Here is a 114480-nt window from a genome sequence, read left to right as displayed (position 1 = left end):
GGCCGGGAGATGCCGCCATGGTCCAGGTGACCGCGGGCTGGGCGCTGTTCGGCAAGCGGCCCGGCAGCAGCGACGACTACGGGGTCCTGAACAGCAGCCGCGAGCCGTTCACCAAGGCCGGGTTCGCGCGCATCCTGCGCCGGTACGGGCTCGGCACCCCGCCCGCGCACCGGACGGGCGAGGGCGCGCTGCCCTGGGTGACCATCAGCTGGGTCGGCGAGGCGCCCGACCGGCACCTCGGCATGTCCGTCGAGGACTGGACCGAGCACCGCGACGGCTCCGGCCGCCCGGTCGCGTTCACCAAGTACATCTGCGTCCCGTACCAGGAGGTGGAGGCCGCGCCCGTCTCCTACGGCGCCCTCTACCGGGAACTGCTGCGGCTGGACCTGCCCATGGACGGCGAGCCCCCCGGCGGCGCGTCCGGCGGGCGCGTCACGCTCGTCCCGCCGGAGTACTCGCCCGCCGACCTCGCCCGCGACATCGACCGGTTCGACCGGGACAAGGTCATGCGGACGGCCGCGCTGCTGCTGGACGGCCGCGTCGACGTCGTCCACGCGGGCGAGGCGTCCCTCCAGGACCGGCTGGCGTTCCTGGACGCGGTCGCCGCGCTGCTCCCGTACGGGTACCGGGCCGACTTCACCGGCGCGACCTGGGCGACGGGCACCGCCGACAAGATCCGGCTGGCGTTCACCCGGCGCGCCCGCGACGGCGCCCGCGAGGTGAGCTGGCGCGGCCCCGCCGAGCCCGCGCGGCTGTCGCAGACGGCGGAGGACTACCTGCGGCTGCTGAACGGGCTGCTCCGCCGCAACCGGGACCTGTCCTGGCTGGTCGGGTACCTCGCGGCGGGTGGCGAGCCGCGCGACTTCGGCGAGCCCGCGCACGCGCTGCGGCGCCTCGCCGACGTGGAATGGCCGCGGGAGGTGGCGCGGGCCGCCGCCTCGAACGCCCCCGGGGCGGCGGGCGAGGCGCGGCGGCTGCTGCGCGGCCCCCGGCTCCAGGAGATCGGGCCCGCCGACCAGGGCCGCGTCCTGGCCTGCCTGATCCGCGACGGGCGGCCCGACGACCTGCCGCTGGTGGAGGAGCGCTGGGACCAGGCCGCCGCGACCGGCGGCACCGAGCTGACCGAGGCGCTCGCCCAGGCCGCCGCGGGGCTGCTGTGGCGGGAGGACCCCGACGGGCGCGTCTCCCGGTACGCCTCGTTCGCCGCGCGCCGCCGCTTCGCCGACCCGTTCCTCGCGGGCCTGGTCCGGCGCGGGGAGGGGGGCCGCTCGTCCCGCGCGGCGCGCGCCCTCGCCGCCGAGCTGATCCGCGACCACGTCGACCCGTCCGACCCGTCGTGGCGCGGGTCGCAGCTCCTCGTCGAACTGGACCGCGACCACGCGCTGGCCGCCGTGCTGCTGGCCTCCGAGCACCGCGGCCGGGACCGGACCGCCGCCTGGGCGACCTGGCTCAGCGGGCGGCTGCGCGACATGCTCCCGCCGTTCACCGACCTGCTCGCCGAACGCGAGGTCAACGGCGCGGTGTTCCGCGGCCTGGCGGAGGGGCAGCCCGAATGGGCGTCGGCGCTGGTGCGCGTCGCGGGACGGCTCGGACGCCTCGGCCTGGTGCTGCCCGCGCTGATCGGCTGGCTCGGGGAGCGCGCGGAGGTGTCCCCGTCCGCCCGCGACTTCGTCACGGTCACGATGGCCGAGCTCCAGACCGACGACCCGGGCGGCCGGGGCGCGTCCGACGCGCTGCTGCTGATGTCCGGCTCGTCCCCCCGGTTCCTGGAGGACGCGCTCGGCCGCGCGGACTCGGGCGTCTACCAGAACGGGTTCCTGTGGGCTTGGGGGAACCGCCCCCGCCACGGCCGCATGGGGACGACGCTGGTGAACGAGCTGACCGCGGCGCTGCGGCGGCGCCCGTGGGCGGGCAGCCCCGAACGCGCCGACGGCGTCATCAACCTGGCCAGGGCGCTGCTGGCGCACGGCCCCCAGGACTGGACGCCGCTGATCTGGGTGCTCGACCCCGATCCGCCCGACCGGGAGCTGGCCGCCCGTCCCGCGTTCAGCGATCTCCGCTGGATGCTGCGGGAGAACCAGGCGGCGCACCAGCCCGTCCCGGCGGGGGCGGGCGCGCCCGCGCCGAGGATGGCGTCCCCCGCCCCCGTCCCGGTGGGCGCCCCCGGGACGGCGGGCCGCCTCTCGCCCGACGCCGCGATCGACGAGGTCGCCGACTTCTACGTGCGCGCCGCCTCGGAGGCGTGGTCGAGCCCGCCGACCGCGCTCACGTCGATCCTGGACGCGGGCCGCACGCTCACCGCGGGCGAGGCGTACCTGGTGATGCGGCGCGTCGAGGACGCCATCGCGCACCGCTACGACCAGGCGCAGGCGGACCGGCACGGGCTCCAGATGGCCGAGGCGATCGTCTCCGGCGCGCTCGGCGGCGACGTCGCCGCCGAGTTCCGCGAGGTCCTCGCCGAGTTCGCCACCCAGGAGGTCGAGCACCAGCTGAGGCTGCTGGAGACGCTGGGCCGTGAGACGTGGGAGCCGTCCGAGCGGGTCCGCACCCGGATCGAGGAGATCAGATCGACCCTCGACCGGGTCGCCAAGCAGGGCCGCGGCGGGCTGTTCGGCCGCAGGCGCAGGTCGGACGACGGATGACCGGCTGGGTGGCGGTCGCCCTCGACGTCGGGTCGGCGATGACGCGGCTGGCGCTGTCGGGGCCCGGCGGCGCCCCCGTCGTGGCCTCCCGCCCGACGCCCGGCACGGGCCTCGCCGTCTTCCTGTCCAAACTGCTGGAGGCGGGACGGGCGAAGGCCCCCGGAGCCATCTCCGGGATGACGGTCACGGTCCCGGAGGCGTGGCTGGACGGCACCGCCGAGGGCGTCCGCGCCTACGAGCGGCTGCGCCGGACCGTCCTGGAGGAGCTGGGCTGGCCGCGCGTCACCTGGCTTGGCCAGGCCGCCTGCGTCGCCGCCGAGGCGCTGCACCGGGGCCCGGCGCGGCGTCCGGACGCCGGTCCCGTGCTGGTCTGCGACCTCGGCGCCCGGACGGTCGGCGCCGCGCTCTGCGACACCGGCGGCCGCACCCTCCGCGTGACCTCCGTCGCCGTCGCCGAGGGCGGCGGGACCGCCTTCGACACCGCGGTCGCCGCCTCGTACACGGGCCCGCCCCCCGCGGCGGGCTTCTCCGCCCTGTTCGACGGCGCCCGGACACGCCACGGCCGCCGCGCCGCGGTCGTCCTCCCGCGCGCGTGGACCCACCCCCGCTATCGGGAGGCACCCGTCTACCGGATCGGTGACACCGACATCACCGCTGGGACGCTCATCACCGCCTTCTCCTCCACCGCCGCGACCCTCAAGGACGTCGTGGCCCGCGCCCTCTCCGGCGCCGCACCCCCGGCCACGATCGCGGTCGCGGGCCGGTTCGGGGTGTTCCCCCTGGTGAGCCGGGTCCTGCTGGACGAACTGTCCCCACCGGAACCGCCCCTGGTGCTCGGGCCCGCCGCCGCCGTGCGGGGCGCGCTGCGGATCGCGTCCGGGGGCCTGTCGGTGGCCGAGCCCGCCCGTCCCGCCGTGACCCTGCCCCTGTACCGGATCAAGCACGGGCTGATGGAGGTGCGGGAGGTGCCGCTCGACCCGTCCGCGGACTTCGCCGTCCAGGACGGCTACCCGATGCTGGTCGAGGTCACCGGGACCACCGCGCCCTTCGATGTCCGCGTGGACGGTCGGGACGTGACCGTCCGCCCGCCGGACCTGCCGCCCGGCCCGTACCGCGTCGGGCTCCGCCCGTCCCACGCCCGCCCGGGGGTGCTCGTCCTCGCCCCGGCGGCCGGCGGTGAGCCCTGCCACTGCCCGATCGACCCCCCGATGGACAGGGAGGCCCGATGACCGACGACGTCAAGGCCGCGCTCGCCGCCGTCCTGGCCGAGGACGGCCCCGCCGCCGCGCTGACCGCCCTGCGCCTCGCCGCGGACTGGTCCGCCCGCGCCCTCGCCGCCGGTCCCGGCGACGACGTGGCCGCCTTCCAGGCCGTCGCGGCGCTGGACGACGCCCTCGAACCCCTCGCCGCCGTCACCGCCGCCGTCCCGGCCCTGGTGGAGGCGGCGTCGCCGGGACGCCCCGTCCACGACCACCTGCGGGAACGGCAGGCCGAGCTCACCGCCGCCCGGGACCGGCTGGCCGCCGACCGCGCCGCGCTGGACGAGCTGGACCAGGCCGAACGGGCCCTGGCCGAGCAGGCCGCCGAGCACGACCGCCTCCGCGACCGCGTCGCCGGACTCCGCCGCCTCCGCGCCCTCGCCGACGAGGTCGAGGCCCTCCGCGACCAGGCGGCCGCGTTCGACGACCGGACCGCGCGGCACGCCGCCGAGGCGGAGGACGGCCTGGCCGCGTCCGCCGCCGACCTGCTCCGCCTGACCCGCGAGCAGATCGCCCTGCTGGACCCGCGGGTCCGCGCCGCCGTCGAGGACGCCGCCGCCGCCGACACCGAGCTGGCCGGGCTCCGCGAGCGGCTCGACGGCGCCGAGGAGCACATCGCGACGTCCCGCGCCGAGCTGGAGTCCGCCGCCCAGGGCTTCGACCGCCTCCGCGCCCGCCGCGACGAGGTCATCGCCCCCCTCCGCGCCTACCGGGACGCCGACCGCGACCTCCTCACCGCCCTCAACGGCGGCGCCCCGCCCCTGACCAAGGAGACCGGCCTGGAGCGGGCCGACCGCGAGCTCGCCGACATCGGGGAACGCCTCGGCGCGATCGACGAGATCCTCGGCCGCGTCCTCACCGACCACGTCCAAGCCCACGAACGCGCCAGGACGGCCCTCGGCTGGTCCGGGTGACGCCCACCGGCGGGCAACGCTTAAAGTCGATGCGAAGGGATATCGACTGGACGTCCCGGATCGGGCTCGGCAGACTCGTCAGCCCAGGTCAAGCAACCAGAGGGAGCGGCATGAGGATCGGGATCGTCGGGGCCACCGGGCAGGTCGGGAGCGTCATGCGCCGCATCCTGGCCGAACGCGGATTCCCGCTGGACGAGCTGCGCCTGTTCGCCTCCGCCCGCTCCGCGGGCCGCACGCTCCCCTGGCAGGACGGCGAGATCACCGTCGAGGACGCCGCGTCCGCCGACTACACCGGCCTCGACATCGTCCTGTTCTCCGCAGGCAAGACCTCCTCCAAGGAACTCGCGCCCAAGGTCGCCGCCGCCGGGGCCGTCGTGATCGACAACTCCTCCGCCTGGCGGATGGACCCCGACGTCCCGCTGGTCGTCTCCGAGGTCAACCCGCACGCCGCCGCGGCCCGTCCCAAGGGCATCATCGCCAACCCCAACTGCACCACCATGGCCGCGATGCCCGTCCTGCGCCCCCTGCACGACGAGGCCGGCCTCACCGCCCTGGTCGTCTCCACCTACCAGGCCGTCTCCGGCAGCGGCCTCGCCGGCGTCGCCGAACTGCACGAGCAGGCCGGCAAGGCCGTCCCGTCCGCCGACCGCCTCACCCACGACGGTGCCGCGGTCGAGTTCCCCGACCCGCGGGTGTACGTCCGCCCCATCGCCTTCAACGTCCTCCCCATGGCCGGCGCGATCGTCGACGACGGCCTCGCCGAGACCGACGAGGAGCAGAAGCTCCGCAACGAGAGCCGCAAGATCCTGGAGATCCCGTCCCTGAAGGTCTCCGGCACCTGCGTCCGCGTCCCGGTCTTCACCGGCCACTCCCTCCAGATCAACGCCCGCTTCGACCGCCCCGTCACCCCCGAACGCGCCGCCGAACTGCTGGCCGACGCCCCGGGCGTCGTCCTCACCGACGTCCCCACCCCCCTCCAGGCCGCCGGCCAGGACCCCACCTACGTCGGCCGCATCCGCCGCGACGAGACGGTCGACAACGGCCTCGCCCTCTTCTGCTCCGGCGACAACCTCCGCAAGGGCGCCGCCTTGAACGCCGTCCAGATAGCCGAACTGGTAGCCGCCGAATAACCCCTACCCCACACCCCCCGACGGCGAGTCCAACCAGACACGCAGCCCACCGGAGTCCACGGTGATGCCGAACCGCTCACGGCCGGGCCGTCCCCAGCTCATCCATCGCATGTACGCGTCGTAGACCTCGTCCCAGAGACTGCGGGCCCCCGCCTGGTGGACGGTGTAGTCGACGTCGCCCGCGACATAGAGCACGCAGGCCCAGGAACCGGCGTCGTCGGTGATCCGCAGCACGAACTCCTCGGCGTGACGGGGCACCGGCTCGTAGCGCACCCCGGGGAGCAGCGCGGCCAGCGCGAGATCGGCGCCGTAGGCGTCCCACACCACCGCCCGCGGATCAAGCCGCGTGGCGCCGGTCTCGTCCGCCGCCCCGGCCGGGTCATCGGGCCACCGGGCGATCGGGGGCCGCTGGCCGCGCATCATCATGTACCCGCACGACCCGAGGGCCCGTCCGATCGCCCTCCCGTCGCCGTCGGCGGTCAGCCGCAGGACGTGCCCGGGCGCCCAGGACGGCATCCAGGGGGCGACCAGCGCCCCTCCCGGCCGCAGACACGAAATTTACGCGTACGGGAGATCCCGAACCCCGCAGGTGACGTGCACACGGTCGAAGACCTCGCCCTCCGGCCACGTCCGCGCTCCGTCACCGATGAGGACCTGGACCGGGAGCCCGGCGTTCGCGAGGTTGGCGATGGCGCCCTCGGCGACGTCCTGATCGATCTCGACGGTGATGACGCGGCCGGCCCCAAGCCGGTGCGCCAGCAGCGCCGCCGTCCACCCGGTACCGGTGCCGACTTCGAGAACCCGGTTCCCCCTGTGCGGATCGAGCTGACGCAGAAAGGTCAGCGCCATGCCGGGAGCCGAGAGCGACGACGTGTACCGGCCAACGCCGGTGATGGGAGCGGTGACGCCGTCATCAACCTGAATGATTATGGCAGCCTCTGCATAGGTGGCCTCCAGCCACTGGCCCGGCTTGGCGGTCCGGTCGATCGGGAAGCCGTCCCGGCCGTCATCGGGAGCGCACCAGGCCTGATCTGGCACGAACAGATGCCGCGGCACCGCCCGCAGGGCGTCCGCCCAATCGCCCAAGTCCCCTCGATCGCGCAAGCGGACGATCATGTCGTCCAGTGCTTCGGCCGTCTCCTCGGCACGAAAGGTCACTTACCGTCCTCCTTGCTGTGTTCCCCCCGTCCTTGCCTCCTTTGTCCGGCGGAGGCACAGGCCGTCCCTTCTGCTGGCCATTCTTCTCGATCTCTGATTCGTGCCTGCCCATGCGGTGATCCCTTCCCCTGTGGAGACACCGAGACATGACGCCGCTCTGCACACAGACTGAATCGATTGTTCCGCGAGTGTCCCACCACGGAACGTGACCGCGGTTGTTGGACGCCTATGGCCAGGCGCCCAGCGAGGTTCGCGACCCGCCGTCGATCCGCCGGGTCGCGGCCGGGTTCGTGGCTCGTCACCGTGGGGTCGCCCGGGGTGCGGGAGCTCGCGGCTGTTCTTGGGGCGGCCCGGTTGTAGATGCGGGCGATGTCGTCGGGCGGCTCTTCCTCTGGCCGTAATTGAGGGGTGCCCCCTGCCCTTCTGGATGGTGTCTTCCTTTTTAGGAATTGTTTTTTGGGTCGCTGGGAAGGGGTTTCGGTGTGGCTCGTGCGGAGTGAGTCGCGGGCCCTCAGGGCGGGGGTGCGCCTTGAGGCGTACCAGCCTGCTGTACCATCCGGCCGACGCACTACCTGAGCGGGGCCGGGGAACCTACGCTGCTGGAGTGTTCGTCCGATCGTTCTCCTGGCTGCGTGCCCACCCGCGCCTCGTCGACTCGCTGTGGGCGCTGCCGCTCGTCTGGTATTCGGTGCTGACCCAGGAGAATTACAGGGTCGACGGCATGCGGCATTATCTCTCTTTCTATTACGCCTTCGTCGTGGCGCTGACGGTGCCGATGATCTGGCGGCGCCGGTGGCCGCGTGAGGTCTTCGCGGTCGTCTGCCTCGTCGGCTTCGTGCAGTTGCAGACCGAGATCGCGATGATCTCGTCGGATCTCAACGTGCTCGTCGCGATGTACACCGTCGCCGCGAACCTGTCGATGCGGTGGTCGCTCGCGTCGTTCCTGGTGGTCCAGGCCGGTGTCGTGGCGTCCGTCGGGTACTGGTGGCCCACGAAGTCGTTCATGGAGAAGTTCATCGTCCTGCTCCCCTCCTCCATCACCACGCTGGCCGTCTGGTTGTCGGGGCTGTACGTGAACACCCGGCGGATGTACACGCGCAGCCTTGAGGAGCGGGCGGTGCGGCTCGAAGCCGAGCGCGACGCGCAGGCGCAGGTCGCCGCGGCGGCCGAGCGGGCGCGCATCGCCCGGGAGATGCACGACGTGATCGCCCACAGCGTCAGCGTCATGGTCGTGCAGGCCGACGGCGGGTCCTACATGCTGGACGTCGACCCGGACCGCGCCCGGCGGGCGCTGGAGATGATCGGGACGACCGGGCGGCAGGCGCTCACCGAGATGCGGCGCATGCTCGGCGTCCTGCGCGAGGGCGGCCAGGCGGGCACCTACGCCCCGCAGCCCGGTATCGACCAGCTGACCGAGCTGGTCGAGCAGATCCGGACGACCGGGCTGACGGTGGACCTGGCGATCGAGGGGACGCCCCTGGAGATGCCCGCGGCGTTGCAGCTGGCGGTCTACCGGATCATTCAGGAGGCCCTCACCAACGCCCGCAAGCACGGCGGGCCCCGGGTGACCGCGCAGGTGCGGCTGCACTACGGCGACGACGCGGTCCTGGTGGACGTCTCCGACGACGGGCGCGGGGCGGCGGCGCTGAGCGACGGGCAGGGCCACGGTCTGGTGGGCATGGGCGAGCGCGTCGCCCTGTTCGGCGGCTGGGTGCGGACCGGCCCCCGCCCCGGCGGCGGCTTCACGGTCTCCGCCCGTATCCCCGTCCCGGAACCGGCCGCCGCGGGCTAGGAGGCCCGGCGGCCCCTGATCTCCAGGGAGTCCAGGAGGGCGGCGGTGGACCGGGCGATCTCCTCGACGGCGCGGTCGAACGCCTCGGCGTTGTGGGACGCGGGGGCGCGGAACCCGGAGATCTTGCGGACGTACTGGAGCGCGGCGGCCCGGACGTCCTGGTCGGTCACGTCGTCGGCGAACGGCGGGCGAAGCGTCTTGATACTGCGGCACATAGGTCCATTCTTACCTCTGGTACCGACAGCACCGGCCCGAGGACCTCGGGGGACGCGCAGGCTGTCACACGCTGCAAGAATTCGAGGCCCTCGGCGCCGAGGACAGGTGGCGCCGAGGGCCGGGCGGGGGGCGGGTCCCCGTCTGGGGTGATGCGGCCGCACGGGACGGGCCGAGATCGTCCCGTGCGGCCGCCTGCGGTCAGCCCGTGCAGGTGGTGGGCTCGCCGCTGGCCGCGGGAACGCTTACCGCGTTCCACGCGTCCTTGGTGGCGGTGAAGTCGGCGCAGGTGACCTTGCCGGCCTTCACCAGGTTGAGAGCGGCCGTGAGGGAGGTCTTGCGGGCCGCGCCGTGGGTCCAGCCCGAGGTCTTCATGTTGAGCGTCTCCATGAAGATCCGTCCGGCCTTCTGGATCCCGATGCCCTTGATCTGCGAGTTGTCGCAGGTCGGGCTGTTCGGACGGCCGTTGTCGGCGTCGTTGGCGTTGGAGCCCTCGGCCAGCAGGTAGAACCAGTGGTTCTGGACGCCGGCCGCCGCGTGGACCTCCTGGCGGGGGACCGACGCGCTGAAGCAGCCGGGGTTGTTGCCGACCTTGGACGGGTCGGCCATGTTGCGGATCGGGCCGCGGCCGACGAGGTCGAGCTCCTCGCCCACCTCGTAGTCCGGCGGGTCGAAGTTGACCACCGCGGTGGCGCCGTTGATCTGCTCGGCGACCTTGGGCTCCTTGAGGAACCACTCGGTGAGGGCGCCGAAGATGTCGCCGGTGGACTCGTTCAGGCCGCCGGCCTCGTTGCCGCTGCCGGAGCCGCCGGGCGTGTTCTGGAAGATGCCGTGGCCGAGCTCGTGGGCGACGACGTCGGTGGGCGTGGCCTGCTTGTTGTTCGACTGGTTGCGGCCGAAGTTGGCGAACTGGCCGTTCCAGAAGGCGTTGGCCTGGTTGAGGCCGACGCGCATGGGCCAGCCGCGGCCGTTGCCGTCCAGGCCGTTGCGGTCGAGCCAGGTCTTGACCATGTCCCACTCGGCCTGCGCGCCCTTCATGGCGTCGACGCAGGCGGTCTCCAGGTCGGTGCCCACGGCGCTGCCCCAGGCGTCGTCGGTGCCGGTGAAGGGCGCGCCGTTCTGGTCGCCGCAGCTGACGCCGGGACGGGTGGCGTCGTTCATGGTGAACGAGTTCCCCGAGCCCGAGGTCACGATGTTGGTGGGCTTGTCGCGGCCGCCGTGGTAGAAGCTCTGGTCGTCGTCGGCGTCGACGACCTCGTCCCACGTGCGGACGACCTTGCCGCTCCTGGCGTCGACCAGGACGTGCATCTTGGACGGCCGTTCCGCGGCGGCGAGGCCGTAGGACCCGTCGGGGGGCGCCACGCCATAGGAGCCGTCGGGGGGCGCCACGCCGTAGGACCCGTCGGGCGGTGCCACGCCGTACGAGCCGTCAGGGGGTGCCACGCCGTAGGAGCCGCCGGGGCCCGCGACGCCGTAGGACCCGCCGGGGCCCGCTATGCCGTAGGAGCCGGGCGGACGGTGCAGGCCCTGCACGACGGTCTCGTAGACGAGCCGGCCCTTGCCCTCGGCGAGGACGGTCAGCGTCGGCGTGGAGACGGTGCCGGGCTTGTCGATCTGCTTGCGCGCGATGGCCGCCGCGCGGGCGGCGGTCACCTTCGGCGCGGTCCCGACCGACAGTTCGGTGGTCTGGTTGACCGCGGTGCTGAGCACGTTGCCGGCGGCGTCGGTGGCGACGACGAAGTCACCGCCCCGGACGGGCAGCCCGGCGTAGGTGCGCTCGTAGGAGACGTACTGGAGTCCTCCCGCCCCGGCCAGCACCCGCTGCCGGATGATCTTGTCCTTGGGCGAGGTGTGGATGTGCGCCTGGCCGGCGGACACGAGCCGGTCGGCGGAGGCCACCGCCGCCAGGGGCGACGGCGTGGGGGGCGCTGCGGGCGAGGCGTTCGCGCCGGCGATCGGGGCGGACATCGCCACGGCGAGGCCGGCGGTGATCGCCGCCGCCCCGAGCGCGGTCTGGTGTCTCACAGCGGTGCTCCTTACATGGGCCGAGGGCTCGGGCCCGCGGGGATCCTTGCGGGAGGGGGCCGCGCGGGCGCCGCTGCCGCCCGGCGTTGACTGCTGAGGTCTGGCCCCGCGTCGACGGTTGTCGCGGATGCGGCCGGGCGGGGACGGCCGCATCCGCGAGCGTCCGTCGTGAGGGGCACGGGACGCTTGGCGCGGGTCTGGGGCCCCGCGCCGTGGGGGACGCTGATGGACGCTGAACTCAACCGGGTGAGCTGGTTTCAGAAGGACACCGTGACTGCCGGTCTATGTCAACAAATCCATTTGTTACTGGAATTTCAATAGTTGTCGGTTGAGGTCTGAACGCCGCTGGAAACAACCGGTGAACTGGGCGGACGCCCGTGTCACTTGGTGATCTTGGTGCCGCCTCCGGGCTGCGGTGTGGCAGTGCCGGCCAGCGTCCAGATGGCGTAGGCGATGGCGTCGGAGTTGCGGTCGAGCGCGGTGTCGTTGATGTTCGCCGTGGTGTCGCAGCGCCCGTGGTAGCAGCGGTCGTACGCCTGGCCCGCCTGGCCTCCCCACTTCTGCGCCTGGGAGGAGGACTTGATGCCTTCGGCGCCGGTGAACATGCCGCCGGCGGGGATGCCGACGTCGATGAACGGCCCGTAGTCGGAGCGTCCGTCGAAGTCGGTGTCCTCGACCTGCACCTTGATCGAGGTGAAGTAGTCGCGCAGCACCTTCTCGATCTGCGCGGAGCCCGCGGGGCCCGCCGGTCCGCTGGAGCCGTCGCCGTCGTAGGCGAGGTAGGCGGGGTTCGGGGAGCCGATCATGTCGAAGTTCAGGTATCCCTTGATCTTCGTCCGCTCGCCGCCGAGGCTGTCGACGTAGTGCGAGGAGCCGATCAGGCCGAGCTCCTCCGCGCCCCACCAGCCGAACCGCAGGTGCTGCTTCGGCTGGAACTTCTCACGGGCGATGGCGAGCGCGACCTCCAGGTTCCCGGCCGAGCCGGACCCGTTGTCGTTGATGCCCGGCCCGGCGGTCACGCTGTCGAGGTGCGAGCCGGTCATCAGCACGCTGTTCTCGTCGCCGCCGGGCCAGTCGGCGATGAGGTTGTAGCCGGTGGCGCCGTTGTAGCTGAACGACTGCACCCGGGTCTGGTATCCGGCTGCGTCCAGCTTGCCCTTCACATAGTCGATGGAGGCCTTGAACCCGGGCCGCCCGTGGGCGCGGGTCCCGCCATTGCTCGTGGCGATGGATTGGAGTTGTGCGAGGTGCGCCTTGACGTTCGCGACGGGGATGTCGGGCGCCGCGAGCCTGGTCGCGGACGCGGGAGGCGCCACGGGCACGGTGGGGGCCGCGGAGGCCGCTGCGCCGGGCAGCAGGGCGGACAGCGCGAGAGCGGCCGCCCCGAAGATCGCCGTGGTGCGGGGTCTCATGGGGTTCCTCCAGAGGTCACGTGGTGCTGGGTAGGGGCGCGGCCCGTGACGGGGAGAGCGGGCCCCGTCACGGGCCGCGGGTTGGGACGGGTCGGGCGCCGGCGGTCACCGCGGGGCGCCGTGCGGCGCACGGATGGCGCACGGGGAGCGCACGGGGAGCGCGCCCTCGGCGGTGACCGTCAGCAGGGACGGGCCGTCAGGCGTTCCGGTGGGAAGCCCTGACGGTCATCCACGGCCCTTGGCGGGGCACGCGGCCTCGCCACTCTGCGCCGGGACGCTCACGGCGGCCCAGGCGGCCTTCACGGCGGTGCACTCGGCGGCGGAGCCGGGGAACAGCTCGACCGCGGCGGCGATCGTCGCGGTACGCGCACGCGCGTGGGTCCACGCCGACACCTTGCGCTGCAGGCCGCCCAGGAAGATCTGGCCGGCCTTCTTGATGCCGATGCCCGCGACCGTGGAGTTGTTGCAGGTCGGGCTCTTCGGGCTGCCGTTCGTCGGGGACGAGCCCTCGGCCAGCAGGTAGAACCAGTGGTTCTGCGGGCCGGCGGCCTTGTGCACCTCGGTGTTCGGGATCGAGGAGGTGTAGCAGTTCGGGTCGCCCTTGGCGCTCGGGTCGTACATGTTGCGGATCGGGCCCTGGCCGACCAGGTCGATCTCCTCGCCCACCAGGTAGTCCGGCGGGTCGAACTGCTGCGGCTCGTTCAGGTAGTGCTCGGTGAGCGCGCCGAAGATGTCGCCGGCGGACTCGTTCATCCCGCCCTTCTCGTTGCCGCCGCTGTCGCCACCGGGGGTGTTGGTGAAGATCGCGTGGCCGTTCTCGTGGCCGACGACGTCGATCGAGGTCGCCTGCTTGTTGTTGGCCTGGTTGTGGCCGAAGTTGGTGTAGCTGCCGTTCCAGAACGCGTTGACCTGGTTGAGGCCGACGCGCGACGGGAACCCGCGGCCGTTGCCGTTGGTGCCGTTACGGCCCAGCCACTCCTTCAGCATGTCCCACTCTTTTTGCACCGCGTACAGGGTGTCGACGCAGGCGGTCTCCAGGTTGGTGCCGCTGCCGTCGCCCCACGCGCTGTCGGTGCCGGTGAACGCCGAGCCGTTCTGGCCGCCGCACTGGTGGCCGGGACGCGAGGAGTCGGTCATCGACGTCGCGGCGGTGGCGACGTCGACCGTGCCGTGGAAGTGGCTCTTGTCGTCGGCGGCCGCGGCGTCACGGACCTCGTCCCAGGTCTGGACGACCTTGCCGTTCTTGGCGTCGACGAGGACGTGGAGCTTGGTCTCCGCGCCCTTCTGGTGGCCGCTGACGACCGTCTCGTAGACCAGGCGGCCGGAACCTTCGGCCAGGACCATGAGGCGGGTCGTGGCCGTGTCGACCTTGCCGACCTTGGCGCGCGACGTCTTGGCCGCCTGCGCCGCGGTGATGGTGGCCTTGGTGCCCACCTTGAGCTCCTTGGTCTGGTTGACCGAGGTGCTCAGCACGCCGCCGCCGGAGTTGGTGGTGACGACGAAGTCGCCGCCGTGGACGGGCAGGCCGTCGTACGTCCGCTGGTACTCGACGTACTGCAGGCCGCCGAGCCCGGACGTGATGTTCGTGCGGTAGATCTTGTCCTTCGGTGCCGCGTAGAACTGCGCGGGCTGGGCGGCGACCATGCGGTCGGCCGAGGAGGCGGCGAGGGTGCGGGCTTCCGGTCCGGCCGGCGCTGCCGGCGCGGTGCGGGTCGTCGCGCCTGTGGCGGGGGCGGACATCGCCACGGCGAAGCCGACGGCCATGACGGCCGCGGCCCCGATCGCGGTCTGGTGTCTCACAGGGGTGCTCCTTCCACGGGCCCGGACAGGGCAGGGCGCACGGGAGGTCCTGGGGGAGCGCTCCGCGACACCCTTGTCCGCCGGGCGAGGACTGGGGGGACTCATCCGGATGAGCTGTCCCGAAGTGCACCCCGCCGTGTGAAAGGAGTCAATGAATCCATTTGGTTCTGGATTTTCAATATTTACGAACGAGTTGATGGATGTTCGGGAAATGTCCACCTGGACAGCGCTGACCGGCCGGACCGATCCACGGTCCGGCCCGTCCCGGCACAGGAACCTTCAGTACGTTCGACGCGTTGAAACCCCGCCGCGCGCCCGCCCCGGCCCCGCGTACCGCCTCGACCGCGTACCGCCTCGACCGCGTGCCGCCCCGGACCCGCGTCCCGCCCCGGACGGCGGAGCGGCGTCAGGGGGCGATGCGGCGGCAGAGCCAGGCCAGGGCGAGCGGGTAGCGGTAGTCGATCCCGCCGTGGCCCGCGTCGAACAGCTCGAACCGGATCACGTCCTCGGCCACCCCGGCGTCCAGCAGCGCCTGCCGGAACGCCTGCGCCCCCACGTCCAGGTACCACTCGTCGCGCGTGCCGCCGTCGATCCAGATCGCCCGCTGCGACCGCATCGCCTCGGCGTGGGCGGGGACCATCCGCACCGGGTCCCACGCCAGCCACCGCTCCCACACGTCCTGGCGCATGACGCCCGTGACCGGGTCGAACGGCAGGTCCGGCGTGCCGTCCTCGCGCGCGGAGTAGCACACGGCCATGCCGAGGATGTTGAGCAGCTCCATGTCCTCGGGCTTGGTGAAGGACGCCCGGGAGTGGAAGTCGTCCCACCACCGCCAGATGTCGCCGCCGTACCGGCGCAGATGCCGGACGCACTTCGGGAACTCCGGCAGGTAGCAGTACTCGAACAGCGCGTCGCCCGCGTGCGTCGCGAGCGCCCCGAACAGGTCCGGCCGCAGCATCGGCGTGATCATCGCGCCGTAGCCGCCGCTGGACTTGCCGCTGATCGCCCGGTGCTCCGGCGCGTCCAGCGTCCGGTAGTGCCCGTCCACCCAGGGGACGACCTCGTCGCAGATGTAGGAGTGGTAGCGGCCCGTGCCGGGGGAGTCGACGTACTGGCTGCCGCCGTGCGCCGTCCAGGCGTCCACGAACACCACGAGCGCGGGCGGCGCCTCGCCGGAGGCGAACACCGCGTCGGCGGTCTCGGTGAACGGCTGGCGGTAGGGCATCCGGTTCCGCCAGATCCCGACGTGCCCGGTGAACCCGGTGATCACGTAGACGGTGGGGTAGCGGCGTTCGGGGTCGTCGTCGTAACCGGGCGGGACGTACACCAGCAGCGGGCGCTCGTGCGGGTCCTTCAGCGGGTTGTCGCGCAGCAGCTCGCTGGCGACGACGTGATCTTCCAGGCGTCCGGCGAGCTCGGCGGACCACGGCAGCATGCGCACTCCCTCGGCAGGCTCGTTGATCACTTCGACGCTAACCCAGCCCGCCACGGGACGCCATGGCGGGATGCCGCCACCCGCGGTGCCCCCGCCATACCGGAGCTTCGTCGGGATTTGCCACTATCCCGGCCCCCAGGTGATCCGTACGTTGACGGGTATGAGACCGCGCTGGACCGCCACCGCCCTGGCCGTCGCCTTCGCCGCCGCGCTCGCTCCCACCGGGACCGCCCAGGCGTCGCCGTCCGCGCCGCAGTCCCCGCCGTCCTCGGCCGGGGCCGGGCACAAGGTCCGGTGCGTGTTCACCCCCACGCCCGACAACCCGCCCGCGAAGCGGGTGCACCCGCCCCGGCCCAAGGCCCGCGCCCACGGGGAGGTCGACGTCGTCCTCGACACCAACTTCGGCGACGTCCACATCCGCATGGACCGGGAGAACGCGCCGTGCGCGGTCCACAACTTCGTGAGCCTGACCCGGCAGCGCTTCTACGACCGCACCCGCTGCTGGCGGCTGACCAACTCGGCGCGGCTCGGCGTCCTCCAGTGCGGCGACATCTACGCCGCCGAGAAGGGCGGCCCCGGCTACAAGTTCGACGACGAGCTGACCGGCGAGGAGACCTACCCGCGCGGGACGGTCGCCATGGGCAACTGGGGCCCGGACACCAACGGCAGCCAGTTCTTCATGGTCCACTCGCGGGCGCAGATCCCGCCCGCGTACACGGTGCTGGGCGAGGTCACCCGGGGTCTGCGGGTCCTGGACCGGATCGTCAAGGGCGGCATCATCCCCGGCGAGAACGGCCCCGAGGACGGCGAGCCCGCCCGGCCCGTGAAGATCCACCGCGTCTACGCCGACGACTGAGCAGGGGGTTCTCCGCACCGTCCGGACGGACGGGAGGGACGATGTCACAAAGGACCGTCCTGCCCTGTCCACCTAGAAGAAGAGGACGGAAGGAGAACCATGACCGACAACGCCAAGCGCCTCCGCGAGCTGCACAGGCCCGGCGACCCGCTGCTCCTGCCGAACGTCTGGGACGCGGGAAGCGCGAAGATCGTCCAGGAGGCGGGCTTCCCCGCCCTGGCCACCGCCAGCGCGGCCGTCGCCGCCTCGCTCGGGTACCCCGACCACGAGGGGGCGCCCGCCGGGGAGATGTTCGCCGCCGCGGGCCGTGTGATCCGCGTGGCGACCGTCCCGGTCACCGTGGACGCCGAGGCCGGCTACGGGCTCCAGCCCGCCGAGCTGGTCGAGCGGCTCCTCGCGATCGGCGCCGCCGGATGCAACCTGGAGGACACCTACGCGGGCGAGCTCGCCGAGCCCGGGGCCCAGGCCGAGTTCATCGCCGCCGTCCGCGACGCGGCGGGCGACGCGCTGGTGATCAACGCCCGTGCCGACACGTTCGTCGCCAAGGCCCCCGATCCCGTGGACGGCGCGATAGCCCGCGGCCGCCTCTACATCGAGGCCGGCGCGGACTGCGTGTACCCGATCACGGCCCCCTTCGACGCCGTCCCGGCGCTGGTGGCGGGGATCCCGGGGCCGGTCAACGTGAACAACATGCCCGGCTCGTCCCTCGCGGACCTGGCCGCAGCCGGTGCGGCGCGCGTCTCCTACGGCCCGATGCCGTACCTGCGCGCCCTGGACGCGGTGAAGGAGTTCGCGGGCCGCGTCCTCGCCAACGAGAACCCGTACGGCCCGGCGTAGTCCGGCCGGGGCCCGGCCACCCGGAACAGAGCTGCGTGCACACCGCTCGGGACGGGTGGGACGGGTTCGCCGGGTCCGCGGCGGCGTCAGCCGTCGCGGCGGTCTGCTCCCGGCGCCCGTCCGACCGTGGACGCGCACGACTCGATCGACTGCTTGGTGTATTCGAGGAGCCGGTCGAGCTCGTCCGGGTCGTCGAACAGCGTGTTCGGCGGCAGCGGGGTCTCGCGGACGTACTCGATCGACTCGATCACATAGGCGCCGCCGGGCGGCGGTCTGTCGGACCGGTCGTTCGGCACGGGTGCCGTCCCCTCTCTGCTCCGGCTACTCCAGCCGGTGTTGGTAAGTGTGGGCAGCATCGTTCTCCCTCCGCAAGAGCAGTCGCCGGTAGGACCACGAACGGACGACAAGTTGGGCAGCTATTGACAGTACGTTGACCAGAGCTATGACGAACAGCAAACCCCACCACGAAGGCAGATGCATCCCGAACACGTCGGGTTCCACCGACTGGACGGGCTTCTCGGGTCGCTCGGTCACGAGGAAGAGGCTTCCCGCGATGAGCGAGGCGATAGCGCTGACGAACAACGAGCAGCGGGCGGCCAGCGAGGAGCGCAGCACGGCCTCCCCGTCGGCGTTGAAGCCGAACCAGGACGCGGCGACGGCGGGCAGCGCCAGCAGCAGCGGCGGGATGTCGCTGTCGTTGGCGATCCCGGTCGCCTCGGCGTGCCCGATCGCGCCGATGAGCAGGCACGTGACCGCCGCGGTGATCGTGGCGCTGGCGAGCGTGCCGGGCGGCGACTCCCCGAAGGACGCCGACAGGACGAGGTTCTCCCCGCGGACCCTCGCGAAGCCCCGCATGTACAGGTGCGCGTACGACTGGCCGCGCTTGCCGCGCATCTCGAAGTAGGGGCGTCCCCAGCCGGACTGGAACCGCTGGTGGTGCACCGGGCACGTCCGGCCCGGGGGCAGGATCACGCCGGCGCGGGTCAGCGGGGTGCGGCAGGACGCGCAGCGCAGCGTCTGCTCCATCAGGTACTGGGTGCCGGGGCCGTCGATCTGGAGGTGGTACGACTTGGAGTTGTGCGCCAGCGCGGTGTCGACGCCCACCTTCAGCGGGCGCAACCCGAGCGCGAGCCGCAGCCGCCCCCGGACGTTGGCGATCGACAGGGACGGGATCAGCGTCCGCCGGTAGGAGATCACGGCCCGGCGGTGGTCCTGGTGCGGCAGCACGGCGATGACCGGGTACGCCTGGCTGAGCATCTGCACGAACTCCCGGAGCCAGGTCACCCGCTCGGTCCCCGCGCTTCCCGGGAGTCCCAGCAGCGCGAACGCCTCCGCGATCACCTTGTCGACGTCCGCGCGGTTGCCGAACCCGTAGATCAGCTCCAGCAGCAGGGCCTCGGCCTGCCAGGACCTCTCCAGCTCGCGCTGCGTCCGCGGCGAACGGCCGTCCTCCCGGCCGGGGGCCGTGCAGGTGATCACCAGGAAGTGCAGGGCCACCGCCAGCAGCTCGGCGGTCTCCTCGAAGGACAGCACGGTGACGGTCTGCCCCTGGGAATCGGTGATCGCGAGACTGTCGATCAGTTCGGGCTTGCGCACCAGCAGGGCCGGGACGTAGATCTCACCGGCGCCGCCGTCCCGTTCCGGGCCGCCGGCCGGCGGCGAGGGGAGCTGGAACTCGATGGTGACCTGCTGGCTGATGACGCGCCCCTGGAGGGAGACCGATTCCACCGTCCGCGTCCGGAAATGTGCGGGATCGATGATCATTCGGACGAGTGAGGGCACCGATTCCAGGTTGTCCTTGCGCAGCGCCGCGCGCTGCTTCTCGAACAGCCCGGGCAGGTCGGCCTTGCCGTCATGGCCGCCGCGCTGCTCGGGCGGCGAGCCTCCGGCCGCCCTCTTGTGCCGCAGGTTCAGCAGGAACAGGTAGAGCAGGTAGATCCCCGCCCCCACGGGGATCGCGACCCATCGCCGGCCGTTCCAGGAAAGGCCCGCGGTCAGCAGGCCGCATGCCAGGATCAGAAGTACGGCCGGCCAGGTCATCGCCCATGCCGTCCGCTTGTCCAGCCCCCGCGTGATCAATACGCCCCTCTCCGGGCGGCGGCACCCCGCGATCGAATGATCCAAGGGTCCGGCGCCCTTTGAATCACGATGTCGGTGAACTCATGTAGAGATGACGGCTTTTGAGCGTTCCAGGTTCACCGGGGAAAATATCGAACGGATATCGGCGGCCGATCACCGCACCAATAACGGGGTAAAATACCCTATTTCGGGGTGGTTTCCTCGTGCCGTGCCGGTTCCCGGTCGCCCGCCTCGGACTCCCAGCCGTGCGTCTCCAGGGCCCGCAGGAACGCCTCGACCATGACCGGGTCGAACTGGGTGCCCGCGCAGCGGCGCAGTTCCCGCTTGGCCTCCCCGATCGAGCGGGGCCGCTGGTACGGGCGCGCGGACGTCATGACGTCGAAGGCGTCGGCCACGCCGATCACCCGGGCGAACTCGGGGATCTCGTCGCCGGCGAGGCCCATCGGGTAGCCGCGGCCGTTCATCTTCTCGTGGTGGTGCATGATCCCGGCGAGCGCCTCGTCCAGGAACCCGATGTCGCGGACGATCTCCAGCCCGCGCATCGGGTGCAGCTGGACCTCGGCGAACTCCTCGTCGGTCAGCTTGCCGTCCTTGCGGAGGATCCGGGTCGGGACGCCGATCTTGCCGATGTCGTGCAGCATCCCCGCGTACCGGAGGGCCTCGACCCGCTCGGGGCGCATCCCGATCTGCCGGGCGATCATCACCGCGCCGCGGGAGACGCGGTCGGAGTGCCCGCGGGTGTTGACGTCCTTGGTCTCCACGGCCTGGCACAGCGCCGCCAGCGTCGCGTCGTAGGCGCGGCGCTGGCCGAACGCCTGCTCCAGCGCCCACCGCGCGACGTACAGCGGCAGCAGCACCAGTACCGCGACGACCGGGCCGAGGTCGTCCCACAGGCCCGCGATCAGCAGCCCGAACATGCCGTAGCCGACGCACACCCCCGCGAGCTCGCCGCTCTCGCGAGCGAGCTCGCCGGGGGCGGCCTGCCCGGCCAGGAGCAGCACCCCGGCCATCAGCGCCAGGTTGACCAGCACGAACGTGACGAGCGCGAGGGTGAACGGGCCGATGACGCCCGCGACCCAGTGGACCTGCCAGGGCCGCACCCGGTCGCCGTGGGCGAGCAGGAAGACCGCCCCGGCCGCGTAGCCGCTCACCGCGAACTGGGCGCCGTTGAACACCCGCTTGACGGGCGCGATGCCCCGCTGGCCGGTGGCGACGGCGGTCGACCCCACCAGCGCGGCACCGACCGGGCCGAGCAGCACGACCGACGCCAGGCACACCGCGAAGCTGAGCGACACCCGGGCGCCGTCGACGTGCAGCCGGGCCGGGAGGGAGTCGCAGGCCAGGAACAGCATGATCAGCGCCAGCAGGACGCCCGGGTCGACGCCGCGGAAGGGCGAGGCGGCGACGAGGCCGGCCGCCGCGGCGACGACGACGCAGATGTAGAGCCAGGCGGCGCGGGGGAGACCAGGCATGCCCCATCCAGGTGAGTCGGCCCGACGAGTCGGCGGACGCGCTGGGCGTCCGTTCCATCACCGACAGTACTCCAGCCGGCCGGCTCCGGCGGACCGAACGGGCGCCTGCGCCGCCTGGGGTTTCCGGTGCGGAGCGGTGGGCACGACCCTGACGGTCGCGACGTCCGGACGGGAAACGGGGGAGGTTTCCGCAGATGAGCGAGGGATGGTACGGGTCCGGGGGGATGGATCCGTTCGAGGAGATGCTCGCCCGCTTCTTCGGCGCCGGGGCCCACCGGCGCCCGGTGGAACGGATCGGCATCGCGCGGCTGATGAGCGAACCCGCGCGCGAGCTCGTCCGGGACGCGGCGGCGCAGGCGGCGCGCTGGGGCAGCGTCGACCTGGACGCCGACCACCTGCTGTGGGCGGCGACGCGGCAGCAGCGGACGCGGCAGTGGCTGGAGCGGGCGGGCGCCGACCCCGACGCCATCGCCCGGGAGGTCGAGGAGTCCGCCCGCCGGGGTGAGCCGAGGGACGTGCCGCCCGAGCTGACCCCCGCGGCGAAGCGCGCGCTGCTCGACTCGCACCAGATCTCCCGCGCCCTCGGCTCGTCCTACATCGGGCCCGAGCACCTGCTGTTCGCGCTGGCGCTCGACCGCGGGTCCAGCGCGGGCCGGATCCTGGACGCGGCGCACGTCACGCCGGACACGCTCCAGTCCGCGGCGGGCGGCGGCGGGGGCCAGCCGCCCGGCGGGACGGGCGGCCAGGGCGGCGGAGGCCCGGCGTCCAGCACGCCCACGCTGGACGAGTTCGGCCGCGACCTGACCGAGCTGGCGCGGGAGGGCCGGATCGACCCCGTGATCGGCCGGGAGGACGAGATCGAGGAGACCGTCGAGGTGCTGTCCCGGCGCACCAAGAACAACCCGGTGCTGATCGGCGACCCGGGGGTGGGCAAGACCGCCATAGCCGAGGGCCTCGCGCAGCGGATCGTGGACGACGAGGTGCCGGTGACGCTGCGCGGCAAGCGGATCGTCCAGCTCGACCTGAGCGGGGTCGTCGCCGGGACCCGCTACCGGGGCGACTTCGAGGAGCGGCTGAAGAAGGTCGTGGACGAGATCCGCGAGAACGCCGACGGGCTCGTGGTGTTCATCGACGAGATCCACACGCTGGTGGGCGCGGGCGGCGCCGAGGGCGCGATGACCGCGGGGAACATGCTGAAGCCCGCGCTGGCGCGCGGTGAGCTGCACGTGGTCGGCGCGACCACCATCGACGAGTACCGCCGTCACATCGAGAAGGACGCCGCGCTGGAGCGCCGGTTCCAGCCGCTCCTGGTGCCCGAGCCGGGCACCGAGGACAGCGTCGAGATCCTGCGGGGGCTGCGCGACCGGTACGAGGCGCACCACCAGGTGCGGTTCTCCGACGAGGCGCTCGTCGCGGCGGTGGACCTGTCCAGCCGCTACCTCACCGACCGGTTCCTGCCGGACAAGGCGATCGACCTGATCGACCAGGCGGGCGCCCGCGTCCGGCTGCGGTCGGGCGCGCGGGACGGCGGCCGCCGCGAGAAGGAGGAGCGGCTGGAGCAGCGGCGGCGGGAGAAGGACCAGGCCGTCGCGGACGAGGACTACGAGCGCGCGACGGAGCTGCGCGACGAGATCGGCCGCCTGGAGGCCGAGCTGGACGCCGCGCGCGGCGTGGGCGGTCCCGCGGCGGTGCCCGAGGTCACCCCGGCCGACATCGCCGAGGTCGTCTCCCGGATCTCCGGCGTGCCCGTCACGCAGCTCACCCAGGCCGAGCGGGAACGGCTCACGCAGCTGGAGGAACACCTGCACGAGCACGTGATCGGGCAGGACGACGCGGTGGCGGCGGTGGCGCGGGCCGTCCGCCGGTCCCGCGCGGGCATGGGCGACCCCGGCCGCCCGATCGGCGGGTTCCTGTTCCTCGGCCCGACCGGCGTCGGCAAGACCGAGCTGGCCAAGGCCCTCGCGGAGGCGCTGTTCGGCAGCCGCGACCGGATGATCCGGTTCGACATGAGCGAGTTCCAGGAGCGGCACACGGTGAGCCGCCTGATGGGCGCGCCGCCCGGCTACGTCGGCTACGACGAGGCCGGGCAGCTCACCGAGGCGGTGCGGCGGCGGCCCTACGCGGTGATCCTGCTGGACGAGATCGAGAAGGCGCACCAGGACGTCTTCAACGTCCTGCTCCAGCTGCTCGACGACGGCAGGCTGACCGACGCGCAGGGCCGTACCGTCGACTTCCGCAACACCGTGGTCATCATGACCAGCAACCTCGGCTCCGAACTGATCACGGGCCAGGTGGGGATGGGCTTCGGCGCGGACGGCGGCGGCGAGGACGGCCCGGACGCCGCGCTCCGCGACCGGCTCATGCGCCGGCTGCGCGAGGCGTTCCGCCCCGAGTTCCTCAACCGGATCGACGAGATCATCGTGTTCCGGCGCCTGGAGGAGGGCCAGCTCCGCCAGATCACCGACCTGCTGCTGGACGAGACGCGCCGCCGCCTGCGCGCGCAGGGCGTCACGGTCACGTTCACGACCGAGGCCGTGGACTTCCTGGCGCGGCGCGGCTACCAGCCGGAGTTCGGCGCGCGGCCGCTGCGCCGCACGATCCAGCGGGAGGTGGACGACCGGCTCTCGGACCTGCTGCTGTCCGGCGAGCTGGAGGGCGGCTCGCATGTGGACGTCGTCGCCGAGGGCGACGCGCTGGGGTTCCGGGTCACCGTCGGCGCGGGCGCGGCGGGCGGCCGCCCGGCGGACTGAGCATCCGGCCGAGATCCTTTCCGGTTCCGTTGATCCGCGCGGGCCTGGCCGGACGTGCAAGGGGTATGGGAGTCCTTCTTCGTGTACTCGTGGCCGCGGGGCTCGCGGCCGACGCCTTCGTGCATTGGCGTTTCGCGCCTGACATGGCCCCCGGGCCCAACGCCGCGAGCGGCACCATCCCCGGCGACGACCTCTTCCGCGCTCAGGCGCTCCTCGCCGCGGCGGCGGGGCTGCTCGTCCTGGTCTGGGCGCGCCGGTGGACGTACGCGGTCGCGTTCCTCGTCGCGGCGAGCGCCGTCGGCGCCCTCGTCCTCTACTACTCCGTCGACGTCGGGCGGCTCGGGCCCATCCCGGCCATGTACGACCCGCACTGGTACGGCGACAAGACGATCAGCCTCATCGGTGAGGGGATCGCGACGCTGGCGGCCCTGGTCGGCTTCTTCACCGTCCGGGGCGCGGACCCGGCTCCGGCCCACGCCGGGCCGGCCCTGTCGCGCTGATCCGGCGTGCGCCGGCCTATCGGGGGAGCGGGTGTGCAACGGGGGCGGGGTCCGGGGCGGTGAGATCCTCACCGTCCGGGACCCCCACACGCCGCATGACGGGGGTCAGCAGGAACGTGACGGCCAGGTTGACGAGGACCGCGAGGACGCCCGCGTAGACGGTCAGGCCGGTGGAGAGGCCGAGGCGGTCGAGGGCGAACTGGGCGCCGCCCCAGTGCGCGTGGACGACGCGTCCGGTCGCCGCCTCGACGGCCGGGGTGACGTACAGCATCCACAGGCCGCTGGCCATCCCCGCCGTCCAGCCCGCGATCAGCGCCCAGCGGTGCGGTGCGCGGGAGCAGAGGCCGAGGAGGACCGACGGCAGGGTCTGGAGCACGATGACCCCGCCGATCAGCTGGAGGTCGATGGAGAACTGCGGGTCCAGCAGGACGATCACGGCGACGGCGCCGGCCTTGACGGTCAGCGACGTCACGCGGGCGGCGCGGGCCTCGGCGGCGGGGGAGGCGTCGCGGCGCAGGTACTCCTTGTAGACGTTGCGGGTGAACAGGTTCGCCGCGGCGATGGACATGATGGCCGCGGGGACGAGGGCGCTGACGCCGATGGCGGTGAAGGCGATGCCCGCGAACCAGTTCGGGAACATCTTGTCGTAGAGCAGCGGGACGACGGTGTTCGGGTCGGGCCGCCCGTCCGAGGTCATCGGCTGCACGCCGGCGGCGATCGCCATGTAGCCGAGGAGCGCGAGCAGCCCGAGCAGCAGTGAGTAGGCGGGGAGCGCGGCCGTGGTGCGGCGCACCGCGCCGCGGTCGCCCGCGGCCAGGACGCCGGTGACCGAGTGCGGGTACAGGAACAGCGCGGCGGCCGAGCCGAGCGCGAGCGTCGAGTAGCCGAGCCCGGCGGACGCGCCGAGCACGGTGCCGTCGGCGGTACCGGGGGTCCCGGCGTACTTGCGGTCGGCGGCGTCGAAGACGGCGTCCCAGCCGCCGAGCCGCATCGGCACGTAGATCACCGCGGCGAGCACCACCACGAAGATCAGGGCGTCCTTGACGAAGGCGATCAGCGCGGGCGCCCGCAGCCCGGACCGGTAGGTGTAGGCGGCGAGGACGGCGAACGCGATGACGATCGGCCACTCGCCGTGCACGCCCGTGGCCTTCAGGACGGCCTGGATGCCCACCAGCTGGAGCGCGATGTAGGGCATCGTGGCGACGATGCCGGTGAGGGCGACGAGCAGGGCGAGCGTGCCGGAGCCGTGCCGCGCCCGGACGAAGTCGGCGGTGGTGACGTGCCCGTGCCGCCGCGCGACCTCCCAGAGCCGGGGCAGCACCAGCAGCACCATCGGGTAGACGATGATCGAGTAGGGCAGCGGGAAGAACCCGGCGGCGCCGGTCGCGAACAGCAGCGCGGGCACGGACACGAACGTGTAGGCGGTGTAGAAGTCGCCGCCGATGAGGAACCAGGACAGCCACGACCCGAAGTCGCGGCCGCCGAGCCCCCACTCGTCCAGGTGCTCGGGGTCGTCGGCGCGGCGCCACCGGGACGCGGCGAAGCCCATCACGGTGACGAGCGTGAACGCGACGACGAGGATCGTCAGCTCGGTCCACTTCATCGCTCGTCCCTCGTGGCGCGGTACACCAGGACGAGCAGCGCGACCGTGATCGGCACCCAGGCGAGCTGGTACCAGTAGAAGAACGGGACGGAGAACAGTTCCGGCGACCGGCGGTCGTAGAACGCCGGGACGAGCAGGCCGATCGGCGGCAGCAGGAGCAGAGCCTTCATAGGGCCGGAACATTCCCGGACGAAGCGGCCGTCCACCTGGATCCGGTCGTCATGGTGATGATTCGAGAACGCCGGATTTCGTCGTCACGCTACAGCGGCATGGGACGCCGCGTCCGAGGATGGCTTTCTGGGAGATGCCTTTTTCTCCGACGGACGGAAAGGGACGATGAACGGCGCTGAAAGCCTGATGAGGACGGCCGCCGCCGCGGGCGCGGACGTGTGCTTCGCCAATCTGGGGACGAGCGAGGTGCCACTCGCGGGCGCGCTCGACCGGGTCCCCGCGATCAGGCCGGTGCTCGGGCCGCACGAGGCGGTCTGCACCGGCGCCGCCGACGGCTACGGGCGGATGACGGGCCGGCCCGCGCTGGCCGTGCTGCACTGCGGGCCCGGCCTGGCGAACGGCCTGGCGTCCCTGCACAACGCGCGCCGGGCGGGCACGCCCGCGGTGGTCGTCGTCGGCGACCAGGCCACCTGGCACGCCGCCGCGGACGCGCCGCTGACCACGGACGTCCCCGCCGTGGCGGACCCGTTCTGCGCGCATGTGGGGAGATGCGAGTCGGCGGAGGGGATGGCCCGGGACATGGCGGACGCGATCGGGGAGTCCGCCCGGGGGCCGGCGTGTCTCGCCGTCCCCGCGGACCTCGCGCGGCAGGAGGTCCGGGAGCCGGGCGCCGACGCCGCGCTCCGCAGGCGCCGCCCGGTCGATGGGGACCGTGTCGCGAGGGCGGCGGACGCGCTGCGCCGCGGGGGGACGGCGGTGCTCTTCCTCGGCGGCGGCGCCCTGTCCCGGGAGGGTCTGCTCGCCGCGGGCGCCGTGGCCCGCGCCACCGGCTGCCGCCTCGTCCACGAGACGTTCCCGGCGCGGATCGAGCGCGGCGGCGCACTGCCCGCGCCGGCGCGGCTCCCGCACCCCTACGACGACGCCGCCGCGATGCTGGCGGACGTGTCGGCGGTCGTCCTCGCGGGCGCGCGCGAGCCGGTCAGCTCGTTCGGGTACGCGGGGCGGCCGAGCGGCTTCGTCCCGGACGGCGCGGACCTGCGGGTCCTCGCCGGTGCCCCGCAGGACTGCCTTGACGACGCCGTGGACGCGCTGGAGCGGCTCGCCGACCGGGTCGGCGCGGCCCCCGCGGAGCGGACGGGACGGCGGGCGGGGCCGCCCGCCGTCCCGTCCGGCCCGCTGACCCCGGAGACGTTCGCCGCCGCCGTGGCCGCCGCGCAGCCCGCCGACGCGATCGTGGTGGACGAGTCGCTGACGTCGGGCTTCGGGTACCACCGGGCGGCGGAGGCGGCGCCCCCGCACACCTGCATGGTGGCCCCGACCGGCGGGGCCATCGGGCACGGGCTGCCGCTGGCGACGGGAGCGGCGGTCGCCTGCCCGGACCGTCCCGTCCTGCTGATCGAGGGGGACGGCAGCGCGCTCTACACCGTCCAGGCGCTGTGGACGCAGGCCCGCGAGAACCTGGACGTCACCACGGTCATCTGCGACAACGCCGGGTACGAGATCGTCAAATGGGAGGTGGACAAGGCCGAGGGGGTCGGGCCCTCCTCCGAGGCGCTGCTGTCCCTGGACCGGCCGGGGCCCGACTGGGTCGGCGTGGCCGAGGCGCTCGGCGTCCCCGCCGCGCGCGCCGCCACCGCCAAAGAACTGGGCGGGGCGCTGCGGGCCGCGTTCGCCGAGCCGGGCCCGCACCTGGTCGAGGCCAAGATCCGGCGGGCGGGCGCGTAGGGCGGAATGCCCCTCCGGGGGCGGGGTAGGGCGAGTCACCGGCGGCCATCGCCGGGCGGCAGAGGCGACCGCGGAGGGCGGGACGATGCCGAAGCGCGGCACGATCACGGCGGCACACGGACGGGACCGGGACCGGGACGGGTCCGCCCGGTCGGTGCCGGGACGGCTCAGGGACGTGACGACGCGCCGTCCCGTGCCGTCGCTGATCGCGGGGGCGGTGTGCGTGGCGCTGTCGTCGGTGTTCATCCCGCTCGCCGGGACCTCCACCGGGACCATCACGTTCTTCCGCGGGCTGCTGTCGATGCCGGTGCTGATCCCGCTGGCGGTCTCCGAGCGCCGCCGCCCCCAGCCGCCGCGTCCCCGCCGGTCCCGGCCCATGGCGCTGCTGGCGGGGGTGATGCTCGCGGGCGACATCCTGCTGTGGAACGAGGGCATCGCCAACAGCGGCGCCGGGATCGCGACCGTCATCGTGAACGCGCAGGTGGTGCTCGTCCCGCTGCTGGGCTGGATCTTCCTGCGGGAGCGGCCGGGGCGGATGTTCGCGGCGATCGTCCCGGTGATGCTCGCCGGGGTGGCGCTCGCCGGGGGGCTGGTGGGGGAGGGCGCGTCCGGGGACGACCCGGTGCTGGGCGCCGTGTACTCCGCGGCTGCGGCGCTGTGCTACGCGGCGTTCCTGTTCCTGCTGCGGCAGGCGGGTGACGCGGACCGGATCATCGTGCCGGTGACGGAGTCGGCGGCCGTGTCCGGGCTGGTCGCGCTGCTGGTGGGGCCGTTCTGGCACGGCCTGGACCTCGCGCCGGGCTGGGCGCCGTTCGGGTGGCTGCTGGGCATCGCGCTGACCGGGCAGGTCGCCAGCTACCTGCTCATCGGCGGCGCGCTGCCGCACCTGCCCGCCGAGGTGGGCGCGGCGCTGCTGCTCATCCAGCCGGTCGGGTCGGTGCTGCTCGGCGCGCTCATCCTGGGCGAGCGGCCGACGCCGCTCCAGCTGCTGGGCTGCGCCGTCGTGCTGCTCGCCCTCTATCTGGCGACGGTCACCTCGGGAAAAGGCGCAAAGCGGGAGGACGAAGCGTCACGCCGATGACGCCGCCGTCGTCAGGAGAATGATATTCCGCCGCGCGGTTCAGAATCACGCCGCTGTCCGGTAATGGCGCCGTCCGATGTAATCGAATTGCACTTTCCGCGCCCCGGATCGGAGGTTCTTCATGGGCGGCGTGACGCGGAGGTCCTTTCTGGAGTCCGTCGGCGCCGCGGGCGGTTCCGGCGCGTTGTTCGGCGCGATGGGCGCGCTCGGCCTCGCGCCGACGGCGGCGGCGAACCCGGCGCCCTTCGAGCCGCCGCGGCCCGGCGACCTCGCGCTCCGGGGCGCGCGCCCGCCGCGGGTGGTGGTCCTCGGCGGCGGCGTGACCGGCCTGGCGACGGCGTACGAGCTGCGCAAGGCGGGGTACGAGTGCCTCGTCCTGGAGGCCAAGGACAGGCCGGGCGGACGCAACTGGACGGTCCGCGGCGGCACCGCCGAGAAGGAGATCACCGGGCACCGCCAGCGGGCGCGCTTCGCCGATGGCGAGTACATGAACGCGGGCCCGGCCCGCATCGCCCAGTTCATGGTGACCCTCGACTACTGCCGGGAGCTGGGCATCCCGATCGAGCCGTTCAGCCTCGACAACTGCAACGCCTGCGTCTACTACGAGAACGGCGGGCCGCTGTCGCGGCGCCGGATCGAGAACAGGAAGGCCAAGGCGGACGTGTTCGGGCACGTGTCCGAGCTGCTCGCCAAGGCCACCGACCAGGGCGCACTGGACAAGGAACTGGGCCGCGACGACAGGGAAAGGCTCCTAGCGTTCCTGGAGGATTTCGGGGCGCTCACCCGCAGCGGCGACCGGCTCGCCTACACCGGCACGAACCGGCGGGGCTACCGGGTCCTGCCGGACACCGACGACCCGCCGGGCGTGATCGACGGGCCTCCGCCGTCCGTGCACGACGTCCTCGCGAGCGGCATCGGCCGCGACCTGTCGTTCAACCTGGAGTGGCCGTTCCAGACGGTCATGTTCCAGCCGGTGGGCGGGATGGACCGTATCCCGCGCGCGCTCGCCGACCGGATCGGCGCGGACCGGATCCGGTACGGTGCCCAGGTGCTGGAGGTGACCGACCTGCCGTCCGGGGTGGACGTCCTCTACACCGACGGCGGCGGCAGGAAGCGCACGGAGCACGCCGACTACTGCGTGGCGACGCTGCCGCCGTACATCATGGCCAGGGTCCCCACGAACCTCGGTGCGCACGTGACGGCGGCGCTGGAGCGGCCCTCGCGCGTCCCGGTCAGCAAGATCGGGCTGGAGTACCGGCGCCGCTGGTGGGAGCAGGACGAGCGGATCTACGGCGGCCTCACGCACACAGATATGGACATCGGCCAGATCTGGTACCCGTGCCACGGCTACCACGGCCGGCGGGGCGTGCTCATCGGCGCCTACACCGAGGGCCCGTCCACCGAGGGGCTGGACGCGATGGCGCCCGCGGACCGGATCAGGCGTGCCGTCGCGCAGGGCGTGAAGATCCACGGCCCGGCGTACGCGCGGGAGCTGGTCTCGGGCTTCGCGGTCAACTGGGACCGCGTCCCGCACATCGAGACCGGCTGGGTCCGGTGGCCGTCCTGGACGGACGGCGCCTACGACCTGCTGAACCGGCCGCACGGGCGGGTGTACTTCGCCGGGGAGTGGCTGACCGGGTTCATCGGCTGGCAGGCCGGGGCGATCGAGTCGGCGCGGCGGGCCGTCACGCGGATCCACCAGAGGACGCTGGCGACCGCCAGACCGTGACGGGAGCCGCTCAGGAGAAGGCGTGGTCCAGGCAGGCCGCAGGGCCGGACGGTTCGGCGGCCAGGTACGTGGCGGCCTCCTCGCGGTGCCGTTCGGGGCCGCCGAGGAACACGGCGTCGACCGCGGCGCGCCGGTAGAACAGCTGGGCGTCGTGGTCGTCGGTCATCCCGATGGCGCCGTGGATCTGGACGGCCTCGGCGGCGGCCCGGCGGGCGAGGTCCCCGGCGGCCGCGACCGCCTCCAGGCTCGCCATGGCCGCGCCGCCGTCGCCCTCGTCCGCGCGGGACGCGGCGTAGCCGGTGAGCATCCGCGCGGCCTCCACGTCGGTCGCGATCTCGGCGAGGCGGAACGCGATGGCCTGGAAGCTGCCGATGCTCCGTCCGAACTGGCGCCGGGTGCGGGCGTGCCCGGTGGTGAGGTCGAGGGCGGCGTGGGACAGCCCCACGAGGTAGGCGGCGTGCCGGGTCCGTGCCGCGGTGAGGGCCGTGGCCCATGCCTCGTCCAGCCCGGGACCGCCGATCCACGCGTCGGGCGGGACCGCGTCCACGGTCACGGTGTGGAGGTCGCCGCAGGCGATGTCCTCGTGGCGCTCGGTGCGCACGGCGGGGTGTTCGCCCGGCAGCAGCGCGCACCGGAGGCCGTCCGGGGCCGTCCCCGCGATGAGCAGGAGGTCGGCCTCGTCCGCGAACGCGACGTGCCTCCGGACCACCCGGGGGTCCCCGGCGTCGTCGGCGGGCAGGGGGGCCGGGCGGGTGAGGGTCCGGTCGCCGCGGTCGCGGGCGGCGAGGGCGACGGTCGCGCCGTCCGCGATCGTCCGCGCCTCGTCGCGCCCGCGCAGCAGGTCGAGCGCGAAGAGCGTGTCGGGCAGCGGGCTCTGGTAGAGCGCGCGGCCGGTCAGCTCGGCGAGGACGACGGCGTCGGCGAGGCCGCCGTCCTCGCCGCCGAGCGCGGCGGGCAGGGCGAGCCGCGCGGCGCCGAGCCGCTCCAGGGCCCGCCAGGTCATCCGGCGGGCCTCCGCGTCCTCGGGGGACGGCGGGATCCCCGCCGGGCGCGTGGACAGCCGCCGGACCGCGGCGGCCAGCTCCCCGCCGAGCAGCGGTGCGAACCGCTCGGCGATCTCTCGTTGCCGCTCGCTCGGTGCGAACCGCACGATTCCTCCTCAGTGTGGCGAAGACAGATGGGGCGGAAAGACGCCGGTCTCGGCGAAGGGTCAGGTGAGCAGGCGCAGGCCGGTGGACGCGATGAGGTACTGCATGATCTCCGACGTCCCCGCGGACAGGGTGTAGCCGGGGGCGTCGCGGTGGCCGCTCTCCAGGACGCCCGCGCACGGCGCGCGCGGGTCGCGGGCCGACAGCGTCGCGTCCAGCCCGAGCAGCTCGATCCCGGTGTGCGTCAGCTCCTTGAACAGCTCCGTCGCGTACCACTTGGCCATGGCCGCGTGGACGCCGTCGATCCGCCCGTCGCGCAGCTCGGTGACGACCCGCCACGACAGCAGCTCCGCGGCGCGGGCCCGCGCGTGCAGCCGGACGAGCCGCGGCCCGGTGCCGGGCTCGTCCAGGCCGCCCGTCTCGCGCAGCCGCCGGACCACCAGGTCGAGCAGCCGCCGGGCCTTGGCCTGGAACTCCAGGCCGGTCCGCTCGACCGGGATGACCTCGTTGATGACCTGGTAGCCCTCGTCGACCGGGCCGAGCACGTCGTCGCGGGTCAGCCGCACGCCCTCCAGCGTGACGTCGCCGAACGCGTCGTCGGACAGGCTCGGCAGCGCCCGGACGGTGACGCCGGGCGTCCGCAGCGGGACGACGAAGAGCGTGATGCCGTAGGCGGCGGCCTCGGACTCGCTGGTCCGGGCGGCGCACAGCGCCCAGTCGGCGAACTGCGACTTCAGGCTGTAGACCTTGCGCCCGTACAGCCGCCAGGCGCCGTCGCCGTCGGGTTCGGCGCGGGTCCGCAGCGCCGCCAGGTCCGAGCCGGCGCCGGGCTCGCTGTACAGGACGGACGCGGACGCCTCGCCGCGGGCGAGCGGAGGCAGCAGGCGCCGCCGCTGCTCCGGCGTGCCGGCCATCTGGAGGATCAGCCCGACGATGTCCACGCTGACGACGTGGACGAGGTCGGGCACGCCGTGCCGGATCAGCTCCTCGGTGAGGAGCGACTTCTCGACGACGCCGCGGCCGAGCCCGCCGTACTCCTCGGGCCAGTTCACCGCGAGCCAGCGGCGCTCGCCGAGCCGGCGGTACACCTCCAGCATCCCCGGCTCCGCGCCGGGGGGCCGGTGCCGCAGCCCCTCGACCTCCGCGCGGACGGCGTCCTCGGAGAGGAGGTCGCAGACCTCCTTGCGGAACGCCTCCTGTTCAGGGGTGAGTGCGTAGTCCACGGGTCTCGCCTCAGCCTTCCGTTCCGGTGGGGTCGCCCGCGGCCTCCCGCAGGACGCGGTCCAGTTCGCGCGCGAGCCTGGTCACGTGGGGCCGCTGGAGCATGGTGTAGTGGTCGCCGGGCACGGTGATCTCGACGACGTCCCCGGCGTGCGGCTCCCATCCGCCCGCGTACTGCCCCTCGGCCGCGCCCAGCGAGGTGAGGGTGCCGTCGTGGTGACCGGGCCGGTAGGTCAGGGCGGTCGCGGCGTTGGCCATGAACACCCGGATGCGGCGGCCGAGCTCGTCGCGGATGTCGGCGGGCACCCGGCCGGCGCGTTCGAGCGCGTCCACGACCTCGGTGGTCTGCTCGTCCGGCTCAAGGCCGGTCAGCCGCTCCCAGTCCAGCTCCGGCGGTCCCTCGCCCTGCAAACCGGACAGGTCACGGGCGAACGACTCCAGCATCTCGGTATGCGTCGGCGGCTCGTCCATGGCGGGCGGCGCGGCGGAGTCCATCATCGCCACCAGCGCGACGCGCTCCCCCTCCTCTCGGAGCTGGCGGGCCATCTCGAAGGCGAGCGTCCCGCCGATCGACCAGCCGCCGAGCAGGTACGGGCCCTCGGGCTGGACGCCGCGGACGGCCTCCAGGTAGCGGGCGGCCATCGCCGGGACGTCCGGCGGGTCGTCCTCGCCGTGCAGTCCGACGGCCTCGATGCCGTAGAAGGGCCGCCGGTCGTCCAGGAGCCCGGCGAGGTCGAGATAGGGCACCGCGGACCCGCCGGACGGGTGGACGCAGAAGAACGGGGTGCGGTCGCCCTCGGCGCGGATCGGGACCAGCCACGGGGTGGCGTCGCGTTCCCGCGCGCCTGCGTCCCCGCCCGCTCCGCGCTCGTCGATGGTCGCGGCGATCCGCCGGACGACGGGGTTGAGCAGCACGTCCCGGGGCTCCAGCCCGACCCCGAACTCCTCCTCGACGCGGTCGAGGAGCTGGACGAGGTTGAGGGAGTTCCCGCCGACGGCGAAGTAGTTGTCGCCCGGTTCCACGGCGGTGTCGCCGAGGTCGAGCGTGCCGCGGAGCAGCTCGATGAGCCGCCGTTCGGTGCCGGTCGGCTCGCCACCGCCCGTCCCGCCCGTCCCGCCGGTTCCGCCGTCCGCCCCGGAGGGCGCCTTCGCGCCGGGCTCGGGCAGCCGCGACCTGTCGAGCTTGCCGCTGGGGTTGCGGGGGATCGAGTCCAGCTCGACCAGCTCGGACGGCACCATGTGCGCGGGCACCTCGGACGCGAGCGCCTCGCGGACCGCGTCGGCGTCGAACGGGCCGTCCCCGCCCGGCCCGGACACCGTGACGTACCCGACGAGCCGGGGCCCGCCCGGTCCCTCCCGCGCGGTGACGGCGGCGTCCTCGATCTCGGGCCGGGCGGTGAGCGCGTGCTCGACCTCGCCCGGCTCGATCCGCAGCCCGCGGATCTTGATCTGGCCGTCGGCCCGGCCGACGAACTCCAGGTTCCCGTCCGGCCGCCACCGCACCAGGTCCCCCGTGCGGTACATCCGCTCGCCCGCGCCGGGGCGGAACGGGTCGTCCAGGAAGCGCTCGGCCGTCAGCTCGTGCCGGTTTAGGTAGCCGCGCGCGAGCCCGGCGCCCGCGACGAACAGCTCGCCGGGCACCCCGATCGGGACGGGCCCGAAGTGCTCGTCGAGCACGTACGCGCGGTGGTTGCCCATCGGGCGCCCGATCGGCGGCATCGCCGTGAGCGGCTCGTCCGGGCACAGGTAGTCGACGCAAGCGACGGTCGCCTCGGTCGGCCCGTAGCCGTTGTGGAACTGCCGTCCCTGCGTGTTCCACCGGTTCACCAGCTCGCCGGGGAACGGCTCCAGCCCGACGAACAGCGCCCGCAGGTCCGGGAGGTCGCCGGGGTCGAGCTGCTTCAGGACGGCCGGGGGCAGGTCGGCGAGGGTGACCCGCTCGTCGCGCATGAGCGCGGTGAGGCGCCCCGGGTCCAGCAGCGCCTGGCGCGGCGCGGTGACGAGCAGCGCGCCGTGGCACAGCGCCGCGTAGACGTCGAAGACGCTGACGTCGAAGGCCAGGTTCGCGAACTGGAGCACCCGGTCGTGCGGGGTGATGCCGAACAGCTCGCGGCAGTTGCCGATGAAGTTCACCACCGCGCGGTGGCCCACCATGACGCCCTTCGGCGTCCCGGTCGAGCCCGAGGTGTAGATGACGTAGGCGAGGTCGTCGGGACCGGCGTCGCACGGCGGCGGCCCGGGCGGGAGTTCCGCGAGCCGCTCACGCGTCCCCGGGTCGTCCAGCAGCAGCTTCGGCGTCTCCTCCGGGAGCCGGCCGGCGAGGTCGGAGGTGGTGACGACCAGCCCGGCGCGGGAGTCCTCCAGCTGGAACGCGAGCCGCCTCGCCGGGTAGTCCGGGTCGAGCGGGAGCCAGGCGGCGCCCGTCTTCAGGACGGCGAGCTGCGTCGCCGGCGCGTCCGGGCCGCGCTCCAGCAGCATCGCCACCAGCCGCCCGGGCCCGGCGCCGTGCCCGTCCGCGAGCAGCCGCGCGAGCCGGTCGGAGCGGCCGTCCAGCTCGCCGTAGGTGACGGTCGTCCCCTCGTGGCGGACGGCCGGGGCGTCCGGGCGGCCGAGGGCGTGCTCGCTGACGAGCCGGTGCAGCAGCCGTCCGTCCGTCTCGTGCGGGCGCGGTTCGGGGTTCCACCGCGTGAGCAGGGTGCGGCGTTCCTCGTCGCCGACGATCGGGACCGCGCCCGAGGCCCTGCCGGGCTCGGCGGGACCGGCGCGCAGCGCGTTGAGCAGGTGCCCGGCCGTCCGCTCGATCCGGCCCGGCTCGAAGAGCTCGGCGGCGTACTCGACGCGCAGCCGCGCCGCGCCGCCCGGTTCCTCGATCACCTGGACGAACAGCTCGAAGTCCGAGCCCCCGTGCGCGACCGGGACCTCCCCCGGCGCGGCCTCGACCCTGGCCAGGGCGACCTGGAGGGGCGTCCCGCCGAGGTCGAGCGCGCCGAACGGCACCTCCTGCCGGGCGCGGGCCTCCGCCAGCGCCTGTCGCGCCCGGTGGGCCAGCGCGCCGAACTCCTCGTCGCCCGGGACGTCCAGGCGGAGGACGAGCGGCTTCGCGAGCGGCCCGGCCAGCGGGCGCAGTGCCTCCCGCGCGCGGCCGTCGGTGAGCACGCCGACGACCAGGTCGTCCTGCCGGGTGTAGCGGGCCAGGACGACCAGCAGCGCCGCGAGCAGCGTCCCGTCGTCCACGCCGCGGAGCCCGTCCGGGACGGCCTGCTCGTGGACGCCGCCCGCCCTGGGCCGGTCCGCCGCGCGGCGGAAGTCCACGGGCAGGTCCAGGGCGGGCAGCCCGGCCAGCCGCTCCGACCAAATCTCCAGGCCGCGTTCGAGGCGCTCGCCGCCGAGGACGGCGCGTTCCCACCGGGCGACATCGGTGAGCCGGACACCCGGGTCCCGGACCTCGCCGGACACCAGCTCGCGGGCGACCATCCGCAGCGTGTGCGCGTCGGCGACGGTCCGGTGGGCCGACAGGAGCAGCAGCCCGTCACCGTTCCCGCCGGGCGGCAGCAGCAGCCGCGCCCGGAACAGGGGCCCCTCGGCGAGGTCGAACCGCGACGCGGCGGCGTCCCGCGGCGCGTCCTCCCGGCTCCGCTCGTCGAGGACGTCCACCGCGAGCGGGACCTCGCCCGGCGGGTCCACGATCTGGCAGGGGACGCCGTGGACGGTGCCGAACCGCGTCCGCAGCGCCTCGTGCCGGGCCGACGCCGCGGTCAGCGCGCGCCTCAGCGACGGCACGTCCACCGGCCCGTCGAGCCGCACGGCCAGCGTCTCGGCCGGCACCTCGGGCGCCGGGCCCGCCCGCTCGGCGAACCACAGCCGTTCCTGCTCGAAGGCGAGCGGCGGCGGCCCGGCGCCGTCGATCCCGGTGACCGGGAGCGCGTCGCGGCGGGCGGCCAGGCTCCGGCGCCGCGCCAGGTCCAGGAGCGCTTTCCGGACGTCCTCCAGCGCGTCGCCCGCGTCACTCGCCTCGCTGTTGGCCTGGGCCTGGGCCTGGGCCTGGGCCTGGGCCTGGGTTTCCGTGTGCGTCTGCGTCATCCCGGCTCGTCCTCCTCGCCGTCCTCGTCCTCCCGTCCGAGGTCCCCGAGCACGTCGCGCACCTCGTCGACCACCGCGTCCGGTCTGATCCCGGTCCGCTCCAGCAGGTAGGGGTGGTCCCCGGCCATCGACACGAACTCGTCGGACACCGCCACCCGGCGCACCTGCACCGGCAGCCGCGGCGCCAGCGCCTCGCCCACGGCGGCGCCGAGGCCCCCGGTCTCCCAGTGCTCCTCGACCGTGACCACCAGCCGGGACCGGCGCGCGAACTCCAGCAGCGTCGTCACGTCCAGCGGCTTGACGGTGTGCATGTTCAGCACGGCGGCCTCGACGCCGAGGTCGGCGAGCCGCTCGGCGGCGAGCAGCGCCGCCTCCACCGGGTACGGGCCGCAGGCGACGAGCGTCACGTCGTCGCCGTGCCGCAGGACCTGGGCCTCGCCGATCCGCACCGGCGGCGCGTCCTCGGGCAGCTGCGGCGTCGGGCCCCGGCCGAGCCGCAGGTAGACGGGGCCGGGCAGGTCCACGCACTGCCGGAACAGCGCCTCGGTCGACGCGCCGCCCGCCGAGACCAGCACCGTCATGTTCGGCAGCGTCCGCATCACCGCGAGGTCCTCCAGGCTGTGGTGGGTCGGCCCGAGGCTCCCCGCCGACAGCCCGCTGTGCGTCGCGGCGATCCGCACCGGCACCGCGTTGTACGCGATGTCGATCTTGACGAACTCCAGCGCGCGGGTGCTGGCGAAGGTGGCCATCGTGTTCACCACCGGGACGCGGCCGCTCTTGGCGAGGCCCGCCGCGACCCCCATGAGGTCCTGCTCGGCGATACCGAGGTTGATGTACCGGTCGGCGGCCGGGCCGAAGTCGATGCCGTCGTACAGGCCGGTGTCGCTGTCCAGGCAGACCAGCCGGGGGTCCTCGGCCATCATCGGGACGAGCGTGTCGCGGAAGATGTTGCGGTCCGGAGGCACCTGCTCGGTCATGACCGTCCCCCCTTCCCGTCCGCGTCGGCGTCGCGGAGGGCCGCCTTGGCGCGCCGGTGCATCCGCTCGTTCAGCTTCACGAAGTGGCTCTTCACCTTGTCCTCGACATACGGCAGGCCGCGGCCCTTGCGGGTCCGCGCGATGATCACGGTGGGACGGCCCGGCTCGGGCGGCGCGGTGAACGCCTCCAGCAGGGCCGCCAGGTCGTGGCCGTCCACCTCGCGGACGGTCCAGCCGAAGGACCGCCAGCGGTCGGCGAGCGGCTCCAGCTCGACGATCGACTCGGTCCGCCCGGTGATCTGCAGCCGGTTGCGGTCCACCACCGCGGTGAGGCGCTCCAGGTTCTGTGTCCCGGCGGCCATCGCGGCCTCCCAGACCGAGCCCTCCTGGAGCTCGCCGTCCCCCATGATCACGACGCAGCGGCGGTCCGTCCCGTCGAGCCGGGCGGCGAGTGAGAAGCCGATCCCGAGCGGCAGGCCGTGGCCGAGCGCCCCCGACGGCATCTCGACGCCCGGCAGCGCGCTGTTGGGGTGGGCCATGAACTGCGAGCCGTGGGCGCCGTAGTCCGAGAGCCGATCCGGGGGGAAGAAGCCGTACTCGCCGAGCGCCGCGTACAGGCCGATCGCGCCGTGCCCCTTGCTGAGGATCATGACGTCACGGTCGGGGGCGTCCGGGTCGTCCGGGTCGATCCGCAGCACGCGCGAGTACAGGCACACCATGATCTCGACGAGGGACATCGACCCGCCGAGGTGGCCCCCGTTCTTCGTCGCGCACATGTCGACGATCCGCCTCCGGATGCTCGCCGCGCGCTCCTTGAGCTCGTCGAGGCCCCCGTGCCCGCCGTCCGGGGCGTCCTCGCGCGACCCGCGGTCCTCGGGGCGCACACGGTCCGGGGCCTCGCGGGGCCGGGGCACCCGGGGCGGCGCCGGGGGCGCCGACTCCGCGCCGGGCGGCAGCGCCGCGAGCCGGTCGAGCGCCGTGGTCAGCACCGAGACGCCGCGCAGGTAGCCGGAGATGTCGATCGACTCGTCCGGCGTGTGGTCGAGCTCGCTGTCACCGGGCCCGTAGGTGGCCATCGGCATCCGCCACTTCTCGGCCAGGACGTTGAGGTCCGCCGTCGCCGTCTTCAGCTTGGCGGCGGGGCGGACGCCGTGCTCGCGGATGCCCGCGTGCAGCGCGCGGACCACCGGGTCGGCGCGGCCGACCCGGTGCGCGCCCACGTTGCCGATCACGCTGAGGCGCCCGTGCGGGGTCCGGGCCCGCAGCCGCTCGACGAACCCGTCCGCGTCGAAGCCCGGCGGCGTGCGGACGCTGAACTCGGCCTCGGCGCGGACGAGGTCGCCGGAGATCGACACCAGGGTCGGGCCCGGACGGTCGAACGAGTCGTGCCCTTCGCCCGGCCCGGTGCCGGGGCCGAGCAGCTCCAGCAGCGTCGCCCAGCACCCCCAGGCGTGCTCGGCCGCCTTCAGGCCGGGCCGCGTGGGGTGCACGGGCTCGCACTCCACCTCGTACCGCAGGTCCAGCTTGCCCTTGTAGCCGAGGACGACCGTGGACCAGCCGCTCGGCTCCCCGACGATCAGCGCGTCGGGCGGCGGCATCGTGTCGCGGACGGCCGTGGCGCCACGCGACGGCGCCGTCTCCTCCTCCACCGCGCCGACCACGACGACGCGCCCGCCGGAGCCGCCCGTCCGCGCCGCCGCGCAGATCATCGCGGCCAGCGGGCCCTTCGCGTCGGACGCGCCCCGGCCGTACAGCCGTCCGGCCTCCGTGCGGACGGGGACGTCGCCGGGGACGGTGTCCATGTGGCCGAGCAGCATCACCGTCGGCCCGTCCCCGGCGCCGATCTCGCCGACGACGTTGCCCACGTCGTCCACGTGCGCGGTGAAGCCCAGCGACCGCATCTCCCGTTCCAGGAACGCCGCGAGGGCGCCCTCCGCGTACGACGGCGACGGGATGTCCAGCATGCCGCGGAGCAGCCCGACGGCGCGGTCCTCGGTGATCGGGTCGGCTCTCATGTCAGTCCTTCTCCTCACTCAGGACGATCCGGGTCGCCTCGCCGGACAGCGCCGCCAGCACCGGGCGCGGGCGGCGGCCGTCGGCCACCAGGACCCTCGGAACCCCGGCCCGCAGCGCCTCGCGGGCGGCGACGAGCTTGAGGCGCATCCCGCCCGAGACGTCGGCGGGCGCGCCGGTTGCGGGCACGCGGTAGACCGGCAGGACGCTGCGCTCGTCGGCGGCGTCGGCGAGCACTCCGGGCGCCCCGGTCAGCAGGAGCAGCGTCGCGGCCTCCAGCGCCGCCGCCACCGCGGCCGCGGCCCGGTCGGCGTCGGCGTTCACGGGCGCGCCGTCCTCGGCCAGCGCGGGCGGCGACACCACCGGCACGCGGCCGGCGTCCAGCAGCCCGGTCAGCAGCTCGCCGTCGACGGACGTCACCCGCCCGCTGTGGTCGTCGCGGACGAGTATCTGCCGCCCGTCCACGATGGCCCGGTGCACGGGCTTGCGGCGCGCGCGCAGGACGCCGTCCAGGCCGGTCAAGCCGACGGAGGGGACCCCGTGCCCGGCGAGGGCGGTGCTCAGCCGGGGCTTGACCCCGGCGGTGAGCGCCATCGTGACGACCTCCAGCGTCGCCGCGTCGGTGTAGCGGGCGGACACCCCGTCCGGCGAGACCAGGCGGCGCAGCGGGACGCCCAGCCTCCCGGCCAGGTGCTCGATCTCGGCGGAGCCGCCGTGCGCCAGGACGACGCGGCGGCCCTCCCGGTACAGCTCGGCCACGTCCGCGCAGATGGCGGCCGGGTCGACGGCCGCGTGGCCGCCGCATTTGATCACCGTGATGCCGGTCATGGGGACGCCTCGCTCAGATCGGGTGCAGGCCGGGGAACTCCAGGCCGGTCCGCTCGGGCCAGCCGAACCGGATGTTCATGCACTGGACGGCGTTGCCGGCCCCGCCCTTGACGAGGTTGTCCAGCGCGCCGACCAGCAGGGCCTGGCCGTCTTCGCCGTTCCGGGGGGCGTGGAGGGTCGTCCCCCCACCAGGGACCGGGCCGGTCACGAAGCCCACGTCGCAGAAGTTGGAGCCGGACAGGATCTTCGGCTCGGGCAGCCGGTAGGCGCCGCGCCGCCGCGCGACGACCCGGGTGAACGGCTCGTCGCCGTAGCACCGCCGGTAGGTCTCGCGCAGCCGGGCCTCGTCCACGGGCCCGCGGAGACGTCCCCGGCACAGCACCTGAACGCCGCGTACGGCCTCGATCCCCGTGGCGCTCATCGTGACGTCCAGCCCGGTCTCCTGGGTGATCTCGGCCTCGTGCCGGTGGCCGGACGGCGCGAACACCCGCAGCGCGCCCGACCGCTCGGAATGGGAATCGGCGAGGCCGCTCGACCGGCCCGAGCCGCTCGACCCCGTCCGCGCGTCCACCGACACCGCGGGCTCCAGGAGCCCCGCCTCGGCGGCGGGGTGCAGCGCGAGGATCGCGGCGGTGGCCATGCAGCCGGGGACGCTGATCCGGTCGGCGTCGCGCAGCTCCTTGCGGTGGGTCTCCGGCAGCCCGAACACGAACTCGCCGAGCAGGTCGCGGGCCTCGTGCGGGACGCCGTAGTAGCGCTCGAACGTCGCCGCGTCCGGCAGCCGGAAGTCGGCGGTCAGGTCGATGAGGACGCGCCCGCGCTCCAGCAGCGCCTCCGCCTGCCGCATGCTCTCCAGGTGCGGGATGGCCGCGAACAGCACGTCGTGGGCGCCGAGGTCGTCGGGATGGGTGAAGGTCAGGTCGCAGACCGACCGCAGGTTCGGGTGGGCGGAGTCCACGCGCCGCCCGGCGAGCCGCGCCGACGCGGCGGCGCCCACCTCGACGTGCGGATGGCCGAGCAGGATGCGCAGCAGCTCGCCCCCGATGTACCCGGAGGCGCCGAGGACCGCGACCCGGATCACATCCACACCCCTTCCCGGCACGCCGCGACATACCCGGCGATCTGGTCGGCGACGTCCACGGTGTCGCCCATCGCCTCCTGGAAGCCGGAGAACTCCACGCCGGAGTTGACCTCCAGGACGAGCAGCCGCTCGCCGCGCTCCTCCAGCAGGTCCACGCCGGCGATGTCGGCGCCGACCACCCGCGCGGCCTCCTCCGCCAGCTCCGCGAGCTCCGGGGTGACGGCGCACCGCTCGGTCGTGGCGCCGAGAGCGACGTTCGCCCGCCACCCGCCGGCCGCCTCGCCGGCGCTGCGGTACACGGCGCCGACGAGCCGCCCGCCGATCACGATGGCCCGGACGTCGCGTCCGGGCGTGTCGATGAACTCCTGGACGTAGACGATGTGCGACTGCGGGGACGGCAGGGCGGCGACGTGCTCCAGCACGGCCGCGGCGGCGTGACGGTCCCGGACGGCGGTGACCAGCCGTCCCCACGAGCCCTGGAGGGGCTTGATGACGGCGGGGTAGCCGATCCGCTCGATCGTGTCGAGCGCCGCCTCCGGGGTGAGGGCCAGCGCGGTGCGCGGGATCGGCAGCCCGGCGCGGCGCAGCGCCACCGACGTGCGCCACTTGTCGCCGCACAGCTCGATCGCGGCCGCGCTGTTGACGACGGTGCCGCCCCCGGCCTCCACCCCGTGGGCCGCGTAGGCGGCGCGGACCTGGCCGATCTCGCGGTTCAGGACCACCGGCCAGGGCGGCGGGGCGGCGTCCAGCTCGTACCGGCAGGTCCGTCCGTCCAGCCGTTCATAGGGGACGGCGCGGCGGTCGAGGGCGGCCATGATGCGCTTCTCGTCCAGCCGGACGCGCGAGGCGATGAGACCCACCGGGGCGGCCGCGCCCGCCCCGGCCGCCCCGGGCTCCGACGCCCGGGGCCAGGCCGTGGCACCGGACTGCGCGGTGCCCGTCCGTGCGGTGCCTGTCCATGCGGCACCGGTCCGAGCGGTGCCGGTCTGTGCGGGCGGGCTCACTCGCCCCAGTCCTCCTCCACATCTGGTGCGGGCGCGAGGCCGACGGGGGCCGTTCTGACGACCTCCAGCTCGGTGCCGCACTCGGCGCACTGGACGATCTCGTTCTCCTGGGCGCCGTCCTCGACGGCGACGTCGGCGGAGCATTCAGAGCACTTAGGCATGACCTTCTCTTTCGATCGGGACAATGCCAAACGTAGGTTCGGCGCTCCGCCTCCCGCATCGGCCCACCGTTGATGTCGCCGGGGCCGGATTCGTCCTCACGATTACGCGGTACCGCGTTTCGGCGGGGAAGGGTCGGAAACGTTCTGGTCACGGCGCACCGCGCCCTGTGGTGGAGGTTCCATGCCCGCTCGAGAAGCGTCGCCGTCCCTGCTCATCCTGTGGAGCGCACCGCGCAGCAGGTCCACCGCGTTCTTCCGCATGATGGCCGAGCGGGGCGATTTCGACGCCGTCCACGAGCCATTCTCCTATCTGGCGGAATTCGGCCGCGCCGAACTGGGCGGCGCGCCCCTGACGACCGAGGCGGAGCTGATCGGGCGGCTGCGCGAGCGGTCCCGCGAGCATCCGGTGTTCGTGAAGGACACCACCGACGAGCGGTATCCCGGCGTCCTCGCCGACGAGGACTTCCTCGCGCGGGACGCCGAGCACGCCTTCCTGATCCGGCACCCGAGCGAGACGATCGCCTCCTACCGGCGGCTGAACCCCGGCGTCGAGCGCCACCAGATCGGCTTCGAGGCACAGCACGAGATCTTCACCGCCGTCCGGCGGCTGACCGGCCGCGAGCCCGTCGTCGTCGACGCCGCCGACCTGGTCGCCCGGCCCGAGGCGACGGTCGCCTCGTTCTGCGCGCGGGTCGGCATCGGGTTCCGCCCCGAGGCGCTGACCTGGCGGGCCGAGCAGCGCGAGGAGTGGACGCCGTCGCAGCGCTGGCACGCCGACGCGGCGGCCAGCACGGGGTTCCGGAAGAGCGGCCCCGAGCGCGGCGCCGAGGACGTCGCGGCCCACCCGGTGCTCGGCGACTACCTCCGCCACCATCTGCCGTACTACGAGGAGCTGCATGCTCACCGCCTCACGGTCTGACGTCCATCTCGACGGGACGCCGCGGCAGCGGCTGCGGAGCGGCGTGTGGAGCGGGCTGAGCCTCGCCTCCGCGTCGTTCGCGCTGGCCGTCACGTTCGGGGCGACGGCGCGCACGCTGGGCTGGGATCCGCTGCCGACGATCGTGTGCTCGCTCGTGGTGTTCTCCGGCTCCGCGCAGTTCGCGCTCGTGACCGCGCTGGCGGGCGGCGGCGGGACACTGCCCGCCGTCGCCGCGGCGGCGCTCATCAACGCCCGGTTCATCCCGATGTCGGTGGCCATCGGGCCGAGCCTGCGCGGCGGGCCGCTGCGGCGGGCGCTGGTCGGGCAGGCGGTGGTGGACGGCTCGTGGGTTGTCGCGCACCTGGGCCGCGGGCGGTTCGACCTCGAACGCATGGTCGGCGCGACGCTGCCGCAGTGGCCGGCGTGGGTGACGGGCACGGCCATCGGCGTGTTCCTGCACCCGTCCCCAGAGGTGGTCGACCGCTTCGGCCTCGACGTCGTCTTCCCCGCGTTCTTCCTCCTCCTGCTCCTGGAGGAGCTGCGCAGGTCGGCGGCCGCGCGGCGGGCGGCGGCGCTCGCCGCCGTCCTCGCGGGCGTGCTGGTCGTGTGGGTGCCGCCGGGCGTGGCGCTGCTCGGCGCGTCCGTGGCCGCGCTGCTGGGCCTGCTCGGCAGCGGCGGCGACCCGGCGGAGCACACCGCGTCGGCGGAACACACCCCGTCGGCGGAGCGCGACTCGAAGGACGCCCCGGGCGACACCTCGGACGACACCACGGAAGGACGATCATGACGCTCTGGCCCGCCATCGCGGCCGTCGCGGCGATCAACGTGCTGTTCAAGGCCGCCGGGCCGACCACGCTCGGCGGGCGCGAGCTGCCGCGCCCGGTCCTGCGGGTGATCGCCATGCTGGCGCCCGCGCTGCTGGCCGCCCTGATCGTCGTGGAGGTGGCCGGGCCCCGCTGGGACGGCTTCGACTGGACGGTCACGGCCGGTCTCGGCGGCGCGCTCGGCGCCCGGCTGCTGCGCGCCCCCGAACTCCCCGCCATCCTCTGCGGCGTCGCCGTCACCGCGGCGTTGCGCCTGGCGTTCTGAGCCGCGTTCTGAGCCGCGTTCTGAACCGGGTCCCGAGCCGCGTACGGCGTTCTGGACCGGCGCCCGGCCGGGCGCCGGTCCGGCCGTCTCAGGTGGGAAGTTCTTGTTCGGCGATCTCCTCGGCCTCTTGCCACGGGGGCCGGTAGTCCATCTCCCGTGCTTCCCGCGCGATGGCGTCGCGGTTCTCCCACACCTTGGTGGCCGCGTCGGCGTACAGGTCCAGCATCGGGCGGGCCTTCGGGCTGAGGTGCGCCTTCTGGATCGTGAAGGAGCCGTCGATCACCTCCAGCGTGTTCGGCCAGTCGGAGGCGCGGTAGTGGTCCTCGGTGGCGATCGGGGGACGGCGGAACACCCGCTGGCCGGGCAGTGGCATCAGCTGGTAGTGCGTCGCGGGGACGCCCTCGGCGCGCAGGGCCTTCATCACGGCGGCGCGGACCGGGCCGGTGTGCGCGGGGCCGAGGCCGAACGGCTCCGGGTCGGTCATGAAACGCAGGATGTGCCAGGCGTGCGTCCGGTCGTCGGGGGCCTCCGGGCCCCGCAGCCACGGCAGTTCGCCCAGCCGCCCGAGGAAGTGGCGGACGTTCTCGTCGCGGATCCGGTTCTCCTCGCGGAACCGGCCGAGGCGGCTGCGGGTGAACGCGCACTGGACGGCGTTGGGCTTGTCGTTCCAGCCGAGGACGTGCGAGACGTAACTGCGCGGGCCGCCGCCCCCGAGCATCTCGCCGAACTGGCGCATCATGCCGACGCGCCGGTGCAGGTCGTCGTCGTCGGTGGTGACCAGGCCGCCCTCCCCGCAGGTCGGCAGGTTCTTGCTGACGTTCAGGCTGAAGGTGCCGATGTCGCCGTACGAGCCCACCGCGCGCCCTCGGTAGCGCGCGCCGTGCGCCTGGGCGGCGTCCTCGACGAGCGCGAGACCGTGCCGTCCGGCGGTCGCGGCCAGCTCGTCCAGGTCGGCGGGCAGCCCGTGCAGGTGGACGACCACGATCGCCCTGGTGCGCGGCGTCACCGCGGCCTCGACGGCCTTCGGCGCGACGTTGAAGGTGACGGGGTCCACGTCGGCGAACACGGGGACGGCCGACAGGTGCAGCGGGGTGATCGCGGTCGCGATGAAGCTCAGCGCGGGGACGATGACCTCGTCTCCAGGGCCGACGCCCGCGGCGGCGAGGGCCAGCGACAGCGCGGTGGTGCCGTTGCTGACGGCCACGCAGTGCCGGGTGCCGACCTCCTCGGCCCAGTCCCGTTCGAGGCCCGCGATCTCCTTCTCGCCCGCGGCGGCGGCGGTGTAGCGGCCGCTCGCGACGACCCGGCGCACGGCCTCCTCGTCCTCGGGTGCGAGGTCGGGCCAGCGGGGGATCCGGCGGTTGCGCGGAACGATCCGCGGCCCGCCGAGCATGGCGAGTTCACTCATGATCATCTCCGGTCGGTGTCGGGTGCGTGCGGGGTTCGGATCGGTGCGGGGACGCCGGGCCGGTCCTTCGTGGGGGTCACCTAGGCATCGAGGGCGGGCAGCGCGGACTCGATCCGCAGCAGCGCCCGCTCGGTGTCGCCGAGCAGCGCGTCGTGCCGCCGGCGCAGCCGCCCGGCCGTCACGTCGCCGTCCCGGGTGAGCGCCGCGAGGATGCGCAGCGCCGTCCAGTGGTGCGCCACCCGCGCGACCGTCCGGCCCAGTTCGCCGAGGACGGGCAGGCCGGACGTGCGGCCCGCGTGCGCGAGCAGGTCGGCGTGCAGGGCGGTGGCGGCCAGCGCGCCGCCCGCGACGACGAACAGCTCGTCGGCGATCTTCTCGCCGGCGGCCAGCCGCGCCTCCGCGTCGCGCAGGAAGGCGGTGAGCCCGGACAGGCCCTCGTACGGCTCGCCGTCGTCGGGCGCCGCGAACCCGTCGAGGTTGCGGCGCAGCCACCGGGCGAGGGCGGCGGGGTCCGGCGGGCCGGGGGTCCCGTCGTCCGCGGCGATCTCGAGCCAGCGGTGGGCGACGGAGCTGTCGGCGAAGAACATGTCGCGCTCGTGCCGCGCCTCGTTGCCGGAGCCGCGCGCGGCCGCGAGGACGTCCAGGGGCAGGTCGCCGTCGAAGCGGGGCGGCACCGCGTCCAGGACCCGCGCCGTCCCGGCCTCGTCGTCGAACCCGTACACGATCACCAGGTGGTTGGCGTGGACGTCACGGTGGGCGGGCCGGAAGGGCAGCTCGAAGTTGTCGACGGCGACGGCGACGGGCGTCCCGGACGCGACGCGCTCGCGGACGTCCGCCCACCCCTGCCGGGCGTCGGCGGGTTCGTGCCAGCGCGACGACACGCGGTGGTAGGGCGCCAGCGCGGACAGCAGCGGGACGCCGGGCGGGCAGGGGAAGTAGTACTCCTCCTGGCGGAAGTCGCCGGGCGGATAGTAGAAGCCCCACCGGGAGCCGAGCGCCTCCAGCGCGGGCACGCCCCGGTGCTCCAGCAGCGTCGCCGCGCAGGCGTGCAGGCAGCCCGCGAGGTCGTGCCTCCAGGCCCGTACGCCGGGCACGATCGTCCTCATGCCGATGCCACCTCCTCGGCGGGCAGGAGCGTGATCGCGAAGACGTGCACCGCCGGGTTGTCGGGAAGCCGCAGCGCGGCGAGCGGCGTCTCGCGGGGGACGGGGATCCGCTCCCGCCACAGCGCCGGGCCCATCGGCCGCTGCACGTGCCGGGGGTAGTGCAGGCTCTCGCAGCGGATCCCCTCCCGCTCGCCGAACCAGGGTTCCGTCTCCGGCCAGAAGTCGGAGACGCGCAGCCATTCGGGATCGACCGTCCCGTCCGCGTAGTGCAGGTGGACGGGGTCCTCGGTGCGGCGCTCGGCCGCCGCGAGGAGGTACAGCCAGTCGTAGCGTCCCTCGGGCAGCGGGATCAGGCCGCCCGCGCACCGCAGGTTGTCGGCGCCGCCGGGGCCCCGGTCGGGGAAGCGGAACGGGACGCCGCCGAGCATCGCCCGGGGGCCTTCGGGCAGTTCCCCGGCGGGGAACGTGTTGCCCCAGATGTTGAAGGCACCGGCGGACGGGTCGCCGGACGGGGTGATGCCGACGTTGTCGAAGAACGGCGCCAGATCCACCGTGACGAGGGCGGTGGATGTCACGGGCTTCTCACCTCCGGGAACGCGCGGCTGACGCCGCGAACGGCAGGTCGGTCTCGCGGCCGGGGACGGTCCGCCAGAACGCGAGCAGGTCGGGATGGACGACGCGGGGCATCAGATGGGCGGGCGCGGTCGCGCGGTCCGCGGCGACGAGCCGGACGCCGGACGTCCCGGCGCCGACGTCCGCGAGCACCCCGGCGGGGTCGTGCGGGAACAGGTCCACGCCCGCGAGCCGGGCGGCCGGAGCGCCCGCGGCCGCGACGCGCCTGGCGGCCGCGCGGACGGCCGCCCGCAGGTCGCCCCGGGTGTCCGCGCAGCCGGCGCAGGCGAGGCGGAGCCCCCCGCCGCCGAGGAACCAGCAGACGGCGGTGTGGTCCCCGGACGGCCAGGGCGGGTCCGGCCACGGCAGCGTCTCGGGCGCTCCGGGCTCCCCGGGGACGCGGGCCATGGTGACCTCGCTGAGCGGCTTGTCGGGACTGGGGAAGTGGTCGACGACCCGGTAGCCGAGCGCCGCGTAATAGGGCGGCAGGCAGCGTTCGACGACGGCGTCCAGCCAGATCCGTGGCACGTCCGCCTCCAGGGCCGCGCGCTCCACCTCGGCCAGGATCCGCCGCGCGACGCCCCGGCGCTGCCCCCGCCGGACGGTCGCGACCCTGCGGATCTCCCAGCCGCGCGGGCCGTGGTCGCGGACGCGGACGGCACCGACCGGCGTGCCGTCGGGACCGAGCGCCAGCCACGCCGTGGTCCCGGAACGCAGGTCCGCCGCCACGTCCCGCGCGGTGTCGTGCGCCCCGTCGGGCGGCGGCAGCCCGGGGACGGGGTCGGACCCGGCGTAGCCCAGCCGGGTCGTCGCCGCGATCGGGCCCGCCCACCGCCGGATCGCCGTCTCGTCGCCCGCCAGCCTGACGACCGGCGGCCCGGCCGCCCGGGCGCGGGCCGGCCGCCACGTCCCCTGCGCGGCGGTCATCGGCGGCCGCGCAGCAGGTCGGTGAAGCAGGCCGCGCCGAAGCGCAGCGCCTCGGCGGGGACCCGTTCGTCCGGGCGGTGCAGCAGGCCGCGGTAGCCGCCGCCCGCGGGCAGCAGCAGCGGCAGCCAGCCGTAGCAGGCGATGCCGAGGCTGCGGAACAGCCGGGCGTCGGTGGACGCGGTCGTCATCATCGGGACCGGCACGCCGTCCGGGTCGGCGGCGCGCAGCACGGCGACCAGGTCGTCGTAGAACGCGCCGAACTCCGGGCCGGGCATCGCCTCGCCCTCGACCAGGACCTCGGCGGACAGCTCCGTCCCGGTCCGCGCCGACAGCTCCTCGACGAAGCCGGCGGCGCCGAAGCCGCCGGGCAGCGCCCTGCCGTCCAGCGTCACCGTGATCTCCTCGGGCAGCACGTTCGGCGCCGTGCCTCCCTCGATCACCGTCGCGTTCACCGAGTGGCGGAGCACCGACCGCAGGTACTGGGCGTCGGCGTCCGGCAGGGCGGCCAGGGCCTCCTCGTCGCCGGGGTCGGTGCGCAGCCGCGCGAACGCGCCCGCGAGCGGCTCGCCGAGCACGGCGGACAGCTCCCGGAGCATCCGGTCCACCGCGGGGGTGACGACCGGCTCCAGGCCGCCGGGCTCGATCGCCCGCAGCAGCCGGGTGAGCTGCCGCACCGCGCTGCCGGGCGGGGCCGTCCGCGAGGAGTGTCCGCCCTGGCCGCGCAGCGTGACGCGCAGCCAGCAGGCGCGCTTCTCCGCCACGACGACCGGGTGCGGGCGGACGGCCCCGCCCAGGTCGAGGTCGGCGCCGCCGTCCTCGCCGACGGCGTTGCGCACACCGGCGAACAGGCCGGGGTGCTCGCGGACGAGGTGGCCCGCGCCCACGGCGCTGCCCGCCTCCTCGTCGGGGACGACGGCGAGCAGCACGTCGCCCGCGGGCGGCGTGCCCGCGGCGCGCAGGCGGAGCATCGCCGTGAGCATCATCGCCAGCCCGCCCTTCATGTCGAGCGAGCCGCGCCCCCAGACGTGGCCGTCGCGGAGCGCGCCGTCGAACGGCGGATGGGTCCACCGCTGCCCCTCGGCGGGGACGACGTCGACGTGCGCGTGCAGCAGCAGCGGCGGCGCCTCGCCCCGTCCGGGGAGCCGGACGATCAGGTTCGGCCGCCGCGGGTCGGCCGCGATCACGCGGGTCTCCAGCCCGGCCTCGGCGGCGAGGCGCTCGACGAAGCCGACGCAGGCGGCCTCGTCGCCCGGCGGGTTGGTCGTGTCGTAGCGGACGAGCCGCTGGGTCAGCGGCACCGGATCCAGTGCCGGATCCTCAAGGGCGACGGCCGTGCGGCCGGGGGGCGTTCGGTCGGGCACGCTGACCTCCCGTGCTGGACGGATGTGCCGGACTGCTCTCGAACGTAACCGCGCACCCCCGCCCGGCAGATCAGCCGCAGCGAGGCTTCGGGCGGCCGCCGTTTCATCCTCCTGATGACACCCGCCGGCTTCAGGAGGAGTTATATTGCCGCCAATTAAAGATCATTTAATGCCACCGCCTGGCCTTACGGTGACACGACGATCGCGATGCTGGTAAATGGACGGTAAAGTCCCATGTAGAGCGGGCCTTCTTTAAGAACGTCCCGTCATTTATTGGCGCTCGCGTTACCTTGAAGGTCTTTCGGGTACGGGCTGCAAGATCCCTGGTCCCCGCTTCGGAGGTTGGCGTTCATGCCTGCCCATGACCTGCAGATCTCGCATCTCGAGGTACTCGAATCCCAGGCCGTCCACGTGATCCGGGAGACGGCCGGGACACTCGGCCGCCCGGCCTTGCTGTTCTCGGGCGGTAAGGACTCGACCGTGCTCGCCCACCTGGCCCGCCGCGCCTTCTGGCCGGCCCCCGTCCCCTTCCCCGCCGTGCATGTCGACACCGGTCACAACTTCCCCGAGGTGATCGAATTCCGGGACGCCTTTCTCGGCCGTCTCGGGATGCGGCTGATCACCGTCTCGCTGCCGGACATGATCCGCGACGGGCGGCTGACGGAGCCGCCCGGCGCCGTCGGACGCAACCGGCTCCAGGCGGGCGCGCTGCTCCAGGCCGTCGAGGAGCACGGCTTCGACGCCCTGCTCGGCGGCGCCCGCCGTGACGAGGAGAAGGCCCGTGCCAAGGAGCGCGTGTTCTCGCTGCGCGACGAGTTCGGGCAGTGGGAGCCCCGCGACCAGCGGCCCGAGCTGTGGTCCAACTACAACACCGCGCTCGTGGAAGGGCACAGCCTCCGCGTCTTCCCCCTGTCCAACTGGACGGAGGCGGACGTGTGGTCCTACATCGAGCGCCACGACGTCGAGCTCCCGCCCCTCTACTACGCGCACGACCGGAAGGTGTTCGCCCGCGACGGCATGTTCTTCGCGGACAACCCGTTCGTCCCGCCCGGCGACGGCGAGGAACCGCGCCGGATGCGCGTCCGCTTCCGGACGGTGGGGGACATGCTCTCGACCGGCGCGATCGAGTCGGCCGCCACCACGCCCGCCGAGGTGCTGCGGGAGATGGCGGAGTCCCGGCTGAGCGAGCGCGGCGCCACGCGCGCCGACGACCGCTTCTCCGAGGCGGCCATGGAGGAGCGCAAGCGGGAGGGGTACTTCTGATGGAACTGCTGACGTTCGTGACCGCCGGTTCGGTGGACGACGGCAAGAGCACGCTGATCGGCCGGCTGCTGCACGACACCGGCTCCATCCCCGACGACCAGATCGAGGCCGTCGCGCGCTCCAGCGCGCGGATGGGATTCGACGAGACCAACCTCGCGCTGCTCACCGACGGCCTGCGCGCCGAACGCGAGCAGGGCATCACCATCGACGTCGCGCACCGCTACTTCTCCACGCCCCGGCGCTCGTTCATCATCGCCGACGCCCCCGGGCACGAGCAGTACACGCGGAACATGGTGTGCGGCGCGTCGGTGTCCGACCTCGGGCTGCTGCTCGTCGACGCCCGCACCGGCCTCACCGAGCAGACACGGCGGCACGCCTTCCTGCTGTCGCTCCTCGGCGTCCCCCACCTGCTGGTCGCGGTGAACAAGATGGACCTCGTCGGCCACTCGCGCGAGACCTTCGAGGAGGTGGCCGCGGAGGTCTCCGAGTTCATGACGCGGATGCGGGTGCCCGATCTCACCTTCATCCCGATCTCGGCGCTGAACGGCGACAACGTCGTCAGCCCGTCCGAGCGGATGGACTGGTACGGGGGAGGGACCGTCCTGCACCACCTGGAGACGGTGCACATCCGCTCCGACCGCAACCTCGTCGACGCCCGTTTCCCCGTCCAGTACGTCCTGCGCCCGAGGTCGGACGAGCACCACGACTACCGCGCCTACGCGGGGCAGGTCGCCGGCGGGGTCTTCCGCCCCGGCGACGAGGTCATGGTGCTGCCGAGCGGCATGACCAGCGCCGTCGCGTCCGTCGACGGCCCGGACGGCCCGCTGGAACAGGCGTTCGCGCCGATGTCGGTGGCGCTGCGGCTCACCGACGACCTCGACGTCTCGCGCGGCGACCTGATCTGCCGTCCCGGCAACCGGCCCGAACCGCTCCAGGACATCGACGCGATGATCTGCTGGATGGACGGCTCCCGTGTGGCGCCCCGCGCGAAGCTCCGGCTGAAGCACACCGGACGGGACGTCCGCGCGCAGCTCAGCGAGATCGTCTACCGCGTGGACGTCAACACCCTGCACCGCGCCGAGGCCGGCTCGCTCGGCGCCAACGACATCGCCCGGGTCCGGCTGCGCACCGCGCAGCCGATCATGTGCGACGACTACGCGCGCAACCGGACGACCGGCAGCTTCATCCTCATCGACCCCGACACCAAGCGGACGGTCGCCGGGGGCATGGTGAACCCGTCCCGCCGCTGACCACCGCACCGACCGAGGGACCCCCCATGCGTGTGCTCGTCTGCGAGCGTCTCCCCATCGTCCGGCATGGGCTCGCCGCCCTGCTGGAGGGGGAGGCCGACATCGACCTCATCGAATCCACCGACAGCGGCATCGAGGCCATGGTGCTGACACGCCGCCATCACCCGCACGTCGTCGTGACCGGCCTCTCACTGGAGGGAATGCCGGGCCTGGAACTGGTACGGCGCCTCAACGGTGAGGACCTCGAACCGGTGCCGCGTATCGTCGTGTTCTCGCGGACCCAGAACGATGACACCATCGACCACCTCCTGCACGAGGGCATCAGCGGCCTGCTGGTGGAGGAGGTGACCAAGGAACAGCTCGGCACCGCCGTCCGGGCGGCCGCCGACGGCCACACGATGCTCGCCCCGCAGGTCGCGACCCGCCTGGTGGCCTGGTACCGGCAGCAGGACGCGGGGACCGAGGCCCCGCTGCGCTCGGACCTGGACTCCATCACCGCGCGGGAGCGGGAGGTGCTGACCCTCTTCGCCCGCGGCATGTCGGTCGAGGAGGTCGCCGAGGCCCTGTTCATCGGCATCACCACCGTCCGGACGCACGTCTACCGGCTCCGCTGCAAGCTCCGGCTCAAAGACCGCGCACAACTCGTCTCCTTCGCCTATCGCGCGGGGCTCATGCACGACGGCGCGCTCTTCGGCAAGGCGGCCGCCGCACCCCGCTGAAACCGGCCACTCCGCTCACCGTCCCCCGGCCGGGCCGGCCGCATTCCGCGTTTTCCGCACCGACCTCGGAATGAGGCGGACGCGACCGCCGTGACGGAATCCGCGGCGCGGCCCGGCGCGGGCGGTGATCAGTTCTTCTTCGCGACACCGCCCCACGCGTCGTCCTGCTCCACGGAATCGAACGGACTCGGCTCCGGGCGCCAGAGCCGGATCCGGACGAGCCCCGGGGGAATGCTCTCGAACCCCTCCAGTAAACGGCCGAGTTGTGCCGGGCTCCGCAGCTCGTACGGCGCCGCGCCGCCCTCGTTGTAGCGGCGGACGGCCTCGGCGTACGCAGGATTGGTGTTGGTGCCGTCATAGAGCGCGAGGTGGCTTCCGGGAGGGAGCGCGTCCTTGAGGGGCTGGACGATCGAATGCGCCAGTTCGTCGTCCTCGGTGATGCGGATGTGCCCCATAACGCCCATGAGCAGAAGCGCGATGGGACGGGTGAAGTCCAGCTTCGCGCGCGCCGCCTCCAGGATCGAGCCGGGTTCGTGCAGGTCCGCGTCGATGTAGTCGGTCCCGCCGCTGTTCCTGCTCGTCAGCAGGGCGTGCGCGTGGGCGAGGACGAGGGGGTCGTTGTCGACGTAGACGGTGCGGGCCTCGGGCGCGACGCGCTGGGCGACCTCGTGGGTGTTGTCGTGGCTGGGCAGTCCCGTCCCGATGTCCAGGAACTGCCGCACCCCCTGCTCCGCGGCGAGGAAACGGACAACGCGCATAATGAAATATCGGGATGTCCGCGCCATATCGGTGATCCCCGGGTAGATCGCGGCGAAGCGGTCCCCGGCCTCCTGGTCGACGGGATAGTTGTCCTTGCCGCCCATCCAGTAGTTCCAGATCCGCGCCGAGTGCGGGATCGTCGTGTCGATCCCGGACATCACATCTTTCTCGGCCTCGTGCCAGGAGAATGGTTCTTCGCCGGTCACGGCCACCTCCAGCCTGCTGCGATTCCCGTGTCAGACCGCGTCGCTCCGAGAACGCGTCATGACCGTAGGTAAGCAAACCTCGGGTGGTCAGGACAACCGAAACAATAAGGGGATCATCGATCAATTTTTCCCGGTGAGATTCACATGGACTCCGCCGCCGGTCCGGGACTCGATCGCGTGGAGCACGGCGACCATGTCCGACGCGCCGTGGCCCAGCGCGAGGGTCTCGCCGTAGAGGGCGTGGCAGACGTCCAGGAGGGGGGAGGCGATCCCGGCCTCGCGCGCGGCCTCCGCGACGAGACGGTTGTTGTCCAGCACGTTCGCGATCGACGCCTGGACGCCGAAGTCCCGCTCGACGATCTTGTGCGCCTTCGCCCGGGACACGGTGCTCGCCATCGGGCCCGCGTCCAGCACCTCCAAAAGCCGCCGCCCGTCCAGCCCCTGCCGCTCCGCGAAGTGGAACGCCTCCGTCAGCCCGGTGACCATCGTGATGAGGAACAGGTTGACCGAGAGCTTCATGAGCAGCGCGCCGGGGACCGGACCGCACGCGAACGTCTCCCCGCACATCGGCCCGGCCAGCGCGCGGACGCGCTCCACGGCCGACGGCTCGCCCGCCAGCATCGCCACGAGCCGCCCGGCCTCGGCGGGCCCGCGGGACCCGGAGACGGGCGCCTCGACGTACCGGCCGCCCGCCGCGCGGACGTCGGCTTCGAGGCCGAGCGAGTACGCGGGCGCCGTCGTGCCCATGTGGACGACCACGCTTCCCGCGACGTTCCCGGCGAACGCCGGGGTGCCGCGCCCGAGCACGGAGTCGATCGCCGCCCCGTCCGCCAGCATCAGGAACACCACGTCCGCGCGCCGGAACACCTCGGCGGGGCTCTCCGCCACCGCGGCCCCCGCCGCGCGCAACGTCCCGGCCTTCGCCGCCGTGCGGTTCCAGACGACCAGCGGGGTCCCGGCGCGGGCGAGGTTGAGCGCCATGGGCAGCCCCATGACACCGAGCCCGATGAAACCGATCTCCGTGCGCACGACCGCCTCCAGGACGCCATCGACCTTGCGGGGCTATGACAAGCGTCATAATAATGACCGAGGTGGAAACGGCAATAGGAGAATGAGCATGGCGTCTGCCGAGCGGGGACCCCGGGAGCGGATGGTCTTCAGCGCCGCGCAGCTCATCCGCCGCGACGGGGTTGCGGCGACGGGGTTGCGGGACGTGGCGGCCCACGCGGACGCGCCGCGCGGCTCGCTCCGGCACTACTTCCCCGGTGGCAAGGAGCAGCTGGTGAACGAGGCCGTGGAGTGGGCGGGCCGTTATGCGGCCGGGCGCGTGACCAGGTTCGTGTCGGCCATGGCGCGTCCCACTCCGGCGAGGCTGTTCGAGGCGATGGTCCGCCAGTGGACGGACGAGTTCTCGTCGGCGGGTTTCGCCCGGGGCTGCCCGGTCGCCGCGGCCACCGCCGACTGCGCGGACTCGGTCGAGTCCACCCGCGCCACTGCCGCCGCCGCCTTCGCCGCCTGGCGGAGCCCGATCGCCCGGGAACTGATTGTGATGGGCGTTCCGTCCCGCAAGGCCGGGGCGGTGGCGACCCTGATGATCGGCGCGCTGGAGGGCGCGATCCTGATGGCGAGGGCCGAGCGGAGCGTCCGCCCGCTCCAGGCCACGGCACGGGAACTGGGCCCCCACCTCGACTCCTATGTCGTCCGGGGGGCGGACGGGCCGCCTCGCCGGTGACGGCACGTCCCCCGCGCGAGGGACCGGCCGCCCGCCGATCTGGCCTGGCCGGGGGACGCCGCGCGAGCAGGCGTCTCCGTACTGTTCCGACGCATGAAGGCGACCCTTGGCACCGCTGTCCTCGGCCCCGTCCTGCTGTGCGCCGTCACCGCGTGCGGCGTCGGACGCGCTCCGGGCGCGGCCTTGCAAGGCGGCGGCCGGCCCCTCGCGTCCCCGGAGGCCGAGCGCACCGACCCGTCCGTCCAGAAGTTCCTGGACGCGACCTTGCCCCGGGGATCCGGGGGGACCGTCGTCGCGGCGCGGGGCGGCCGGCTCGTCCACTGCAAGGGCTTCGGCCTCGCCGACCACGAGAAGCGGATCCCGGCCCGCTGCGACACCGCGTACGACGTCATGTCGATGACCAAGCAGTTCACCGCCGCCGCGGTCATGAAGCTGGAGGCGATGGGACGGCTCCGGGTGACCGACCCGATCGGCAGGTTCCTCGGCCCCGTGCCCGCCGGCAAGCGCGGTATCACCGTGCACCACCTCCTGACCCACACCGCGGGCCTGGACGACGACGACATCGGGATCGACGACTACGATCCGGTCTCCCGCGACGGCATGGTCGCCACCGTCCTGGGGTCACGGCTCCAGTCCGCTCCGGGCGCGGAGTTCCACTACTCCAACCAGGGCTACAGCCTGCTGGCGGCGATCATCGAGAAGGTCTCCGGCACCGGCTACGAGCGCTTCCTGTCCCGGTACCTGTTCACCCCCTCGGGCATGACCCGGACCGGGTACGTCCTGCCGCGCTGGGACCGCGACCAGATCGCGGTGGAATACGACGAGAACGGCGAACGCCAGGGGAGGCCGTTCGAGCACCCGTGGGCCGCCGACGGCCCCTACTGGGGGCTGCGCGGCAACGGCGGCATCATCTCCACTCCCCGCGACATGTTCCGCTGGCACCGCGCACTCCGGAGCGGGGCGATCCTTCCCGCCGGGGCCAAGCGCAGGATGTTCCGCCCGCATGTGCACATCGGCGAGCACAACGGCTTCGACCTCTCCTACGGCTACGGCTGGGCCGTCACCCGAAGCGGCGGCGGCAGGCTCGTCAGGCACGACGGCGGCAACGACTGGTCCTACGGCGAGTTCGCCCGCTATCTCGACGACCGCGTGATGGTCTTCTGGATCACCAACCGCGCGTACAAGAAGGGCGGATGGAACTTCGAGGACCTGAACCCGGCCCTGACCGGCGGCATCATGACCCGCGTCCGCGAAGCGGGCTGAGGGTCGGCGGCGCCGGGGTCAGCGGGTGACGCGCAGGACGCTGAGCTGGGTGGCGATGGCCGTGGCGGTCGTGCCACTACTGTTCTACGGGCGAACATCCGTTCGTCTGTAGACTCACCTTGAGGTCGGGAGTCAGGGATGTCAAGGCAGGACCCGGATGTCATCGACTCGGTCGAGAAGGCGTTCCGCGTGCTGGAGGCGTTTTCGGCCGAGCACCCGTCGCTGACGGTGAGTGAGGCGGCGGAGCTGACCGGCCTGTCCCGGGCGACCGCCCGGCGCATCCTGCTCACCTGCGTCCGGCTGGGGTACGCCGAGCCGGACGACCGCAGGTTCCGGCTGCTCCCGCGCGTCCTGCGGCTCGGGTACGGCTACCTGGCCTCGCTGCCGATGTGGGAGCGGGCACAGCCGCACATGCGGAGGCTGGCCGACGAGGTGCGCGAGTCGTGCTCGGCCGCCACCCTGGACGGCGAGGAGATCGTCTACGTGGCGCGGGCGCCGGCCAAGCGCAGCATGTCGATCGTGCTGAACGTGGGCTCGCGGCTGCCCGCCTACCCCACGTCCATGGGACGCGTCCTGCTGGCGGCCCTGCCCGAGGACGGGCTGCGCGGCTATCTCGGCGCGGTCCGGCTGGAGCCGCTCACCTCGCACACCATCACCGATCCCGGCGCGCTGGCCGAGGAGCTCGGGAAGGTGCGCGAGCAGGGGTTCGCGCTGGTGGACGGCGAGCGGGAGGAGGGTGTGCGCTCGGCGGCGGCGCCGGTGCGCGACGGCTCGGGGGCCGTGATCGCGGCCATCAACGTCGCGGCCAACGCGGGCCGGGTCACGGTCGCGGAGCTGCGCGAGGAGCAGGTCCCGCTGCTGGTCCGGACGGCCGAGGCGATCTCGCGCGACATCGGCTGCGTCCCCCGCTGAACGGCCGCCCATCGTCGGCGCCGGCCCGTTCCCGGGGAACGACGACCGCCGGTCTCCAGACTCGGCTCCCGGCCATGGAGAAATGATCCGGAACCAGAGACCGGCGGTGCCCCCGTTGCCTGCGTGCCGGTGTCGCTCCCTTCGGTCGTCGGGCGAGGTCGGATCAGCCGGTCGTCAGATCAGCCGGGTGCTGGCCAGGTAGACGCCGAGCTCCAGGCGGCTGCGCGCCCCGAGCTGCTCCATCACATGGCTGACCTGACGCTGGACGGTGCGGGAGGAGATCTTGAGTGCGTTCGCGGTGGCCTGGTCCGTCATGCCGGTCGCCAGCTGCCGCAGGATGGTCAGCTGGAGCTCGCTGAGGCGGGCGGGGATCGGGGTGATCGGATAGGAACGGTCCCAGTGCTCCTCGAAGGAGGCGATGAGCCGGTCGAGGTCGGACGGCCGGACCACCGGCGCGCCGAGCGCGCCGTCGCCGTTCCTCACCAGGGCCTTCTTGCGGTCGACCACGAGGACGAAGGTGGAGAGCAGGTCGCCGAGGCGTACCTCCGAGGTTCCGGGCCAGGGCGCGCCCTGGATGCGGCAGTCGCGGGATATGACGATCCGCGTCCGTGTCCGGGCGCGGAGGTAGGCGTTGCGCAGCGGGGCGTGCCAGGAGGGGACGAGCGACAGGATCTCGTGCCGCGCGTCGGAGAGGAGGGCGGTCGTCTGGTTCTGATCATGTGCCGACAGGTGCATGCGTTGCCTCGTCTGGGGAGCTTGGCCATCACCGACTCGGCATTGCAGCGGGGAGGTGAGGAATGCAATGCGCGTCCGACGCTACCCATATGGCCCTTACAGGGCGCTAACCGCTGCCCTTTCGGGCATACTTATTTTTCCTACCTGGTTGGTTGAGAATTCGTGAGCCCGTCGGCCTCGGCGCGCGCCGCGCGGGCCCGGTCGTGGTCGGCGGCGGCCTCGTAGGCGTCGGCGAGGGTGTGGAGCGTCCTCGCCAGGAAACCGACCCACCCGCGGGTGCGCCAGACCCGGACGGACCTCTCCAGGCAGGCGACCGCGGACGGGACGTCGCCCGCCGCGAGGTTCAGCTCACCGAGCAGGGCGAGGGACTCGGCGAGATGGTGGCCGAAATTGCCCGCGTGGCTGTAGGTCAGCGCGAGCTCGACGGTCGGCCGGGCACGCTCGTCGCCGAGAGCCGCGAACAGCTTCGCCAGATAGATCAGGGAGAACGTCTCCAGGTAGCGGTCGTCCAGCTCACGGGCCACGCTGATCGACCTGTTGAGCAGCCGCTCGCCGGTGACGACGTCGCCCGCGAGCGCGCGCGCCGCTCCGAGGAACTGCACGATCGTCGCCTCCAGGCGCCGGTTGCCCAGCCGGCCCGCGACCTGGAGGGCCTCCTCCAGATAGGGGATCGCGTGCTCGGCGCCGCCCTCCCCGTACGTGACCGCCTTCAGCTGGAGGGCCCGCGCGTGGCCGCCCGGATAGCCGGCGTCCTCGGCGAGCCGCGCCGCCTCGTCCGCGACGGCGAAGGCGTCACCGGCGGCGCCCTCGGCCACCCGGCCCCAGCCGATGGCGGTCAGGGCGTCCACCCTCCCGCGCGGCTCGTCCAGCTCGGTGAACAGGCGCAGCACCCGCTCGGCCGTCTCGCGCATCGTCACCATCGCGGGCCCGGTCTGCTCCGGCGACGTCCACGTGGTGACCTCCACGAGACCCCGCAGCAGGACGGCCTCGCCGCGCTTGTTCTTCGTGGCGCGGCAGAGCCGCAGCGCCCGCTCGTGCGTCTGCCGCCAGTCGTCGTACATGCCCCGGACGTCGCAGTACTTCTCCAGGCACGCGGCGAGGTCCCAGGCCAGCTCGTCCATCCGCAGGTCGCACGCCTGCCGGGCGGCGGCGACCAGCGCCGGGAGCTCGGCGGTGAACCACAGCATCGGGTCGGCCAGCAGCCGCGCCGCGGTCGCCGGGGGCAGCGGGCGGCGGGGCGCGTCGCCGTGGATCGCGGCGTACGCCGGGCCCGGGACGAGGTCGGCGGCGCGCTCGGCCAGCCACAGCCAGCCGCCGAGCGCCCGGCCGAGGGCGGCGGTGCGCTGCCGGGGCGCGTCCTCGGCCTCCGAGCACGTGCGGGCGTAGAGCCGGACCAGCTCGTGCATCCGGTAGCGCAGCTCGCCGGTGGCGTCGGGGCCGACGACGTTCACCAGCTGCGCGTCGATGAGCGTCTCCAGGTGGGGACGCGCCTCGTTGAGCGGGACGCCGAGCAGGGCCGCGACCGTCCACGCGGCGACGTCGGGCGCGTCCAGCAGCCCGATGATCCGGAACGCCCGCTGCGTCGCGGCGGGCAGCGGGCGGTAGCTCAGCTCGAAGCTGGCCCTGACCGCGAGGTCGCCGACGGCCAGCTCGTCGAGGCGCCCGCGCTCGTCGCGGAGCATGTCGGCGAGGTAGGCGAGCGTCCAGTCCGGCCGCCCGACCAGCCGGCCCGCGGCGATGCGCACCGCGAGCGGGACGTGCCCGCACAGGCGGGCGATCTCCACGGCGCTGTGCGGCTCGGTCGCGACGCGCGCCGAGCCGACGACGCGGGCGAGGAGCTCGACGGCCTGCTGGGGGTAGAGGACCTCCAGGTCCAGCAGCGTCGCGCCCTCCAGCCCGGTGAGCCGGTTGCGGCTGGTGATGAGGACCGCGGCGTCCGGCGCGCCCGGCAGCAGCGGCCGCACCTGCTCCTCGTTCGCGGCCCCGTCCAGGACGATGAGGACCTTGCGCCCGGCGACCCGGCTGCGGAACAGCGCGGTGCGCTCGGCGAGCGACGGGGGGACGCCCGCGCCGGTCATCCCGAGCGCGCGCAGGAACCGGTCGAGCACCTCGGCGGGCTCGGCGGGGACGCCGTCGCCGTGCAGGTCGGCGTAGAGCTGGCCGCCCGGGAACGCCGCCGTGAGCATGTGCGCGACGTGCACGGCGAGGGTCGTCTTGCCGATGCCGCCCATGCCCGCGACGGTGGTGACCGCGACCGACCGCCCGGCCGGGCCGGCGAGGCTGTCGGCGATGCGGGCCGCCTCGTCCGCGCGGCCGGTGAAGTCGGGGATGCCGGGCGGGAGCTGCGCGGGCGTCGGGACGGGGACGGCGGGGACGGCCTCCCCCGCCTCGCCGGGCGTCCCGTCGAACGGGCGGGTGTGGGTGAGGATGCGCAGGTGCGCCTCCTGGACCTGCCGGCTCGGCTCGACGCCGAGCTCGTCGGTGAGCCGCTCGCTGAGCCTGCGGTAGGTGTCCAGCGCGGTGGCGGGCTGGCCGCCCGCCGCCAGCAGGTCGATGAGCGCGGCGTGCAGCGGCTCGTCGAACGGCAGTTCCTCGGCCAGCGTCCGCACCGCGCGGATGGCGGGCTCGATCCGCTCGGCGCGCGGGGCGATGGACGCCAGGCTCATCACCGCCTCGCGGACGTCCTGCGCGACCGACCGCACGAGGATGTCGTCGCGGTCGAGGTACTCCAGCCCGGCGAGGGCGGGGCCGCGGCGCAGCTCCAGCGCGGAGAGCAGGAACGAGCTGCGCGACTCCGGGTCCTCGACGGCGCGGGCCCGCCCGGCGAGCGCGCGGAAGCGGTGCAGGTCGAGGTCGGGCGCCGGGACGAGGAGCCGGTACCCGTCCTGGTAGTCGATGGACAGTTCCCCGCCGCCGACCTGCTTCAGCCATTTGCGCAGGCGCGACATCGCCACGTGGACGGCCTCGCGGCTCGTCATCTCCGCCCGGTCGGCCCAGACCAGCCGGGTGAGCCGCTCGGTGCGCAGCGGCTCGCCCTGCGCGAGGAGCAGGACCCCGAGCAGCCCCTGGAGGATCTGCGACCGGGGCGGCTTCACGACGTCCTGACCGGCGCGGATCGACAGCCGTCCGAGAACCTGGAACGTTACGCGGGCCGCGGGGCTCGGACCGGTCGGGGTTCTTGTCGCCAAGGGTCGGGGTACCTCTCTCGAACCGCGGGGTTCAGCGAACCGATCGGATCGGCTGGATGGAGAGGCCCCCGACGACCGCCAGCCCGGCGGCGAGGGTGAACAGCAGGGAGTAGCCGCCGTGCAGCACGGTCTGGGCGGCGATGAGCGGGGCCACCGCGACCGCGCCGCTGCCGGCCATGTTGACGAGCCCGAGGTCCTTGGCGTGGTCCCGGGCCTCGGGCAGGACCTGGGTGACCAGCGCCTGGTCGATGGCGATGTAGATACCGTACCCGGCGCCTATGACGGCCGCCGACACGAGCACGACCGGCCAGGTGGGGGCCATCGACATGAAGGTCAGCGCCGCGGCCATCAGCAGCGTGGAGGCGAGCACGAACACCTTGCGGCGGCCCGTGCGGTCGGACAGGCGGCCCGCCGCGACGGCCGAGCCGACGGCGCCCACGGTGTAGAGCAGGCTCAGGACCGCGACGCCGCCGTCCGGGTCGTCCAGCCCCACCTCGTCCCGCAGGAAGTAGAGGAGGTACAGGGTGGCGAGGGACGTGGCGAGCTGCGCGAAGAACCGCCCGCCCAGCGCCCAGGCGAAGTCCGGGTGCTCGCGGGGGCTGACGTACAGGCCGGTCAGGAGCCTGCCGGGTGAGCGCAGGCGCGTGCGTTCCGTGGGCTCGTGCGGCCCGGTGCCGTGCGCGACGTGCGCCGGTTCGTCGTGTTGCAGGACGTAGGGGACGGCGAGGCCCGCCACGACGGCGCCGAGGAGCACCGCCCCGGCCCAGACGGGGACGCCCGAGACGAGGAGCGTCCCGAGGACGAGCCCGAGCGGCATGGCCAGCCCGGCGATGGCCGAGACCATGCCGCGCCGGTCCACCGGGACGCGGTCGGGGATCGCGGCGCACAGGGCGGCGTGCATCGCGTTCACGCCGCCGTGCACGAGGATCCAGCAGAAGGCGATGCCGGCGAGGGACGTCTGCATCGGCAGCGCCAGCAGCGCGCCCGCGCAGACCGCGGTGCTGGCGGCGACCCAGGGGCGCCTCCGGCCGAAACGCGAGGTCGTGCGGTCCGACAGCGCGCCCGCGATGGGGGACGAGACGACCGCGGCGACGGCGCCGAGCGCGGTCACCATCGCCATGTTCCAGACCTTGTCCACCGGGTCGAGCGACTCGATCCGGCTGGGCAGCAGGATCTGCACGGCGCCGAGCAACCCGGCCCACATACCGAGGGTGACCAGGAAGAGCGCGAGGATCCACGTCCGGGAGACGGGCCGGGCCGGGGCGTGTGCGAGCGTCGAGGACCGTGCCGTGGGGGAGCTGTCCATTCCTAACCTTGCCCTGGGAGCGAGAGCAGAGTGCAGGCCACGGTGCGAACACTACGGCAGCGCGGGGACAGATGGGCCACCTGGTCGTGGTCTGCCTGGTCACGTCCAGTGTAGTCAGCCGCGACATACGGTGATGACCGGTATGAGCAGTCTGTCCGGCAGTGGTCAGGGGTGTGGACGGGAGGACGGTCGCGGAAGCGGGCGCGGCCGTCCTCCGGTGCGCGTGTCAGTTCCCGAGGCTCCCGCCGCCGTCGATGGTGATCACCTGCCCGGTCACCGACGCGGCCGGCTCCGAGGCGAGCCAGAGCGCCGCCGCCGCGACCTCGTCCAGGGTGGCGACGCGTCCGAGCGGGACCTCGGCCAGGATCTGGTCCTTGAACCTGGTGATGACCTCGCTGGTCATGTCGGTGTCCAGCAGGCCGGGGGCGATCACGTTCGCGGTGACGCCGCGGGTGGCCACCTCGCGGGCCAGCGACCGGGCGAGGCCGATGAGCCCCGCCTTGCTCGCGGCGTAGTTGGTCTGGCCCGCGTGCCCCTTGAGCCCGGACACCGACGAGATGAAGATCATCCTTCCCCGGCGCATCCGGATCATGTCCGACACCGCGGCCTTGGCGACCCGGTACGCTCCGGTCAGGTTCGTGTCGATGACCCGGCTGAACGCCTCCTCGCGCATCCGCAGCAGCAGCGCGTCGTCGCTGATGCCGGCGTTGGAGATCAGCACCTCCACCGGCCCCTGCGCCTCCTTGACCTCCTTGAACGCCTGCGTGACCGACTCGGAGTCGGTGACGTCGCAGGTGACGCCGAACAGGCCGTCCGGTGCGCCGGACCCGCGGTGGGTCACCGCGACGGAGTCGCCCGCCGCCGCGAACGCCCGCGCTATCGCCAGGCCGAGCCCGCGGTTGCCTCCGGTGACGAGGACGGAGCGGCTCATGAGCTTCCTCCAGGGGTCGGTCCGATCGGGTGGTTCCACCAGAAGCGCCCGGTGGCGGCGAACCCGTAGGGCGTGAGCCGGTGCCGGACGCGGTGGCCGGGCTCGTACAGCGCGTCCCAGTCGGGGTCGAGACCGTCGCGGTAGAGCCGCGCGACGACGTCGAGGATCCCGTCGCCGGACGGCCCCGCCGCGGAGGGAAGCCCGATCACCTCGGCGGGTGTCTCCTCCAGGGCGGCCTCGCGGGTGGGGTACACGGGGATCACCCGCCGCGGACGGGCCTGGGCGGTCGTGCCGGTGTCGGAGGCGGCGGGCGGGGGATCGTGGGCGGCGACGAGGCGGCACACGTCGTCGAGGGCGGCGGTCCCTGCCAGCGCCGCCGCGGCGTGCCGGCCCGTCCCCTCGCCGACGATCCACGCCGGGGTGGCGCCCACGTCCAGCAGCGTCCGGCCCAGCGCCCAGACGACCGCGAAGGCGACCGGCCCGGGGGCGGGCGGCTCGTCCTGGGAGAGCGAGACGTCGCGCACGGACCAGCCGAGGTGCGGCAGCAGCGCCGCGTCGGCCTCGGCGAGCGCGCGCCGGTAGGCGTGGAAGCGGTCGTGCAGGCCCTCGGCCAGTCCGGACGGCGCGGGCCCCCCGGCCAGCACCCACCCGGTCTTCGGCTTCGGCCCGGCGCGGCCGGAGCGCGCGGCGAGGGCCGCGTCGTCCCCGGCTGCCTCGGTCAGGACGGCCACGGCGCGGTCGCGGTCGTGTGCGGGGAGGGCGAAGCGGACCGGTCCCGACGCCTTGACCCGGTTGGACGTCCAGCTCACCTCGGCGAGGCTCGCGGCGGGCCGGGCGGCGACGTCCTCGGCCAGCCGCCGGACGGCGCCGCGCAGGCCCGCGGCGCCGTCCGCCGAGACGGTCAGGATGCCCCGGGCCGGGGACGCGGCCGGAGCGGCGTCCGCCCGCCGCGCCTGCTCCGGCGCGGTCGCGAGGACGATGTGCGCGTTGGTGCCGCCGAGGCCGAAGCCGCTCACGCCCGCGAGCACCTCCCCGCCGGGCAGCGGCTCGGCCTCCTTGACGAGCCGGAGCCCGTTGGCCGCCAGCCGCAGCCGGGGGTTCTCGCTGTCGGAGTGCCGGCTCAGCGGCAGGACGCGGTGGTGCAGCGCCAGCGTCGTCTTGATCAGGCCCGCGATGCCCGCCGCGCCTTCGGCGTGCCCGATGTTGCCCTTGATGGACCCGATGGCGCACGGGCGGTCGCGGGGGACGCCGTGCACCTTGCCGAGGGCCCGGACCTCCAGCCGGTCGCCCAGCAGCGTCCCGGTGCCGTGCGCCTCGACGTAGGCGACGTCCTGCGGCGCGACGCCCGCGCGCTCGTACGCCTCGGCGATGACCGCCTGCTGCGCGTGCGGGTTCGGCGCGGTGACCGTCGTGCTGCGGCCCCCGTGGTTGACGGCGCCGCCCTTGATGACGGCGTAGACGGGCAGGCCGTCGGCGAGGGCGTCCTCCAGCCGCCGCAGCATCAGCACCGCCACGCCCTCGGCGCGCCCGAACCCGTCGGCCTTGGAGCTGAACGGCTTGCACCGCCCGTCCGGCGCGGACACCTTGGCCTGCGCGAAGTAGATGTTGGACGCCGGTGTGATGAACATGTTCACCGACCCGACGAGCGCCTGGTCGCAGATGCCGGAGCGGAGCGCGGCGCACGCCTCCTCGGTGGCGACGAGGGAGGACGAGCAGGCGGTGTCGATCGCCATGCTCGGCCCCCGCAGGTCGAGCTCGTAGGAGATCCGGTTGGCGGTGATGGCGTAGCCGTTCCCGGAGCCGACGTGCCCGGTGATGGTGTGGAAGTGGGTCATGAGCAGGCTCATCCACTCCGAGCCCATGATCCCGACGTACACGCCGGTCCTGCTGCCCGCGAGGGAGCGCGGGTCGAGCGTCGCGTCCTCCACCGCGCGCCACGCCGTCTGGAGCAGCAGCCGCACCTGGGGGTCGGCGACCTCGGCCTCCTCCTCGGAGAACCCGAAGAACGCGTGGTCGAAGGCGTCGGCGTCGTCGATGAAGCCGGCGTACCGGGTGTTGACCTTGCCGGGCCCGCCGTCGGGGTCGTAGTAGACGTCGGCGTTCCACCGGGCCTTGGGGACCTCGATCACCCCCTCCTCGCCGCGCATCAGCAGGTCCCAGAGCCCGGCCGGGTCCGGTGCCTTGGGGAAGCGGCAGTCGATGCCGACGATGGCGATGTCCGTCATGCCGCTGGTTCTCCTTCGGGGTGGACGCGCAGCAGGCAGCAGGCCGCGTGGCCGTCGGGGTCGAGGGTGGTGACCAGCGCCGGGCCGTCCCCGGCGGTGATCGCGGCGGCGACCTGGAACGCCGCCGCCGCGCCGAAGGCGTCGCCGAGGAGGCCGGCGGGCCGCACGGCACGGGCGTGCGCGAGACCGGGCGGATCGGCGTCCTCGGCCCCGGACGGGACGAGCAGCCGCACGTCCGCCGGGACGAGCCCCGCCGCGTCCAGCGCGCGGGCGACCGCGTCGGCCAGCACGCCCGCGGCGTCGCGGGGCTCGGCGAACACGCCGCTCTCCAGCGCGAGGATCTCCGCGAGGACCGGCCGTCCCGCCGCGAGCGCCCGCTCCCGGGGCTCGACGAGGAACACGCCGCACCCCTCGGACGCGGTGGCCTTGACGCCCGCCGCCTCGGCGATGGCGACGCGCCGCTCGTTCAGGTCCTCGTAGGCGCCGCAGACCACGGCGTCGGCGCGGTCCCGCGCGAGCAGCAGCCGCGCGTACCGCAGCGCCGCGAGGCCACCGGCCCGGCCCGCGGTCACGGTCGCGTTCGGCCCGCGCAGGCCGTGGGCGATGGCCGCCTGCCCGCTCGCGTAGTTCATCACGCAAGCCGGGACGAGCGCCGGGTTGACGTTGTCGGGACGCGGCCGGGTCAGCGAGTCCCGCGTGAGGGTCATCGACTGGTCGATCCCGGCGGCGCCTGCGGCGAGGACGAGCCCGCGCCGCAGGGGCGGCCACCCGTCGAGGACGTCCCCGGCGAGCAGCGTCCCGATCGCCGCGAGCGCCATCGCCGACGGCCGGTCGATCAGCCGGACGGGACGCCCCGACCCCGCGGGCGGCTCCGTCCGGAAGTCCTCGACGCGCCCGCCGGGCACCGGGCGCCCCGTCCGGACCGCGTCCCGGAACGGCGCGACGCCGACCCCGGCGGGCGACATCAGCGACATGGCCGAGATGACGGCCCGGGTGGCGCTCACGCGGCCGTCCTCTCCGCGGACGGCCCCGCCGCGAGCGCCTCCGCCGAGCGGAGCACGACCGCGGCGTTGTTGCCGCCGACCCCGAGGGAGTTGACCAGCGCCGTCCGGACGTCTGCCGGGCGCGCCCGGTTCGGGACGCAGTCGACCGGGCACTCCGGGTCCGGCGTGGCGAAGTTGACGGTCGGCGGGATGAAGCCGTGCTCCATGCCCAGCACCGCCGCGATGCACGCGTGCGCGCCCGCCGCCCCCTGCGTATGGCCGATCATCGACTTGAGGGCGGTGACCGGGGGCGGCCCGGCGCCGAAGACGTCGCCGAGGACCGCGGACTCCATCGCGTCGTTGATCTTTGTCCCGGTGCCGTGCGCGAACACCACGTCCACCTCGTCCGGCCGCGTCCCGGCGTCGCCGAGCGCGGCGGCGAGGCACTGCGCGACGCGCTCGCGCTCCGGCCGGGTCGGGTGCGCGGCGTCGCAGTTGAGCGCGAACCCGGCGACCTCGGCGCGGATCGCCGCGCCCCGGCGGCGCGCGTGCTCCAGCGTCTCCAGGACGAGCATCCCGGCGCCCTCGCCGAACATGAACCCGTCCCGGTCGCGGTCGAACGGGCTGCACCGCTCCGAGGCCCAGGCGCGCAGGCGGTAGAACCCGGCGAAGGCCATCCGGCTCACCGAGTCGGCGCCGCCGCAGACGGCGAACTCCGCCTCCCCGTCGCGCAGCGCGTCCAGCGCGTGGCCGACCGCGTAGTTGCCCGCGGCGCAGACGGTCGGGATGGTCACGGCCGCCACGTTCGACAGGCCGAGCTCCGTGGCCACCGCGACCGGCAGCCGTCCGGGGTGGACGCGCCGTGCCAGGGCGGCCGGGAGGCGGCCGAGACCGTCCGCGACCTCGGCCGCGGCGAGCGCGTCCACGTCGAGCGACTCGCCGCAGGTCGTGCCGACGGCGACGACGCCGCGCACGCGGCGCGCCGACGCGGGGTCCAGCCCGGCGTCGGCCATCGCCATCCGCGCGGCGGCGGCGGCCTGGGCGCCGACCTTGCCGACGGAGCCGGGCTCGATTCGGCGCAGGGAGGCCGCGGGGTCGAAGCCGGGCACCTCGTAGGCCCGCGCGAACCGGAAGCCGGTGGTGTCGAAGCCGCTGATCGGGGAGGCGCCGCAGGCGCCCGCCCGCAGCGCCGCGAGGAAGTCGTCGTGGCCGATCCCGATGCTGGAGATGACGCCGATCCCCGTGACGACGACCCGGCGCCCGGATTCAGCCACCGGAACACCTTCCCGAGCCGTTGGTGAGCGCTGGTCCGTGCATCGCTGTCCCTCTCGACGAATTCGGCGGAGAGGAAACGAGCATCGCGAATTCGGCGGGCCCGTCCAAGAGGCGTTAGCACGCCCTATCGTGCTGTTCTCATGGCCATGCCCGAATTGGCATGACCAGGGCCTTGACCTGTAACGACGCGGTCACTCGGTGATCAGGGCGGCCCACTCTCTCCTTTCCCGCCGGGCAGGCCCCGTCTAGGGTTCCAGATACGTCGTGCGGCGACGCCTTTCTCAGTTCGGAACGAGGCGATTAACGTGAGAACGGAACCGGTGAATTCGGAGCGCATATTCGCGGAACCGGAGATCCAGGCCCGGCACCGCCCGGACGGCAGCGTGCTGCTGTCGTCCGCCGTCCCCCTGGAGCCCTACGACGCCGATCTCGGGCGGCCGCTGCGCCGGTGGGCGGCCGAACGGCCCGGCGCGGTGCTGGCCGCCGAGCGGTGGTGCGGCACGTGGGAGCGCCTGACCTACGGGGACGCACTCGCGCGCGCCGAGGCGCTGGGGGAGGCCCTGCTCCGCCTCGGGCTGGGCCCGGACCGGCCGCTGCTGGTGCTGTCGGGCAACTCGCTGCGCCACCTCCAGCTCACGCTCGCCGGGTACGTCGCCGGGATCCCGGTCGTGTCGCTCGGCACGGCGTACTCGCTGAGCGGCGGGCCCGAGCGGCTGCTGACGGTCACGGGCATCGCCCGTCCCGGCGCGGTGTACGCCGAGGACGGGCGGGAGTACGGCGCCGCGCTGACCGCCCTCGCCGCCGCGGTGCCGGTCACGATCGTCGGACGTGGGCCGCGGGACGAGGCGGACGTCCTCCTCGACGCGCTCCTGCCCACCCGGCCGGGTGACCGGCTCCGCGCCGCCGCCGCGGCGGTCACCCCCGACTCTGTCGCCAGGATCTTCTTCACCAGCGGTTCCACGGGGCACCCGAAGGCCGTCCCGAACACGCACCGGATGCTGTGCGCCGTCCAGCAGATGATGCGGCAGGTCTGGCCGTTCCTCACGACGACCCCGCTCACGCTCGTCGACTGGCTGCCGTGGAGCCACACCTTCGGCGGCAACCACAACCTGCACATGGTGCTGACGAACGGCGGCACCCTGTACATCGACGGCGGCGGCCCGACGCCCGCGCTGTTCCCGCGCAGCCTGCGCAACCTCGCCGAGATCTCCCCGAACGTGTACTTCAACGTCCCGGCGGGGTTCGCGCTGCTGGCGGACGAGCTGGAGCGCGACTCGGTGCTCGCCAAGCGCTTCTTCTCCCGCCTCGGCCTGCTGTTCAGCGCGGGCGCGCCGCTGCCGGAGGCGCTGCGGGTGCGGATGCTGCGGCTCGCGGGCCGGTTCCGCGGCGGGGAGGTCCGCTTCACCTCCTCGTGGGGTATGACCGAGACGGCGTCCGCGGTCACCTCCGCGCATCTGGACACCGACGCGCCGGGCGCGATCGGGGTGCCGCTGCCGGGGATCACGCTCAAGCTCGCCCCGGTGGACGGGCGGCTGGAGATGCGGGCGGCGGGCCCGACGGTGATGCCCGGCTACCTGGGCGACCCCGTCCGCACCGCCGAGGCGTTCGACGAGGAGGGCTTCTACCGGACGGGCGACGCCGGCCTGCCCGCCGACGCCGCCGACCCCGGCCGCGGGCTGCTGTTCGAGGGCCGCCTCACCGAGGACTTCAAGCTGGCCAACGGGACCTGGGTGCGGGTGGGGGCGCTGCGCGCGGCGCTGCTCGCGGCGACGGACGAGCTGGCCGAGGCCGTCATCACCGGGTCCGGGCGGGCGCGGGTCGGGGCGCTGGCGTGGGCACGCCAGGCGGGCGACCCGGCGGCGGTGCGGCACGCGCTGGCCGAGGCGCTGGCGCGGTTCAACGCCGGGCGGCGGACGTCCCGCCGCGTCGACCGGCTGCTGCTGCTCGCGGAGCCCCCGGACCGCGACGCTGGGGAGCTGACCGACAAGGGGGCGGTCAGCCAGCTCCAGGTGCTGCGCAACCGCGCCGCCCAGGTCGAGCTGCTGCACCGCGACCCGGCCCCGGCGGAGGTGATCCTGCCCGCCGACCACGCCGACTGACCGGCGGCCGGCCCCGGCGATCGGGCGGCCCGGCCGGGGGACGGAGCCGGGCATGCCCATCCAGGCAGCGCGTGAGCGCGGCGGCTCAGGGATTTTCCGGTGGTGGGCCCGCTGATCAGACTTCCGGTACCGCTGACGCTTCGAGAATGGGGTTTGCACATGGCGGACACCCTCCGCGCGCCGTACCCAGAACGGACCGAACCGTCCCCGCTGTCGCTCGACGGCCACCGGCTGACCCTGCCCGAGACGGTCGCGGTCGCGCGGGGCCCGCACCCGCCGAGGACGCGTCTCGCCGACCACGCCGTCGGGCGGATGCGCGGGACCGCCGCGGCCAAGGACGACCTCATCGCGGCGGGCGTGCCGATCTACGGGGTCACGGCCGGTTTCGGTGACAGCAACACCCGGCAGGTCCACGGGGACAAGGGCGCCGCGCTCCAGGAGAACCTGCTGCGCTTCCTCAACTGCGGGACGGGGGAGGCGGCGGCGCGGGACGTCACCCGCGCGACCCTGCTGATCCGCGCGAACTGCCTGGCCCGCGGCTACTCCGCGATCAGGCCGGAGGTCGTGGAGCTGCTGCTCGGCTGCCTCGACCACGACATCCTGCCGATCATCCCCGAGCGGGGCTCGGTCGGCGCGAGCGGCGACCTCGTCCCGCTCAGCTATGTGGCCCGGATGCTGCTCGGCGACGGCGACGTGCTGCACGCCGGGGAGCGCCGGACGGCCGCCGCGGCGCTGGAGTCCGCCGGGCTGTCCCCGGTGGTGCTGGCGTCGAAGGAGGGCCTGGCCCTGGTCAACGGCACCTCCTTCATGGCCGCGTTCGCCGTCCTCGCGCTGCACGACGCGACCGAGCTGGCGTACGCGGCGGAGCTGTGCACGGCGATGGCGAGCCAGGTGCTGCTCGGCAACCCCGGGCACTTCGACGACTTCCTGTTCCAGCAGAAGCCGCACGAAGGCGTGATCACCAGCGCGCGGAACATCCGCGAGCTGCTGGCGAGCACGCGGCCCGGGGGCCTGCCGGACGCCGGCCATGACGCGGGCGGCGACTGGGCGGGAGAGGGCTACCGTCGCCTGGAACGCCCCATCCAGGACCGCTACTCCATCCGCTGCGCGCCGCACGTCATCGGGGCGCTGCGCGACACGGTGCAGTGGGCCGGGCGGATGCTGGAGATCGAGGTCAACTCCTCCAACGACAACCCGCTGTTCCACCCGGACGGGCACGTCCTGAACGGCGGGAACTTCTACGGCGGGCACGTCGGCCAGGTCATGGACTCGCTGAAGATCGCGGCGGCGAGCGTCGCGGACCTGCTCGACCGCCAGCTGGAGCTGGTCGTCGACGAGAAGTTCAACAACGGGCTGACGCCCAACCTCATCCCGCGCTACGAGACCGGGAGCTGGGACGCGGGCCTGCACCACGGCTTCAAGGGGATGCAGATCAGCGCGTCGTCGCTGGTGGCGGAGGCGCTGCGGTGGACGACCCCGGCGACCTCGTTCTCGCGCTCCACCGAGGCGCACAACCAGGACAAGGTCTCCATGGGCACGATCGCCGCGCGCGACGCCCGCTCGGTCGTGGAGCTGACCCGGGAGGTGACGGCGATCCACCTGATCGCGCTCTGCCAGGCGGCGGACCTGCGCGGCCTGGAGCACCTGAGCCCGGCCACCGCCGCCGCGCACGCCCTCGTCCGCAAGATGAGCCCGTTCCTGGACGGCGACCGCCCGCTCCAGGAGGACATCCAGCGGGTGGCGGAGGCCGTCGGGTCGAGCGAGCTGCGCCGGTCCGTCCGCGCGGACGGGGCGCCGTCCGCCGGCTGAACGCGGCAACGCAAGCGGCCCCCGGTCTCACCGAGAGACCGGGGGCCGTTCGTTCGTGCGGTGTGGTGTGCGGCGGACGGGTCAGGGCTCGATCCAGAGGCGGCGGCCGTGCCACGGCTGGGCGGGCAGCGGCACGGGCAGCCCGGCCGTCCGGACGCGGGACCAGTCGGGGTCGTGTCCCGCGGCGTAGACGGTTCCGAGCGCGGCCATCAGCGTCTCCGGTTCCGGCTGCCGGCGCACCAGAGACGCGACGGGCGCCGCCGCGGCACCCGTCGCCGCGATGGCGTCGCCGACCGCGGAGACCAGCAGCGGATGCGGGCCGACCTCGACGAACAGCACCGGCCCGCCGCCGGACAGCGCGGCCCGCACGGCGGACGCGAAGCGCACCGGGCGCCGCACGTTCTCCATCCAGTAGCCGCCGTCCAGCTCCGCGCCGTCGACCGGGCGGTCCCACACCGTCGAGTGCAGCGGGATCCGCGGCGCGCGGGACCGCACATCGGCGAGCGCGTCCCGCAGGCCCGCCCGGATCGGCTCGACCTGCGGGCCGTGCGAGGCGTAGCCGACCGCGACCCTGCGGGAGAACACGCCGCGCTCGCGCAGCGGCTCCACGATCCGCGCGATCGCGTCAGGGTCCCCCGACAGCACCGTGAACCGGTCGCTGTTGAGGACCCCGGCGCACACCAGTCCCGCGTCCTCGCCGATCGCCTCCTCGGCCTCCTTCTCGCCGAGGCCCACCGCCCACATGGCGCCGACGGCGCCGAGGCCGGCCAGCAGGACGGCGCGGCGGCAGACCACCGCCGCGGCGTCCGGGAGGTCGAGCGCGCCGGCGACGGTCGCCGCCGCGATCTCCCCCATGCTGTGCCCGATGACGAGGTCCGGCTCGACGCCCCAGTCGAGCCAGACCGACGCGAGCGCCACCTGGAACGCCCAGAGCACCGGCTGGATCTCCTCCACGGCCGTCAGCGGGGCGTCGTCCTCCAGGCGGCGGCGCGGCGACCAGCCGAGCTCCGCCTCGACGGCGGCGGAGCACGCGTCCAGCGTCGCGGCGAACACGGGGCTGGCCTTCAGCAGGCCGCGCCCCATGCCCACCCACTGGGCGCCCTGGCCGGGCAGGACGAACACCAGGCGCGCCCGCCCGTCCACCCGGCCGGTGATCCCGGGCGCCGCGCCCATCGACGTCGCGTCCATGCGCGTCAGCGCCCGCCGGAGTGCTCGCCGGCGGTCCACCGGACGAGCCGCTCCCGCGCGATCTGGTCCGACTCCTGCGCGACCGCCTGCGGCGGCGCCTTGAACAGCCAGGCCGACACCCACTCGTCCACGGCGGTGTCGCCGCGGTCCATCGCGAGCTTGGCGATCCGGGCGGCGTCGATGACCACGCCCGCCGAGTTCGGCGAGTCGGGGACGGTCAGCTGGATCTCCATCTCGATCGGCGCGCCGCCGAACCCGCGGCCCTCGCAGCGGATGAACGCCTTCTTGGTGTCGCCGAGGAACGGCACGAAGTCCGAGGGGCCGATGTGGACGTTGTCGCCCGACAGCTCGCCGTCGTAGGCGTCGGTGACCGCGGACGTCTTCGACTGCCGCTTGGAGGCCAGCCGCTCCTGCTCCAGCATGTTGTAGAAGTCCATGTTGCCGCCGACGTTGAGCTGGTACGTCCGCTCCAGGCCGATGCCCCGGTCGGAGAAGGCCCGGACCAGCGTGCGGTGCAGGTACGTCGCGCCGAGCTGGGACTTGATGTCGTCGCCGATGAGCGGCAGGCCCGCCTCGCGGAACCTCTTCCGCCAGCGGTCCTTGCGGGCGATGAAGACCGGCACGTTGTTGACGAACCCGACGCCCGCGGCGAGCGCGACGTCCGCCCACCACTCGGTGGCGTCCTGCGAGCCCACCGGCAGGTAGTTCAGCAGCACGTCGACCTTGGCGGCGCGGATCTGCTCGACGATCGCGTCCCGGTCGCCGCCCTCGCCGGGCTGGTCGGCGGCCAGCGTGATCCGCTCCCGGTACCGGAACCCGGCGCCGTCCAGCGTCGGGGCCCGCTGCACGCGCACGTCCGCGCCGAGCGGCAGCAGGTCGCCCTGAGGGATGCCGATGTCGAGGTTCTGCCCCGCGGCCCGCGCGGACCACAGGTCCTTGCCGACCTTCTCGACGTCGACGTCCCAGGCGGCGACGGGCTCCAGCGCGCCGGCGCCGTACGGGCCGACCTCGGGGAACATCAGCCCGGCCGTGAGGTCGGGCGAGGAACGGTAGTAGGCCGTCCCTTCGAGCAGGGCGCGGGCACAGTTCCCCACGCCGATGATGCCGACTCGAACGAGTGGAGTATCCATGTTCAGCTTCCCGCAGTCGTTTCCAGGATGCGGCAGACCTGCTCTACCTCATCGTCGGTCCAGGTCATGGGGGGTACGGCCTCCGTGCCGAGGCACAGGGTCCCGGCGGCCGCGGCCTCCGTCACCGGCAGGCCCCCGCTGCCGGTTCCGCCGGTCCCGCCGCCGAACGCCGGGTGCCGGTGCAGCGGCACCAGCCCCCAGCGGTGCGTCGGCACCCCGGCCTCGTTCAGGGACCGCTCGATCCCGTCCGCCCGCCCCGGGTCCCATCCGGGCGCCCCGAAGCGGATCTTGTGCCAGGCGGGACGGGCCGCCTCGCCGGCCGACTGCCGCCACAGGCCCGCCCCGTCGAGCGTCCGGTGGACGCGCTCGGTGACCTGCCGGGCCCGCTCGGCCCACCGGTCCAGGCGCTCCAGGCGGTGCGCGACCATGGCCATGGTCAGCTCGGTCGGGCGCCAGTTGTGCCCGCCCGCCCAGATCACGGCGGAGTTCGAGCGTGACCCGCCGGCCGGGACGCCGTAGTCCCGCAGCTCCCGCAGACGTCCCGCGATGCCGGCGTCATCGGTGGTGACGGCGCCGCCGTCGGGCGCGGCGATCAGCTTGGCGGACGAGAACGACCACGCGTGCGTGCCGGTCGCGCCGACGTGCCGGCCGTCCAGCGTGCTGCCGATCGACTGGCACGCGTCCGTCAGCACGGGACGACCCGCCACGGCTTCCCGGTCCAGCCCGTGCGGGACGCCGTGCAGATCGACGGCGATGACCAGGTCGGCGTCGGGGACGTCCGTCCCGATCGTGAGGCTGCCGGGCCGGACGTCGGCGAACACCAGGTCCGCGCCGATGTGCGCGGCCCCGGTTGTCGTCCCGGCGAACGTCAGCGCGGGCACGGCGACGCGGGTGCCGCGGACGCAGCCCATCGCGTGCAGCGCCGCGTGCAGCGCCGAGGTGCAGCTGTTGAACGCCACCGCGTGCGGGGCGCCGGTCAGCCGCTCCATGCGGCGCTCGACCTCGGCGGTCCAGGGGCCGTCCGTCCACTGGCGGGAGCGCGCCACCTCGGTGAGGAGCTTCAGCTCCCCGTCGTCGGGTTCGGGCGGCCAGCGCCGCTGCCCGGGGTCCACCGGTCAGTGCTCCTCGGCGGCCGTCGTGACCAGGAACTCCGCCAGCTCGTCGATGGTCGGGTGGTCCCAGGCCAGGGTGGGCTCCACGACGAGGCCCATCTGGTCCTCGATGTCGTCGCAGAGGGTCAGCGCGGCCATCGAGTCCAGGCCCTGCGCCTCGAACGTCGCCTCGGTGTCGATCTCGCCGGGGTCCTTCTCCAGGTACTCGGCGATCCGCTGGATCAGCCAGGTCCGCAGTTCGCCGGTGGACGTGGTCAGGGTCGACTCCGTCATCGGGCCTCCTCGCTCGCTTCGCTCGTCTCGGGAGGCGCCCAGTCTCATCGGCGGCCCGGCGGCGGCGTCACCCCTGACCCGCCGCGCTTGTGCACTGCCTGAGTGCACTGCCTGGATGGGCATGCCCGGCGCTACGGTGACCGGATGGCGCTTCCAGACGAGCACGACGAGTCCGCCGCGGCCCTGGTGGAGGCGGCGGAACGGGCGGCCCGGCGGGCGGGCCGGCGGCTGATGGAGGTCTTCGGGAAGGCCGGGGACGAGGGGGACGGCGCGGGCGCCCGGGCCAAGGCCGGAACGCACGCCCACGACGTCGTCACCGACGCGGACGCCGCCGCCGAGGCGATGATCAGGGCGGACCTGCGCGGGGCGTTCCCCGGCTCCGCCGTCATCGGCGAGGAGGACGGCGCGGCCGGTCCCGGCGACGCGGACGTGTGCTGGTACGTCGACCCGATCGACGGCACCCACAACTTCCTCCGGGGACTGCCGCTGTTCTGCGTGTCGATCGGGGTGACCGTCCGCGGGGAACCGGTCGGCGGCTGCGTCTACGAGCCCGCCCGCGACGAGATGTACACGGCGTCCGCCGAGGGGCATGGCGGCACCGGCACCGCCACTGGCACCGGCAACGAGACCGGCACCGCGCCGGGCGGGCGGCTGCTGCGCAACGGGCGTCCCGTCCCGCCCCCGCCGCCCCGGCCGGTCCCGCTGGTGCTGACCGACCTGCCCCGTCCCGGGCATCCGCCCGAGCCCGCCGAGCTGGCCCTGTTCGCCGACCTGGTGGCCGCCGCCGACGTGCGCCGGATCGGGTCGGCGGCGCTCGCGCTCGCCTACGTCGCGACGGGGCGCGCGGACATGGCCGTCACCCCCGACGCGTACGCGTGGGACTGCGCCGCGGGCCGCGTCCTCGTCACCGCGTCCGGGGGCTCGTTCACCGCCGTCCCCGCCCCGTCCGTGCGCAGGCCGGGGGCGTTCGCCGCCTGGCGTCCCGGGATGGCGGACCTCGGGTCGGCGGTCGTCGGTGCGCTCCAAAGGTTCTCGTATCTCACCTGATGTCTGGAAGGCGACAACCCTCTGGCCTGACCGATCCGCGGTGTCCTTTCATGACAGTGCGCCCCACCAGTGCGCCCCACGGACGCTCCCCACGAGGGCGGCGTCACACGCTGGGCACACGCCCGTCAGGACAAGGAGAACGCGAGCGCGATGCCAGAGAACACCATCACCGACCACCTGAACGTCGTGATCTACGTGAAGAACGTGGTCGTCGGCCGGGGGCTGGAGGCCGTGCTGCACCTGCTGCCCCGTATCCGGTCGGTGAGCCACTGCACGACACGGCCGTCGGCGGAGACGGCCGTCGCCGGGGGCGACGTGGACGTCCTCGTCGTGACGAGCGTCGAGGGCGGCGTCGCCGCCGAACTCGCCGCGGCCTGCCCGCGCACGAAGGTGCTGCTGCTCCTCGACGAGCTGGAGGCCGCGTCCGGCGCCTCGTTCGGCGGCGCCGCGGTCGCGGACGGCTTCCTCATCCAGCAGGACCTGACCGCACCGGCGCTCGGCGAGGCGCTCGACCGGATGATGCTCGGCGAGATGCCGATGCCCGCCCGGATCGGACGCGAGCTGCTGGCCCGCGCGGGCTCGCCGGTGCCCGCCGGGTCCGTGCGGCCCGCCGTCCTCACCCCGCGCGAGACCGAGACGCTGATGCTGCTCGCCGAGGGCATGAGCAACAAGCAGATCGCGCGCCGCCTGTCGATCTCCGACCACGGCGCGAAGCGGCTGGTCACCAGCGTCATGCTCAAGCTCGGCGCGCCCAACCGCACCGCCGCCGTGGTGATCGCCATCAAGCAGGGCATGGTGTCGGCGGTCTGATCGGACCCGGCCATCCGGATATGCACTTTTGTTCCGGCTGGCCGCGCGGCCATCGGTGGCTTCCCCGCGCCCTCCTCCAGCCGCGAGCGTGGGCCGGGCCGGGCGGATGATCCGCCCGGCCCTGCGAACCGGAGGAAGGCGACATGCTCGAAGTCATCGGTGCCGGGTTCGGCCGAACCGGCACGTTCTCGCTCAAGGCCGCGCTTGAGACCCTCGGCTTCGGCCCGTGCCACCACATGCTGGGGCTGCTGGACCGTCCCGGCGAGATCCCGCTGTGGCACCGCGCCGCGCAGGGACACCCCACCGACTGGGACGAGCTGTACGGCGGCTACCGGTCCAGCGTCGACTGGCCCGGCGTCCGCTTCTGGCGGGAGCTGACCGCCCGCTACCCCGAGGCGAAGGTCGTCCTCACCGTCCGCGACCCGCGCCGCTGGTACGACAGCGCCCGCGCCACCATCCACCGCGCCGCCATGGACCCCTCTCCCGCGCCCACCCCGGTGATCAAGGAGATGAAGGCGATGTCCCGCGCGGTCGTGTGGGACGGCCAGTTCGGCGGCCGGTTCACCGACCCCGGGCACGCCATGCGCGTCTTCACCGAGCACAACGAGGCGGTGCGCCGCGAGATCGACCCGTCCCGGCTGCTGGTGTTCGAGGTCGCCGACGGATGGGAGCCGCTGTGCCGGTTCCTGGACGTGCCCGTCCCCGACGCGCCCTTCCCACGCTCGAACGACAAGGACGAGTTCGACACGCTGCTGCGCGAGCACGTCACCGGCGCCATGACGCCCACGACCTGATGGCGGACTTCCGGCGGCAGCTCTCCCGCCTCGCGGTGCCGATGGCGACCGCGCAGCTCCTGGCCATCCTGGTCCCGATCGTCATCGTCGCCATGCTGGGCTGGATGGACGACCGGGCCATCCAGCTCCGCTCGCTCTACTTCCCCCTGGCGTTCCTGTTCTTCGCCGTGCAGATGGCGTTCGACGTCACCGGCCAGACCGTCACCGCGCGGCGGGCCGGGCGCGGCGAGCACGACGTGGCGGCGACGGTGCTGACCGTGGGCGCCCTCTGGCTCGTCGCGGGGATCGTCCTCGGCGGCGGCCTGAGCCTGGGCGCCTCCGCCCTCGGCGACGTCCTCGGCACCAGCGAGCGGTACAAGGGCGACTTCGCGCGGTTCCTGCGGGAGATGTCGCTGGCGAACCTGACGCTCGCGTGGCCGGTGATCTGCTCGTCGGTGCTGCGCGGCGCCGGGCGCGCCGGTCCCGCCGCGGTCATCATGGCGGTGAGCACCACCGTGGAGATCGGGGGCCTCGCGGTGCTGGGCTTCGGCCTGGACCTCGGGGCGACCGCGCTGCCGCTGGCCACCGCCCTGAACGGCGTCGTCGCCGGCGCGTACGGCACGGTCGCGCTGGCGAGGCGCGGGCTGCTGAAGGAGTGGGGCTGGCGGCCCGAGGCGCTGAAGTTCCTGCTGAGCGCGGGGCTGCCGGTGAGCCTCGTCAACCTCGTGATGTTCGGGATGAACTTCGCGTTCGTCATGATGCTGACGCCGTTCGGGCCCGACGTGGTCACGGGGTTCGCCACCGCCACGACCGTCCAGAACCTCGTCATCATGCCCGCGATGGTGCTCGGCTCCGCCTCGGCGATCCTCATGAACCGGCGTCTCGGCGCGGGCGGCGGGGCCCGGCTGACACCCGTGCTCGTCGCGGCGCTCCAGATCACCGCGATCGTCTACGCGGTGATCGTCCCCGTCCTGTGGGCGCTGCGCGGCGTGATCGGCCACGTGACCGTGGAGAACGACCGGGTCGCCGGTGAGACGGCCCACTACATCGCGGTCGTCGGTCCGAGCTACCTGGCGCTCGGCCTCGTCCTCACCGCGCTGATGGCGCTGGAGCAGACCGGCGGCGCGCTGCTCTCGCTCGCCGGGGCCGCGATCTACGTGGCCGGGTCCGTCGGGATCGGCGCGCTCGCCAGCTCCGGCGCCGACGGCCCGACGCCGCTGTACCTGACGATGAGCCTGATGAACGCCAGCGGGATCCTCGCGGTGATCACCGCGCTGGCGTACACGCGCCGCCAGGACGGGCGCAGGCGCCGGACGGCACCGGACCCGGGCCACCAGGACCGGGATCCCGGCACGGTCCCGGGCGCCGTCGCGCAGCCCGCGGTGGGGCTGGACTGACCCCGCCTCCGCATCCCCCGCCCCCCGCCACGTCCGTCCCCGCACGAAACACTGTGAGGTCCCGTCATGCCCACCGCCCGGATCACCAGCATCGCGTTCACCTCTCCGCCGCAGGTCAAGATGGAGGAGTTCGCCGAGCTCCTCGCCGCGGACCCCGGCGGGGGGCACGTCGCCGAGATCGTCCGCAACTCGGCGATCGACTCCAAGGGGATGGCCGTCAACCCTTTCGCCGACGACCCCCGGGGCTGGGGCACGGCGCGCCGGATGGCGGTGAGCCTCGCCGAGGCGCGCTCGCTCGGCCGCGAGGCGATCGGGCAGGCCCTCGACCGTGACGGGCTGCGCGCGGACGACGTCGGCCTGCTGGCCACGGCCACCACCACGACCCACTCGGCGCCCGGCCTGGACGCGCTGGTGCACGAGACCGGGATGCGGCCCGGCACCGAGTTCCAGTCGCTCGGCCCCATGGGCTGCTACGCCGCGCTGCCCGCGCTCGCCACGGTCCGCAACTGGGTCGAGGTCCACGGCCGCCCGGCGGTGCTGCTCTGCGTCGACCTGTTCTCCCCGCACCTCCAGCCCCCGCCCTACGACAAGGAGGGCGCGGTCGTCCTCACCCTCTTCGGCGACGCGGCCTGCGCCGTCGTCGTGCGGCCCGGCTCGGCGGGGACGCCGGGCGCGGACCCCGCGGGCCTGGACGTCGCCGACACCGAGATGCTCTACGTCCCCGAGTTCGCCGACGACCTCCAGGTGCACCTCGGCGAGCGCGGCCTGCACATCAGGCTCGCGCCGAGCATGCCCGACGTGACCGCCTCGGCCGTGGCCGCGCCGACCGACGCGCTGCTCGCCCGGCACGGATTGGAACGCGCCGATATCCGGTGGTGGGCGCTGCACCCCGGGGGGCGCCGCATCATCGACCGCGTCACCGCGGAACTGGACCTCCCGGCGGACTCGGTGGAGGTGTCGCGGGCCGTGATGCGCGAGTACGGCAACACCGCCGCGCCCGCCGTCCTCGGCGTCCTCGGGCGCCTCCAGGACACGATGCCGCTCGCCGCAGGGGAGCACGGCGTCGCGCTGGCGTTCGGGCCGGGCGCCACCATCTGGGCCGTCCTCCTGCGCGGCGCGTGACCGTGGCCACCGCGTCCAGGACGAGGGACGCCGGATGGTTCCGCGGGTTCCATCCGGCGGCCCCGAACGCGCCCCGGCTGCTCTGCTTCCCGCACGCGGGCGGCGCGGCGAACACCTACCACCGCCTGTCGGAGGCCCTGAGCCCCGACGTCGAGGTCGTCGCCGTCCAGTACCCCGGCAGGCAGGACCGGCACCGCGAGCCGGTGCTCACCGGCCTGCGGGAGCTGGCCGGGCTGATCAGCGCGGAGCTGCAAGGGACCGGGTTGCAGGACACGGGGACGCCAGATCCCCGCCCGGCGCCCGCCTTCTTCGGCCACAGCATGGGGGCGGTGGTCGCCTTCGAGGTCGCGCGGCGGCTGGCGGCGCCGCCGCCCGTGCTGTTCGCCGCCGGGCGGAAGGCCCCGTCCCGCAGCGTCCAGGAACGCGTCCACCCGATGTCGGACGAGGACATCCTCGCCGATGTCGGGCGGCTCGGCGGCATGGACGCGCGGCGGCTGCGGAGCCGGGCGCTCACCCGGATGGTGCTGCCCGTGCTGCGCGGCGACTACGAGGCGATCGACACCTACGCGTACGAGCCGGGCCCGCCGCTGCCGTGCCCGGTCGTCGTCCTCGTCGGCGACGCCGACCCGATGACGCCGGTGGAGGACGCGTTGGCCTGGACATCCCACGGCACCGGCGGCGAGCACCACGTCCTCCCCGGCGGCCACTTCTTCCTCGACGGCCACCACGACCGCATAGTCCGGCTCATCCGCGACCGCCTCCTGTAACGACCGCCTCCTGTAACGACCGCCTCGTGTGACACGTGACCGCGCCGGTCCATCCGGATATGCACATCCCTCCGTCCGTTCGCCCGTCCATCCGAGACTGCCGACGCGCCGCCCGCGCCTTCGACGATGGCGTGAGCCCCGATCGCGGGGACCGCCCGGCAGCCAAGAGGAGAGTCCACGCGTGATCCCGACGAACCAGGGCCTCGCTCCAGGCGAGGCAGCGACGCGCACGGCCGCGGCCCGGCCCGCGCCCCTCCCGGAACCGCCCCGGTTCGAGGTGCGGCGCAACCGCCCGGGCACCGCGGCCGGGGTGTACCTGACCACGCCGCAGAGCCCGCACGCCCTCGACGCCCCCCACGGCCCGCTGATCCTCGACGGCGACGGCCGGCCGGTGTGGTTCCATCCCGTCCCGGACGGGGAGCTGGCCGCCGACCTGCGCGTCCAGCGCTACCAGGGGCGTCCCGTGCTGACCTGGTGGCAGGGCACCTTCCACGACCTGAGCCACGGCCGGGGCGTCTGCCACGTCGCCGACGAGCGGTACCGGATCATCGCCTCGGTCTCCGGGTCCGCGCCCGCCGACCTGCACGAGTTCCGGCTCACCCCGCGCGGGACCGCGCTGCTCATGCAGTACGTGCCGCGCGAGACCGACCTCAGCGCCGTCGGCGGGCCCCCGTCCGCGACCGTCCTGGACGGCGTCGTCGAGGAGGTCGACGTCGCGACCGGCGAGACGGTGTGGCGGTGGAGCAGCCTCGACCACATCCCGGTGACCGAGTCCGACCTGCCCTACGGCCTGCTGCCGGAGCCCTACGACTACCTCCACCTCAACTCCGTGGACGAGGACGCCGACGGCGACCTGCTCGTCTCCGCGCGGTACACCTCCGCCGTCTACAAGGTGGACCGGCGCACCGGCGAGATCGTCTGGCGGCTCGGCGGCCGGCAGAGCAGCTTCCCGCTCGGCGCGGGCGTGCGGTTCGGCTGGCAGCACGACGCGACCTGGTCGGCGCCGGGCGTCGTCAAGGTCTTCGACAACGCGACCGTCGACATGTGGCCCGGCTGGGAGTCGCGCGTCGCCTGGATCCGCGTGGACGCCGCGCGCGGGGAGACCGGGCTCGTCCGGCAGTTCGTCCACCCCGAGCACCTGTGCACGACACGCGAGGGCGCCGCCCACGAGCTTCCCGGCGGCGGCGCGGTCGTGGCGTGGGGGCCGACGGGCCGCATGTCGGAGTTCTCCCCGGACGGGGAGCTGCTGTTCGACGCCGCGCTGCCCCCGGGGGAGTGGAGCTCCTACCGGGTCTACAAGTCGCCCTGGGAGGGGCGCCCGGAGGAGCCGCCGTCCGCGTTCGTCCAGGACGGGTCGGTGCGGGCCGTGTGGAACGGCGCGACGGGCGTCGCCCGCTGGCGCGTCCTCGCCGGGGCCTCCGCCGGGAGCCTGGAGCCGGTGGCCGAGGCGCCGTGGGACGGGCTGGACACCGCCGTCCCGCTGCCCGGCACCGCCCGCGGCGCGACGCACGTGCGGGTGGACGCGCTCGACGGCGGCGGCGGCGTGGTCGGCTCGTCCGACGTCGTGACCACGGAGGTGGACGGGCGATGAGCGAGATCACCCGGCACCGGGTGCCCTTCCACGGGTCGCGGGCGGTGACCGGCCCGCTGACGTGGGGGCAGCTGGAGATGTGGGACGAGGCCGTGATCGGCCAGGAGGGCGTCCCCACCTTCGCCAACATGATCAACGGGGGGCCGCTGCCGCCCGGCACGACGGTCGAGGCGGTGCTCGCCGCGCTCGGCCGGCTGATCGAGCGGCACGAGTCGCTGCGCACCCGGTACCGGGCCGGCGCGTCCGGCGAGCCGGTCCAGGAGGTCGTGCGCTCGGGCGAGGCGGAGTTCGAGGTCGTCGCGATCGCGCCGGACGCGAGCGCCGCCGAGATCACCGGCAGCTGGTGGCCGTACCTGGACCGGCCCTACGACCTCGCGGACGGCCTGCCGTTCCGCGCGCGGATCGGGACGGTCGAGGGCGAGCCCGTGTCGATCCTGTTCGGGATGTCGCACCTGTCGTCGGACTTCCTCGGCGCGTCCGTCCTCTATGGCGAGCTGGCAGCGCTGCTGGACGGGCAGGAGCCCGCCGGGCCCGCCCTCCAGCCGGTGGACCTCGCCGAGGAGGAGGGCTCCGCGCAGGGGCGGCGCGTCCTGGAGCGTGCGCTCGGCCACTGGAGGGCCGAGCTGTCCAAGGCGCCGTCCAAGATGTTCGGCGGCCCCGGCGGCGCGCCGGAGGAGCCGCGCTACTGGCGCGGCGGGATCCGCTCGCAGACCGCCTCGCGGATGCTGGTGAAGGCGGCCGAGCGGACGGGCATCGGCACGTCCTACATCCTGCTCGCCGCGATGGCGGTCCTCGTCGGGCGGCTCACCGGCCGCGACCGGTGCTCGGTGCGCGCCGTCGCCAGCAACCGCGGCCGTCCCGGGTTCCGCCGCGCGGTCGGGAACCTGAGCCAGGAGACGCCGCTGGTCGTGGACCTCGGCGCCGGCACCTTCCAGGAGGTGCTGGAGGGCGCGCGGGTGGCGTCGCTGAACGCCGTCCGGCACGGCCGCTACGACCCCCGCCGGATCGCGCCGATCATCGAGGCGCACGACGTGGAGCTGGACGTCTGCTTCAACGACCTGTGGACACCCGCCCACGGCCCGGTGGGCTCCGACCAGGTGCCACCCGCACTCACCTCGTTCGAGTGGGAGGAGAAGGTGGACCGGGCGACCGTGTCGTTCTTCCTGGAGGCGTTCACCGTCCCCGACGACCCGGCGGCGATCCGCCTCAGCCTGTTCGCCGACACCGCGCACCTGCCCCCGGACGGCATCCGCGCCTACCTCGACGCGCTGGAACGGCTGCTGGCCGTGCTCGCCGAACGCGACGTCCGGCTGGACGAGATCGCCCTCGGCGCGCTCGACCCCGCCGCGGCCGGCCCCGGCGCCGTGTGGCCCCTGCCCCACCCGGTCGCGTGATGGGCGGCGACGTCACGACCGCCGCGGGCGTCCTGCCCTACCGGGACGCGCGCCTGCCGGTCGCCGAGCGGGTCGAGGACCTCCTCGGCCGGATGGGCCTGGACGACAAGATCGGGCAGATGACGCAGGCGGAGCGGCTGGAGTGCGACGAGGCCGACGTCACCGCCTGCCGGCTCGGTTCGGTCCTGTCGGGCGGCGGGTCGGTGCCGGAGCCCAACGTCCCCGAGGCGTGGGCCGACATGTACGACGGCCTCCAGCGGGCGGCGCTGCGGACGCCGCTCGGCATCCCGATCCTCTACGGGGTGGACGCGGTCCACGGCCACGCCAACGTGGTCGGCGCGACGGTCTTCCCGCACAACATCGGGCTCGGCGCGACGCGCGACCCCGGCCTCGTCCGCGAGATCGGGGCGGCGACGGCCCGGGAGGTCGCGGGCACCGGCATCACCTGGAACTTCGCGCCGTGCCTCGGGGTCGTCCGCAACCCGCGGTGGGGGCGGACCTACGAGTCGTTCGGCGAGCTGTCGGAGCTGCCCGCCGCCATGGCGTCCTACATCACCGGGCTCCAGGGCGGCCCCCGCGTCGGCCCGCCGCCGTCGGTGATGGCGACCGCCAAGCACTTCCTCGGCGACGGCGGCACCGACGGCGGCGACGACCAGGGCGACACCCGGCTCTCCGAGGCGGAGCTGCGCGCCCTGCACCTCCCGCCGTTCCTGGAGGCGCTGCGGCTCGGCACCGGCTCGGTGATGGTCTCGCTCAGCGCGTGGAACGGGGTGAAGGTGCACGGCCACCGCTACCTCATCACCGACGTGCTGAAGGGCGAGCTGGGCTTCACCGGCCTCGTCGTGTCCGACTGGAACGGCCTCGACGAGATCTTCGGCCGCGAGGAGTTCACCGGCGAGGAGGTCCGCGCGGCGATCAACGCGGGCATCGACATGGTGATGGTGCCCGAGCGGTGGCGCCGGTTCATCGAGGTGCTCCGGGACGAGGTCACGGCCGGGCGCGTGCCGATGTCGCGCATCGACGACGCCAACCGCCGCATCCTCACCAAGAAGTTCGAGCAGGGGCTGTTCGAGCGTCCGCTGGCCGACCGGTCCCACCTCCCGGCGATCGGGTGCGCCGGGCACCGCGCCCTCGCCCGCCGGGCGGTCGCGGCGAGCCAGGTCGTGCTGAAGGACGCGCGGGGGCTGCTGCCGCTCGCGCCCGGCCCGCGGCGGATCCTCGTCGCGGGACGCGCGGCCGACGACATCGGCATGCAGTGCGGCGGCTGGACGATCTCCTGGCAGGGATCGCCCGGCCCCATCACGCCGGGCACGACGATCCTGGACGGCATCCGCGCCGCCGCGGGACCGGACGCCACGGTCGTCCACGACGCGGGCGGCGCGGGGATCGAGGCGTCCTTCGACGTCGCCGTCGCGGTGGTCGGCGAGGAGCCGTACGCCGAGGACGAGGGCGACCTGCCCGGTGCCATGGGCCTCGACGCGGCCGACCTGGAGACCCTCGCGCGGCTGCGCGGGGTGGGCGTCCCCCTCGTGGTGGTGCTCGTCTCCGGGCGCCCGCTGGACATCGCCGCCGAGCTGCCCGGCTGGGACGCGCTGGTGGCGGCGTGGCTCCCCGGCACCGAGGGGCAGGGCGTCGCCGACGTCCTGTTCGGCGCCGCGCCCGCGACGGGACGGCTCCCGGTCACCTGGATGCGCAGCGCCGAGCAGCTCCCCATCACCGACGGCGACGGGCAGGAACCCCTGTTCCCCTACGGCCACGGGCTGCCCCTGCGCGCGGCGGGAGGGGTGACCGGATAAGGCAACAAAACGCGATCAATCTCGTGTTCCGGGAAACGCGGCCTACGCTGTGAGGACGTCATCTCCGTACGTGAGGGGGCACCGCGTTGGCCGAGGTCTACCTCGCGTACGGGAGGGCGGACGCCGCATGGGTCCGCGGGTTATGGCGCCGCCTTGACCGGCACGGGATCGACGCGTTCTTCGACGAGCTGATCCCGCCCGGCAAGGGCATCGTCCACACCCTGGAACAGGCGATCCTGGACACCACCGCCGCGGTCGTCGTCTTCGGCCCCGGGCTCGCGGGCGACGGCTGGGCCCTCGACGAGTACGCCGCGCTCTTACGGTCGTGCACGGAGAAGGGCCTCCCGTTCATCCCGGTGACGTTCGGCGGCGCGCCCGTCCCGCCGTTCGCCCGCAACCGGGTCCGGATGGACTTCGGCGACGCCGCCGGGCCGGACCTCGACCGCCGGGCGGCCGAGCTGGCGGGCATCCTGCGCGACGAGGCGACCGGGTACGAGGTGCCCGAGGGGACGGTGCTGTCCGAGCCGTCCCGGCCTCTGCCCGAGCCCCGGCGGCGGTCCGTGGTGGTGTGCTACGCCCCGGCGGACGCCGAGTACGGCCGGCGGCTCGTCGAACGCGTCCACGGGGCGGGCCTGCCGGTGTGGTCGGTGCGGAGCCTGCGGCCCGGCGACCGGCACGTCTGGACGATCCGGCAGCAGTTGCGCCACGCGACGGCCATCGTGGTGGTGATGTCCCCGGCGGCGGACGAGTCCGAGGACGTCACCCGCATGATCCTCGAAGGCGAGTGGCACGGGCGGGAGTTCTTCCCCGTCTGGCTCGCCGGCGACCGGCACTACCTGCTCGCCAACCTGTGGTGGGCGGACGCGCGGACCGGCGGCCCGCTCGCCGACGGAGCCCTCGCCCAGCTCGTGGAGCTGCATGAGGCGGTGCTGAGCGGACGTCCCGCGCCGCAGGGCGAGGCGCCGCCCGAGCCGTCGCGGTCCGCCCCGGCCCTTCCGTCCGTTTCGCCGGTTCCCGCCGTGTCGTCCGTGTCGTCCGCGGCGTCCGTTCATGTCCCCGCGTCGCTGGGGTTGAAGCGGCTGCGCGCCGCCCTGGCCGAGCGCGAGTTCGAGCACGCCGACCTGCTCACGACGGCGCTGCTGCTGGAGGCCGCGGGACGGGCCGGAACCGGCTTCATCGGGTGGGGGGACGCCGCCGGGTTGCCGTGCGGCCTGCTGTCCAAGGTGGACCGGCTGTGGGCCGCGGCCACCGACGGCCGCCAGGGGTTCCGCGCCCAGACGACCGTCGCGCCGGCCGGCGGCAGGAGCCACCTCGACTTCCTCGTCCTGGCGGGCAAGCTCGGCTGGCACCACCCGGACAGCGGGGCGATGCCCGCCTACCCCGAGTTCGCCGCGCGGGCGCTCGGCCGGCCCCGCTTCTTCCCCACGCTGCGCAACCCGCGCGGCGAGCAGCGCGCGAACTGGTACGACCTGTGGACCGAAACCGTGCTGACCGTCCATGCGCGACTACAGAAGTGCGGGGTCCGCCCATGATGTTCTTCGTGCTGTTCCTGCTCGCCCTGGCGGCCGCCGGCGGGGGACGGATCTACTGGCTGGGCCGCCGTGTCGTGCCGGTCGACCACGTCGGCATCGTCCGGCAGGTGTGGGGCCGCCCTCATTCCGACCGCAGGTACCGGAACGTCGTGCCCGGCTCCGCGCGGGGGATCCACGCGGGCACGCTCCTCGCGCAGCGGCCGGCCTTCCTGATGCCCTGGCTCTACACCGTGGAGACCGTGCCGCGGATCCGCGTCCCGGAGGGGAGCATCGGCGTCGTCGTCGCCCGCGAGGGCAGGAAGCGCCCCGGCGACCGGCCCGTGGCCATTCTCCCCGAGGGCGTGGACTGCGACCATTTCCAGGACGCGGCGGCGTTCCTGCTCGGCGGCGGCGAGGAGGGCCCGCAGGCGATGACGCTGGCGGGCGGCACCTCCTACGACATCAACACCGTGCTGTTCGAGGTGCGGATCGTGCCGCGCACCTACGTCCCCGACGGGACGGTGGGGGTGGTGATGGCGAAGGCCGGCGGGATCCGCGAGCCCGGCCAGGCGTTCGCGTGCCACGTCCCGTGCCGCGACTTCCAGGACGGCACGGCGTTCCTGCGGGGCGGCGGCGAGCAGGGACGCCAGCTCGCGGTGCTCGCCGGCGGCACCTACTACGACATCAACCCGGAGCTGTTCGAGGTGCTGACCACCACGAACGTCGGCGAGGGCCGGGAGGGGCTGGCCGCCGTCCAGCTCAAGCTCACGTCCATCCCGGTGGGGCACGCGGGCGTCGTCATCACCCGCGACGGCGCCGAGCCCGAGGACGAGGAGACGGTCGGCCCGGTGGTCAAGGGGCACGGCAACTTCCGGCTGCCCTGGGTGTTCCTGGCGGCGGGCGGCCGCCGCGGCGTCCAGCAGGAGACGCTCGCGCAGGGCTCCAAGTACGCGCTCAACCCGTGGTTCGTCGAGGTGCTGCTGGTGCCGACCTTCCTGCTCAACATGGAGTGGAACAAGAAGGACCCGGCCAAGAAGGGCAACTACGACGCCCGGCTGCACGAGCTGGACCTGGAGACGAGCCAGGGGATCCGGCTGCGGGTCGAGGTGTCGCAGTCCCTGCGGATCCCGCCCGACGCGGCGCCCAAGCTCGTGAGCAAGTTCGGCAGCTCCCCCGACTCGGGACGGCTGGCGGGCGGCGCGCTGACCGACGACCCGCAGCCCGTCCAGCGGTTCGTCGAGCGGGTCCTCGGCGCCACCGTGGAGACCTACCTCGTGGAGAACGCGGCGAGCGTCACGGTGAAGGACTTCCTGACGGGCGTCCGCCTCATCCGCGCGAGCCTCGACTCGCAGGTGAGCACCACGCTCGCCAAGTGGGGCGTGGAGGCGGAGCGCACCAACATCGAGCGGGTCACCCCGCTGGACCAGGTGTACTACGACGAGCGGCGGAAGGTCTTCGTCGAGGACACCCGCGGTGACGTGCTGGACCGCAAGAAGGAGCACGCCGAGGCCGAGAGCGAGATCGCGCTCAAGGAGATCGAGATCGAGAAGCGGCGCTACATCGCCGAGGCCGAGGCGGAGGCCGAGCTGCTCGGGCTCGACCACGTGCGGCTCACGCGGATGATCCAGGCGATGTCCAAGCTGCCCGTGCCGCAGTTCCTCGGCGGTGACCTGTCGGGCTATCTGGAGTCGATGCCGACGAGCGTCGTCCGCGGCCTGCTGGAACAGCTCGGTGCCCTTAAGGGACGGAAGGCGATCACCCCGGGGTCCGGTGTGCCGCACGTCCTGGAGATCGACGGCAGGCCCGTCGGCCAGGCCGGGCTCCCCGCCGGAGACGGCCACTCCGGCGAAGGCGAGGCCACGGAGGACGGGCCCGCGGACGACGCGTCCGCGCGGCGACGCGAGCCGTGGACCGCCGAGGTGGGCGGCGACGAGTCGGAGTGGACCGGCTGAGCGGGCACGGGGTCACACGCGCGCGGGACGCTCACCGCGCAGGGCCCGGACCAGCACGTCGAACCTCTCCTCGAACGGGGCCGGATCGCGGAAGTCCACGCAGCGGCGCGTCGCGAGGAAGACGGGGACCTCACCGGCTCCGCGGACGACGGGGATGAACCGCAGGCCCCGCTCGATCGAGCGGGTCATCAGCGCGGCGTACTCCTGCCGTGTCAGGGGCTCGTCGGGCGTCCGCGCGCCGATCACCATCAGCGCGTTCCGCGCCCTGCGGATCCCCGCCTCGATCCGCTCGACGAACACCTCGCCCTCGCCGACGTCCCACGCGTCGAGCCAGACCGTGAACCCGGCGGCCTCCAGCCGGACGGCGAGGTCCCTGACCCACGTCTCGTCGTCGCGCGAGTAGGCGACGAACACGTCCCGCTCGTCGCGGGAGGCTCCGCCCGGCGGCGGCCCCGCCGTCCCGTGCGCCCCCGCCGGCGGGGAGGCCGGCGCCGGTGAGCCCGGCGGAGCGGGTGCCGCGCGCGACGGCGCGGCGCGTGCCTCCCGTGACCGGCGCAGGTTGTGGGCGGTCCCGACGACGCCCGCTGTGGCGGCGACGACGCCCGCCGTTGTGCCGACAGAGGTGAGGATCAGCCACACCGCGTCCATTCTGTGAATGTAAGCCACCTTCGAGCGGATGTCGGCGTGTACCGCCATGACCATGTGCGGCCACCGGAGGCGCCGTCGCGGTCCGTCAGAGCGGGGCGCCCGGGACGTGCCGGACGTCGCGTTCGGAAGGCGGCACCAGCTCACGCCAGTCCCGGACGGACGCGCCCGTCCGGGGCTCCCCGGGGAAGGTGTTGGGCAGCAGGTCGTAGCGCTCCTCGTAGGCGAGCCTCAGCATCCGCAGCCGCCCCTCGGTCCGCTCCTTCACGAACGTGTCGGAACTCGCGCCGTACCGTCCCGAGGCCGAGTTCGCCAGCCGGAACTTCCGCGCGGTCCGCTCCATGTCCCGCAGCGGGAAGTGGTGCATCAGCAGGGACGCCTCGCTCTCCAGGACGGGCTTCCGGGACGGCGGCGCCGCGATGGTGTGCCGCCCGAAGGTGAACCGCAGCTCGCCGGGCCCGCGGACGAGCAGCATCTGGTGCTTCCAGTGCCCGGCGGGGCAGAAGCGGATGGTGTTCCAGTGGGCGTTCGGCAGCTCGTCGAGGGGATGGTGCCGGGGACGGGGCGCCGACAGCCGGCCCGGGTAGTGCTCCAGGACGCGGCTCCCGACCGTGTCGACCCAGGGCGGCAGGGAGCGGGCCAGGTCGGCGATGGTCATCCCTTCGGGGCCGCGGGGGAACTCGTCGGCGTCGACGACGACCCACCAGACGGGCCGCCCCGCCTCCTCCGTCCGCTCCTCGGCCACCCGGACGAGGCGCTCGGTCCGGCGCACCTCGTCGAACAGCCCGTCGCTGGCGTCGGAGATGACGGTCGCCCCCGCGGCCGCCGCCTCGGCGGCCGTCCCGTCGTCGGAGCCGTCGTCGATGACGAAGACCCTGTCGGCGCCCTGGAGCAGCATGTTCCGGACCGTCGCGTAGATGACGTCCTCTTCGTTCCATGCCTGGCAGAGCCCGTACACGAGCGGTTCCTCCGGACGCGGACCGCCTGCGCACGGGCGCGCCGGGCCGAAGCTCTGCCATGTCCTCGCGTACCTGCGCAGCCACGGCGGGATCGGCGGGTTGCGGCGCCGGGCCCCGGCCACGGCCAGCTCCAGCCCGTAACGCGGGTAGTCGAGGATCCTGGTCTCGGGCCCGTCACCGAAGAAGAACCCCTGGCTGCCCCACCTCTTCTTCATGTCGAGGCGCCGCCCGGGTCAGCGTCCGGCCGGCACGACGGGGGACGTCCCGATCGTCCGGCCGTCCGCGCCGAGGGCCTCGACCCGCACGACGCCGGGACGCGGGGAGGCGGGCAGCTTGACGGCGGTGTCGAAGCCGTCCCAGTCCACGACGTCGGCCTCCTGGAGCGCGTCCTCGGCGGGCCCGGCCAGCAGCCGCCAGCGGGCGACGCCGGTCGCGCCGTTCCACACCGCGCGCACCAGGTCGCCGTCCACCACCGCCTCCGGCGGGGTGTCCGGGCGGCCGTGCCATTCCTGCCGGAACACCCGGTAGGTGGTCCACCCGGGCCCGTCGGGCGTGGTGGCGTCGAACAGCAGCTCGCCGTCGGGGGAGAACTCGGAGATGCGGCCCGCGCGTCCCCAGCCGACCAGGGTGTTGCCGTTCGGCAGGCCCTGCGCGCTCCCCTCGACCGACGACGACAGGTGCTCGGGGTGGGTGAGCTGCCGGACGTGCGTCGCGACGCCGTTCCCGACGTCGGCGCGCAGCCACACCACGCGCGACTCGTAGCCCTCCATGCCGATGTTCGCGCCGTTGTCGAACACGCGGTGGACGCCGTCCCCGACCGGCTGCGCGTCGTGCGGCCAGTTCAGCCGCGCGCCCACGCCCAGCACGAGCGTGCTCGCGCCGCTGCCGAGCTTCCACAGGACCTCGCCGGTGCCCCGGTCCAGCTTGTAGAGCGCCTGCGAGTGCCGCGCCGTGACGATCAGGTTGTCATCGTCGTCCACGCCGATGGCGTTCACGTGCAGGTGGTCCCAGGGGCCGTCGCCCGCCATCTGGACGGGCAGGTCGCTCTCCCCGAGCGGGATGCTCTCGGCGCCGCTCCAGTGCAGCAGCACCTCGCCGGTCGCGATGTCGATCTCCTCGATGACGCTGTCGAGGATCAGGCCGTCCTCCCGGCCGCCGACGGGCGACAGGTCGTGCGTCTTCGGGTGGTAGCCGACGAGCAGCGCCGTCCCCCGGTCGGTCAGCAGCAGTTCGTGCAGGTCGGCGGGCATGCCGCCGCCCATGCGCAGCGTCGCGATGACACGGTAGGAGGTGTCGGCGATGTAGCAGGCGCCGGTGCCCGCGCCGGTGCGCGTCGCCTCGCCCTGCCACCAGGTGAGGACGGGCTCGCCCCGGTACTCCTGCACCCGGACGTTCGTGGCGTACTGGCCCTCGGGGACCGGGCGGAACCAGACCACCCGGCCCTGGTCGTCGGCGATCTGCGGGCCGTGCGGCGCGGCCGGCTCCAGGATGGACTGCGGCGACATGAACAGGTACCCGGGCGCCACACCGGCGCGCCTGGTCGTGACGTTGATCCTCCGGATCTCCTCGTACGGGGGCATGGGCGCGGTCGTCTCGGTCACGGGTTCCCTCCAGGACTCGGCTCGGCGACCATCGTCATCGCTGCCGCCCCGCCGTCATAAGGTCCCGATCGACGCACGAACGACCATGCCCAGGCGGGCGGCTCAGCGCTTGCGGACCATCGTGGCGCCGTCCCCGGACGGGAAGATCAGCGAGTCCACGCGGTCGTCGGCGTGCACGGCCTCGTTCAGCTCCCGGACGGCCACGACGTCCTCGGCGTCGCAGTCGTCCTTCAGGACGCGGCCGCCGCGCAGCGAGTCGGCGAGCAGGATCAGGCCGCCCGGGCGCATCCGCCGCAGCAGCTCCTCGTAGTAGAGCCGGTGGTTGACCTTGTCCGCGTCGATGAAGGCGAAGTCGACCTCGTCGTCCTCGGGCAGCGCGAGCAGCGCGTCGGCCGCCGGTCCCACCCGCAGGTCGATCTTGTGGTCCACGCCGGCGCGCTTCCAGTACCGCTCGGCGATGGCGGCCCACTCGGCGTTGATCTCCAGTGCGAGCAGCCGCCCGTCCTCGGGCATGGCGCGGGCGATGCACAGCGAGGAGTAGCCGGTGAAGACCCCCACCCCGACGACGCGCCGCGCCCCGGTGATCCGGGTGATCATGGACAGCAGCGCGCCCTCGTAGTGGGTGATGTGCAGGTCGGGGGCCGTCGCCTCGGTCTCCACCGCCAGGTCCCGCAGCACGTCGTCCGGGCTTTCGCAGTGCGACAGCAGGTAGCGGCCGAGGGCGGCTTGCATGGCGTCCATCCGTGTCCTCCTGGGTGCGGTGCGGCGCGATCACGCTAGGTCCGCGGGCGCCGTGCGGCCCAGCCACGTTCAGGCGCACCCTCGGGTACCACCGTTCCGGCCGCGGCGCGGACGGGCAGGCCGGACGAGCGCCCACCCGGCCATTCCCGGGCCTGCCGGATCGGGCGATTCTTGCTCCCGCCGACACCGCTTGTACAAGGGGGCCCGATCGAAATGGGAACCGACGTCCCGAGCACGCTGACAACGATTCCGGAGAACGGCGGCCGTCCCGTCCGGGAAAAGGTCCGTGACCGTCGCGTGATGCTGCACGCGGCGGGTGCCGTGGCCGGCTGGGGCGCGGGCGCGGTCGTGCTGGCACTGGCGTGCCACAAGGCGGTCCTCGGGCCCGGTCACGGAAGCGGCATGACGGACCTGGAGACCTACCGCGAGGCGATCGACTCGCTCCGGCACGGCCACGGCCTCTACGGCTACGACCGGGCCGGGACGGGCGACGGCTTCACCTACCCGCCGCTGGCGGCCCTGCTGCTCTTCCCGCTGGTCTTCGGCGGATTCCAGGGGGTGGCGGGCGTGTGGTCGCTGCTCACCGCGGGCTCGGTCGCGGCCATCGCGTGGGCGGCGGGCCGGCACGTCGCGCCGCCCGGGGTCGCGCGGGCGTCGGCCACCGGGGCGATGTTCCTGGCGCTCGCGCTCAGCGCGCCCGTGGCGATCAACGTGAAGTTCGGGCAGATCAGCCTGATGGTGTCGGCGCTGGTGCTGGTCGGGGTCCTGCGGTTCGGCCGCGCCGGGGGAGTGGCGCTGGGACTGGTGTCCGGCGTGAAACTGACGCCGCTCACCTTCATTCCCTATCTGTGGTTCGCGGGCCGCCGCCAGGTCGCTCTCATCGCCGCCGCCGTTTTCGCCGGGGCCTCGGTGGCGGCTATGGCGATCCTGCCCCATGACAGTTCCGATTTCTGGCTGACGACCGTCTTCCATGGCGACGACGTCTACGCCTTCACCTCCAATGGCAACATTTCGATCGAGGCGTGGTTGCAGCGGCTGGGCATGGGCGGGGGACCCGTCGAGAAGGGCGTCTGGCTGGTGTGCGCCTTGGCCGCCCTCGGCGCCGCGGTGCGCCGGGCCGTCCGGTTCGAGCGGGAGGGGGCACCGCTCACGGCCCTGGTCGTCGTCGGCGCCGCGAGCCTGATGATCTCCCCGATCTCCTGGACGCATCACCAGGTCTGGCTGGTGCTGGCCGCGTTCGTCCCGGTGCGCGGGCCGCGGGCCGCCCGGGTCGCGTGGCCGGCCGCCGTCCTGTCGATCATGACGTTCCCGCTGGACGACCTGCGCCTGTTCCTCGCGGCGGCCGTCGTGGCGGTCATCCCGTTCCGGTCGCCGGAGCTGTGGGCCCCGGCGCCGCCGGAGCCCGCCGCCCGGTGAGCAGGAGCGTGCCGCCACGGAAGTGCCATCGCCCGGCGCCCCCGGGCCCGGCGAAGCCCCCGGCCGCGCGCAGCAGGGCCTCCTTGCCGTCCCGGCAGGGGGAGCCGTCGCCGAGGCCCAGCACCCATACCCGGTTCACCCGGCCGAGCCTGGCGGCGGTCTCGGGATCGGCCGACGACGTGCCCGTCATCGTGCCCGCGTGTGCGGGGGACTCGTCCAGCGCGACGTCCACGAGCCGCCGGTAGGTGGAGCCGTAGGGTGCCATGACCCGGCGGTCAGCGCCGCAGGCGAACAGCAGCCCGTCCCCCGGACGGGCGTTCGCCCGCAGGATCGCGTCCATCGCGCGCAGGTCGTCGATGCGCGAGTCCTGCTGGCGCAGCTGTATGTGGCCGGGCACCGCCAGCGCGACGAGCAGCACTCCGGCCGCGAGCCGCCAGCCCGAGGCGAGGCGGGCGAGCCCGGCTCCGGCCGCGAGCGACGCCGCAGGCAGGCAGAACAGGACGTACCGGAATGTGTAGAGCGGCGTGACGAGGCTGACCGCCATCAGCAGCACCGGCGGGACCAGCAGCCACGGCAGCGCGACGCCGCGCAGGCCGCGCGCCCGCGCCAGCCCGTACCCGGCGGCCAACGCGACCGGCGCGAGCAGCAGCGACGACCCGGCCAGGCTCGACACCAGGACCCAGATCTCGCCGGGGGACGGCTTGGGCAGCCACGCGACCTGGTCGCGTTGCCGCGAGGTGACCCACGCGAGCGGCGCGAGCACGACGGCGACCGCGAGCACGGTGGCCGTCCAGCCGCGTGCGAGCGCGCGGTGCCGCCGCCACAGCGGCACCGCGTGCGCCGCCACGATCAGCGGTCCGAAGATGCTGACGGCGCCGAGCAGCGCGAGGCCCGCGCCGTACGCGGCGAACCGGCGCGCCGAGGCCCGCTCGGTGAGCTTCACGAACAGGCATGTGGACAGCACGGCGAGCGCCGTCACGAGCGCGTAGGACCGGGCCTCCTGGGCGTACCTGCCGACCGTCGGGGTCAGCGCGAACGCGGCCCCCGCGAGCACGCCGGTGCGCCGCCCGTCCAGCCGCTGCCCCAGCCACGCCACCCCGGCCGCGGCGACGGCGACCGCGAGGACCGAGGGCAGGCGGAGTACCGCCTCACCGCTGCCGAACACCCTCACCAGCGGGTGCAGCAGCAGGTAGTAGGCGCCGTGGACGGCGTCGGTGTGCCCGAGGAGCCGCCACAGCTCCGGCAGGGTGCGCCGCGTCGCGGAGACGGTGGCCGCCTCGTCCCGCCACGGCGACGCCATCGAGATGCCGGCCGTGCCTGCCACCAGGGCCGTGGCGAACGCGAGCACCTGCGGGCCGCGTCCGCCTGGAGCGGCGGTCACCTCGTCCGTCCCCTGCGTGTCCGGGGACTCCGGAGCCTCCGGCGCGTCGGCCGGAGGCTCCGGAGTCCTCGGCTTACGATCGATTCCCACGGCCCTGCACCCCGTTCGTCTTGGCGGCTCGTCCCGTCGTCGGCACGACCCGGATCGGCACGTCGCGGCATCGGCACGACCCGGCATCGGCGCGGCCTGGTCCACGCTAGGGATGCGGCCCGTCGCTGTCTGGCGCCTTTGGGGCGCTCAGACGGGCCTGCCAGATGGACGGCGGCGGTCCCGGGCGGCCGGGACCTGGCGTCCCGCCGCTCACCCTTCCGCCATGTCCGGACAGCCCATTCGTCCGCCCGGCAGAGCGGTCGGCGGGGGATATCGCCGCTCCGCCGCCGCCGACCACGATGGCAGCGCCCCATCGGCCGGAGGACGGCGCGCCCCTGCGCACCCAAGGACTTTGAGGAAAGAGCGGTGATGAGCCATGAGCGAGGCGCTCGGTGGCGCGACGAAGAGCGGCCCCGGCGAGGGACTCGCCGCCTACGGAGGCACGCCCGCCCGCGCGACGCCGTGGCCCGCGTGGCCGCGGCTCGACGCCGGGACCGAGCGCCTCGCCCTGGACGCGCTGCGCAGCGGCCGCTGGGCGATCAGCGAGATGCACAACGGCCAGGAGCTGTACGAGCGGCGTTTCGCCCGCGCGTTCGCCGCCTACCACGGCGTGGAGCACTGCATCCCGACCACCAGCGGCAGCAGCGCCCTGACGATCGCCTTCGAGGCGCTCGGGCTCAGCCGCGGCGCGGAGGTGCTGGTCCCCGGCCTGACCTGGGTCGCGTGCGCGTCAGCGGTCGCGGGCGCCGGGCTCGTCCCGGTCCTGGTGGACATCGACCCCGGCACGCTCTGCATGTCCCCGGCCGCCGCTGCCGCCGCGCTGACGCCGCGCACCGAGGCCGTCCTGCTCGTCCACTACGCGTGCAACACCGCCGACCTCGACGCGTTCACCGGCCTCGCGCGGCGGCACGGCCTCGCGCTGGTTGAGGACTGCGCGCAGGCGCACGGCGCCGAGTACCGGGGCAGGCCGGTCGGCACCTACGGCGCGATCGGCACCTACAGCATGCAGGAGTCGAAGGTCCTGACGTGCGGCGAGGGCGGCGCGTCCGTCACCGCCGACGCGTCCCTCGCCGGGCTCATGGAGCAGTACCGCGCCGACGGCCGTGTCTACTCCGTCAACCCGGGGGTGGGCGACCCCAACCTCCAGGACCGCGGCGACGTCCAGGGGCGGAACCTGTGCCTGTCGGAGGTGCAGGCGGCGCTGCTGCTGGGGCGCCTTGAGGAGATGGACGCCGAGAACGAGCAGCGGCGCGTGACCGCGGCGCTGCTCGACGACGCGCTCACCGAGATCGACGCGTTCTCGCCGGTCGCGGCGCCGGACGGATGCACCAGGCGCACCTACTACCGGTACTGCGTCCGCGTCCACTCCGACGTCAAGCCCGCCGAGGTCGAGGCGATGCAGAACGAGCTCAGCCACGAGCTGCGCGTCACCTGCGAGCCGCTGCACGACCCGCTGAACGACTGCCGCCTGTACAACCCGCTCGGATCGCCGCAGAAGTACGACCCGGCCCTGCTGACCCGGATCGACCCGAAGAACTTCGCGCTGCCCGAGTCGCTCGCCGCCCGGCAGCAGATCATGACGATCCCGCACTTCCTACTGCTCGGCGACTACGCCGACTTCAGCGACATCCGCCACGCCCTGCTCAAGGTCGCCGCGGCCCACGGGCTCTGAGCGGCCCCGGGTTCCGAGCAGCACACGGGCCGCCCCCACGCCCGGCGCGGCCCGCAGACTCCGCCACAAGCGAAGGGAAGGCAATGCGAAGCCGTCTCACGGTCGACGTCGTCGGGTGCGGGGAGATCGCGCAGATCATGCATCTGCCGCACCTGCTCGAACGCTCCGACGCGTGCACCGTCCGCGCGGTCTGCGAGCGGGACCCGCACGTCCTGAAGGGGGTGGCGGACCGGTTCGGCGTCGCCGCGACCTTCACCGACCACCGCGAGATGCTGCGGACCTCGCCGGCGGACGTGCTGGTGGTCCTCACCTCGGGGGACCACGCGGCCATCATCCACGACGCCCTGGACGCCGGCATGGACGTCTTCGTCGAGAAGCCGCTGTGCTACTCGACCGAGGACGCCCACGCGATCGCCGAGAAGGCCAAGGCGCTCGGCAGGACCGTCATGGTCGGCTACAGCCGCCTGTTCGACACGGCGTTCGGCGCCCTGCGTGACGAGGTCCGCGGCGAGACCGGCCCGGTCTACCTCCGTGCCGAGGCCGCCCTGCCGATGGACTACCACTTCCGCGCGCACCTCGACGTCGTCCGACCGCTCGACTGGACCCCGCCCGCGGCGGCGCCGGAATGGGGCGGGTCGTGGGAGTACCTCCGCGAGGAGGTGCTGTTCAACCTCGCGATCCACGAGGTGTACCTGCTGCGCGTGCTGACCGGCATCACCCGGCCCGAGTTGCGGCTCGTCACCGACGTGCTGGACCGCCGCGGGGTCGAGGTCATCTGGCAGGACGGCCCGGACCGGCACGTCAGCATGGGCGTCGTGACCCTCGACACCGTCGCGGGCGGGTACGTCGAGGAGATCCGCGCGGTGACCGGCGACGCGACCCACGTCCTGGAATATCCGTCGATCTACCTCAAGAACGTCCCGGCGACGCTGTCCACGACCCGGCTCCGCGACGGCGCCCTCGTGGAGAGCAGGCTCCCCGGCTCCTACGTCAGCCCCTTCAAGGCCGAGCTGGACCACTTCTTCGACGTCCTGGCGGACGGGCGGCCCTGCCTCAGCCCGGCGGAGGACGCCGCCCACGACGTGGAGACGCTCAACCGCATCCACGCGGCGGCCCGCGGGCATAGGGACGCGGGGGACCGCCCGTGATCAGGATCAGCGCGGCCATCATGCACCACCCGCGCCGCGCGCACCGGATCCCGTCGCTGCTGCGCGCGTGCGCCCCCCTCGAACCCGCGGTCGTCCCCGACCCCGAGCCCGACGGCAGGCCCAGCCCGCTGCGCACGGCCAAGCGGGCGTGGGCGGCGATCGACGACGGCGCGACGCACCACCTGGTCCTCCAGGACGACGTGCGGCTGGCCCCCGGCTTCGCCGCGCAGCTCCGCGACGCGATCGCCGGGCGGCCCGCGCACGGCGTCTCGTCCTTCTGCCTCTGGCACACCCCGCACAACTCCTACCTCGTGCGCAGGGCGGCGGTCGCCGGCGCGGCCTACGCCCCGCTCTCGCCGTACGAGTGGACGCCCACCCAGGCGTTCGTCCTCCCGGTGGAGCACGCCCGCGCCCTCGCCGACTACCTCGCCGGCATCCCCGACGAGGTCCAGGACGACGACGAGATGGTCGTGATCTTCTGCCGGGAGCGGGGCATCCCCGTCGTGACGACGGTGCCGCACCTGATGGACCACGGGCACGCCGAGTCGCTCGTCGAGGGCCACAGCGACGGGCTGCGCGCGACCGTCTTCACGCCCGACCGGCGCTGGCCGGTGGACCACCCGTCCGCCGACCTCGAACTGCCGCCGGGCACCTGCACCGTCGCCCTCCAGGACTCGGTCTGCTCGATCCGGCTCATGCACGGCGACCCGGTGGAGCACGAGTTCGGCTGGTACTGGTACGACGCCTGCCCGCTGGCGGGCGTGGACCCCGAGGAGGTGCTCGACGCCGCCGCGCCGCACCTGTCCGGGCTGCCCGCCCGCGCGGTCCCGGCGATGACGGAGGTGTGGGCCGCGTGCTACCTCCTCGGCGTGGACGTCGCGCGCTCGGCGCCCTCGTCCGCCGGGCCGGGCCCGCTGATGCCCGCGGCCGTCGAGTCCTGGATCGACCAGGGGCTGACCCGGCGGGACCACCGGGAGCTGCGCGGGGACTGCGTCCGGCTCGCGCTGGAGGCGGTCCGGCAGGGCATGGGAGAACGGAGATTCGCTGATGCCACCTGACGTGAACGCCCTGGTGGCGGCGATGGCGCGGCGGGAGGCCGCCGCCGCGCTGCTGGCCGCCCCGCGCGTGGAGTTCGGCGCGCCGGGCCCGTCCGTCCGCGTCCGCCTCGTGGAGTGCCCCACCTGCGGCGCGCTCCCCGGGCCCCGGTCCTGGACGCCTCCCTTCACGGCCGAGGCGTCGCCGGGGCCCGTCCTGCGGATGCTCGCCTGCGAGACGGTCACGGCGCGCGCGGTGCTGCCGGTCGTGGCGCTGGCCGAGCGCCTGCCCGGCCCCCACCGCACCGTGTTCCAGACCCGCGCGCTGACCTGGCTCGACGCGACGCGCGCCGCCCCCACGCCCGCGGCGGCGCTGGACCTCGGCGCGACGCTCGCGGCGGTGGACGCGGCCGAAGGCTGGATCACCGACCCGGACGTCGCCGGACGCACGCTCCCCGCCTCCACCCGCCCCTGCCTCTCCCTGGACGGCGGCTGGCCCGAGCACCGGGCGCGGCTCGTCCCGTCGTTCCTCTCGCCGCACGCGGCGGTCCCCGCGCCGCTCGAAGGGCTCTACGAGCAGGAGTTCCGCGCGTCGATCGTGCACGGCTACGCGCTGGCCGGCGCCCCGGCCTGACCGGCCGCGCCGCGACCGCGACGCCCGCCCGACAGCGAAAGCCCCCCAGCCGGACACCTTCCGGCCGGGGGGCGGATCTTTCTGCGCTCAGCCCGCTTCTGGGGTCGCGGCCGGGACCATGGGTGTCGGGGACATCCAGTAACGGCCGCGTTCGAACGCGTAGGTCGGCAGGGCCACGCGCGACCCCGCCGGCATCGCCTCCGACCAGTCGGGCGAGATCCCCGCCGCGACCAGGTGGGCCAGGCGGCGCAGCATGCCGTCGCGGTCGAGGGAGGAGCCCACGACATGGACCGCCGTGCCGGCCGCGTCCGCGTCCGCCTGGACGGGCGAGGGTCCCGTGCCCATCTCCACGAAGTAGCGGAACCGCTCACCGAGGAGCTCCGGCACGCCCGGGATGTCCGGTGCCTCCCGGCCGTCGCCGTGTCCCGTCACGAGCGCGGCGGCCTCGTCGAGGGTCAGCGCGCCCGCGACGTGCGCGGCGGTGATCCTCCCGGCGCCGTACCCGGCCACCGCGTCCGGCCGGACGCCGAGGGACCGCCACCACGCGTCCAGCGCGCAGCCGAGGGCGAACCGCGCCGCGTCCGCCAGGGGTCCGGACGCCTCCTCCTCACCGCGCAGGACCGGGACGACCGACCGTCCCGTCCGTCGGCGGATCGCCTCGTCACAGCGGGCGAGCGCGGCGGCGAACGCCTCCGGGCGCGCCGCCGGGTCCGCGCCGGCCCCGGTGTCCGGCGGGAGCTCCGGGAAGACGAAGGCCAGCTTCCCTTTGAGGTGCTTGCGCGCCGGGACCAGCGCGGGGTCGGGACGGCCGTCGGCCAGCGCCTCCAGCGCGGACAGCAGCGTGTCGCGGCCGGCGGCCGCCACGACCGCCCGGCGCTCGAAATGGCTGCGGCAGCGGGCGAGCGTGTACGCCACGTCGGGGAGCCGCGCCGTCTCGTCCTTGGCCACGTGGGCGGCCAGGCGGGCGGCCTGGCGCTCCAGCCCCGCGTCGTCGCGCGCGGACACCACGAACAGCCACGGCCCGTCCGGCGAGCCCGCGCCCGCCGCGCCCTCGGCGCCCGCCCGCGCGGCCGGTTCGGGGAGCGGGGCCTCCTCCACGATCACGTGGACGTTCGTCCCGCCGATCCCGAAGGAGCTGACCCCCGCGCGCCGCGTCCGCTCGCCGCGGGGCCAGGGCAGCGGCTCCTGGACGAGGCGCAGCCCGCTGTCCTCCCAGCGCACGCGGCGGGTCGGCCGCTCGGCGTGCAGCGTGCGCGGCAGCCGCTCGTGCCGCAGCGACAACACCACCTTGGCGAGCGCGGCGAGCCCGCTGGCCGCCTGCGTGTGCCCGATGTTGGACTTCACGCACCCCAGGTGGAGCGGGCGGCCCGGTGGCCGGTCGTCCCGGAACACCCGCGCCAGCGCCCGCGCCTCGGTCGGGTCGCCGACCATCGTCCCGGTCGCGTGCGCCTCCAGGTAGTCGATGTCGCCGGGCGCGAGCGCCGACAGCTCCAGCGCCCTCCTGATCACCTTCTCCTGCGACGTGCCGTTCGGCGCCAGCAGCGCCCGGCTCCGCCCGTCGTGGTTGACGGCGGTCCCGCGCAGCACCGCCAGCACCTCGTCGCCGTCCCGCCGCGCGTCCGACAGCCGCTTGAGCAGGACCACGACGACGCCCTCGGAGAAGGCGCTGCCGTCCGCCCCGTCCGCGAACGACCGGCACCGGCCGGTCGGCGACAGGGCCCGCAGCCTGCTGAACTCCACGAACGTCTGCGGCGTGGTCATCACCGTGACGCCGCCGACGAGCGCCTGGTCGCACTCGCCCGCCCGCAGCGCCGCGGCGGCCAGGTGCACCGCCAGCAGCGACGAGGAGCACGCGGTGTCCACGGTCATCGCGGGCCCGACGAGCCCGAGGATGAACGACACGCGGCCCGAGGCGACGCTCAGCGCCGAGCCGGTCCCGACGTGGCCGTTGAACTGGTCGAGGCTCAGCCCCGACAGGTAGTCGCTGCCGAGCATGCCGAGGTAGACGCCCGTCTCGCCGCCCGCGAGCCGGGCGGGCACCGTCCCGGCGCGCTCCAGGGCCTCCCACGCCGTCTCCAGCAGCAGCCGCTGCTGCGGGTCCATCGCCGCCGCCTCGCGCGCGGTGATCCCGAAGAAGTGCGGGTCGAAGGCGTCGATGTCCTCGACGAAGCCGCCCTCGCGCGCGTAGGTCGTGCCCAGCGCGCGGGGATCGGGGTCGTAGATCGACCCAAGGTCCCAGCGGCCCGGCGGGAAGGGCCCGACCGCGTCCCGTCCCTCGGCGAGCAGCTCCCACAGCCCCTCCGGGTCACCGGCCCCCGGGAGCCGGCAGGCCATCGACACCACCGCCACCGGCTCGTCGCGCCCGCGCGCTGTCCCGTGCATCACTGATCCCCTCGACGCGTCCGATGGTGATGTCCGAATCTTCCGGACTCCGGGCCGCGTCCCAAGGGTCGATCGCCCGCCCCATCGCGCTGCCCCGACGGCCATAGCCGTCCCGCCGGGCGCGGCCGATCGTGCGGGCGCCGTCAAGTCCCTTGCGTGGACGGTCATGGCCGCCCGCGGGTGAGAGCGGCATGATCAGCGGGGAATCTCTTCCCTGAACGCCTCGCTCCGTCTCGCGGGCACGGCCTCGACCCCGCACCGAAAGCGCGGTACCCATTGAGCACGCCAGCCGCGGCGTCCGGACGGATCATGACCGTCACCGGGCCCCTCGCACCCGACGACCTCGGGCACACGGTCACCTCCGTCCACCTGGTCAGCGACCTCGGGGACGGCGCGCCCGGCGGGCCGCCGGTGACCATGGACCTGCTCGGCGCGCTCACGCTGGGCGCCCCGAACCGCGACGACCTGCGGCTCACCGAGGAGACCGCCCGTCCCGAGCTCGCCGACTTCGCCGCCCTGGGCGGCGGCGCGGTCGTCGAGACGACCTGCCCCGACCTCGGACGCGACCCGGCGGCGCTCGCCCGCCTCGCCCGCGCCACCGGCGTCCACGTGATCATGGGCTGCGGCCGGCACTCCGCCCCGGCGGATTCCTCCGCCGAAGACCTCGCCGAGGAGATCGTCCGCGACCTCCGCGACGGTGCCGGCGGCGTGCGCGCGGGCGTGATCGGCAGGATCGGCGCGCTGGACCCGGACCGGCCGGCGGACCGCGCCCTCGCCGAGGCCGTGGCGGACGCGGCCCGCCGCACCGGCGCGCCCGTGCTCGTCGACCGCGGCGCCGCCGACACCGTCCTGGACCTGCTGGCCGCGGTCGGAGGCGACGCCGGACGGGTCGCCGTCGGCGGCTGCGACGCCCTGGCCACCGACGTCGGCGCGCTCGCCGCCTTCGCCGGACGCGGCGCGTACGTCCAGTTCGACGGGCTGGGGCGGCTGCCCACCGTGTACAGCGAGGTCGACGACCAGGACGTCGCCGCCGCCGTCCTCGCCCTCGCCGGCCGCGGCCACGCCGAGCGGATCCTGCTGTCGCCCGGCGTCTCCCGCAAGAGCGACCTGAAGGGCTTCGGCGGCGGCGGGTACGGCTTCGTCGTCCAGCAGTTCGCCCCCTACCTGGGGTTCACGGGGGCGGACGAGGCGCTCCTGCACACGCTCACGGTGACGAACCCGCAGCGCTGGCTGACCATCACGGAGGAACCTGCATGAACCGGACCGTCCCGGACCTCAGCGGCCAGGTGCTCACGGTCGCCGGGCCCGTCGCCCCCGAGGTGCTCGGCCCGACGCTGATGCACGAGCACCTCTTCGTCGACCTGCGCCGCCCGGCCCATGCCCTCCGCCCGGGCGAGGACTCCCCGCAGGCGCGGGAGCCGCTCACCCTGGCCAACCTCGCCCGGACCAGGCACGGCGCCGTCAACGCCGACAACGACGTCCTCGCCGACTTCGACGAGATGCTCGCCGAGGTCCTCGCGTTCCGGCGCGCGGGCGGCGGCACCGTCGTGGAGGTCACCAGCCTCGGCATCGGCCGCGACCCCGCGTCGCTGCGGCGGATGGCGGAGGCGAGCGGCCTCAACATCGTGATGGGCGCCGGCTGGTACACCCCCGGCTTCCACCCGCGGGACATGCCCGGGCGGACGGTCGACGACCTGGCCGCCGAGATCGTCCGCGACATCGTGGACGGCGCCGACGGCACCGGCGTCCGCGCCGGGATCATCGGCGAGGTCGGCGCGGAGACGGCGCCGCTGACCGGCGACGAGCTGAAGAGCGTCCGCGCGAGCGGCCGGGCGAGCCGGATCACCGGCGCCCCGATCACCTTCCATGTGGGCGGCGTCGGCGAGGAGAAGTTCACCGTCCTCGACATCCTGGACGAGGAGGGCGTGGACCCCGCGAACGTCGTCCTCGGCCACGCGGGCACCATGGCGGTGGACCTGCCCTTCGCGCGCCGCGTCCTCGCCCGCGGCGTCTTCATCGAGTTCGACTTCCTGACCTCGCCGGGCAGCCCGTGGGGGCACCTGGTCCTGCTCAGCGACCACAAGGTCGCCCGCGGCATCGCCGCGCTGGTCGAGGAGGGGTACGCCGACCAGATTCTGCTGGGCCACGACGTCTGCCAGAAGATCCAGCTCAAGCGGTACGGCGGCCAGGGCTTCGACTACATCCCCGCGCACTTCCTCCCGGCCCTGCGCCGCCGCGGAGTGGACGACGAGGCCCTCCACAAGATCATGGTGGACAACCCCGCCCGCGCCCTCACCTTCACCCGCCCCGACCCGGACTGACCCGGCCCGGACCGACCCCCGGACCGACCCGGCCCGGGGCCGTCCGGGTAAGTGCCCTTGTGGCGGGCATGGTGGCCCTGACCGCGGGCGTCCGCCCGTGGCGCGCGGGGGATGGGGGACGCGTGTCCGATGCCGTGATCGTCGTGGGGGCGGGGCTGGCCGGGCTCGCCTGCGCGGTGCGACTGCACGAGGACGGTGTGCCGGTCCGGGTCCTGGAGGCGTCGGACGGCGTGGGGGGCCGCATGCGGACCGACGTCGTCGACGGCTTCCGCCTCGACCGGGGGTTCCAGGTCTTCAACACCGCCTATCCGGAGGCGCGGCGCGTCCTGGACCTGCCCGCCCTCGACCTGCGGCCGTTCTCGTCCGGCCTGCTGGTCTTCCACGAGGGGCGGCGCGAGCGCGTCATGCTCCCGTGGCGGCATCCCGGGCACGCGCTCAGCGGGGTGTTCGCCGACATCGGCTCGGTCCGCGACAAGGCCGCGCTGGCCGCGATGACGGCCCGCGACATCGCGTTCCCCGGCTCCCGGATACTCGACGGCACCGAGCGCAGCACGGCCGCGGAGTTCCGACACTGGGGGATATCGGACGAGATGGTGGACAGGCTGCTGCGTCCGTTCCTCGCGGGCGTCCTGCTGGAACGGGACCTGGAGACGTCGAGCCGCTTCTTCCACCTGATCTGGCGGTCCTTCGCGCGTGGCACCATCGGGGTCCCGGCGCTGGGCATGGGGCAGGCCCCGGCGCAGCTCGCCTCCCGGCTCCCCGACGACACGGTCGCGCTGGCCACGCCGGTCCGCGCGGTCACGGGCGAGGGCGTGGAGACGGTGGACGGCCAGCGGATCCCGGCCCGCGCCGTGGTCGTCGCGACCGACCCCGTGCGCGCGGCGGCGCTGGTCCCGGGGGTGGAGGCGCCGGTGATGCGGTCGGTGACGACCTTCTACCACGCGGCCCCCGCGTCGCCGCTGGGCGAGCCCGTCCAGATCATCGACGCCGAGGGCGTGATCACCGACACGCTCGTCCTGACCGACGCCGCCCCGGAGTACTCGCCCGACGGGCGCGCGCTCATCTCGACCTCGGTGCTCGGCCTCAACGTCCCCGAGGCGCGGGTGCGCGGCCGGCTGAACGAGATCTACGGGGACACCTCGGCGTGGCGGCTCGTCGCGAGCTACCCGGTCGCGGACGCCCTCCCGGCGATGACGCCTCCGCTGCGGGTGCGGCGGCCGGTCCGGGCCGGGCGGGGACGCTATGTCTGCGGCGACCACCGCGACACCGCGTCCATCCAGGGCGCCCTGGTGTCCGGACGGCGCGCCGCGCAAGCCGTCCTGGCCGATCTGAGCGGCTGACCAGGCGTTTCGCGGGAGTATCCGGTCGAGGGGCGGGTACCGCGAGGCACATGGGGAAAAAGAGGGAACCCGAGGTCGGGGACGAGGTCACGTGGAGCAGCCACGGTTCCACCGCCAAGGGCCGTGTCGAGAAGAAGATCACCGATCGCCGTGAGGAGGCCGGGCGGACCGTCGCGGCCTCGCCGGAGGAGCCGCAGTACGCCGTGCGGAGCGAGAAGAGCGGCAGGAAGGCCGTCCACAAGGGCTCCGCGCTGCGCAAGCGCAAGCGCTCGAAATGAGCGGCGACGACCGGGCGGCCGAGTTCGGCGAGGCGGTCAACATGACGGCCAAGGAGCTGGAGGACTGGCTGAAGACCGACGAGTCGCGGTCCGCCGGGCAGAAGGACGGCGGCGGGGAGTCGACGGGCCACGCGTCCGGCCGCAGGATCGTCGAGCTGCTGCGGACGAAGAAGGCCGACCTGACCGAGAAGGACCACCAGCACATGGCCAAGGTGGCCGGGTACGTCCACCGCCATCTCGCCCAGCGCCCGTCCGGCGACGTCAAGGACACGAAGTGGCGTCACTCCCTGATGAACTGGGGCCACGACCCGCTCAAGTGAGGCGCGCTCAGCCGACGTCGACGATGGGCGCCGGGTAGTCCAGGGCGTCCCTGCGGCTCCCGGGGAGCGTCCACGGGCGGTGGACGCGCGCCCCCTCGATCCCGGCGAGCTCCGGCACGTGTGCCCGGACGTAGTCGCCGCGCGGGTCGAACCGGGACGCCTGCCGCAGCGGCTTCATGACCTGGTCGGGGCGGGTGCTGTTGCCGGTCCCGGCGACCCACTGCCAGTTCCCCGCGTTGTCGGCGATGTCGCCGTCGGCGAGCCAGTCGTTGAAGTGGCGCAGGCCCTGCCGCCAGTCGACGCCGAGGTCGCGGGTCAGGAACGACGCCGTGATCAGGCGTGCCCGGTTGTGCATGAACCCCTCGCGGTGCAGCTGGCGCATCCCGGCGTCCACGATCGGGATGCCCGTCCTGCCGTCGCACCAGGCGGCGAGCGCCTCGCGGTCGTCGTTCCAGGTCCGTCCGCGCGGCCGGTAGTCCTCCCGGGCCAGCGCCGGGAACGCGGCGGCGACCTGATGGTGGAAGTCGCGCCAGGCGAGCTGGCGCCGCGCCCCGTCCGGGGCGGCCTCCGCCAGTTCGCGCGGGGACACGCAGCCGAACTTCAGGTACGGGCTGAGCCGGGACGTGCGGTCGGCGGCGAGGTCGTCGTGGGCCTCCTCGTACCGGGCCGCGTCGCCGCGCAGCCACTCCTCCATGCGGCGGCGTCCGGCCCGCTCGCCGCCGCGCGCGAGGTCGGGCGACGGCGACCCCGCGGTCAGGGCGGTGAGCCGCGGTAGGGCACCGGCCCGCACCCCGGACGGCAGCCGGACCGCCTCGGGCACCTCCGCGGCGGGCCGCCACCTCGTCGTGTCCCAGACCCGCCAGTACGGGGTGAACACGCGGTAATGCTCCCCGCTCCCCGGGGTCAGCTCCCCGGGCGGGACGACCGTGATGCCCGGGTGCGCCGCGACCGTGAGCCCCTCCTCGCGGAGCCGCGCGAGCCGCCGCGTCGCGTACGCGGACCGCTCGTCGGCGAGGACCACCGTCTCCGCGCGGGTCTCCGAGGCCAGCCGCGCGACCTCCGCGACCGGGTCACCGCGCCGCACCACGAGGTCACCGCCCAGCTCCCGGAGCGAAGTGCGCAGGTCGGCAAGGCTGTCCAGGAGGAACCGGACACGGTTCGGCGCGGCGAACGGGCCGTCCAGGATCGCGTCGTCGAAGACGAAGAGCGGGACGACGCGGTCCGCCCCGCACGCCGCCGCGAGCGCCGGGTTGTCGCGTATCCGCAGATCGCGGGTGAACAGCATGATGGAGGTGCTCATCACCCGGTCTTCGGACCGGGGCCCGCGACCGGTTGCCCTCCTCCGCCACCATCGCGCGGGCCGACCAATGGTTACCGGGCGTTGGGTTGGAGTTGGGCCACCGGCGGACAGGACCAGGAGCGATCGGGGCCCAGCCGGTTCCCGACCGGCCGGCGCATCGGGAGGGCCCATGACGGAGAACGGGATCGGAGCGGAGGAGCCGTCCGAGGGGACCGCGTCCTCACTGCTCGGGCAGGTGCTGCGGATCGCCGACGCCGAGCAGCGGATCGCCGCCTTCCACGAGGTGACCGGGCGGCCGGTCGTCAACCTCGCCATCGCGGACAACGTCCTGCCGTACCCGTCGCTGAAGAGCCACGTCCTCGACAAGGCCCGGGTCGAGATGGACGACGTCCGCTACAAGTCCCCGCCGTACGGCCTCAAGGACCTGCGGAAGCATGTGACCGACCTGCTGCACGAGACCTTCTCGCCCCGGATCGACGCCGACAGCGACGTCTGCGCCACGGCCGGGGTGTCCGGCGCCTTGGAGTCGCTCGCGTTCGCCCTGCTCCACACCGGGGCGCTCGAACCGGGCGACGGGGTCATGGTGCCGGTGCCGTGCTGGCAGGGGTTCCGGTGGTGCTTCGAGCAGCGCCCCGGCCTGCGCCTGGTGCCCGTCGCACCGAAGATCGAGTTCGAGCTGACCCTCCAGGACGTCAAGGATGCCTACGACAGGGAGCCGCGTCCGCCGAAGCTGCTGGTGCTGACCAACCCGCAGAACCCCCTCGGTGTGAACTTCAGCAGGCAGCTCCTGAACGACATCTGCACGTGGGCGATGACCAAACCGGACCTGCACCTCGTCACGGACGAGATCTACGCCCACTCCCAGATCGAGGGCGCCGATCCGCCGTTCACGACCGTCCTGTCCCTGGACCTGTACGAGGCCCACACCGACCGGATCCACCTGGTGTGGGGGCTGGGCAAGGACTTCGGCCTCTCCGGCTTCCGGGTCGGCTTCCTGATCTCCAAGTCGAAGGCGGTCCAGGACGCGGTCAAGGGCGGCGGCGGACGGTCGCCGATGGCCTGGTTCGGCCCGCTGGACTCCCTCAAGAACGCCTACATCAGGCTGCTCTTCCCCGACGGCTCGCAGAAACCCGAGTGGTACCCCCGCGCGCTGATGCAGGAGTACAAGAAGCTGCTCACCCAGGCGCACCGGCAGATCGCCAAGGAACTGGAGACACAGGAGATCCCGTACTACGGAGAGGGCGAGCCGGGACGCAATCCGGCCCAGTTCTTCCTGCTCGACCTGCGCCCCTACTTGCAGCGCGTACCCCCTGCCGGATCCATCGCCTTCCCCAACCTGTTCCCCGAGATCGACGACGCGGAGGCGCGGCTGGCCGCCTGGATCGCGGGAGAGGCCAACGTCCAGATCCTGCCGGGCCAGACGCAGATGTGCCCCCAGCCCGGCTACTTCCGCCTCTGTTACACCGCCTATCCGCCGGACCAGGTCTGCGAGGCCGTCCGAGCGATCCGCGCCGCCCTGAACAAGCTCCCGCACACCGCCTGAGCCCGCGCCCGTCCCGGCCGCGTCCGCCGGCCGACGCGGGTTCCGGACCCGCCGTCGTTCAGGACGAACGCGACCGTTAGTGTCTTGGAGATGCGTTTCGCGATCTCCATCCCGCAGGACGTCACCGACCGGGAGTTCGACCCGGCCGCCTTCCGCGCCCATCTGGAGCGCGCCGAGGAACTCGGCTTCGAGGGCGCCTGGACGCAGGAACAGGTGCTCGGCTCGGCGTCCCGGCTGAGTCCCATCGAGACCATGGCCTTCGCCGCCGCCTGCACCGGGCGGCTGCGTCTCGGCTGCGCCGTGCTCGTCACGCCGCTGCACAGCCCCGTCCACCTGGCCAAGAGCCTGAGCACGCTGGACCAGCTCAGCCGCGGCCGTCTCGACGTGGGCGTCGGGACCGGCGGGCGGGGCCGGATGTTCGGCGCGTTCGGCGTGGACCCGGACGGCCTCGTCGCCCGCTTCACCGAGGGCCTGAACCTGATGAAGGCGTGCTGGACGGAACCGCGCATCGACTTCGACGGGCGCTTCTGGCAGGTCGAGGGCGCCGCCATGGAACCCAAGCCGTTCCAGCGGCCGCATCCGCCGATCTGGTTCGGCGCCCACGCCCCGGCGGCGCTGCGGCGCGCGGTCCGGCACGGTGACGCGTTCATCGGCGCGGGGTCGGCGACGACGGAGCAGTTCGCCGGGGAGGTCCGCGTCCTGCGCGAGGCGCTGGCGGACGAGGGACGCGACGCCGCGTCCTTCCCCATCGGCAAGCGGGTCTACATCGCGGTGGACGACGACGCGGCGCGCGCGGGGGAGCGCGTGGCGGCGGGCCTGCGGAACCTCTACGGACGCGACGGCCTGTCCGACGTCGCCGTCTGGGGACCCCCGGACGCGTGCGTCCGCGGGTTGCGCGAGGTGGCGGACGCGGGAGCGGAACTGATCCTGCTCACCCCGCTCTTCGACGACCTGGAGCAGATGGAGCGGCTCGCCGCCGAGGTCATACCACGGCTGGGCTGAGAGGCCGCCGGGGAGCCCGCGGCGCGAACGGGCTCCCCGGCGACACCGGTCACCGCGAGTGCTTGCCCAGCCACCTGCGCAGGACGGGGTTGTAGACGTCCGAGCGCTCCCAGTGCGGCTGGTGGCCGCACTCGTTGGCGACGACCGTCTCGACGTCGCGGAGGTGGCCCGCCATGATCCGCTGGACGGTCGGCGGGCTGTAGAGGTCGCCGTCGCCCCACAGGAGCAGCGTGGGGACGCGCAGCCGCTCGACGTCGGCCCAGGCGGGGCTGTTGGCGTTCGGCTGGCTCACCTCGGTGTGGACGGCGCGGTGGTGGATGTCGAGCCACCGCTGCACGCCGGCGGGGTCGATCGCCCGGTAGGACGGCCCGAGCTCGATGAAGTCGGGGGGCATCTCGTCGAAGCCGTGCGGCCGCAGGCGCGAGAGCATGTCGCGGTACGCCTGGTCCGTCACGCCGGTCAGGCTGCCGCTGATCACCAGGCTGTGCAGCCGGTCCGGGTGTGACAGCGCGTAGTCGAGCGCGAGGCCCCCGCCCGCGGCGACGCCGACCGCGTGGAAGCGCCGGACGCCGAGGTGCCCGACGAGGGCGTGGAGGTCGCCGGAGCCGGTCCCCGTCTCGTCCTTGGACCCGGCGTCGGACCGGTAGTGCCCGCGCCGTGAGTACGAGATGACCCGGTACCCGGCCTTGGCGAAGTAGGGCTGCTGATAGGGCCAGCTCTCCGCGCTGCCGGTCGCGGGGTGCAGGAAGATGACGGGGGCCCCGCGGCCCCCGGTGTCCCAGTACCAGAGGCGCGCGCCCGGGACCTGCACGTATCCCGAGGCGGCGGGCACCTGCGGCGGGACGGGGATGGGCTTCAGCGGCGAGTCGGGACGGGGGACGCCCGCGCCCGCGGCCGCCGTCCCCGCGCCGGTGGCGAGCACCGCCCCGCCGACCGCCAGTGCCGTGGCGCTCCCCAGCAGCCCCCGGCGCCCGATGTCCGCCGCCTTGCCCGTCCGTCTGACGCTGTCGTTCGTCGTCATCCAAGACCTCCCAGATCCTGACCGCGACTCCTCGTTCCGGAGCCCGTCCGGGTGGCGCTCGCAGGCCGTGGCGGGGTGCCCAAGGCGTCCGCCTTCGCGGGCTCGTGGAGGGTCGTCACAGCAGGTATATAGCTCGCTGTTGATAAACACAACACCTAAGCTCAAACAAGACCCCGCGTCAGCGCGGCTTCCTCGCGTACATGTTGATAAAAGCAACACTAAGTAGCGGGAGCTCGCCGTCGCGGCCAAGTCCGGCGGAAGCCGGGCGGGTTGCCGCCCGAAAGTGTGAGTGGTTTATTACTCATATGGCCACCCCCCGGAGACTCTCCACCGCCGACGAGCGCCGCACCACGGTCGTGCGGACCGCGACCGACGCGTTCGCGGCGCGCGGCTACTACGGGACGACGACGACCGAGGTCGCCCGGCACGCCGGGATCTCGCAGGCGTACCTCTACCGCCTGTTCCCCGGCAAGGAGGCGCTGTTCGTCGCCGTGGTGAACCACTGCGCGGACCGGATCCTCCAGTGCCTGGCCGACAGCGCCGCGCAGGTGCGCAGCGGCGACCCTGAGGCGATCCTGTTCGCCATGGGCGACGCCTACGCCCGGCTGATCGTCGA

The 114480-nt window shown here is 74.0% G+C and carries 95 protein-coding genes (2 of these 95 only partly in view); 48 read left to right on the top strand and 47 right to left on the bottom strand.

The window, feature by feature from the left end; genetic code table 11:
- The 5 genes from AGRA3207_RS17220 to AGRA3207_RS17200 form a co-directional block, all read left to right on the top strand.
- Positions 1 to 30, top strand: partial view of a hypothetical protein gene (locus tag AGRA3207_RS17220; protein WP_231335671.1) — the end only. It extends 1056 nt beyond the left edge of the window; the window shows 30 of its 1086 coding nt (coding positions 1057-1086); the start codon falls outside the window, past its left edge; it ends in the stop codon at positions 28 to 30.
- A complete protein-coding gene (locus tag AGRA3207_RS17215; protein WP_231335670.1) occupies positions 18 to 2642 on the top strand; it encodes a hypothetical protein in 2625 nt (874 codons plus the stop codon). Before AGRA3207_RS17220 ends, AGRA3207_RS17215 begins: the two co-directional genes overlap by 13 nt.
- Complete coding sequence (locus AGRA3207_RS17210) at positions 2639 to 3871, top strand: acetate and sugar kinases/Hsc70/actin family protein (protein WP_231335669.1); 1233 nt, start codon at positions 2639 to 2641, stop codon at positions 3869 to 3871. Before AGRA3207_RS17215 ends, AGRA3207_RS17210 begins: the two co-directional genes overlap by 4 nt.
- Complete coding sequence (locus tag AGRA3207_RS17205) at positions 3868 to 4815, top strand: coiled-coil domain-containing protein (RefSeq protein ID WP_231335668.1); 948 nt, start codon at positions 3868 to 3870, stop codon at positions 4813 to 4815. Before AGRA3207_RS17210 ends, AGRA3207_RS17205 begins: the two co-directional genes overlap by 4 nt.
- A gap of 110 nt (positions 4816 to 4925) precedes the next feature.
- Positions 4926 to 5945: an aspartate-semialdehyde dehydrogenase gene (locus AGRA3207_RS17200; RefSeq protein ID WP_231335667.1), complete on the top strand. Its 1020-nt coding sequence runs from the start codon at positions 4926 to 4928 to the stop codon at positions 5943 to 5945.
- Between the two features lie 3 nt (positions 5946 to 5948).
- On the opposite strand, the gene AGRA3207_RS17195 is transcribed toward AGRA3207_RS17200, so the two are convergent.
- Complete coding sequence (locus AGRA3207_RS17195; RefSeq protein WP_231335666.1) at positions 5949 to 6461, bottom strand: hypothetical protein; 513 nt, start codon at positions 6459 to 6461, stop codon at positions 5949 to 5951.
- Positions 6462 to 6503: 42 nt separating this feature from the next.
- Positions 6504 to 7103, bottom strand: a complete 600-nt coding sequence (locus tag AGRA3207_RS17190) for a methyltransferase domain-containing protein (protein WP_231335665.1) — start codon at positions 7101 to 7103, stop codon at positions 6504 to 6506.
- Between the two features lie 604 nt (positions 7104 to 7707).
- Between AGRA3207_RS17190 and AGRA3207_RS17185 the strand changes: the two genes are divergently transcribed.
- The gene (locus AGRA3207_RS17185; RefSeq protein WP_231335664.1) at positions 7708 to 8895 is read left to right on the top strand and encodes a sensor histidine kinase; all 1188 of its coding nucleotides are present in this window, start codon (positions 7708 to 7710) and stop codon (positions 8893 to 8895) included.
- Here the strand turns inward: AGRA3207_RS17185 and AGRA3207_RS17180 are convergent.
- The 5 genes from AGRA3207_RS17180 to AGRA3207_RS17160 all read right to left on the bottom strand — a co-directional run bounded on the left by AGRA3207_RS17180 (position 8892) and on the right by AGRA3207_RS17160 (position 15780).
- Positions 8892 to 9110, bottom strand: coding sequence for a DUF2277 domain-containing protein (locus AGRA3207_RS17180; RefSeq protein WP_231335663.1), 219 nt, complete (start codon positions 9108 to 9110; stop codon positions 8892 to 8894). The genes AGRA3207_RS17185 and AGRA3207_RS17180 overlap by 4 nt on opposite strands.
- Before the next feature lie 199 nt (positions 9111 to 9309).
- The gene (locus tag AGRA3207_RS17175; RefSeq protein ID WP_231335662.1) at positions 9310 to 11133 is read right to left on the bottom strand and encodes a M4 family metallopeptidase; all 1824 of its coding nucleotides are present in this window, start codon (positions 11131 to 11133) and stop codon (positions 9310 to 9312) included.
- Positions 11134 to 11513: 380 nt separating this feature from the next.
- Positions 11514 to 12545 (bottom strand): M28 family metallopeptidase, encoded by a 1032-nt coding sequence (locus AGRA3207_RS17170; protein WP_231335661.1) that lies wholly within the window; start codon positions 12543 to 12545, stop codon positions 11514 to 11516.
- 225 nt (positions 12546 to 12770) lie between these two features.
- Positions 12771 to 14345 carry a M4 family metallopeptidase gene (locus tag AGRA3207_RS17165; RefSeq protein ID WP_231335660.1) on the bottom strand — a complete coding sequence of 525 codons (1575 nt, stop codon included), beginning with the start codon at positions 14343 to 14345 and terminating at the stop codon, positions 12771 to 12773.
- A 406-nt stretch (positions 14346 to 14751) separates the two neighbouring features.
- On the bottom strand, positions 14752 to 15780 hold the full coding sequence (locus AGRA3207_RS17160; protein WP_231335659.1) for an alpha/beta hydrolase: 1029 nt from the start codon (positions 15778 to 15780) through the stop codon (positions 14752 to 14754).
- A 160-nt stretch (positions 15781 to 15940) separates the two neighbouring features.
- Between AGRA3207_RS17160 and AGRA3207_RS17155 the strand changes: the two genes are divergently transcribed.
- Entirely contained in the window at positions 15941 to 16636 is a 696-nt protein-coding gene (locus tag AGRA3207_RS17155; protein ID WP_231335658.1) for a peptidylprolyl isomerase, read from the top strand.
- Positions 16637 to 16735: 99 nt separating this feature from the next.
- Complete coding sequence (locus tag AGRA3207_RS17150; RefSeq protein WP_231335657.1) at positions 16736 to 17473, top strand: isocitrate lyase/PEP mutase family protein; 738 nt, start codon at positions 16736 to 16738, stop codon at positions 17471 to 17473.
- Between the two features lie 86 nt (positions 17474 to 17559).
- Here the strand turns inward: AGRA3207_RS17150 and AGRA3207_RS17145 are convergent, their stop codons facing one another.
- The 3 genes from AGRA3207_RS17145 to AGRA3207_RS17135 form a co-directional block, all read right to left on the bottom strand.
- Positions 17560 to 17769: a hypothetical protein gene (locus tag AGRA3207_RS17145; RefSeq protein ID WP_231335656.1), complete on the bottom strand. Its 210-nt coding sequence runs from the start codon at positions 17767 to 17769 to the stop codon at positions 17560 to 17562.
- A gap of 25 nt (positions 17770 to 17794) precedes the next feature.
- Entirely contained in the window at positions 17795 to 19552 is a 1758-nt protein-coding gene (locus AGRA3207_RS17140) for a hypothetical protein (RefSeq protein ID WP_231335655.1), read from the bottom strand.
- Between the two features lie 182 nt (positions 19553 to 19734).
- Positions 19735 to 21024 carry an HD-GYP domain-containing protein gene (locus AGRA3207_RS17135; RefSeq protein ID WP_231335654.1) on the bottom strand — a complete coding sequence of 430 codons (1290 nt, stop codon included), beginning with the start codon at positions 21022 to 21024 and terminating at the stop codon, positions 19735 to 19737.
- A gap of 194 nt (positions 21025 to 21218) precedes the next feature.
- On the opposite strand from AGRA3207_RS17135, the gene AGRA3207_RS17130 reads away from it, so the two are divergent.
- Both AGRA3207_RS17130 and AGRA3207_RS17125 read left to right on the top strand, forming a co-directional pair.
- Positions 21219 to 23774, top strand: a complete 2556-nt coding sequence (locus AGRA3207_RS17130; RefSeq protein ID WP_231335652.1) for an ATP-dependent Clp protease ATP-binding subunit — start codon at positions 21219 to 21221, stop codon at positions 23772 to 23774.
- A gap of 65 nt (positions 23775 to 23839) precedes the next feature.
- Positions 23840 to 24274 (top strand): hypothetical protein, encoded by a 435-nt coding sequence (locus AGRA3207_RS17125; RefSeq protein WP_231335651.1) that lies wholly within the window; start codon positions 23840 to 23842, stop codon positions 24272 to 24274.
- A gap of 16 nt (positions 24275 to 24290) precedes the next feature.
- Here the strand turns inward: AGRA3207_RS17125 and mctP are convergent, their stop codons facing one another.
- Together mctP and AGRA3207_RS17115 are read right to left on the bottom strand one after the other, a co-directional pair.
- A complete protein-coding gene (gene mctP / locus AGRA3207_RS17120) occupies positions 24291 to 25877 on the bottom strand; it encodes a monocarboxylate uptake permease MctP (protein WP_231335650.1) in 1587 nt (528 codons plus the stop codon).
- Positions 25874 to 26047: a DUF3311 domain-containing protein gene (locus AGRA3207_RS17115; RefSeq protein WP_231335649.1), complete on the bottom strand. Its 174-nt coding sequence runs from the start codon at positions 26045 to 26047 to the stop codon at positions 25874 to 25876. The genes mctP and AGRA3207_RS17115 overlap by 4 nt, the downstream gene beginning before the upstream one ends.
- A gap of 166 nt (positions 26048 to 26213) precedes the next feature.
- Here AGRA3207_RS17115 and AGRA3207_RS17110 point away from each other — a divergent pair, with 166 nt between their 5' ends.
- The 3 genes from AGRA3207_RS17110 (at position 26214) to AGRA3207_RS17100 (ending at position 30583) form a co-directional block, all read left to right on the top strand.
- Positions 26214 to 27773 (top strand): acetolactate synthase large subunit, encoded by a 1560-nt coding sequence (locus AGRA3207_RS17110; protein ID WP_231335648.1) that lies wholly within the window; start codon positions 26214 to 26216, stop codon positions 27771 to 27773.
- Between the two features lie 85 nt (positions 27774 to 27858).
- A complete protein-coding gene (locus AGRA3207_RS17105; protein WP_231335647.1) occupies positions 27859 to 28854 on the top strand; it encodes a DMT family transporter in 996 nt (331 codons plus the stop codon).
- A 121-nt stretch (positions 28855 to 28975) separates the two neighbouring features.
- A complete protein-coding gene (locus AGRA3207_RS17100) occupies positions 28976 to 30583 on the top strand; it encodes a flavin monoamine oxidase family protein (protein ID WP_231335646.1) in 1608 nt (535 codons plus the stop codon).
- 10 nt (positions 30584 to 30593) lie between these two features.
- Here the strand turns inward: AGRA3207_RS17100 and AGRA3207_RS17095 are convergent, their stop codons facing one another.
- From AGRA3207_RS17095 to AGRA3207_RS17055, 9 genes are read right to left on the bottom strand one after another with little or no spacing between them, the layout of a single operon-like run.
- Positions 30594 to 31733: an acyl-CoA dehydrogenase family protein gene (locus tag AGRA3207_RS17095; protein WP_231335644.1), complete on the bottom strand. Its 1140-nt coding sequence runs from the start codon at positions 31731 to 31733 to the stop codon at positions 30594 to 30596.
- A gap of 60 nt (positions 31734 to 31793) precedes the next feature.
- On the bottom strand, positions 31794 to 32954 hold the full coding sequence (locus AGRA3207_RS17090; protein ID WP_231335643.1) for an acyl-CoA dehydrogenase family protein: 1161 nt from the start codon (positions 32952 to 32954) through the stop codon (positions 31794 to 31796).
- A 10-nt stretch (positions 32955 to 32964) separates the two neighbouring features.
- Positions 32965 to 37032 carry a non-ribosomal peptide synthetase gene (locus AGRA3207_RS17085; protein ID WP_231335642.1) on the bottom strand — a complete coding sequence of 1356 codons (4068 nt, stop codon included), beginning with the start codon at positions 37030 to 37032 and terminating at the stop codon, positions 32965 to 32967.
- Positions 37029 to 38009 (bottom strand): transketolase family protein, encoded by a 981-nt coding sequence (locus AGRA3207_RS17080; RefSeq protein ID WP_231335641.1) that lies wholly within the window; start codon positions 38007 to 38009, stop codon positions 37029 to 37031. The genes AGRA3207_RS17085 and AGRA3207_RS17080 overlap by 4 nt, the downstream gene beginning before the upstream one ends.
- Complete coding sequence (locus tag AGRA3207_RS17075; RefSeq protein WP_231335640.1) at positions 38006 to 40024, bottom strand: M20/M25/M40 family metallo-hydrolase; 2019 nt, start codon at positions 40022 to 40024, stop codon at positions 38006 to 38008. Before AGRA3207_RS17075 ends, AGRA3207_RS17080 begins: the two co-directional genes overlap by 4 nt.
- A gap of 1 nt (position 40025) precedes the next feature.
- Positions 40026 to 40850 (bottom strand): [LysW]-aminoadipate kinase, encoded by an 825-nt coding sequence (locus AGRA3207_RS17070; RefSeq protein WP_231335639.1) that lies wholly within the window; start codon positions 40848 to 40850, stop codon positions 40026 to 40028.
- Positions 40851 to 40863: 13 nt separating this feature from the next.
- Positions 40864 to 41931, bottom strand: coding sequence for an N-acetyl-gamma-glutamyl-phosphate reductase (gene argC / locus AGRA3207_RS17065; RefSeq protein ID WP_231335638.1), 1068 nt, complete (start codon positions 41929 to 41931; stop codon positions 40864 to 40866).
- Complete coding sequence (locus AGRA3207_RS17060) at positions 41928 to 42935, bottom strand: RimK family alpha-L-glutamate ligase (RefSeq protein ID WP_231335637.1); 1008 nt, start codon at positions 42933 to 42935, stop codon at positions 41928 to 41930. The genes argC and AGRA3207_RS17060 overlap by 4 nt, the downstream gene beginning before the upstream one ends.
- Complete coding sequence (locus AGRA3207_RS17055; protein WP_067460580.1) at positions 42932 to 43096, bottom strand: lysine biosynthesis protein LysW; 165 nt, start codon at positions 43094 to 43096, stop codon at positions 42932 to 42934. Before AGRA3207_RS17055 ends, AGRA3207_RS17060 begins: the two co-directional genes overlap by 4 nt.
- Positions 43097 to 43277: 181 nt before the next feature.
- On the opposite strand from AGRA3207_RS17055, the gene AGRA3207_RS17050 reads away from it, so the two are divergent.
- The 3 genes from AGRA3207_RS17050 to AGRA3207_RS17040 are packed head-to-tail and all read left to right on the top strand — an operon-like array spanning position 43278 to position 45104.
- The gene (locus tag AGRA3207_RS17050) at positions 43278 to 44015 is read left to right on the top strand and encodes a sulfotransferase-like domain-containing protein (RefSeq protein ID WP_231335636.1); all 738 of its coding nucleotides are present in this window, start codon (positions 43278 to 43280) and stop codon (positions 44013 to 44015) included.
- Positions 43993 to 44802 (top strand): AzlC family ABC transporter permease, encoded by an 810-nt coding sequence (locus AGRA3207_RS17045; RefSeq protein ID WP_231335635.1) that lies wholly within the window; start codon positions 43993 to 43995, stop codon positions 44800 to 44802. Before AGRA3207_RS17050 ends, AGRA3207_RS17045 begins: the two co-directional genes overlap by 23 nt.
- Complete coding sequence (locus tag AGRA3207_RS17040) at positions 44799 to 45104, top strand: AzlD domain-containing protein (RefSeq protein ID WP_231335634.1); 306 nt, start codon at positions 44799 to 44801, stop codon at positions 45102 to 45104. Before AGRA3207_RS17045 ends, AGRA3207_RS17040 begins: the two co-directional genes overlap by 4 nt.
- Before the next feature lie 88 nt (positions 45105 to 45192).
- On the opposite strand, the gene AGRA3207_RS17030 is transcribed toward AGRA3207_RS17040, so the two are convergent.
- The 5 genes from AGRA3207_RS17030 to AGRA3207_RS17010 all read right to left on the bottom strand — a co-directional run bounded on the left by AGRA3207_RS17030 (position 45193) and on the right by AGRA3207_RS17010 (position 50518).
- Entirely contained in the window at positions 45193 to 46512 is a 1320-nt protein-coding gene (locus AGRA3207_RS17030) for a DegT/DnrJ/EryC1/StrS family aminotransferase (RefSeq protein WP_273700051.1), read from the bottom strand.
- A gap of 80 nt (positions 46513 to 46592) precedes the next feature.
- Positions 46593 to 47618, bottom strand: a complete 1026-nt coding sequence (locus AGRA3207_RS17025) for a BtrH N-terminal domain-containing protein (RefSeq protein ID WP_231335633.1) — start codon at positions 47616 to 47618, stop codon at positions 46593 to 46595.
- Entirely contained in the window at positions 47615 to 48193 is a 579-nt protein-coding gene (locus tag AGRA3207_RS17020) for a hypothetical protein (RefSeq protein WP_231335632.1), read from the bottom strand. The genes AGRA3207_RS17025 and AGRA3207_RS17020 overlap by 4 nt, the downstream gene beginning before the upstream one ends.
- Positions 48194 to 48200: 7 nt before the next feature.
- Positions 48201 to 49157 carry a GNAT family N-acetyltransferase gene (locus AGRA3207_RS17015; protein WP_231335631.1) on the bottom strand — a complete coding sequence of 319 codons (957 nt, stop codon included), beginning with the start codon at positions 49155 to 49157 and terminating at the stop codon, positions 48201 to 48203.
- Entirely contained in the window at positions 49154 to 50518 is a 1365-nt protein-coding gene (locus AGRA3207_RS17010) for a M20/M25/M40 family metallo-hydrolase (protein ID WP_231335630.1), read from the bottom strand. The genes AGRA3207_RS17015 and AGRA3207_RS17010 overlap by 4 nt, the downstream gene beginning before the upstream one ends.
- A 351-nt stretch (positions 50519 to 50869) precedes the next feature.
- On the opposite strand from AGRA3207_RS17010, the gene cysD reads away from it, so the two are divergent.
- The 3 genes from cysD to AGRA3207_RS16995 are packed head-to-tail and all read left to right on the top strand — an operon-like array spanning position 50870 to position 53750.
- Positions 50870 to 51781: a sulfate adenylyltransferase subunit CysD gene (gene cysD, locus AGRA3207_RS17005; RefSeq protein WP_231335629.1), complete on the top strand. Its 912-nt coding sequence runs from the start codon at positions 50870 to 50872 to the stop codon at positions 51779 to 51781.
- A complete protein-coding gene (locus AGRA3207_RS17000; protein WP_231335628.1) occupies positions 51781 to 53031 on the top strand; it encodes a sulfate adenylyltransferase subunit 1 in 1251 nt (416 codons plus the stop codon). The genes cysD and AGRA3207_RS17000 overlap by 1 nt, the downstream gene beginning before the upstream one ends.
- A 26-nt stretch (positions 53032 to 53057) precedes the next feature.
- Positions 53058 to 53750 carry a LuxR C-terminal-related transcriptional regulator gene (locus AGRA3207_RS16995; RefSeq protein WP_231335627.1) on the top strand — a complete coding sequence of 231 codons (693 nt, stop codon included), beginning with the start codon at positions 53058 to 53060 and terminating at the stop codon, positions 53748 to 53750.
- A 128-nt stretch (positions 53751 to 53878) separates the two neighbouring features.
- On the opposite strand, the gene AGRA3207_RS16990 is transcribed toward AGRA3207_RS16995, so the two are convergent.
- Positions 53879 to 54667: an SAM-dependent methyltransferase gene (locus AGRA3207_RS16990; RefSeq protein ID WP_231336310.1), complete on the bottom strand. Its 789-nt coding sequence runs from the start codon at positions 54665 to 54667 to the stop codon at positions 53879 to 53881.
- 168 nt (positions 54668 to 54835) lie between these two features.
- Complete coding sequence (locus AGRA3207_RS16985) at positions 54836 to 55744, bottom strand: NAD(P)-dependent oxidoreductase (RefSeq protein ID WP_231335626.1); 909 nt, start codon at positions 55742 to 55744, stop codon at positions 54836 to 54838.
- Between the two features lie 88 nt (positions 55745 to 55832).
- Between AGRA3207_RS16985 and AGRA3207_RS16980 the strand changes: the two genes are divergently transcribed.
- The 3 genes from AGRA3207_RS16980 (at position 55833) to AGRA3207_RS16970 (ending at position 58622) form a co-directional block, all read left to right on the top strand.
- Positions 55833 to 56447 (top strand): TetR/AcrR family transcriptional regulator, encoded by a 615-nt coding sequence (locus AGRA3207_RS16980; protein WP_231335625.1) that lies wholly within the window; start codon positions 55833 to 55835, stop codon positions 56445 to 56447.
- 93 nt (positions 56448 to 56540) lie between these two features.
- Positions 56541 to 57710: a serine hydrolase domain-containing protein gene (locus AGRA3207_RS16975; protein WP_231335624.1), complete on the top strand. Its 1170-nt coding sequence runs from the start codon at positions 56541 to 56543 to the stop codon at positions 57708 to 57710.
- A 138-nt stretch (positions 57711 to 57848) separates the two neighbouring features.
- Complete coding sequence (locus AGRA3207_RS16970; RefSeq protein WP_231335623.1) at positions 57849 to 58622, top strand: IclR family transcriptional regulator domain-containing protein; 774 nt, start codon at positions 57849 to 57851, stop codon at positions 58620 to 58622.
- A 174-nt stretch (positions 58623 to 58796) separates the two neighbouring features.
- On the opposite strand, the gene AGRA3207_RS16965 is transcribed toward AGRA3207_RS16970, so the two are convergent.
- From AGRA3207_RS16965 to AGRA3207_RS16935, 7 genes are all read right to left on the bottom strand, one after another.
- Positions 58797 to 59357 (bottom strand): helix-turn-helix transcriptional regulator, encoded by a 561-nt coding sequence (locus AGRA3207_RS16965; protein WP_231335622.1) that lies wholly within the window; start codon positions 59355 to 59357, stop codon positions 58797 to 58799.
- 140 nt (positions 59358 to 59497) lie between these two features.
- Positions 59498 to 62452: an ATP-binding protein gene (locus AGRA3207_RS16960; RefSeq protein ID WP_231335621.1), complete on the bottom strand. Its 2955-nt coding sequence runs from the start codon at positions 62450 to 62452 to the stop codon at positions 59498 to 59500.
- Positions 62453 to 62576: 124 nt separating this feature from the next.
- On the bottom strand, positions 62577 to 63851 hold the full coding sequence (locus tag AGRA3207_RS16955) for an MFS transporter (RefSeq protein ID WP_231335619.1): 1275 nt from the start codon (positions 63849 to 63851) through the stop codon (positions 62577 to 62579).
- A gap of 226 nt (positions 63852 to 64077) precedes the next feature.
- Positions 64078 to 64782, bottom strand: coding sequence for a 3-oxoacyl-ACP reductase FabG (gene fabG, locus AGRA3207_RS16950; protein WP_231335618.1), 705 nt, complete (start codon positions 64780 to 64782; stop codon positions 64078 to 64080).
- Positions 64779 to 67007 carry a type I polyketide synthase gene (locus tag AGRA3207_RS16945; protein ID WP_231335617.1) on the bottom strand — a complete coding sequence of 743 codons (2229 nt, stop codon included), beginning with the start codon at positions 67005 to 67007 and terminating at the stop codon, positions 64779 to 64781. The genes fabG and AGRA3207_RS16945 overlap by 4 nt, the downstream gene beginning before the upstream one ends.
- The gene (locus AGRA3207_RS16940) at positions 67004 to 68011 is read right to left on the bottom strand and encodes a beta-ketoacyl synthase N-terminal-like domain-containing protein (protein WP_231335616.1); all 1008 of its coding nucleotides are present in this window, start codon (positions 68009 to 68011) and stop codon (positions 67004 to 67006) included. Before AGRA3207_RS16940 ends, AGRA3207_RS16945 begins: the two co-directional genes overlap by 4 nt.
- A complete protein-coding gene (locus tag AGRA3207_RS16935) occupies positions 68008 to 69264 on the bottom strand; it encodes a beta-ketoacyl-[acyl-carrier-protein] synthase family protein (RefSeq protein WP_231335615.1) in 1257 nt (418 codons plus the stop codon). Before AGRA3207_RS16935 ends, AGRA3207_RS16940 begins: the two co-directional genes overlap by 4 nt.
- A gap of 306 nt (positions 69265 to 69570) precedes the next feature.
- Between AGRA3207_RS16935 and AGRA3207_RS16930 the strand changes: the two genes are divergently transcribed.
- Both AGRA3207_RS16930 and AGRA3207_RS16925 read left to right on the top strand, forming a co-directional pair.
- On the top strand, positions 69571 to 71364 hold the full coding sequence (locus AGRA3207_RS16930; RefSeq protein ID WP_231335614.1) for an AMP-binding protein: 1794 nt from the start codon (positions 69571 to 69573) through the stop codon (positions 71362 to 71364).
- 159 nt (positions 71365 to 71523) lie between these two features.
- Positions 71524 to 73173 (top strand): HAL/PAL/TAL family ammonia-lyase, encoded by a 1650-nt coding sequence (locus AGRA3207_RS16925; RefSeq protein WP_231335613.1) that lies wholly within the window; start codon positions 71524 to 71526, stop codon positions 73171 to 73173.
- Between the two features lie 81 nt (positions 73174 to 73254).
- Here the strand turns inward: AGRA3207_RS16925 and AGRA3207_RS16920 are convergent, their stop codons facing one another.
- Genes AGRA3207_RS16920 through AGRA3207_RS16905 form a run of 4 tightly spaced genes read right to left on the bottom strand, consistent with a single transcriptional unit; the run spans position 73255 to position 76876 of the window.
- Positions 73255 to 74361 (bottom strand): acyltransferase domain-containing protein, encoded by a 1107-nt coding sequence (locus tag AGRA3207_RS16920; protein ID WP_231335612.1) that lies wholly within the window; start codon positions 74359 to 74361, stop codon positions 73255 to 73257.
- 5 nt (positions 74362 to 74366) lie between these two features.
- Positions 74367 to 75491, bottom strand: a complete 1125-nt coding sequence (locus AGRA3207_RS16915; protein WP_231335611.1) for an inositol-3-phosphate synthase — start codon at positions 75489 to 75491, stop codon at positions 74367 to 74369.
- Between the two features lie 2 nt (positions 75492 to 75493).
- Positions 75494 to 76603 (bottom strand): DegT/DnrJ/EryC1/StrS family aminotransferase, encoded by a 1110-nt coding sequence (locus tag AGRA3207_RS16910; RefSeq protein ID WP_231335610.1) that lies wholly within the window; start codon positions 76601 to 76603, stop codon positions 75494 to 75496.
- A gap of 3 nt (positions 76604 to 76606) precedes the next feature.
- Positions 76607 to 76876 carry an acyl carrier protein gene (locus AGRA3207_RS16905; protein ID WP_231335608.1) on the bottom strand — a complete coding sequence of 90 codons (270 nt, stop codon included), beginning with the start codon at positions 76874 to 76876 and terminating at the stop codon, positions 76607 to 76609.
- 144 nt (positions 76877 to 77020) lie between these two features.
- Here AGRA3207_RS16905 and AGRA3207_RS16900 point away from each other — a divergent pair, with 144 nt between their 5' ends.
- The 11 genes from AGRA3207_RS16900 to AGRA3207_RS16850 all read left to right on the top strand — a co-directional run bounded on the left by AGRA3207_RS16900 (position 77021) and on the right by AGRA3207_RS16850 (position 91036).
- Positions 77021 to 77923: an inositol monophosphatase family protein gene (locus AGRA3207_RS16900; RefSeq protein WP_231335607.1), complete on the top strand. Its 903-nt coding sequence runs from the start codon at positions 77021 to 77023 to the stop codon at positions 77921 to 77923.
- Between the two features lie 150 nt (positions 77924 to 78073).
- Positions 78074 to 78733 (top strand): helix-turn-helix transcriptional regulator, encoded by a 660-nt coding sequence (locus tag AGRA3207_RS16895; protein WP_231335605.1) that lies wholly within the window; start codon positions 78074 to 78076, stop codon positions 78731 to 78733.
- A 143-nt stretch (positions 78734 to 78876) separates the two neighbouring features.
- Positions 78877 to 79527 (top strand): sulfotransferase family protein, encoded by a 651-nt coding sequence (locus AGRA3207_RS16890; protein WP_231335603.1) that lies wholly within the window; start codon positions 78877 to 78879, stop codon positions 79525 to 79527.
- Complete coding sequence (locus tag AGRA3207_RS16885) at positions 79527 to 80903, top strand: MATE family efflux transporter (RefSeq protein ID WP_231335601.1); 1377 nt, start codon at positions 79527 to 79529, stop codon at positions 80901 to 80903. Before AGRA3207_RS16890 ends, AGRA3207_RS16885 begins: the two co-directional genes overlap by 1 nt.
- 66 nt (positions 80904 to 80969) lie before the next feature.
- The gene (locus AGRA3207_RS16880) at positions 80970 to 82025 is read left to right on the top strand and encodes a type III polyketide synthase (protein WP_231335600.1); all 1056 of its coding nucleotides are present in this window, start codon (positions 80970 to 80972) and stop codon (positions 82023 to 82025) included.
- Positions 82022 to 82792: a thioesterase II family protein gene (locus AGRA3207_RS16875; protein WP_231335599.1), complete on the top strand. Its 771-nt coding sequence runs from the start codon at positions 82022 to 82024 to the stop codon at positions 82790 to 82792. The genes AGRA3207_RS16880 and AGRA3207_RS16875 overlap by 4 nt, the downstream gene beginning before the upstream one ends.
- A gap of 181 nt (positions 82793 to 82973) precedes the next feature.
- Complete coding sequence (locus AGRA3207_RS16870) at positions 82974 to 84383, top strand: arylsulfotransferase family protein (protein WP_231335598.1); 1410 nt, start codon at positions 82974 to 82976, stop codon at positions 84381 to 84383.
- Positions 84380 to 85777, top strand: a complete 1398-nt coding sequence (locus tag AGRA3207_RS16865) for a condensation domain-containing protein (protein WP_231335597.1) — start codon at positions 84380 to 84382, stop codon at positions 85775 to 85777. Before AGRA3207_RS16870 ends, AGRA3207_RS16865 begins: the two co-directional genes overlap by 4 nt.
- Complete coding sequence (locus AGRA3207_RS16860; protein WP_231335596.1) at positions 85777 to 87573, top strand: glycoside hydrolase family 3 protein; 1797 nt, start codon at positions 85777 to 85779, stop codon at positions 87571 to 87573. Before AGRA3207_RS16865 ends, AGRA3207_RS16860 begins: the two co-directional genes overlap by 1 nt.
- 86 nt (positions 87574 to 87659) lie before the next feature.
- Positions 87660 to 89105 (top strand): toll/interleukin-1 receptor domain-containing protein, encoded by a 1446-nt coding sequence (locus AGRA3207_RS16855; protein ID WP_231335595.1) that lies wholly within the window; start codon positions 87660 to 87662, stop codon positions 89103 to 89105.
- On the top strand, positions 89102 to 91036 hold the full coding sequence (locus AGRA3207_RS16850; protein ID WP_231335594.1) for an SPFH domain-containing protein: 1935 nt from the start codon (positions 89102 to 89104) through the stop codon (positions 91034 to 91036). Before AGRA3207_RS16855 ends, AGRA3207_RS16850 begins: the two co-directional genes overlap by 4 nt.
- Positions 91037 to 91048: 12 nt before the next feature.
- Here the strand turns inward: AGRA3207_RS16850 and AGRA3207_RS16845 are convergent, their stop codons facing one another.
- From AGRA3207_RS16845 to AGRA3207_RS16830, 4 genes are all read right to left on the bottom strand, one after another.
- The gene (locus AGRA3207_RS16845; RefSeq protein WP_231335593.1) at positions 91049 to 91684 is read right to left on the bottom strand and encodes a toll/interleukin-1 receptor domain-containing protein; all 636 of its coding nucleotides are present in this window, start codon (positions 91682 to 91684) and stop codon (positions 91049 to 91051) included.
- Positions 91685 to 91769: 85 nt separating this feature from the next.
- The gene (locus AGRA3207_RS16840; RefSeq protein WP_231335592.1) at positions 91770 to 92855 is read right to left on the bottom strand and encodes a glycosyltransferase family 2 protein; all 1086 of its coding nucleotides are present in this window, start codon (positions 92853 to 92855) and stop codon (positions 91770 to 91772) included.
- Positions 92856 to 92873: 18 nt separating this feature from the next.
- Positions 92874 to 94241 (bottom strand): arylsulfotransferase family protein, encoded by a 1368-nt coding sequence (locus tag AGRA3207_RS16835; protein ID WP_231335590.1) that lies wholly within the window; start codon positions 94239 to 94241, stop codon positions 92874 to 92876.
- A gap of 102 nt (positions 94242 to 94343) precedes the next feature.
- Positions 94344 to 94982 carry an O-methyltransferase gene (locus AGRA3207_RS16830; protein ID WP_231335589.1) on the bottom strand — a complete coding sequence of 213 codons (639 nt, stop codon included), beginning with the start codon at positions 94980 to 94982 and terminating at the stop codon, positions 94344 to 94346.
- Between the two features lie 213 nt (positions 94983 to 95195).
- Here AGRA3207_RS16830 and AGRA3207_RS16825 point away from each other — a divergent pair, with 213 nt between their 5' ends.
- Positions 95196 to 96398 carry a glycosyltransferase family 87 protein gene (locus tag AGRA3207_RS16825; protein ID WP_231335588.1) on the top strand — a complete coding sequence of 401 codons (1203 nt, stop codon included), beginning with the start codon at positions 95196 to 95198 and terminating at the stop codon, positions 96396 to 96398.
- Here AGRA3207_RS16825 and AGRA3207_RS16820 read toward each other — a convergent pair.
- A complete protein-coding gene (locus AGRA3207_RS16820; protein ID WP_231335587.1) occupies positions 96337 to 97869 on the bottom strand; it encodes a glycosyltransferase family 39 protein in 1533 nt (510 codons plus the stop codon). The two genes, AGRA3207_RS16825 and AGRA3207_RS16820, sit on opposite strands and share 62 nt — an antisense overlap.
- Positions 97870 to 98245: 376 nt before the next feature.
- Here AGRA3207_RS16820 and AGRA3207_RS16815 point away from each other — a divergent pair, with 376 nt between their 5' ends.
- The 4 genes from AGRA3207_RS16815 (at position 98246) to AGRA3207_RS16800 (ending at position 102357) form a co-directional block, all read left to right on the top strand.
- Entirely contained in the window at positions 98246 to 99541 is a 1296-nt protein-coding gene (locus tag AGRA3207_RS16815; RefSeq protein ID WP_231335586.1) for a DegT/DnrJ/EryC1/StrS family aminotransferase, read from the top strand.
- Between the two features lie 83 nt (positions 99542 to 99624).
- Positions 99625 to 100689 carry a Gfo/Idh/MocA family protein gene (locus tag AGRA3207_RS16810; RefSeq protein ID WP_231335585.1) on the top strand — a complete coding sequence of 355 codons (1065 nt, stop codon included), beginning with the start codon at positions 99625 to 99627 and terminating at the stop codon, positions 100687 to 100689.
- Positions 100686 to 101747 (top strand): hypothetical protein, encoded by a 1062-nt coding sequence (locus tag AGRA3207_RS16805; protein WP_231335584.1) that lies wholly within the window; start codon positions 100686 to 100688, stop codon positions 101745 to 101747. The genes AGRA3207_RS16810 and AGRA3207_RS16805 overlap by 4 nt, the downstream gene beginning before the upstream one ends.
- Complete coding sequence (locus tag AGRA3207_RS16800; protein WP_231335583.1) at positions 101737 to 102357, top strand: hypothetical protein; 621 nt, start codon at positions 101737 to 101739, stop codon at positions 102355 to 102357. Before AGRA3207_RS16805 ends, AGRA3207_RS16800 begins: the two co-directional genes overlap by 11 nt.
- A gap of 87 nt (positions 102358 to 102444) precedes the next feature.
- On the opposite strand, the gene AGRA3207_RS16795 is transcribed toward AGRA3207_RS16800, so the two are convergent.
- Complete coding sequence (locus AGRA3207_RS16795; RefSeq protein WP_231335582.1) at positions 102445 to 104739, bottom strand: type I polyketide synthase; 2295 nt, start codon at positions 104737 to 104739, stop codon at positions 102445 to 102447.
- A 309-nt stretch (positions 104740 to 105048) separates the two neighbouring features.
- Here AGRA3207_RS16795 and AGRA3207_RS16790 point away from each other — a divergent pair, with 309 nt between their 5' ends.
- The 5 genes from AGRA3207_RS16790 (at position 105049) to AGRA3207_RS16770 (ending at position 108998) form a co-directional block, all read left to right on the top strand.
- The gene (locus AGRA3207_RS16790; protein WP_231335581.1) at positions 105049 to 105996 is read left to right on the top strand and encodes a phosphotriesterase family protein; all 948 of its coding nucleotides are present in this window, start codon (positions 105049 to 105051) and stop codon (positions 105994 to 105996) included.
- Positions 105993 to 107060 carry a phosphotriesterase family protein gene (locus AGRA3207_RS16785; RefSeq protein ID WP_231335580.1) on the top strand — a complete coding sequence of 356 codons (1068 nt, stop codon included), beginning with the start codon at positions 105993 to 105995 and terminating at the stop codon, positions 107058 to 107060. The genes AGRA3207_RS16790 and AGRA3207_RS16785 overlap by 4 nt, the downstream gene beginning before the upstream one ends.
- Before the next feature lie 122 nt (positions 107061 to 107182).
- Positions 107183 to 108400: an NAD(P)/FAD-dependent oxidoreductase gene (locus tag AGRA3207_RS16780; protein ID WP_231335579.1), complete on the top strand. Its 1218-nt coding sequence runs from the start codon at positions 107183 to 107185 to the stop codon at positions 108398 to 108400.
- Positions 108401 to 108450: 50 nt separating this feature from the next.
- On the top strand, positions 108451 to 108678 hold the full coding sequence (locus AGRA3207_RS16775; RefSeq protein WP_231335578.1) for a hypervirulence associated TUDOR domain-containing protein: 228 nt from the start codon (positions 108451 to 108453) through the stop codon (positions 108676 to 108678).
- Positions 108675 to 108998: a DUF3140 domain-containing protein gene (locus AGRA3207_RS16770; protein WP_231335577.1), complete on the top strand. Its 324-nt coding sequence runs from the start codon at positions 108675 to 108677 to the stop codon at positions 108996 to 108998. The genes AGRA3207_RS16775 and AGRA3207_RS16770 overlap by 4 nt, the downstream gene beginning before the upstream one ends.
- 7 nt (positions 108999 to 109005) lie before the next feature.
- Here AGRA3207_RS16770 and AGRA3207_RS16765 read toward each other — a convergent pair whose 3' ends face one another.
- Positions 109006 to 110298: a cryptochrome/photolyase family protein gene (locus AGRA3207_RS16765; protein ID WP_231335576.1), complete on the bottom strand. Its 1293-nt coding sequence runs from the start codon at positions 110296 to 110298 to the stop codon at positions 109006 to 109008.
- A 169-nt stretch (positions 110299 to 110467) separates the two neighbouring features.
- On the opposite strand from AGRA3207_RS16765, the gene AGRA3207_RS16760 reads away from it, so the two are divergent.
- Together AGRA3207_RS16760 and AGRA3207_RS16755 are read left to right on the top strand one after the other, a co-directional pair.
- The gene (locus AGRA3207_RS16760; RefSeq protein ID WP_231335574.1) at positions 110468 to 111841 is read left to right on the top strand and encodes a pyridoxal phosphate-dependent aminotransferase; all 1374 of its coding nucleotides are present in this window, start codon (positions 110468 to 110470) and stop codon (positions 111839 to 111841) included.
- Positions 111842 to 111931: 90 nt separating this feature from the next.
- A complete protein-coding gene (locus tag AGRA3207_RS16755; RefSeq protein ID WP_231335573.1) occupies positions 111932 to 112843 on the top strand; it encodes an LLM class flavin-dependent oxidoreductase in 912 nt (303 codons plus the stop codon).
- Positions 112844 to 112892: 49 nt separating this feature from the next.
- On the opposite strand, the gene AGRA3207_RS16750 is transcribed toward AGRA3207_RS16755, so the two are convergent.
- Complete coding sequence (locus AGRA3207_RS16750) at positions 112893 to 113864, bottom strand: alpha/beta fold hydrolase (RefSeq protein ID WP_231335572.1); 972 nt, start codon at positions 113862 to 113864, stop codon at positions 112893 to 112895.
- Between the two features lie 305 nt (positions 113865 to 114169).
- On the opposite strand from AGRA3207_RS16750, the gene AGRA3207_RS16745 reads away from it, so the two are divergent.
- A protein-coding gene (locus AGRA3207_RS16745) for a TetR/AcrR family transcriptional regulator (RefSeq protein ID WP_231335570.1) crosses the window boundary here: on the top strand, positions 114170 to 114480 show its 5' portion. Its footprint extends 262 nt past the window's final position; 311 of the gene's 573 nt are visible here — the first part of the coding sequence; the start codon lies at positions 114170 to 114172; its stop codon lies off the right edge, out of view.

The sequence above is a fragment of the Actinomadura graeca genome (assembly GCF_019175365.1).
Lineage (GTDB): Bacteria > Actinomycetota > Actinomycetes > Streptosporangiales > Streptosporangiaceae > Spirillospora > Spirillospora graeca.
The sequence above is the reverse complement of the archived record's forward strand: the minus strand, read 5'-3'. Positions and strand labels throughout refer to the sequence as shown.

Coding starts and splice junctions, on each gene's coding strand:
- AGRA3207_RS17180 (WP_231335663.1), bottom strand. CDS start 9,110: ATGTGCCGCAGTATCAAGACGCTTCGCCCGCCGTTCGCCGACGACGTG.
- AGRA3207_RS16860 (WP_231335596.1), top strand. CDS start 85,777: ATGGGCGGCGACGTCACGACCGCCGCGGGCGTCCTGCCCTACCGGGAC.
- AGRA3207_RS17030 (WP_273700051.1), bottom strand. CDS start 46,512: ATGAGTGAACTCGCCATGCTCGGCGGGCCGCGGATCGTTCCGCGCAAC.
- AGRA3207_RS16795 (WP_231335582.1), bottom strand. CDS start 104,739: ATGCACGGGACAGCGCGCGGGCGCGACGAGCCGGTGGCGGTGGTGTCG.
- AGRA3207_RS16845 (WP_231335593.1), bottom strand. CDS start 91,684: ATGGACGCGGTGTGGCTGATCCTCACCTCTGTCGGCACAACGGCGGGC.
- AGRA3207_RS16965 (WP_231335622.1), bottom strand. CDS start 59,357: ATGCACCTGTCGGCACATGATCAGAACCAGACGACCGCCCTCCTCTCC.
- AGRA3207_RS16970 (WP_231335623.1), top strand. CDS start 57,849: ATGTCAAGGCAGGACCCGGATGTCATCGACTCGGTCGAGAAGGCGTTC.
- AGRA3207_RS16925 (WP_231335613.1), top strand. CDS start 71,524: ATGGCGGACACCCTCCGCGCGCCGTACCCAGAACGGACCGAACCGTCC.
- AGRA3207_RS17215 (WP_231335670.1), top strand. CDS start 18: ATGGTCCAGGTGACCGCGGGCTGGGCGCTGTTCGGCAAGCGGCCCGGC.
- AGRA3207_RS17205 (WP_231335668.1), top strand. CDS start 3,868: ATGACCGACGACGTCAAGGCCGCGCTCGCCGCCGTCCTGGCCGAGGAC.
- AGRA3207_RS16775 (WP_231335578.1), top strand. CDS start 108,451: ATGGGGAAAAAGAGGGAACCCGAGGTCGGGGACGAGGTCACGTGGAGC.
- AGRA3207_RS17085 (WP_231335642.1), bottom strand. CDS start 37,032: ATGACGCAGACGCACACGGAAACCCAGGCCCAGGCCCAGGCCCAGGCC.
- AGRA3207_RS16825 (WP_231335588.1), top strand. CDS start 95,196: ATGGGAACCGACGTCCCGAGCACGCTGACAACGATTCCGGAGAACGGC.
- AGRA3207_RS16755 (WP_231335573.1), top strand. CDS start 111,932: ATGCGTTTCGCGATCTCCATCCCGCAGGACGTCACCGACCGGGAGTTC.
- AGRA3207_RS16800 (WP_231335583.1), top strand. CDS start 101,737: ATGCCACCTGACGTGAACGCCCTGGTGGCGGCGATGGCGCGGCGGGAG.
- AGRA3207_RS16990 (WP_231336310.1), bottom strand. CDS start 54,667: ATGTCCGGGATCGACACGACGATCCCGCACTCGGCGCGGATCTGGAAC.
- AGRA3207_RS17125 (WP_231335651.1), top strand. CDS start 23,840: ATGGGAGTCCTTCTTCGTGTACTCGTGGCCGCGGGGCTCGCGGCCGAC.
- AGRA3207_RS17115 (WP_231335649.1), bottom strand. CDS start 26,047: ATGAAGGCTCTGCTCCTGCTGCCGCCGATCGGCCTGCTCGTCCCGGCG.
- AGRA3207_RS17210 (WP_231335669.1), top strand. CDS start 2,639: ATGACCGGCTGGGTGGCGGTCGCCCTCGACGTCGGGTCGGCGATGACG.
- AGRA3207_RS17105 (WP_231335647.1), top strand. CDS start 27,859: ATGCCGAAGCGCGGCACGATCACGGCGGCACACGGACGGGACCGGGAC.
- AGRA3207_RS17155 (WP_231335658.1), top strand. CDS start 15,941: ATGAGACCGCGCTGGACCGCCACCGCCCTGGCCGTCGCCTTCGCCGCC.
- AGRA3207_RS16975 (WP_231335624.1), top strand. CDS start 56,541: ATGAAGGCGACCCTTGGCACCGCTGTCCTCGGCCCCGTCCTGCTGTGC.
- AGRA3207_RS16850 (WP_231335594.1), top strand. CDS start 89,102: ATGATGTTCTTCGTGCTGTTCCTGCTCGCCCTGGCGGCCGCCGGCGGG.
- AGRA3207_RS17040 (WP_231335634.1), top strand. CDS start 44,799: ATGACGCTCTGGCCCGCCATCGCGGCCGTCGCGGCGATCAACGTGCTG.
- AGRA3207_RS16890 (WP_231335603.1), top strand. CDS start 78,877: ATGCTCGAAGTCATCGGTGCCGGGTTCGGCCGAACCGGCACGTTCTCG.
- AGRA3207_RS16815 (WP_231335586.1), top strand. CDS start 98,246: ATGAGCGAGGCGCTCGGTGGCGCGACGAAGAGCGGCCCCGGCGAGGGA.
- fabG (WP_231335618.1), bottom strand. CDS start 64,782: ATGAGCCGCTCCGTCCTCGTCACCGGAGGCAACCGCGGGCTCGGCCTG.
- AGRA3207_RS17050 (WP_231335636.1), top strand. CDS start 43,278: ATGCCCGCTCGAGAAGCGTCGCCGTCCCTGCTCATCCTGTGGAGCGCA.
- AGRA3207_RS16760 (WP_231335574.1), top strand. CDS start 110,468: ATGACGGAGAACGGGATCGGAGCGGAGGAGCCGTCCGAGGGGACCGCG.
- AGRA3207_RS16955 (WP_231335619.1), bottom strand. CDS start 63,851: ATGGACAGCTCCCCCACGGCACGGTCCTCGACGCTCGCACACGCCCCG.
- AGRA3207_RS16880 (WP_231335600.1), top strand. CDS start 80,970: ATGCCCACCGCCCGGATCACCAGCATCGCGTTCACCTCTCCGCCGCAG.
- AGRA3207_RS16915 (WP_231335611.1), bottom strand. CDS start 75,491: ATGGATACTCCACTCGTTCGAGTCGGCATCATCGGCGTGGGGAACTGT.
- AGRA3207_RS17130 (WP_231335652.1), top strand. CDS start 21,219: ATGAGCGAGGGATGGTACGGGTCCGGGGGGATGGATCCGTTCGAGGAG.
- AGRA3207_RS16770 (WP_231335577.1), top strand. CDS start 108,675: ATGAGCGGCGACGACCGGGCGGCCGAGTTCGGCGAGGCGGTCAACATG.
- AGRA3207_RS17075 (WP_231335640.1), bottom strand. CDS start 40,024: ATGAGAGCCGACCCGATCACCGAGGACCGCGCCGTCGGGCTGCTCCGC.
- AGRA3207_RS17100 (WP_231335646.1), top strand. CDS start 28,976: ATGGGCGGCGTGACGCGGAGGTCCTTTCTGGAGTCCGTCGGCGCCGCG.
- AGRA3207_RS16905 (WP_231335608.1), bottom strand. CDS start 76,876: ATGACGGAGTCGACCCTGACCACGTCCACCGGCGAACTGCGGACCTGG.
- AGRA3207_RS16840 (WP_231335592.1), bottom strand. CDS start 92,855: ATGAAGAAGAGGTGGGGCAGCCAGGGGTTCTTCTTCGGTGACGGGCCC.
- AGRA3207_RS16895 (WP_231335605.1), top strand. CDS start 78,074: ATGCCAGAGAACACCATCACCGACCACCTGAACGTCGTGATCTACGTG.
- AGRA3207_RS16980 (WP_231335625.1), top strand. CDS start 55,833: ATGGCGTCTGCCGAGCGGGGACCCCGGGAGCGGATGGTCTTCAGCGCC.
- AGRA3207_RS17195 (WP_231335666.1), bottom strand. CDS start 6,461: ATGCCGTCCTGGGCGCCCGGGCACGTCCTGCGGCTGACCGCCGACGGC.
- AGRA3207_RS17015 (WP_231335631.1), bottom strand. CDS start 49,157: ATGACCGCCGCGCAGGGGACGTGGCGGCCGGCCCGCGCCCGGGCGGCC.
- AGRA3207_RS17110 (WP_231335648.1), top strand. CDS start 26,214: ATGAACGGCGCTGAAAGCCTGATGAGGACGGCCGCCGCCGCGGGCGCG.
- AGRA3207_RS16900 (WP_231335607.1), top strand. CDS start 77,021: ATGGCGCTTCCAGACGAGCACGACGAGTCCGCCGCGGCCCTGGTGGAG.
- AGRA3207_RS16765 (WP_231335576.1), bottom strand. CDS start 110,298: ATGAGCACCTCCATCATGCTGTTCACCCGCGATCTGCGGATACGCGAC.
- AGRA3207_RS17000 (WP_231335628.1), top strand. CDS start 51,781: ATGGAACTGCTGACGTTCGTGACCGCCGGTTCGGTGGACGACGGCAAG.
- AGRA3207_RS17055 (WP_067460580.1), bottom strand. CDS start 43,096: ATGCCTAAGTGCTCTGAATGCTCCGCCGACGTCGCCGTCGAGGACGGC.
- mctP (WP_231335650.1), bottom strand. CDS start 25,877: ATGAAGTGGACCGAGCTGACGATCCTCGTCGTCGCGTTCACGCTCGTC.
- AGRA3207_RS17025 (WP_231335633.1), bottom strand. CDS start 47,618: ATGAGGACGATCGTGCCCGGCGTACGGGCCTGGAGGCACGACCTCGCG.
- AGRA3207_RS17080 (WP_231335641.1), bottom strand. CDS start 38,009: ATGACCGAGCAGGTGCCTCCGGACCGCAACATCTTCCGCGACACGCTC.
- AGRA3207_RS17135 (WP_231335654.1), bottom strand. CDS start 21,024: ATGCCTGGTCTCCCCCGCGCCGCCTGGCTCTACATCTGCGTCGTCGTC.
- AGRA3207_RS16865 (WP_231335597.1), top strand. CDS start 84,380: ATGAGCGAGATCACCCGGCACCGGGTGCCCTTCCACGGGTCGCGGGCG.
- cysD (WP_231335629.1), top strand. CDS start 50,870: ATGCCTGCCCATGACCTGCAGATCTCGCATCTCGAGGTACTCGAATCC.
- AGRA3207_RS16785 (WP_231335580.1), top strand. CDS start 105,993: ATGAACCGGACCGTCCCGGACCTCAGCGGCCAGGTGCTCACGGTCGCC.
- AGRA3207_RS16790 (WP_231335581.1), top strand. CDS start 105,049: ATGACCGTCACCGGGCCCCTCGCACCCGACGACCTCGGGCACACGGTC.
- AGRA3207_RS17045 (WP_231335635.1), top strand. CDS start 43,993: ATGCTCACCGCCTCACGGTCTGACGTCCATCTCGACGGGACGCCGCGG.
- AGRA3207_RS17160 (WP_231335659.1), bottom strand. CDS start 15,780: ATGCTGCCGTGGTCCGCCGAGCTCGCCGGACGCCTGGAAGATCACGTC.
- AGRA3207_RS17070 (WP_231335639.1), bottom strand. CDS start 40,850: ATGACCGGCATCACGGTGATCAAATGCGGCGGCCACGCGGCCGTCGAC.
- AGRA3207_RS16920 (WP_231335612.1), bottom strand. CDS start 74,361: ATGGACGCGACGTCGATGGGCGCGGCGCCCGGGATCACCGGCCGGGTG.
- AGRA3207_RS17150 (WP_231335657.1), top strand. CDS start 16,736: ATGACCGACAACGCCAAGCGCCTCCGCGAGCTGCACAGGCCCGGCGAC.
- AGRA3207_RS16810 (WP_231335585.1), top strand. CDS start 99,625: ATGCGAAGCCGTCTCACGGTCGACGTCGTCGGGTGCGGGGAGATCGCG.
- AGRA3207_RS16945 (WP_231335617.1), bottom strand. CDS start 67,007: ATGACGGACATCGCCATCGTCGGCATCGACTGCCGCTTCCCCAAGGCA.
- AGRA3207_RS16830 (WP_231335589.1), bottom strand. CDS start 94,982: ATGGACGCCATGCAAGCCGCCCTCGGCCGCTACCTGCTGTCGCACTGC.
- AGRA3207_RS16750 (WP_231335572.1), bottom strand. CDS start 113,864: ATGACGACGAACGACAGCGTCAGACGGACGGGCAAGGCGGCGGACATC.
- AGRA3207_RS17170 (WP_231335661.1), bottom strand. CDS start 12,545: ATGAGACCCCGCACCACGGCGATCTTCGGGGCGGCCGCTCTCGCGCTG.
- AGRA3207_RS17200 (WP_231335667.1), top strand. CDS start 4,926: ATGAGGATCGGGATCGTCGGGGCCACCGGGCAGGTCGGGAGCGTCATG.
- AGRA3207_RS16995 (WP_231335627.1), top strand. CDS start 53,058: ATGCGTGTGCTCGTCTGCGAGCGTCTCCCCATCGTCCGGCATGGGCTC.
- AGRA3207_RS16885 (WP_231335601.1), top strand. CDS start 79,527: ATGGCGGACTTCCGGCGGCAGCTCTCCCGCCTCGCGGTGCCGATGGCG.